The organism is Rhodopirellula sp. UH5 (assembly GCF_056839225.1).
The window spans coordinates 1,211,103-1,326,445 of sequence record NZ_CM166390.1 but is presented as its reverse complement, the minus strand read 5'-3'; the positions used below and the strand labels follow the sequence as shown (position 1 = coordinate 1,326,445).

Below are 115,343 nucleotides of genomic sequence, written 5' to 3'. Positions count from 1 at the left end.
TCCGCCACAGCTTTGCCACGCATCTGATCGAATCCGGCACCGACATTCGGTTCATTCAAAAGCTGCTCGGGCACACCAATTTGGAAACCACCTCGCTGTACACCAAGGTCGCACGAATGAAAGCGACTGCGGTCGCCAGCCCACTGGATCGGTTGGGGGACGAACCTGGGTCGTCGTCGGGTTCTTCCGGACGGCAACCGAAGCGTCGGCCCTCCGTGGGCCGGATGCAGCTCGAGGTGGATCCGAACCCCGATTCAAACGGCGCTTATGCGGTGAAGTTGAACATTTGGAAGGATGGTCAATTGCTTCCCCTGCCGGGAATGCGAGCGACGATGCCGCGCCAGGATTGGGTTTCCTTGCAAATCCCACTGCAAGACATCTGGGAGCCGACGCTGCGTTGTCTCCCCGCGGCACAACGAGAGCGATTGGAGTCGCCCGAGTTCTTCTCGCAGGTGCAGCGAGAGGTTGCCAAGCGAATCCTGCGAATCAGAGACGCGGAACCTTCTCAGGCGATCAAAACCTAGCCCCCTCGCAACTGCGAGTTGAATTCTGCCCCGCAGGACGTTCGTCTTGTCTGCGAGAGGGGAAGGTGTGATTGCCACCTGATTTCAGTGTGAAAAACACCGCTTTTCACACTCGTGCCTCTGTAGCAGCGAACGCAACACCGCGTCCCCGCACCCTCGCCCGGTCGCACGGTGCTGCAGACCGAGCCCCCTTCAGCTAAAATCAACACCCGTTCTCCCCCCTTTCCAAGCATGTACGACACACTGTCGTACAGAAACCCGTTATGTGACCTACCGTAAGCACCTCGCGGTGGAACGCACAATGAAATTCACACTGCAACCGTTGTTCGTGACTGGGTTGGCGTCCATGGTGCTGACCGGCTGCTCGTCGCCCGCATCGCAATCGTCGCCGGAATCCGTCCGCGATCCACTTGGGATCGACCGTGCGGTTAATGACTACTACTTTCCCAACGGTGTCCCCGCTGCAAACGGTGGTCCCGACCCTGCGGGCATCGGCGACGACGCTGGCGGTGCCGTTGATTCGCCCGCAGTGGACGATCTGCCGTAGGCTGCCGGTCACATAACAGGGTTTTTACGCTAGGCCCTTCGGGCACACCTTCCTTTGCACTTCAAGCGGGGCTGGCGTATCATTAGCTGTTCGTGATTCAAACTCCATCGCTTCGTTCAGGGCGGTGTCGTAAAAACCTTCCGTTGGGCGACCTAGCTGATGAGCAATCCATACGAATCGCCTAAATCGCTAGACACTTCTCCCTCTATCATTGGCCGCTTTTTGGGGCATCGCCGTTGCCCAGCGTGTAACGCTTCGGTGCAATGGTCTCGACTCTGGTTGCGTGCATGGATTTCAGCGCGTTGGCCATGCCGACAGTGCGGCGCACTTCTTTCATTCAACCGGCGTCGTCGATATGTCGCTGTTGCGGTCTTCATTGCCCTTATGGCTGGCTTGCGTTTCGCGATTCATTTCGGCGGTTTCGCTCCCCATGCATTCGGCGGCTTCTTCGTTCAAAACATTCTCGTATGCGCTCTTCCCGCCCCATTCGCTTTCCTAATTGATGGTGTCACTATCCGAGATGCCTAAGGTCGCCCAACATGGTTTTTACGCTAGGCCTACGGCACACCTTCCATCTTTTGCAACGCGGGCTGGCCGTGGTACAATTTTTTTGCAATTCAGGCATCGTTCGCTTCGTTTGGGGCGGTGTCGTAAAAACCTTCCGTTGCACGACCTACCCGATTTGCGTTCGCTTACACACCTCCTTTACATAGCTTCGCTTTTCATCGCCAGTTGGGCGATCTTGGTCGGAACCGCCACGGTGTTTCGCGGCCTCGATCTGGGGTGGCCTCAACTGGCACTGCCGCTACCAGCTGCCGTGGTTGGTTGGTTCCTGATTTCACGCCTCTTTGTGTCGCTGGCACGGTTTACACCGCTAGTTCCGCTCGACACGTTGGATCACATGCTGGATTCGTTCGTGCCACTTGTGACTGTTGTGGTTGCGGGCACCATCCTCATCTTATTCGACCTGTTGGTTTGAGCAGACGGTCGTGCAACATGTTTTTTACGCTAGGCCTTCGGCACACCTTCCTTGGTTGGTCACGCGGACTCGCCTTGGTACAATCTCTCGTAATTCAGACATTGTTCGCTTCGTTCAGGACGGTGTCGTAAAAACCTTCCGTTGGCCGTCACAGCTTTTCGATGAGTTCACCTGAATCTACCATCCGTGATCGCATCCGTGCCGTTATGCCCACCGCTCGCTTTAGTCCCCCAGCGACGCTCTCCATGATCGACGCTGCCCAGCAATCGCTGGGTGTCGAGATTCCCAGCTGGCTACGAGATATCTATCTGGTGTGCAATGGCTTCGTCGGCCCAACTGACGTTCGTTATCTCTATCCACTTGACGGTAGCGAAGGTGCTGCAGAATTTACGTCGTTTCTTCGCACGGAATGGACAACACCATGGCTGCACCGTGCTCTCATCTTTTCGGACAACGGAATTGGCGGGTCATTGACAGTCCACTGGGCCATTCTTGATGGCCAACTGATCGAGTGGTGCTATAGTGACGGCGACGAGTACACGGTCGCCGATGGCGATATTTTTGCACTGTTAGCCCGCGAGCAGGCTCTCTGGGACGACGCTGATACTGAGATTCAATGACGGCCAACATGGTTTTTACGCTAGGCCTTCGGCACACCGCTGTCGTTTGTTCAAGCCTCCCTCTGGTGGTAGAATCTTTCGCAGTTCAGGCATCTCTCGCTTCGTTTAGGGCGGTGTCGTAAAAACCTTCCGTTAGGCGACCTAAGATTTCCATGATGGATACCGAATCTGCCATCTCGATTGCTGACGAACACATTTCCGCGCAACCTGCTCCAATGGTGGGCTACCGAATGGTGCGTTCCGCCCCTCACGAAATTGACGCTGGCTGGTTCTTTGGCTACGGCGTCGAATGTGATCTCGACATTCCCGAATCCGAACGCGAAATGTTCGCCGGTGCTTCTGGCTTTCTCATTCATCGCACGGATGGTGACATCGAGATTCTCGCCCACGGACAATTGTCTGACTATGGCTTGACATGATCTCCAATGCACCGGTCGCCTAACATGGTTTTTACGCTAGGCCTTCGGCACACCTTCGCTTGTTTGGCAACGGGCGCTGGCATTGGTACAATTTCTTGTGATTCAAACTCAACCGCTTCGATTGGGGCGGTGTCGTAAAAACCTTCCGTTGTGCGGCGGAGACCAATGGCATTTCAATACTTCGCCGACCCACTCAACTTCGCGTACCTTCGCGATGATGCAACGCCCTGCGAGTTTTGCGGCTCTACCGTACACCGTCTTGATGGTGACCATTTCTACGGCGCCGAACAAATCGCAGCTGCATGCTTCGGCTGCGTTGAACGCGGCGCTCTTATTGAACGCGACATTTCTACGAACAACGTCAACATTACGCAGGCCAACAATGCGATTGGTGCTGATGCTGCCGACCCGCTAACCAACCAAATCATTTACTGCACGCCGAGCCTCCCCACTTGGCAGGATACTGATTGGCCGTTTGTCGATGGTGATTTCGCCACGTTCCTGAAAATTGCGTCCAAAACCGACTTCACCGACCAATCGCATTTCGCGGACACCATTCTGCCCGATGATATCGCCGAACCTGATCCTGAATGGCAATGGGACATGCTTCCAGACCATCCGGTCTCCAACCTCAAAGACGGCCAGTACGATATCAGTATCTATTTGTTTCGCCGCGCCGATCGCTTGCTCACGATCTTGGACGCAAACTAATTGATGCTTTTCTTGGCGATTCATACGCCGCACAACATGGTTTTTACGCTGGGGCCTTCGGCACACCTTCCAACTTTGTCAACGCTGGCTGGCCTTGGTACAATTTCCGGTAGTTCATACATCGTTCGCTTCGTTCAGGGCGGTGTCGTAAAAACCTTCCGTTGTCCGTCTCAGACCAATGCCTTCGGATCAACCAAAATATCTGCCCGCAATTCCGTGGCGTTCCATGGGCTCCAGCTACCTCATTCGTCAGGTCGCTGGCTCCGAAAGGCTCGGTGGTTTGACTGTGACAATCCGCCACCTCGCGGACGCGGACGGTGAACTGCGCATCGACGTCACAGATTGGCAGTCCGGTGAGCCACACGAATGCGCTGACGAGATGTCCACGTATGTTGATGCTGCCGTTGACGGCGTGCGCTCCATGATGGCCGAACACGACCTTGAACCCGGCGAATGTGAAATCGTACTCGATCGTTTCGTTTACCATCCCGTCGATTCCGACCCTCGCGTCTACCGCCAAGCTGGCCGCAGCGCCTTCCGCTCTGCACTTGAAGCGTTTCGGTGTCGCGACGCTTCCTCGTAGCGTAGAGACGGACAACATGGTTTTTACGCTAGGCCTTCGGCACACCTACGCTTGTTTGGCAACGGGCGTTGGCATTGGTACAATCAAACGTGATTCAAACTCTACCGCTTCGTTTGGGGCGGTGTCGTAAAAACCTCCCGTTGTACGCCTCAGATCAATGAGCATCGCCCAGATCGAAACCGCTCTGTCTTTCCGGCTGCCGGACGCTCATCGTGCGGCACTTCTGAATCCGTCCGACCCAATCCACAACGCGTGCGACTTTCTCGTTGTCGATTCGCCGCACAAGCTCCTCCGGTTTCTCGACACCAACATTGACCTACGCTCGCCTGATCGTCCCGACCCATGGCCCGACTTTTTGATCGCATTTGCGTCCAACAGCTGCGGGGACTACTTCGCCTATGATACGCGCTGTTCCCCATACATCATTGTCTACATTGATCCCGACAACACCGTCGCTGACAATCTCGCGCAGGATGACGGCTTCACGTTTTCATCATTTGGCGAATGGCACACTGCAAAATGCCGCCAACTCGGTGGTATCAAGGATGGCGATTGTCCGGGGCTACTCGATGGAGACTGATTTGGCAGCGCGACGGCGTACAACATGGTTTTTACGCTAGGCCTGCGGCACACCTTCGCTTGTTTGGCAACGGGCGATGGCATGGGTACAATATCTCGCAGTTCAGACGTCGCTCGCTTCGTTCAGGGCGGTGTCGTAAAAACCTTCCGTTGTACGCCTCAGATCAATGAGCATCGCCCAGATCGAAACCGCTCTGTCTTTCCGGCTGCCGGACGCTCATCGTGCGGCACTTCTGAATCCGTCCGACCCAATCCACAACGCGTGCGACTTTCTCGTTGTCGATTCGCCGCACAAGCTCCTCCGGTTTCTCGACACCAACATTGACCTACGCTCGCCTGATCGTCCCGACCCATGGCCCGACTTTTTGATCGCATTTGCGTCCAACAGCTGCGGGGACTACTTCGCCTATGATACGCGCTGTTCCCCATACATCATTGTCTACATTGATCCCGACAACACCGTCGCTGACAATCTCGCGCAGGATGACGGCTTCACGTTTTCATCATTTGGCGAATGGCACACTGCAAAATGCCGCCAACTCGGTGGTATCAAGGATGGCGATTGTCCGGGGCTACTCGATGGAGACTGATTTGGCAGCGCGACGGCGTACAACATGGTTTTTACGCTAGGCCTGCGGCACACCTTCGCTTGTTTGGCAACGGGCGATGGCATGGGTACAATATCTCGCAGTTCAGACGTCGCTCGCTTCGTTCAGGGCGGTGTCGTAAAAACCTTCCGTTGTACGCCTCAGTCTGTTCATATGCCGCGCATCACAACGTACTTCGCTGCAAACTCTGGTGCATCGCTCGAATCTGTCTGTAACGCCCTGCAATCCCGACTCTTGCTTCCGAACTTTCACTTCGATTGTCACGACTCTTGGCGGTACGCCAGTTCACAATCGAAGTCGATCGCCCTCAATGTGACGCGAGCGTCTGACTCGCATACGATTGAGACTTGGATGCCGGAATGCCCAACCGGCGTCAACTTCCAGATTGTCGCTGAATTTGATTCCGAACCTGATGGTTTGGCTGCCAATCTTCGCGATTCGCTGGGCGCGGACGTCATTCGTTACGCCTCTCTTGACGCATAGCGGGTTGGCACTTCGACGGCGTACAACATGGTTTTTACGCTAGGCCTTCGGCACACCTTCCTTGGTTGGTCACGCGGGCTGGCGTTGGTACAATCTTTCGTAGTTCAAACATCGCTCGCTTCGTTTTGGGCGGTGTCGTAAAAACCTTCCGTTGTGCGGCAGAGCCTAATGAGTGGTGACCCGTCTGAATTCGACGCTCAACGCCTCTACGGTGTGATGACCGCGCTCGTCTGTTGCAACGACGGCGACCTGATCGACGATCCTGCCTGCTTCCCTTGCTCGGCCGATTCCCGCGCTTTCTGGTTGGACGCTCGCGACATGATCGCCGCAATCCGCACCGACTACGATTACGTCGCATCCCCTGAATTCACCGATTCAATCGCTGGCAAATCCGACCAATACGTCACGACAGCGACTCGGATGGCAGCTCAGAAGTCCGCCGAATACAAATCTGACTTTGATGCTGCGATTCAGGATGCGCTGAACTCTGATCGCATCTTTGATCTGATCCCTACTTCTGCCCATGCCGGACTTCGGGAAATCCTCGCTGAAATCAACGCGTGAACCCGCTTCATCTGCCGCACAACATGGTTTTTACGCTAGGCCTTCGGCACACCGCTGTCGTTTGTTCAAGCCTCCCACTGTTGGTAGAATCGCTGGTTGTTCAAACTTGAATGGCATCGCAACGGCGGTGTCGTAAAAACCTTCCGTTGTACGCCTCAGGTTTCCGATGAGCGACGAACCACGATTCGACTTCTACGAAAAGGTTCGCGTAACATCTGCCAACCCTGATCTCGCGGACATTCACGGCATGCTCTCCGCGGTGCTTGGCCGCGCTCAAAACGACGATGGATCGTGGGGATACGCGATTCATGTCTACGACCGCCCGACAACTTACAGTGTTGCCGAATCTGATCTGACTTCAACCGGCGAACATGCGCAGCGATCCGACTTCTATTCTGGGGACTCAATTCGCGTCTCTCGTGATGGAGAGATCACTGGTTAGTCGCGGCGTACAACATGGTTTTTACGCTAGGCCTGCGGCACACCTTCCGCGTTTGGCCACGCGGGCTGGCCTTGGTACAATCTCTCGTAGTTCAAGCATCGCCCGCTTCGTTCAGGGCGGTGTCGTAAAAACCTTCCGTTGCACGACCTACCGAATGGCATTCCCACACAAAGGCTCGTCCGCAATCACCGTTGATGGTGTCGAATACCGCTGGCGTGTTCGCTCCCGCCCAACGTATTGCCAAGGTGCGCTCGAATCGTGGATGACCTTCGCGGTGCAAACTGCGCACGATCCTCGAACGGTTCTTCATGTCACGGTTGACGCTTTGCGACCCGACAACTGGATCGCCGAGAATGCAAACGCGATCACTCCCGCATTGGTCGCACATTGCATCCGCATTGCGTTAGCGGATGGCTGGCAGCCGAACACAAACGGCAGTGCCTTTAGCCTGACCACTGAACTGCCAGCCTGACGGTCGTGCAACATGGTTTTTACGCTAGGCCTTCGGCACACCTTCTAGCTTTGTCAACGCGAGCTGGCCTTGGTACAATTTTCGTAGTTCAAGCATCGCTCGCTTCGTTTAGGGCGGTGTCGTAAAAACCTTCCGTTGTGCGAACCTAGCTTTCTCTTATGGCACGTTTAGACAAGCAGCAACGAAAGAAGCTTCTTCGTGAGGCCAAGCTGAAAGCGATGGAAGACGCTGCCGAGGCACTTCCGCTCTCGAACACGCAATTCAAGGCGTTGTTCGACATGCTCGACGAACGCCTCCCCATTGACGGTTGCGACCACACTCGACGTCTTACGATCGCACATGTCCGCTCTGCAGGGTTACCCGAAACTGAAACCTTGGAATGGCTTGCCGAGAATGGCGGCTACTGCGATTGCGAGGTGCTTGCCAACTCAGAGGAGGCGTGGGAAGCCTGCAAACAATACAACACGACAACGTAGGTTCCGGTTCGCACAACATGGTTTTTACGCTAGGCCTTCGGCACACCTTCGTTTGTTTGGCAACGCTCGCTGGCGGTGGTACAATTCCTCGTAGTTCAGACGTCGTTCGCTTCGATTGGGGCGGTGTCGTAAAAACCTTCCGTTGCACGACCTACCCGATTTGCGTTCGCTTACACACCTCCTTTACATAGCTTCGCTTTTCATCGCCAGTTGGGCGATCTTGGTCGGAACCGCCACGGTGTTTCGCGGCCTCGATCTGGGGTGGCCTCAACTGGCACTGCCGCTACCAGCTGCCGTGGTTGGTTGGTTCCTGATTTCACGCCTCTTTGTGTCGCTGGCACGGTTTACACCGCTAGTTCCGCTCGACACGTTGGATCACATGCTGGATTCGTTCGTGCCACTTGTGACTGTTGTGGTTGCGGGCACCATCCTCATCTTATTCGACCTGTTGGTTTGAGCAGACGGTCGTGCAACATGTTTTTTACGCTAGGCCTTCGGCACACCTTCCTTGGTTGGTCACGCGGACTCGCCTTGGTACAATCTCTCGTAATTCAGACATTGTTCGCTTCGTTCAGGACGGTGTCGTAAAAACCTTCCGTTGTGCGACCTCGACCAATCATGGTTCCAGCCGAAGAACACCGCAGTCCTGATGGAACATTGCACTTCGCCGTCGACTCTCTTGCTGATGGTGACGTGGCCATTGGGTTTCGCGAATTCGGTTGGCACACACACGCTGACATGCTGGCCTCAATTCTCAATCTTCCCGAACCGGAGGCCGTACGATCCTACGTTGACAACGTACTGAATGATCGTGCCGTGATCGCAATGCAGTACATTGATGATGAACTTCGCGACATTTGGATTTCAGATGATCCCATCGGCGATCTCAAGTACTGCAACCCGAACGAGCGTATCGACTTTCGCTACTGGTCTGGCGCGATACACAGCCCGTCGTAAACCATGGCTCGGCGGTCGCACAACATGGTTTTTAGGCTAGGCCTTCGGCACACCGCTGTCGTTTGTTCAAGCTTCCCTCTGGTGGTAGAATCTCTCGTAGTTCAGGCATCGTCCGCTTCGTTGTTGGCGGGTGTCGTAAAAACCTTCCGTTATCTGCGAACGAGACTATCATGTGCCGCTACGCCATGCATGGCCCATACAAACGCCACTTCGCATGTTTCTCGTGCCGCAAGGGCTTCAAGCAACCGCCGATCGTTGACTATCTCGCGGTTCAGGGTCTTGGTTACGCATACGCTGAACTGTCACGAATCCGTCATCACGCCAAAAGCCTCGAACGCCGTGAACGTGAACTCAAACTGACGCTGGCTGACATCGAATCACGATTCCGCGACACTACGCACAAGTGCCCCGAATGCTCTGAACCCATGATCGACATGGGGCTCGACTTCAAAACGCCTCGCCAATCCGACACTAAAGCGTGGCGCAATCTTCACGGCATGTATCGCGTCGGCCATACGTTTCACACTTGCGGTTGCGATGGCCCCGGGTGGATTCCCGTTTCGTCCTCTGACTACGCGACCTATCTGGCTGATCGCAAAAGGGAATACTTGGCTCAACTTTCACAAACCCAGAAATCATCTGACATGGACACCGATCAGAAACACGACGCCGCACAGCACTGGCAGTCTCGTATCAACGCGGTTGATGCGGGACTTGCAGCGGTTACATGATGGAAACCGAACTCGCAACGCTTCGTTCGCACAACATGGTTTTTACGCAAAGCCGCGGCTTCGTCGTTGGAGCATTGGTTGGTTTGCCATGTCATTCGCTTCGGTGACGCGTTCTGGTTTGCAACGCCGCGGACACCGCCTCTTTGGCAACGTGGATTCTTTTTGGTAAACTGATTTGTGTTGCGACGCTTTTTGACTTCGGAGAGAAGCGGTGTCGTAAAAACCTTCCGTTGTACGACCTAGCGTTTTGTCGCTGCACACCGAATTGACAGTAAACGAAATCAGTTACGACCTTGTGATGGACGACGAAATGGCGTTCGTCGAGGGCACATACCGTCTCGTAGGTGGAGACTGGCAAGTGTTCGTATTCACTCGTCGCGATGTCGATGAACCCACGATCAGCGATTCTACATGGGCCAGCGGTGTCACAGGACTGCATGTTGCGTTCCCTCGCAACACAACGCTGAACCAGTCTGTTGTCGAATCTCTGTTGGGCAAGCACCTCGGCGTTGATTCGTGGTCCGTTGTTCGTGGTCCCGACTCCATGGTTCTTCGCTAATGGTCCGGTCGTACAACATGGTTTTTACGCTAGGCCTTCGGCACACCGCTGTCGTTTGTTCAGGCCTCCCTTTGGTGGTAGAATCTATCGTTGTTCAAACTTGAATGGCATCGCAACGGCGGTGTCGTAAAAACCCTCCGTTGTACGCCTCAGTCTGTTCATATGCCGCGCATCACAACGTACTTCGCTGCAAACTCTAGTGCATCGCTCGAATCTGTCTGTAACGCCCTGCAATCCCGACTCTTGCTTCCGAACTTTCACTTCGATTGTCACGACTCTTGGCGGTACGCCAGTTCACAATCGAAGTCGATCGCCCTCAATGTGACGCGAGCGTCTGACTCGCATACGATTGAGACTTGGATGCCGGAATGTCCAACCGGCGTCAACTTCCAGATTGTCGCTGAATTTGATTCCGAACCTGATGGTTTGGCTGCCAATCTTCGCGATTCGCTGGGCGCGGACGTCATTCGTTACGCCTCTCTTGACGCATAGCGGGTTGGCACTTCGACGGCGTACAACATGGTTTTTACGCTAGGCCTTCGGCACACCTTCCTTGGTTGGTCACGCGGGCTGGCGTTGGTACAATCTTTCGTAGTTCAAACATCGCTCGCTTCGTTTTGGGCGGTGTCGTAAAAACCTTCCGTTGTACGCCTCCCGTGGACACTGCTGCATCACAAAAGCTATCCGAAGCAATACTGGGATTCTGTGACTCACAGACTTTCGGTGATCCAGTCACCGAGCGCTGGCTTGCTGACCTCCGCGACTGTGCCTCGCAGATCGAATCGCAAGACGTGGATGCCGCTATCGCTACTTGTGGTGTCGCGAATCGAAGCCTGTCAGATTGCGTCCCATGGACCGATGGCATGCTGCGAGGGTTTCAATCGCTTATTCGTGATATCCGCATTCTCCGCGGCACACACTCTGAGATTCCAACTGCGTTCACGCGGTAACGGCGTACAACATGGTTTTTACGCTAGGCCTTCGGCACACCGCTGTCGTTTGTCCAAGCCGCCCTCTGGTGGTAGAATCTTCCATAGTCCATACATCGTTCGCTTCGTTCAGGGCGGTGTCGTAAAAACCTTCCGTTGCACGACCCTAGATGAATGTCGAATCCATACGAATCGCCAACATCTGAATCACCCCCGCCAGAAGGGACGCAACCATCGGACAAACCACACCACCTTGGTCGGGCTCTGGTCACCGTAACGTTCGTCGAAATTGTTCTCGCGATGTTGTTTGCCCCCGGCGACGGCGGACGTTGGCAGGGATACGCCGTTGCTGCAATTGTGCTCGTGAACGGGCTGATCTATCTGACCCAATACGTTCCACAACGCTTTCGGAATGGCCGCGACCCCGGTGCAACTCCGTCAGCGATCGCTGTATACGTTATCCTTGCTTTTGCCGCCATCGTTGGCATGACCTTCATCTTGGATTCTGGCGTTTTGCCTTAAACCGAAACCGTTCACGGGTCGTGCCGGGTCGTGCAACATGGGTTTTACGCAAGGGCCTTCGGCACACCTTCCATGTTTTGCAACGCGGGCTCGCATTGGTACAATCTCTCGTAGTTCAGGCGTCGCTCGCTTCGTTCAGGGCGGTGTCGTAAAAACCTCCCGTTGTACGCCTCAGATCAATGAGCATCGCCCAGATCGAAACCGCTCTGTCTTTCCGGCTGCCGGACGCTCATCGTGCGGCACTTCTGAATCCGTCCGACCCAATCCACAACGCGTGCGACTTTCTCGTTGTCGATTCGCCGCACAAGCTCCTCCGGTTTCTCGACACCAACATTGACCTACGCTCGCCTGATCGTCCCGACCCATGGCCCGACTTTTTGATCGCATTTGCGTCCAACAGCTGCGGGGACTACTTCGCCTATGATACGCGCTGTTCCCCATACATCATTGTCTACATTGATCCCGACAACACCGTCGCTGACAATCTCGCGCAGGATGACGGCTTCACGTTTTCATCATTTGGCGAATGGCACACTGCAAAATGCCGCCAACTCGGTGGTATCAAGGATGGCGATTGTCCGGGGCTACTCGATGGAGACTGATTTGGCAGCGCGACGGCGTACAACATGGTTTTTACGCTAGGCCTGCGGCACACCTTCGCTTGTTTGGCAACGGGCGATGGCATGGGTACAATATCTCGCAGTTCAGACGTCGCTCGCTTCGTTCAGGGCGGTGTCGTAAAAACCTTCCGTTGCACGACGCAGGCTTTCATGAATTCAGTCCTGAATCAGTACCTCGATTGCACTGATTGCATGGGCAACACGCTGCTGTCCGACGCGTTCGACATCGCATTCAAATCGTGGCCGCAACAGATGTGGGTCGCGTACAGATGCCCAACCTGCGATACCGTCAATCACCTCGGACTTCAACGCGACTCTGTCACGCAGGGCTATCTCGATGGCGCGCCAGGGCCTTGTCTGGTTCCGACGCGGCAACTGTCGATTGCGAAATTGTCCGTTGCTGCCAAACCTGACGGCATCACGATCAAAAACCTCAATCTCTCTTGGCACATCCCAGTTTCTTCGTGATTCATTGCGCGGACGGCTTGCCGCTTTCTCCTGATGGAGACTTTTCCCGTGATTCAGCGTCGTGCAACATGGTTTTTACGCAAAGCCACGGCTTCGTCGTTGGAGCACCGTTTGGTTTGCAACATCAATCGCTTCGTTGAAGCGATTTGGTTTGCAATGCCGTGGACACCGCCTCTTTGGCAACGTGGTTTCTTTTTGGTAAACTGATTTGTGTTGCGACACTTTTTGTCTTCGGAGAGAAGCGGTGTCGTAAAAACCTTCCGTTGTCCGTCTCAGACCAATGCCTTCGGATCAACCAAAATATCTGCCCGCAATTCCGTGGCGTTCCATGGGCTCCAGCTACCTCATTCGTCAGGTCGCTGGCTCCGAAAGGCTCGGTGGTTTGACTGTGACAATCCGCCACCTCGCGGACGCGGACGGTGAACTGCGCATCGACGTCACAGATTGGCAGTCCGGTGAGCCACACGAATGCGCTGACGAGATGTCCACGTATGTTGATGCTGCCGTTGACGGCGTGCGCTCCATGATGGCCGAACACGACCTTGAACCCGGCGAATGTGAAATCGTACTCGATCGTTTCGTTTACCATCCCGTCGATTCCGACCCTCGCGTCTACCGCCAAGCTGGCCGCAGCGCCTTCCGCTCTGCACTTGAAGCGTTTCGGTGTCGCGACGCTTCCTCGTAGCGTAGAGACGGACAACATGGTTTTTACGCTAGGCCTTCGGCACACCTACGCTTGTTTGGCAACGGGCGTTGGCATTGGTACAATCAAACGTGATTCAAACTCTACCGCTTCGTTTGGGGCGGTGTCGTAAAAACCTCCCGTTGTCGGCCCCTAGCCTATGAATGTTGACCTCTGGCAATCCGTTGACACATACCTGCGGTCCAACGAGATCTCCGGTGCGGCATCGCACCTTGAATCGCTGCTGCGTTCCGAGGGTTCCGATCGTTTTACATCTCTCGCCGACACGACGTTCACGAATCCCGCCACAAGCGTTCACAAGCATATCAACGCTTTTCTCACTGCTTGCTCCTCGCAGTTTGAACTGCGTGCGGCCTACCTTGAGATGAACGGTTTCGACATCAATTACGATCGTTGGTACTTCGACTCATTCGGCTACGCCGATTTCTCGGGCGACCCCGACGACGTTGACTGGCTCTGCGATTGGAACTCCCCTGACTGGGAGACGTTCACGCTGATTGGACTAGAACAAACGCAGGACGATTTCCGATGGTACATGGAAAACAAGGTCTGGGAGAGAAAGACACACGAGACCGCAAAGGAAATTGCGGTGTTGTTGGTGATGGTGCGATTCTTGCAGTTGGTTCAATCTGCACTGTCTTCCGGTTCCCTTGCGGCCTCGATTCCGATACTGGCAACGGCACATGATTTCGACATGTTCGGTCGGTTCAAGCCTTAGCTCCGCTTCACCGGGGACGACAACATGGTTTTTACGCTGAGGCCTTCGGCACACCTTGGCTCTTTGGCAACGGGCCATGGCTTTGGTACATTTTCTCGTAGTTCAGGCATCGTTCGCTTCGTTCAGGGCGGTGTCGTAAAAACCTTCCGTTGTGCGGCGGAGACCAATGGCATTTCAATACTTCGCCGACCCACTCAACTTCGCGTACCTTCGCGATGATGCAACGCCCTGCGAGTTTTGCGGCTCTACCGTACACCGTCTTGATGGTGACCATTTCTACGGCGCCGAACAAATCGCAGCTGCATGCTTCGGCTGCGTTGAACGCGGCGCTCTTATTGAACGCGACATTTCTACGAACAACGTCAACATTACGCAGGCCAACAATGCGATTGGTGCTGATGCTGCCGACCCGCTAACCAACCAAATCATTTACTGCACGCCGAGCCTCCCCACTTGGCAGGATACTGATTGGCCGTTTGTCGATGGTGATTTCGCCACGTTCCTGAAAATTGCGTCCAAAACCGACTTCACCGACCAATCGCATTTCGCGGACACCATTCTGCCCGATGATATCGCCGAACCTGATCCTGAATGGCAATGGGACATGCTTCCAGACCATCCGGTCTCCAACCTCAAAGACGGCCAGTACGATATCAGTATCTATTTGTTTCGCCGCGCCGATCGCTTGCTCACGATCTTGGACGCAAACTAATTGATGCTTTTCTTGGCGATTCATACGCCGCACAACATGGTTTTTACGCTGGGGCCTTCGGCACACCTTCCAACTTTGTCAACGCTGGCTGGCCTTGGTACAATTTCCGGTAGTTCATACATCGTTCGCTTCGTTCAGGGCGGTGTCGTAAAAACCTTCCGTTGTGCGACCTACCGTTTATTTGCTCCGATGGCAGAGACCCCAAACACATTGACCGTTGTCTGCAACGATCCGTCTAACATTGTCGGCGTCGTAAATGCGCTGATGCCGTTACTCGACGCTGAAACCCGAAGGCAGTTCAACAGCATTAAGCTCGGCGTACTTCAGGCTGAGGGTAAAATCGGAGTCCACAATCGGTTCAATGGCCGCACCGTCTCTGACATCCTCTCGACCGAAGCGTCACACTCGCTTGGCACTCCAATCGAGACCGGAGATCGGGACGGCCTGAATTTCTCTCTATACGATTCGGAGAACGAAACGTAGGGTTTCCGGTCGCACAACAGGGTTTTTACGTTAGGCCTTCGGCACACCTTCGCTCTCTGGCAACGGGCGTTGGCTTTGGTAGAATCTCTCGTAGTTCAGATGTCGCTCGTTTCGTTCAGGGCGGTGTCGTAAAAACCTTCCGTTATGTGACCTGCCGGATTTGCATTGACGATCGACGACCTCCATAGCTTGATCGACGCTGCCTCTTGGTTCACAAGTCTTCGTGTCGCGCCGGACGGTTGTTCGCTCGCTAATTCCGGTGACGCGTGGGACTGGCTGCCCACGTCGCGCGACCAACCTGACCCGCTCCACAATCCTCCGCTCGACCCCGTGGATACCGCTATCGAACTCGCCGCCGTTAAACGTGCAATGGTTTCGTTGCGTTCTGTGCCCGACGCGGTTCCCGAACTGGTTGACGGTGCGCACAACTACACCACTGCCGCCGCAGGGGCAGTGCACTTTGCGGTTCGCATGGCTGCCCGCGAGATCACAACTGGCAATCCGAATCGGTGGTGCGAGATTGTCCGCCTTTACAACGGTGGATCGTGGCCGTGCGGTCTGGCGGATGACGGTGGCATCGTCGTCTGGTAGCTCCCCGGTCACATAACAGGGTTTTTACGCTGAGGCCTTCGGCACACCTTGGCTCTTTGGCAACGGGCCATGGCGTTGGTACAATTTCCGTAGTTCAGGCATCGTTCGCTTCGTTCAGGGCGGTGTCGTAAAAACCTTCCGTTGTCCGCCTCAGGTCTTCCCATGGTTCGAGCGTCGCAGCGAGGAGGTTTCGGCAAAGAGCTTGAATTCTTCTTTGTACTCGCGGCTCTTGGCGTCGCGATCGGCATGACGTTCGCAATTCGTTCGCAAATGGTCGCCAATGGATACTCGGGCTGGCATGCTGTGTGGGTGTTTCCCGCCAGCCTTTTGTTCGCCGTGTTCTACCTGTCGCTTCCAATGATCGTGGCAACCATTACTGAACGGATTGCTTCCGCCTGCTTGCCCGACATTGACGAACGAGCGCGAACCCGTGTTTTTGACACCTCAATGTTGGTGACGCTCGCTGCGATCATACTAACGCCGTTGTCGCTTCTTTTAGTCAAAGTGTTCTCGTAACGCAGAGGCGGACAACATGGTTTTTACGCTAGGCCTTCGGCACACCTTCCAACTTTGTCAACGCGGGCTGGCTTTGGTACAATTTCTCGTAGTTCAGACATTGTTCGCTTCGTTCAGGGCGGTGTCGTAAAAACCTTCCGTTGTGCGGCAGAGCCTAATGAGTGGTGACCCGTCTGAATTCGACGCTCAACGCCTCTACGGTGTGATGACCGCGCTCGTCTGTTGCAACGACGGCGACCTGATCGACGATCCTGCCTGCTTCCCTTGCTCGGCCGATTCCCGCGCTTTCTGGTTGGACGCTCGCGACATGATCGCCGCAATCCGCACCGACTACGATTACGTCGCATCCCCTGAATTCACCGATTCAATCGCTGGCAAATCCGACCAATACGTCACGACAGCGACTCGGATGGCAGCTCAGAAGTCCGCCGAATACAAATCTGACTTTGATGCTGCGATTCAGGATGCGCTGAACTCTGATCGCATCTTTGATCTGATCCCTACTTCTGCCCATGCCGGACTTCGGGAAATCCTCGCTGAAATCAACGCGTGAACCCGCTTCATCTGCCGCACAACATGGTTTTTACGCTAGGCCTTCGGCACACCGCTGTCGTTTGTTCAAGCCTCCCACTGTTGGTAGAATCGCTGGTTGTTCAAACTTGAATGGCATCGCAACGGCGGTGTCGTAAAAACCTTCCGTTAGGCGGACGAATCTAATCATATGCCACGTGTGTCGGCTGACAATATCCGCGAACTTCTCGCCAATGGTGGCTATCAACCCCGCAGCGAGGCGATGGTTATGGCCCTCTGCCACGCTGCAGAGTACGACCACCTCGATCTTGTTCGCGAGCTCATCGCCGAAGCCCCGGCGGCTGCACAATCTGTCGAACCACTCATAGCTGCATTGGAATCGCACAATATCTCGATCTCAACCTTGCTTCTCGACCATGGAACTCCGCTCAACGGGCGAGGTGGGCACTCCGGCGAAACTCCGCTTATGGCCGCTGCTGGGGTTGGCTTCGTCGAAGGCGTTCGATTTCTGCTCGACCGTGGAGCTGATGTCTCCATCCTTGATGGTGACGGCAAGCTTGATGCTCTCGGTTGGGCGCGTATGGGCGGTGCCGAACATAATTTCGTTGGTGGAATGCCCGATGATGCCCGTGCGGCCTATGCGACGGTCGTTCAAATGCTTGAGTCTAACGAGGGGCCCGCCGCCTAACATGGTTTTTACGCTAGGCCTTCGGCACACCTTCGCTTGTTTGGCAACGGGCGCTGGTATTGGTAAAATCACTCGCGATTCAAACTCCACCGCTTCGTTCGGGGCGGTGTCGTAAAAACCTTCCGTTGTCGGACAGAAACCAGTGGCTACCTACTACTTCTACGACATCTCCCCCCGCCGATGACGCTGACTGCCTGTCGATCGACGACGTCGTGACTCGGGTCGCCGACACGTTTCCGCGACACGAGATCAGCGCTGAAGAGGCGCAGTCCGACGCAAAGAAACGGCTTGCAGCACTTGAAGGCTTGAACGCACCCGAAGAAATCTGCCGCATCTACCGCGAAGGCAAACCTGTTCGCTGCCGAATTGCTGAACCGGATGCCATGGAATATCTCGAATTTGATGTCTGGGAGAATCAAGGCATACAGGTCTATCCTTACCCCAAGGATGTCAAGAATTGCTGCCTTCCGTTGGCGCACAAGCTCGCGGAATTGTTGGGCTATCGACTTGCTTGCGAGGAATACGATTAGGTAGCGTCTTGTCCGACAACATGGTGTTTACGCAAGGCCGCGGCTGTCGTCTGTGGAGGCATTTCTGGTGATTTGCGTCAATCGCTTCGGCGACGAGCCCACTGGTGCCAACCCGCGGACACCCTCGCTCTTTGTTTGACGGGCGATCTTTTGGTACGATGTTTGGTGGCACTTGAATCGTTCGCTTCGTTGTGGACGGGTGTCGTAAAAACCTCCCGTTGTCGGGCACTAGATGCGAACCCCCGAGCAAATTGCCGACGAACTGGCTGACGTCATCCGTCATGTTTACGCTCGCCCGTCGATGTATGCCCGCGCTGATACGATTGAATCGACGCTCTGGAACTTCCATTGGGCTTGGGCGATTGTCCACGAATCCGAAACGCAGTTTCGCGAATTGCGACATGAGACTTTGGTACGCCACAAGGCTCCATCTGGGTTGTTCTCACGATACAAGCACGACAATCCCGACTCCTCGGACGACGAGGCTCTTGCTTTCACGCTCGATCAATGGCGGGCGATGTCTGCCGAACTGGGTGTCCCGCTCGAAACGTAGTGCCCGTGCCCGACAACATGGTTTTTACGCTAGGCCTTCGGCACACCTTCCTTGTTTGGCGACGCGGGTTGGCCTTGGTACAATTTCCGTAGTTCAAACATCGTTCACTTCGTTTAGGGCGGTGTCGTAAAAACCTTCCGTTGCACGACCTCAGTCTTCCCATGAGTCACATCCAACCCCGTGACTTCGCACTACTAACTGATCGCGACGTAGACCACACTTGCGTGTCCTGCTGCGGCGATGAGGACTTCGTGCTGCTCCGGTGTCGCCACTGCGCTCACATCTGGCTGGAGTGCTACGAATGCTCGACGTGGTTCGTCAATCTTCACGACCTATCGCAAACCGTGTCTTCATTCATCTCTGATCCCAGCGCACGGTTGGTGTGCCCCGAATGCGCGGTCGCCTTTGACGACTTCAGTCACTTGGCCGATGACGTCGTTGATGCCTACCTGCCGAACCGGGATCATGTCGCGGCGGCCGGATTCGGTCACTTCCTCGTTGATGGCCGGGCTGATCCGTAGCGGGGCGCTGACCTTGCAGCCGTCAACGGGTGGAGACCTTTCTGGTTATTCACCGGTCGTGCAACATGGTTTTTACGCTAGGCCTTCGGCACACCTTCGTTGGTAGGCAACGGGCGCTGGCATTGGTACACTATCTCGTGCTTCAAACTCCACCGCTTCGGTATCGGCGGTGTCGTAAAAACCTTCCGTTGCACGACCTAACCGCAAGGACTCCCGTGACTGACGTTTCCCTGCGATTGCTCGTCCTCAAGACTCACGACGTTCCCGCCGTTTGCGCCTTCTACGGTTCGCTGGGTCTGACCTTCACCGAAGAGCAACACGGCAAGGGGCCGCTGCATCACTCGGCCCCGCTTGGCGATGGCATCATCGAAATCTATCCGCTACCTGACGATCAAGCGGTCGATTCGACTACTCGGCTCGGTTTTGCGATCGTTGCCCCTGATGCTGCCGTCGAATCTGCGGCGTCACTCGGTGGTCGCGTCATCAAACCCGGTCGTGACACGCCGTGGGGCTACATGGCATTAGTCGCCGATCCCGATGGTCGCACTGTCGAACTCTACCGTGCCTGATGCGCTGACCTTGCAGCCGTCAACAAATGGAGACTTTTCTGGCGATTCACCGGTCGTGCAACATGGTTTTTACGCTAGGCCTGCGGCACACCTTCGCTTGTTTGGCAACGGGCGATGGCGTTGGTACAATCTCTCCTGATTCAAACTCAACCGCTTCGTTTGGGGCGGTGTCGTAAAAACCTTCCGTTGGCCGTCACAGCTTTTCGATGAGTTCACCTGAATCTACCATCCGTGATCGCATCCGTGCCGTTATGCCCACCGCTCGCTTTAGTCCCCCAGCGACGCTCTCCATGATCGACGCTGCCCAGCAATCGCTGGGTGTCGAGATTCCCAGCTGGCTACGAGATATCTATCTGGTGTGCAATGGCTTCGTCGGCCCAACTGACGTTCGTTATCTCTATCCACTTGACGGTAGCGAAGGTGCTGCAGAATTTACGTCGTTTCTTCGCACGGAATGGACAACACCATGGCTGCACCGTGCTCTCATCTTTTCGGACAACGGAATTGGCGGGTCATTGACAGTCCACTGGGCCATTCTTGATGGCCAACTGATCGAGTGGTGCTATAGTGACGGCGACGAGTACACGGTCGCCGATGGCGATATTTTTGCACTGTTAGCCCGCGAGCAGGCTCTCTGGGACGACGCTGATACTGAGATTCAATGACGGCCAACATGGTTTTTACGCTAGGCCTTCGGCACACCGCTGTCGTTTGTTCAAGCCTCCCTCTGGTGGTAGAATCTTTCGCAGTTCAGGCATCTCTCGCTTCGTTTAGGGCGGTGTCGTAAAAACCTTCCGTTGTGTGCCATGGTCACTAACTTTGCCATCGCGTTTGCGATCGCTGTCGCCATTGTCATTCTGTGGGCCTGGCTCGGAGACTGGTCCCAGAGTCGCTTGCGTCGCGACGATGACGCTTACTGGACGTCTCACACGCTGACATGTCCGCACTGCGACGCGCCGTACCCACCAACTGCATACACCACCCGATGGATAACGTTTTCTGAATCGCCCACCAATGGTGCTTCGATTACATGCCCGTCTTGTACGGAAATCGCCTCTTTTGATCGTACGGATGACAAGCCAGTGTTCGTTTCCCTTGCGAATCGACCGCGTGAATGCGCCAACTGCGGTGAACGCTTCAATGGGCAACCGGATTCCGCGTGTCCAGTTTGCAACGTCGCTCGTCGCGCGTAGGCACACAACATGGTGTTTACGCTAGGCCTTCGGCACACCTTCCTTTGCACTTCAAGCGGGGCTGTCGTATTATCGGCTGTTCGTGATTCAAACTCCACCGCTTCGCTTTGGGCGGTGTCGTAAAAACCTTCCGTTGTGTGACCCTAGCGTATTGATTCCGAACGACTACGAACCTTTGCTTCTCACATTCCACGACGTTCGACTCGTCGATGGCGCATCCGTGATCGGTGATGACGGTGGCGGGCGTCTCGAACTGGACGGCGATCGCATATTCTCCCGTGACCCGGCAGGCAAACTTCCTAGCCGGTTCGTGAATTCCACGCTGCAACAACTGCGATCGTGCATTGACGCCCATCGCGTATATGCTGACACCGTTCGCGACGATGACGCTGGTGCTGCGGCCGCGGTGTTCGCTGATGCTATTCGCGGAATCGATGCTGAGTGTTTTGCCGATCCAGAGTACTGGTGGGCGGTTGTTGTCGAGCAAACTCGTGATGGCTTGCTCTAATCGCGCTCCACCGGGTCACACAACATGGTTTTTACGCTGGGGCCTTCGGCACACCTACGTCCTTTTGCAACGATCGCTGGCCTTGGTAGAATCTCTCGTAGTTCAGGCATCGCTCGCTTCGTTTAGGGCGGTGTCGTAAAAACCTTCCGTTACGCGACCACCGGTGAATCCACTGCAGCAGTACATTGACGACCTTGAGTCTCCTGACGCATCAACGCGTGAGGTTGCAGCACACGCTCTTCGCGACCTCGGTGACGCAGCACGCGATGCTGCTCCGGCACTGTATGCCGCAATCCTCCGCGAGCCCGAGGCCTGCCCTTGGATTGGAACGGCTCTCACACGTATCGGTTCACTCGCACCCAACCTTAACGCACTCGAATCCGCGCTTCGTAGCGACAACTCACATGTTCGCTTCTGGGCCGCTCGAACAGCGGTCAGACTTGGCCCCGACGCTGAACCCCTGATTCCCGTTTTGATTCCTCTTCTTTGCGATTCACACCATCCCGTATCTGACTCTGCTTGTTGGGCGCTGGGTACTATTGGCGTCCCCGCTATCTCACCACTGATTGATGCCGCGCGGGATTCCGACGCGAACCTGCGAGGACGTGCGGCGCTCGCTCTTGGTCGCTATTCGGAAAACGCTGCAATGAAACTGTCAGCTATCATTGAATCTTTCGACGATACTGACCCCGACGTCCGGCGGCACGCCGCCCATGCGATTTGCTCGTTGGCACAATCTGCGCATCCAGACCGAAACGTCTACGATGATGAGACGTTCTCGGAAATCCTTGCTGCGATTGACCGAATTGCCAATGACGACTCAATTGATGTTGATGCGGAATGGTTCGGCCGAATCTGCGGCTGGCTCAGACCCAGCGCGTAGTGGTCGCGTAACATGGTTTTTACGCTAGGCCTTCGGCACACCTTCCTTGGTTGGTCACGCGGGCTGGCCTTGGTACAATTTCCGTAGTTCAGACATCGTCTGCTTCGTTTAGGGCGGTGTCGTAAAAACCTTCCGTTGTCGGGCACTAGCGTTTTGAACTGCGACTGCGACCAACTCGCTGATTTCATCGAACTTTGGGACGACGTCCAGACCTTCGATGACTTCGCTCCGGTCGCACGCAATTACGACACCGAACTGCGTCGATGCCCAGCTTGCCGTTGCCATTGGCAGATCGACACTGGACGTGGCAACTTGGCGATCCGCATTATTGCGCCGGAATCGTGGGATACGTTCGACGATCGTCCCATTCGCTTGGCACACATGGTTGCTCACCACGGCGGTCACGGTAATTCGACATGCTCGTGGGCTGCCTGTGAACGTCTGGCCTTAAATGGCATGGCGATCTGCGTGCATCATGCGTATCCGTCTTTGTCCAACGAAGTGGAGACCTAACTCGTCATTCCCGTGCCCGACAACATGGTTTTTACGCTAGGCCTTCGGCACACCTTCGTTGGTAGGCAACGGGCGCTCGCATTGGTACAAGTTTTCGTGATTAAAACTCAACCGCTTCGTTTGGCGCGGTGTCGTAAAAACCTTCCGTTGTCCGGACGAGCGTTTTGAATAGCGAGCTTCAATTCTTTATGAACGCGGACGATGAAGCCGAGTTCATCGGTTTTGCAGAACCTCTTGCTGACTCCGTTGATCGCGAATCGGATATCCAATGGTTCCTCTGCGTTGACGACTGTCGGATTCAGCTCCTTCGATCACGACTCTACGACAACGTGTTGATCTGCGGGCGGATTGCCCTGCGCACCGACTCTGGTGATCCTGATTCCAAACGGGCTGAAACTCTGTTCAACAAGTTTCGTCGTTGGATCAAGAAAACCTACGACAACCGACTGACGGTGCGGAACGTCAACATCCCAGATAGCACCATGGACTGTCGCACCCATTGGGTTGGCCCAAAATTGCTGGCGCACATTCGCAATGCTGACGCTCTAACGTTGGGTCAGAATCGAAATGCGATTGTGGTCTTTGAGACGGACGCTGTATAGCACTTCATCGCCGGACAACATGGTTTTTACGCTAGGCCTGCGGCACACCTTCCGTGTTTGGCGACGCGGGCTGGCCTTGGTACAATTTCTCGTAACTCAGACATTGCTCGCTTCGTTAAGGGCGGTGTCGTAAAAACCTTCCGTTAGCCGCCGCTAGATCATGAAGTACTTCGACGTTTCTTGGTGCGAATCGGAAGACGAAATGGACGAACAGGCGCGTCTGTTCGGCACCATCCTCGCGTGGGCTGCCAACAATCAACATCTCAGCGCTGACTGCGTCGAGGACAATCCGGACGTTCTCGAGCGGGTTCGTTCGCGATCCATGGATTCCGGCATGTTCTTCGCGGACATCGCGTACGCGCTCTGCGACGGCAAGATTTGCGACCACGACTTCACTGACGCCGCGCAGGAGTTTATGTCGCACTACATCGACAAGAATCTCAAGCAATTTGCTGACGACTTCTATGGCGTCCATGGTCAGGAACTCCCAGCTGACGACTCATGGGACGCGTACGATAGACTTGCGGCCGTATTCGACCAACGTTTCTCCGATTGGCAAGCTCACTCGTAGTGCCCCACGGCGGCTAACATGGTTTTTACGCTAGGCCTGCGGCACACCGCTGTCGTTTGGTCGAGCCTCCCACTGCTGGTATAATCTCTCGTAATTCAGACATCGTTCGCTTCGTTCAGGGCGGTGTCGTAAAAACCTTCCGTTGGCCGGTCCAAATGCATCCTTTGATTGAGTCTGTTCACGGTCATATTCGATCCCTCTCTTACAAATCGCCAACGCAACTCATGAACGATGTTGCCGTCGTCTTGTCCGATGTCCTCACGGAAGGCGACCGTCCTGACAACTCCGCATTTGAGAAACTACTCAAGTCGGTCACGTCTGTGCAGCTATACGATATCGCTGAAATCCCTGGTGTCTTGCGAACTTGGGACGCACTTACTGATGAAGACGAATTGCGGACTGCACCAGATGACGATGACCGGTCACTCAGTTTTAAGGTCGGTGTCGTCTGGGGCGTCGGGCGCAGTCTAATGTTGTATTTCAATCCCAACGAAAAGTTGAATTCGTTCGAGGAATGGCAGGACTTTGCTTGCAGCAACATTGTCACGATGTGCGGCATATTCTTGCCCAAATAGGCCGGCCAACACGGTTTTTACGCTAGGCCTTCGGCACACCTTCCATGTTTGGCGACGCGGGCTGGCCTTGGCAAAATCTCTAGTAATTCAGACGTCGTTCGCTTCGTTTAGGGCGGTGTCGTAAAAACCTTCCGTTGCACGTCAGAGTCTAATGGCCGATGACACTTTGAACGTTCGCTTTGGTGACATCTCGCATGGATGGCTGCCTATTACGTTTGGCATCGCTGGCACTGACACGCTCGTGAATGCATCGGACGTTCCCGCTGACCCCATCGCACCGTTGGTGTCGCTCGCTCGTTTTCTGTTGTCGGCTGAACTCGGCTCGCGTATCGTCGAATTCCACCTCGAACCTGAATACGCAACGCTAACCGCGACCAAAACTGCTGGCAGTTGCTTTGACGTTCGGCTGGTCCAACCCGGCTGCAACATCTCGCGCTCAGCGCTTTCCCGTGTTGCAACCTCCACACAAATCTGGCGCGCTCTGCGTGACGTGGAATCGGCAGTTTGTGTCGCGATCGACGACAACCAATGGAGCTGGGAGTTTCCCGCAACGCAAATGGGGATGCTCGCATCCGAAATTAAGACCGTAAACGTAACTCACTGACGTGCAACATGGGTTTTACGCAAAGGCCTTCGGCACACCGCTGTCGTTTGTTCAAGCCTCCATCCGGTGGTAGAATCTACACTTGTTCAAACTTGAATGGCATCGCAACGGCGGTGTCGTAAAAACCTTCCGTTAGGCGGTCGAATCTTCTCCAATGCCACGCGTGTCAGCCGAAAACATTCGCGAACTCCTTGCCAATGGTGGATACCAACCATTGCCTGACTCGCCGATGCCCCGCCGCGAAGCGCTCGTCATGGCATTGTGTGACGCCGCGGAAAACGATCACCCCAAACTTGTACTCGAACTCATCGCTGAAGACCCGGCCGCTAGCGAATCCGTCGAACCGCTAATCACCGCACTGGAATCGCATAACATCACGATATCACATTTGCTTCTCGATCACGCTGCTCCGATCAACGGGCGGGGCGGGCATTCTGGCGAGACGCCCTTGATGGCTGCCGCTGCGGCAGGTTTTGCCATAGGCGTTCGCATGCTTCTTGATTGTGGCGCGGATTCATTGCTCCTAGATGGCGACGGTGAACGTGACGCACTCGGTTGGGCCCAAATGGGCGGCGCCGAACACAATTTTGTTGGCGGAATGCCCGACGATACCCGCGCAGCTTACGCAATGATCATTCAGATGCTGCAACCACACGCGGGGCCCGCCGCCTAACATGGTTTTTACGCTAGGCCTTCGACACACCTTCCTTGGTTGGTCACGCGGGCTGGCGTTGGTACAATTTCTCGTAGTTCAGGCATCGTTCGCTTCGTTTGGGGCGGTGTCGTAAAAACCTTCCGTTAGGCGACCTAGTCGATTGCAGCTTCCACGCGGAATAACCGGTTTCGACGTTTCCACGTCGGTTGACGTTCGCGCTTTTCGCAGCACGCTTTACACAGCTTGTCGCGACTCAGGTTTCACCGTTGACGAGCCTCCATCGGACGAGGCCGAGATTTACCATACGCTCGTCCGCGCCCTTGTTTCGTGCCGCGACGAACAGTGGAGCTTGCTACTGAACATCCACCATCCATACGTTGCGTTCGCATCACCCAACGGATGTCCTCGACTTTAACTTTGATTTCCGGGACTGCGACGTCCTTGCCGTAAACCTATTTGGCTACACTGCTCTGTCGGCCGAATTCCTGAATTCGCCTGTCACTGAAAACGCAATCTCGCTTCTCGGCGAATCGGAACTGCGCAAACTCAAATACTGGGCTCCCCCAAACATCGGTCACGTAGTTTTCAACTTCTGGGATTAGGCACCGGTCGCCTAACATGGTTTTTACGCTAGGCCTTCGGCACACCTTCCGCGTTTGGCGACGCGGGCTGGCGTTGGTAGAATCTTCAGTAATTCAGACATCGTTCGCTTCGTTCAGGGCGGTGTCGTAAAAACCTTCCGTTGTGCGACCTACCGAAATGGAATATCTGGGCCATCCGTACTTCGATGAATCCGACCGAAGCGCCTGGCTCGAACTCCCTATCGACCGAGACGGTATTCCTACGGCTAGCGACACCGCGGACGCGCTAAACTCTGTAATCCGACGTGACTTTGACCAAATTCGCTCACTCGTCATCGAACGTTTAACAATGTGTTCGCCCGATGAATGGCTCGCTGAGTGTCCGCATCCACTGCTTAACGACTTTTTGTACTGCCCGGCTGGTGACGCCAGCGCTCGCATTTTTCTCCAGTACGCATTTCGCCCAAGTCTGACCGAAAACTCCTACCACACTGACACGTGGTGGGCGATCGTCCTGTGTCCGTACGTCACCGGGAATCCATACACGAACAAAATGGATTACGTAATCGAGCATTTCGGTTGGTCCGTGGACTAGAGATGCACCGGTCGCACAACATGGGTTTTACGCTAGGCCTTCGGCACACCTTCCAACTTTGTCAACGCGGGCTGGCTTTGGTACAATCTTTGGTAGTTCAAGCATCGTTCGCCATCGTTGATGGCGGTGTCGTAAAAAGCGTTCCGTTAGGCGACCTGCCGAGGTCGGGGTTTTGAGCGGGATCTATTAGTGTGCGATTAGCGCTGATTAGTGTTCCTGAAAAAGCCGGGCTGCGCTGAACACTGATCTTCGCTAATTGAACACTAATCCGGCGCGGGCTCTCGGCTTCGATGCGGAACAGTCGTCTCACATGGGTTTCACGCTGGGTCGCGGCTTCGTCTCTGGAGCATCATTCGGCGGGTCACGTCGTTCGCTTCGATGATGCCTTCCCGTTGGCAACGCCGCGATCGCCTTGGCTGTGATTCCAACGGCCCTCGATTGGGTACACTGTTCGGCACTTCCAAGTCGTCCGCTTCGTTGATGGCGGTGTCGTAAAAGCGTTCCGTTAGGCGACCTGCCGAGGTCGGGGGTTCGAGGGGATGTATTAGTGTGCGATTAGCGCTGATTAGTGTTCCTGGAAAAGCCGGGCTGCGCTGAACACTGATCTTCGCTAATTGAACACTAATCCGGCGCGGTCTCTCGGCTTCGATGCGGAACAGTCGCCTAACATGTGTTTTACGCTGGGTCGCGGCTTCGTCTCTGGAGCCTCGTTCGGCGGGTCACGTCGTTCGCTTCGATGACGCCTTCCCGTTGGCAACGCCGCGATCGCCTTGGCTGTGATTCCAACGGCCCTCGATTGGGGACACTGTTCGGTACTTCCAAGTCGTCCGCTTCGTTCAGGCGTTGTCGTAAAAACGTTCCGTTAGGCGACCTACCGAGGTCGGGGGTTCGAGGGGATCTATTAGTGTGCGATTAGCGCTGATTAGTGTTCCTGAAAAAGGCGGGCTGCGCTGAACACTGATCTTCGCTAATTGAACACTAATCCGGCGCGGTCTCTCGGCTTCGATGCGGAACAGTCGCCTCACATGGGTTTTACGCTGGGTCGCGGCTTCGTCTTTGGAGCCTCGTTCGGCGGGTCACGTCGTTCGCTTCGATGATGCCTTCCCGTTGGCAACGCCGCGATCGCCTTGGCTGTGATTCCAACGGCCCTCGATTGGGTACACTGTTCGGCACTTCCAAGTCGTCCGCTTCGTTGAGGGCGGTGTCGTAAAAACCTTCCGTTGTCCGCCGCAGGTTATTCGTTGGCAAACCTCATCGTCGAAAAATCGCCCACGATCAAATGGTATTCTGACCTTCACCCGTTTTTCGCGCGGATTGAATCCATTGTCCGTCAACACCGCTGGCTCTGGACGGACGTGGACCTAAGTTGTGAACTTCCTGTTCCGCCCAACAACAGTGATCGTTACTTGGTCGACGGCGACACGCTTTACGACTTCGCTCTCAATCGTCCTCAATTCGTCTGGTCGGTGCTGTCGGCATTGCCTGCATCCGCCGATTTCGACCCCGCGATCCTCGACTCCGTTCCGTATGCTGACGGCAACGCCGATCTGTGGCATGGTTCGCCGCGGCCGCAATTCTCTGACGCGAGTTTCGAGATCGTTTGCTGGGATTCTTCGGCGACGCTGCTGATTGGTGCGTCTGACGACGTCGCGAATGCCTTTCTCGCTGCGTATCCGGACGCACGCAACCTTGATACTGACAATCAATCGCGGGGCTAGCGGCGGACAACATGGTGTTCACGACGGGCCTTCGGTGCACCTTCCTTGGTTGGTCACGCGGGCTGGCGTTGGTACAATCTCTCGTTGTTCAGACATCGCTGGCTCGGTTCCGGGCGGTGTTCGAATACTGACTGTGGGCCGACGCAGGGGGGGCCAATGCCGATCGCTGAAATCATTCACCCCGGATTCTCCACCGCCGACGGAGAGGTTACATCGATTTCGTATGATGGCAGTGATGTCACGCTGAGATTCCTCGATTGGCGTGAACATCAAATTTGCGTCGTGTTTGGTGACGTCACTCGTTTCGAGTGGACTGATGAACCAGACGACTTGTTCGAGGGTGAGCCGTACGATGGCACGTGTGTGGTTCGGAATTCTGCTTGGCCGCCAATCGTTGCCGAGTCCAAATGGGAACACTACCGCCTGAACTTCAACGCTTGCGGCGGTCGGTTGGATGTCGCTTGCGAGTCTTTTGCGATGGGGACGCTGCCATAGCGCAGGGTCGGCCCAGTAAGGGCTTTTGCTGATCGCAATCCCAAGGTGCGCCAACATCATAGCGCACTGGGATGAATTGACGGCCATGTGGACGACGCCGACGTGATCGCGATCTATGACGTCGATCCTGAGGGCGACGTTTTTCGCGAAAATGCGATCCTGGGGGTGAAGACGTGAGCGATCAACGGTAGACGCAGGTGGTCACGAGCAAGGTGTGGGAGGTGGACGTTTCCTCGCCACTTTTCAGAGCGTCCTGTTGCACGATGTATGACAGCCCGCAAGTCGATGTTGGCCGAGTTCGGCAATGCCGGTCTGGATTTCGATGCGGGCGTGCGCAAACGAGTTTGACACGGCTGCCTCATAATCGATCCCAATTGCATGACCGGCATATCTGTTGCTTTGTACAGCGATAGTCATCCCTCACCCGGGTGGCTGTCGCTTTCTTTGTGCGTCTTGCGCGGTCAAACGTGGGGGAATGCGCGATTTGGGTGGCTCGTTGACGCCCTCCCTCACCCGTTTTTGACTCATCGGAGACCTTTATGTTCGGCTTTCGTTCTGCCCGCTTGCTCGAAAATCAACCAGTTGATCAACACCACGCTCCCGAAGTTGCGAAAGAAACTGAGAATTTTCAGAGGAGAAAGCGACGCGGAACCAAGTCACGCCGAACAAGTCTGAACCGATTGATGGGGGAACGCCTCGAGGAGCGTCGCGTTCTAGCGGCTTATGTCGTCGACACCGCCCTGGATGTGGTCGCGGAAGACGGCATGATCAGTTTACGGGAGGCAATCCAAGCCTCCAATTCCAACGCCATTGTGAATGCGGACACGGTGCCGGGTGATTTGACTGCGACCGAAATCGATCGCATCACCTTCGCCGACGGTTTGAGCACGATCCTTCTGGGCAGCGAGTTGGAGGTCACCGAATCGCTCCAGATTGCGTTGGGTGACTCATCGGGTCAAACGATTGGCGGTGGCAATGTCTCGCGAATTTTCGCGATCAACGCGTCCGCTGGGGAGGCCGTGATCGTGGATGTATCCGGTTTGACGCTGCAAGACGGTTTGGCGGAATCAGGCGGTGCAATCTTCGTCGGGTCGGGACAATCGTTGTCTCTAACCAATGTCACGTTGACAGGCAACACAGCGACTGGCGACGACGCTGACATGGGTGGCGGTGCCCTGGCCATTGATGGCGGGAACGTGACGATCACCGATTCAACGATCACCGGCAATGTCGCAAACGGTGTCTCCGGCAGCGGCGGGGGGATCCTCAATCAAGGCACGCTGACTGTTGCGGGCGGCCAGATCAGTGGCAACACCGCCAATCGTGCTGGCGGTGGGATTGAAGCGGCCGCGGGGAGCAGCACAACGCTGACCGATGTCTTGATGGAACTGAATGTAGCCGGACCGGATGGATCAGCGGCGCCCGGGAACGGTGGCGCACTGCATCTCTCGGGTGATGGCAACGCAGAGATCTCAGGGGGAACGATCCGCGACAACACCGCGGCTCTCGAAGGCGGTGGTCTTTGGAACAACACTGGGACGATGACGGTTGACGGAACCATCTTGACCGGGAACGTTGCCTCGGGTGACGCCGCCGATGACGGTGGCGGTGCGATCTTCAACAATGGCGGAACACTGACGGTCAGCAATGCAACAATCAGCGGCAACGCGGCTGACGGAACGCTCGGTAGCGGCGGTGGTATCTTCAGCACTGACGGTGCGGTGACGATCAACTTGAGCCAAATCGGTGGTGCGATTGCATCCGAAGGCAACACGGCCAATCGTGCTGGTGGTGGCATCGAAGTGATCACTGGCACGGTGACGTTGAACTTCGGAACCGATGTTTCGAACAACTTCGCCGGTATCAATGGCGGTGGATTGCACTCGACGGGAGCGGCCAACGTGACATCGAACCTGGCGATCTTCGGCAGCAACACGGCGGCCAGCGAAGGGGGCGGTTTGTGGAACTCGTCGACCGGAACCATGACGCTCAACGGCGGGGCGATTTCATCGAATGTTGCCAGCGGCAATGACGCCAGCAACGGTGGCGGCGGTCTATTCAATGACGGTGGCACGCTGAACGTGATCGATGCAGTCATCGGATTCAATGTCGCCGATGGTGCCAGCGGCAGCGGTGGTGGGATTCTCAATGATGGCACGCTAACCGTCTCGGGTGGCGAGATCAGTGGCAACACTGCCAATCGAGCCGGTGGTGGGATTGAAGCCACGGCGGGGAGCAGCACGACGTTGACGGATGTCAGGTTGGAATCAAACGTTGCTGGACCGGATGGATCTGCATCACCGGGCAACGGAGGTGCACTGCATGTTTCTGGCGATGGGATCGTGACGATCACCGGCGGTTCGGTGACGGACAACGTTGCTGCGAACGAAGGCGGTGGCCTTTGGAATAGCGTCTCCGGAAGTTTGACTGTGGACGGGACGACCGCCAGTGGGAACTCCGCTCCAATTGGTGGCGGCATTTTCAATGACAGCGGTGTCGATGCGACATCGCAGTCTTTCGAAACGACCCTGAGTACCCTGAATGATTCAGGTGTGAGCGGAACCGCATCGGTTACGGTGGACACGAGTGATCCCGGCAACCCGTCGATCACGGTCCATATCAACGCTTCTGGTTTGGTTCCCAACCAACCTCACATCCAACACATTCACGGACGATTTGCATCGGACCTGGATTCGACCGGAACAATCCCAGGACCCTTCCTGGGTGAAGGTGGTGTTGCGATCGATTCGCGAACACCGGATGCTGGCGATGATGCGAGCGGAGATGGCTTCATCACCGTCGGCGAAGGGGTTTCTGGATATGGCAACGTTTTGTTGAACCTATCCAGCCCACGTGCACCGGTTCCTTTGGAAGGGAACTCACCGTTGGCCGATTTCAACTTGGATGACTTTCCCACAGCCGAAGACGGCACGATCGACTTCAGTGAGACGTACACGTTTGATCTGAGCGATGCTGACCAAGCTCGTCAGTACAACAATTTGTTGCCGATGTCACTGCGTGAGATCGTGCTGCATGGGGTGAACACGGACGTTGATGTTGACGGTGATGGTTCACCGGATGGTTATCGCGTGACCGGTCCAGCTGCAGCGGGCACGTTGCAAGCCGTGGGCGGAATGCTGACGATCGTGAATGCGGAGATTTCTGGCAACACAGCAACGGGGAACGGTGGCGGGATCGCCAACGAAAGTGGAAATGTCTCGATCGCTGATTCAAGCATCTCTGGCAATGTCAGTGGTGGCGATGAACCAGGTGAAGGTGGCGGGGGAGTCTTCAATGACGGCGGCACGGTCACGATCACCGACAGTGATGTTTTCGAGAACACCGCGATGGTGGGACTGGGCAACGGCGGCGGGATTCTGAACGCGAACGGCGGAACGTTGGTGGTTCGTGGAGGAACGATCTCGAACAACGATGCGTCTCGTGCGGGCGGTGGTGTCGAGAACGCTGGCAATGCAACCTTCTTCGAAACTGAATTCGACGGAAACACGACTGGAATCAATGGTGGTGCTCTGCACACATCCGGCCCTTGGACCGCGAATTTCATTGACACGACCATCACTGCAAACACTGCGGGTGCGGAGGGCGGTGGTGTTTGGAACAGTTCGGCCGGAACGATGACTCTGGTTGGATCGAGCGTTGATGGCAACACGGCCAGCGGCGATGACGCGGATCAAGGCGGTGGCGGTGTCTTCAACGATGGCGGCACGCTGACCATCGACTCGACGTCCATCACCGGCAATGCAGCTGACGGAATCTCGGGCAGCGGCGGCGGAGTCTTGAATCTCGGTTCGCTGACCGTCACGGACTCGACGATCAGCGGCAACGTTGCCAATCGCGCAGGCGGTGGGATCGAAGTGACCAACGGGTCAACGACATCGCTGACGGACGTGAATCTGGACGGAAACAACGCCGGTGTCAGTCCCGCAGTGGCAGCGCCTGGCAATGGAGGTGGCTTGCACGTCACCGACGCGGGGACGGTCACCATCAGCGGTGGCACCGTGAACAACAACGTTGCCGCGTCTGAAGGTGGCGGCTTGTGGAACGGAACCGGTGTGATGACCGTGACCGGAACCACGATCAGCGGCAACACGGCCTCAGGCGATGATGCTGACAATGGCGGGGGCGGTCTGTTCAATGTTGGTGGCACTTTGAATGTCAACGACGCAATGATCACTGACAATGTTGCGGATGGTGCAGCCGGCAGTGGCGGGGGGATCCTCAATCAAGGCACGCTGACTATTGCGGGCGGGCAGATCAGTGGCAACACGGCCAATCGTGCAGGCGGTGGGATTGAAGCGACTGCGGGAAGCAGCACAACGCTGACCGATGTCTTGATGGAACTCAATGTTGCCGGACCGGATGGATCAGCGGTGCCCGGGAACGGTGGCGCACTGCATCTCTCGGGTGATGGCAACGCAGAGATCTCAGGGGGAACGATCCGCGACAACACCGCGGCTCTCGAAGGCGGTGGTCTTTGGAACAACACTGGGACGATGACGGTCGACGGAACCATCTTGACCGGGAACGTTGCCTCGGGTGACGCCGCCGATGACGGTGGCGGTGCGATCTTCAACAATGGCGGAACACTGACGGTCAGCAATGCAACGATCAGCGGCAACGCGGCTGCAGGAACGCTCGGTAGCGGCGGTGGTATCTTCAGCACCGACGGTGCGGTGACGATCAACTTGAGCCAAATCGGTGGTGCGATTGCATCCGAAGGCAACACGGCCAATCGTGCTGGTGGTGGCATCGAAGTGATCACTGGCACGGTGACGTTGAACTTCGGGACCGATGTTTCGAACAACTTCGCCGGTATCAATGGCGGTGGATTGCACTCGACGGGAGCGGCCAACGTGACATCGAACTTGGCGATTTTCGGCAGCAACACGGCGGCCAGCGAAGGGGGCGGTTTGTGGAACTCGTCGACCGGAACCATGACGATCAACGGCGGGGCGATTTCATCGAATGTTGCCAGCGGCGATGACGCCAGCAACGGTGGCGGCGGTCTATTCAATGACGGTGGAATGCTGAACGTGATCGATGCAGTCATCGGATTCAATGTCGCCGATGGTGCATCGGGAAGTGGTGGCGGCATTTTCACCACTGGGATCGCGACGATCGACAACACGACCATTTCAGGCAACGTCGCCAATCGTGCCGGCGGTGGTCTGGAAGCCATCGGCGGATCGACCACAACGTTCACCGGTGGATCACTGGAAAACAACATGGCTGGTCCAAGTGGATCTGCTGCGCCAGGCAACGGTGGAGCGGTTCATATCTCCAGTGATGGTTCCGTTGAACTGACGGAAGTTCATGTTGATGGTAACACGGCCGCCAGCGAAGGCGGTGGTTTGTGGAACAGTTCCACGGGAACGCTGGTCGTCACACGTTCCACGATCTCCAACAATGTCACAATCGACGGCGGCGGGATTTTTGCCGACGGGGACGGCGGTGAAGTCACGGTTGTCAACTCAACCATTGCATCGAACTCAGCATCCAGCCATGGTGGCGGTGTCTTGAGCGAAGGTGGAACTGTCTCGTTGACCAGTGTCACGATCGCCGACAACACGGCATCGCAAGGTGGAGGCATCTCGGTCGAAGCGGGCACTTTGTCGTTGATCAATTCGATCGTATCGCGGAATACCGCTTCGACGAATCCCAATCTGTCGGGTTCCATCACCGACAACGGAAACAACCTTGTCGATGATGACGCAGGGCTTGGAACACTGGGCGAGTTTGGTGGCCCAACCCCGACGATTCCATTGCTCGCTGGTAGTGCTGCTTTGGATGCCGGGGTGCTGGCCGGATTGGCAACTGATCAACGAGGCGTTGCGCGACCGCAAGGTCCGGGGGTCGACATCGGTGCCTTCGAATCGGATCTGGCGGCACCGGTTGCGGCTTCGTTGAGCATCGTTGCTGAGAATGCCCAACGCGTCGAAGGTGATGCGGGGACCACCGCGTTCACGTTCACGGTGACTCGTTCCGAAAGCACGACCGGTACTGTCACGGTGGACTATTCAGTGGTCGGTGACGGAGAGGATCCAGCGGATGCGAGCGATTTTGGTGGGACATTGCCCACCGGGACGGTGACATTCGCTGATGGCGAGTCGGCGGCGACGATCACGGTGAACGTTTCGGGCGACACTCAAGTGGAGTCAAACGAAAGCTTCACGGTGCTGCTTAGCAACGCCAGCGATGACACGCTGATATCACAAGCGGATGCGGCGGGAGTCATTCTCAACGACGACATCAATGAACGTGAAACGCGAATCTTGATTCCGACCTTTGTGGCGCGTCCACACTTGATTCCTGGGGATGGCATTCCAACCGCAATCATCTTTCAGGCGTTGACGGACACGACGGTCACGGTCACGCCGATTAGCGTGACCAGCCTGAGCGAGACGGTGCGGATCGTCGATGCCGATACGTTGACGGTGAGTTCCTATCAGAACGGTGTGGCAAGGGCGAACTTGGAAGCCGGCGAGTTGTATGCGGTCATTTTTGAGCCGCTGTCCAGCGATCGGATTTTCTCGATTCAATCGTCAGCCGGATCCGACACGTTGACCAATCGAGCGGCGACGAACATCCTGCAGCCAACCGATACATCGGCTGACGGTGAAACGACGGCATTGGATGCGTTGATGGTGATCAATGAGTTGAACCGTTTGAACGATGCCGGTGGTGAACCACTCGTGGGAAGCTTCGTCGATGTCAATCGCGACGCGAACGTCACTGCACTGGATGCATTGTTGGTGATCAATCATCTCAACCGAATGGAACTGTCAACCAACGCGGCTTTGGGTGAATTCATTGCACCGCAAATTCCATTCGGAAGTTTTGCACCCAGTGAGCTCTCGAGCGATGAAGTCGATGAGTTCTTCGACAGCGGAGAAGTCATCGGTGTCGACGGACCCGAAAGCAAGGTCTCATCGACATTCGACGGTTCATCATCGACCGCAACAGCCACGTCATTCGGAGTGGACGAGGCGATGGCGGAACTCGATGACGAGGACCCATCGCTATCCATGGCAACTGAGATCGAATTGTTGGGAACCGTTTAGCAACTTGGTCCGATAGGATTTGACCGCATCGCGTCAACACCAACCATTTCGAAGTTCAGCGTTGGCCCTGGGTGTACGGGGAAACGGGGGCGATTGCCAAACCGGTTCAAACGCCGAATGACTCCTGCCGACCTGCTTGGCGTCAACCGCATCCCGGGCAGTTGGATTTTCAACTCATTCGATCTTGGTTGGTGGTTTCTCGTTCAACGCAGTCTGATTTGGACGATTGTTTGATTGCCGGAGATGAAACCGAGCCAATCATCATGGGAGGCTCGGTCACGATTGGTCGACACGGCACCACTTTGCCGAACGTTCGGCTGCGTTTGACAGCGCGTTCCTGAAGCGTGGGGGTGACCATGAATGGCATTGCGGACGATCTTTTTGCTGCCACTCTTTCGGCTAAACTCAGAACTCAGAACGAAATGCGAACGGAATGTCATCCGCGCAAACAAAAAGCCACGTCCGTGGACATGGCTTTCGTTGTTCGGTTTGGAAACCGATATGATTTAGCAAGCGGTGATCAGCTGGCCTTGTAGGCGTCGCGAAGATCGCGAACTTTGTCGTGGCCGGCTTTGACCTTTGCGTATTGGGCGGACAACACATCGTTCATTGCACTGCCAGCGGTGTCTTTGAGGACATCTTCGTAGGCTTCCTTGATGTGATCCTCCCCACGCTCGGCTTCGATCAAAATCACGGTTGCATCGCCGCCGTTCAGTTTGCCTCGGATGTTGATCCAGATGCGGTGTGTTTTGGCGGCCACGCTGCCATCGTCTTCGGCTTCTTTGCCGTTGAACTCGACGTACTGCTGCAATTCAGTGGCCATCGCGGACCGTTCGTCACCAATCGCCCGAAACAGTGTCGCCAAACGCTCATCCTTCAGTTCTTCGGCGGACTCGTGAAAGCCGTTGTAGGAATCGATGTTGGCACGAATCAGCTTTTGAAGCTTTTCGATGGTGGTTTCGTTCAAGTCGATTTTGGTTTCAAGAGACATGTGAAATCCTTCAGTTTGCTGTAGTTGGTAGATTTATCAAACGGTTGTTCAATGAAGGAAGTAGGTTGCAACTACCGTGCCAGTACCGTGCCAGAACTCGACTTCGTTCTTCCAAAGAGCCGTTGCCATTGTCTGACACCGCACGTGGTCGCACGCACTACAGCGAACGCTTTCTCGAATGACGATTCTGGGAGTGGAGCGATACCGACGAGGTGAATGCCCGGTTCACTTGGTTTTGCTTGTTTAATCTTGCGTACCCGATCAAAATCCCGCTGGTGTCAGAGACGTGGCTTTTTGAATTTCGGATTCCGTTGGCATGCGATGGATCGTGATTGAGTCGGCGTCTTTGTCAAACTCGATGAGTTCTCGCTCCGCAAAGGCGTTGAGCCAGGATTCCATGGGCCACACGCCCCACTTGCGGCGAAATCGTTCAGCGTTTTTGACGATTGGTTTGAGATGGTTCAGGGGTGGTTTGCAAACCGAGTGATGTTGGTGATACGCAACAGCATTCACGAAGCCGAAAGGTACGCCGGCTTTGCGAGCAGAAAACGCGAAGTCGGTGTCCTCGCCACCGTAGCCATCAAATGAATCGTCAAACCCGCCGATTTGATCGAAGGAAGAGAGGCTGGTTGCAAAGCAGAGCGACCAGAACATTTCGTATCGTTCGGAACCTTGACGTTTTTCCTCGCCAAGTTGAGGCTGCAACGGATGACCGACTGAAAGTCGTTGGAGATGATTCATTTGCCAGTCGTCTTCGGCGGCTTCCGCGGGGAGGTAGCGGGGGCATCCCATCCACAGTCGGTCCTCGGTTTGAAGTGCATTCAACATGTTTCCGATCATGTCGGGCGATGGGATGCAATCAACGTCCAGGAACACCAAGCCGTCGGTTTGGCAGAGCGAAGCGGCGTGGTTGCGAGCCTGCGCTAAGGGAAGCGGTTCGGTTGGATGATTGACACTGGATGTGCGAATCGGGAAGCGTTGACAATCCGGAAGTGTGACATCCTGATTCATGCCAACGACAACCCATTCGTGTGGCAGAATTTCAGATTGCAACAACCCCTTCAGTTGATTTTCGAGATGTGCCTGACGTCCGCGAACGATGGTGAGGACACTGGTCTTCATAGCGTTAACAACTCCCGAGACAATCTGGCTTCCTGGGACCATTGAGCGACTCGAGTGATGTGCTCCGCCGCCTGCTCGGCTCCGTCCTGTTCAAAAATATCTCGCCATGGTGATGGATCCAAGGACATCGCTTCCTCAATCAATGTCGGCCACTGGCCTAATTGGGGCCAATCGGTCAATCCGATTGCCAATTGTTCCCGGCTCAGGATCTTGGCCTTGCGAATTTGTTCTTCGAAGGGGCGGTCTTCCGCGATCGCGATGAACCGGCAGCGGGCATGACCGAGCTCCATCACGCTGTTATGGCCAGCAGATGTAACGACGACACTGGCATCAGCGATCCAACTGCCGGGATGATTTTGCCATCCGGCGAAGAGCAGATTTGCCGGTGTTCGTTCGGCGTTCATATCATCTTCTTTTCCTAAGACGCACCAGTCCGCGTGCGGGACCGAAGTCGCCGCGTCTCGCAAGTGCTGGTGAACGTCGCCCGTACCACCTCGACCAAACATGACCACGATCAACGGCCGATCGCTTTTTCGTGAGTGCCGTTGAGCTTGACTCGACGATCCGCTTGCTTCTTCGCGGCAAAAACCATCCAAGTAGACCGTTTTGTCTTGGACAAAATCGGGTGTGATGTCATCCTCCATCGATTGCGGGAAGGGAGCCAACAAGGAGTGAGCGGCTTCGTAAGCGGCCAAGTGAGCAGCGTCGTCGCGACGTCCATGCTGACGCATCACGATCTGAGGAATCGATGCCAACCGCGTGAGCATCGATATCTCCGCTGAAACGTCGATCACCATCACGTCTGGTCGAGTTTCATCCAGCCAACGTGTGTACTGAGCGACTCGCTTCGTGATGGAATCTGTCCACAGCGGTGCGTGGTGCAGCGCGGAAACGTCTCGTGCGTGCTGCATTCCACGTACTGGAACGTCGTCGTTGTCGCATTCGATTCCGATAACGTTCTCAAGCGTGGGACCGCTCCAATCGAGGCCATGAATTCGGCTGGTAACGACCGATGCTGGCACCGGCAACTGACGAAGAATGGCCTCGGTTCGGTGCTTATGGCCCATCCCGTGATAATGGACATAGAAGCCCACATGGGGTTGTCGAACGATCACGCCGCAACCTCATTCGGGAAGCTCCAGTTGGAGTGTTTTCGGTACAGCGACTCGTATTGTTCCACCATTCGGTCGAAGCTGTAGTGCTCTTGTGCGACCCGGCGGCAGATTTCACCAGGCAGCTTCATGCATCCAAGCAACGCCTGAGCCAGTTCACGGACACTTCCCGGCTTGGCCAATCGGCCGGTGGATTTGCCAATCAGCTCCGGCAAAGCACCGCGATTGAAGGCAGCCACGGGAGTCCCACATGCCAGCGATTCTGCAACGACCAATCCAAAGGGTTCGTCCCAACATGGCGTGACCAAGGTCACGGCTGAACGACTGATCAACGTGCAGAGTTCTTCGTGGGTACGGTGACCATGGTAAGCATCTTCCGGACGAAGCAGTGGGAGGACTTCCGAGTCAAAGTAGCTTTGATCCGAAATGGGGCCAACAACGTCAAGCGGGATGCCGGCGCGATGTGCGGCTCGCAATGCCAAGTGGGTTCCCTTGTCCGGCAGGATGCGACCAAACCAAATGGCTCGTCGCTGTTTTTCTGCTTTGCAACGCACCCAGAACGAAGTGTCGACTCCATTGTGGATCACCGTTTGGTCGGGCAGCAATGAACGCCAGGCATCCGCGTTTGCATTGGAGATGTTGATGAATTGGCGGCACGCTTCCGCGTTTCGTCGTTGCACTTCCGCTGCCATCCGAGGCAGGACCGGTGCATGCAGCGTCGTCATCAAACGTGTCGGCAGCAGATGTGAGAACTGCAAAGGAATGGGGCTCAGCGAGTGATTGTGAATCACGTCAAATTGACTTGTACTGAGTTGCAACATCAACTCCGCGTAAGCTTCGTCTTCCACGCTTTCAATCCAGTCGTGGCACAGACGACCGAGACGTGCATTGGATTCGGGGATGGTGGCGTTTGGGATGATGCTTGTGAGAGGCAACCGCGGATCCGAGTCTCCCGAAGCAAACAATGTGACCTCGTGACCTCGATTCACCAGGGCGTTTGTGTACGCGTGAGTGAATGCTTCCAAGCCTCCTGCGTATGGTTTCGCGATGGGAAATTTGAGATGACCTACAATGCCGATTTTCATCGCGAATGGCTCCCCAGCCGATGGAGTTGTGAACGGGTGATTGATGCTCCGATCATCCGTGATGTCGTTTTCGATTCCGTCGGCCTCGGCTTAAGCAACGACCGTGCCAAAGGTCGTGGGGAGTTGCTCAGCGACGTTGCGTTGCGACCACGGACACACGTTCCACAATCGGATTGATGACTCCTGAATCGGTTAGTTTTCGATCAGAATGGTTGATCAATGCAACCAACGACGAGAGCAAACGTGCCAGCGGTCCAATGCCGAAGCGGGAGCGAACAATGCCGCTCGCAGGGTGCTCGGTTGTGTCGGATTGCCTTCGTGCAAGGCTGGTGGTGGACATTGTGTTTTCCTAGTTTCGAGGTCACGTTGATGGACGTGATGCGGTGGCACATATTTCGCTTAGGTAGTCGCGAATCAATTCCGAACCGCCACTGCATTTTTTGAGCCAGAGGGTGATCGTGTTTTAGTCAGCGGCGTCATGTCGCGATCCTCGCACTTTTGATTTTTTTGAATTGCCATCCGCGATGGTTGGCCGTTGTCCATTCTCTCGTAGGAAGTCATGTCTGAATCGTCCCGTCGAATTGAACATGACGCGTACGGCTATCGAGCGATGGTGGCGGTTGCCATTCCGCTGGCGGCCACCGTTGGTTGTTTCTCGATCACGCTCTTCACCGATCGCACGCTTTTGATGTGGTATGGTCCAACTTCGTCAGCGGCGTCGATGGCGGCGGGCAATTTGTACTGGGCGATCGCATGCATTCCCGTCACTGCAATGGGGTTCATCACCCCGCTTGCTGCGATGGCGATGGGCAAGAAGCGTGGTCGGGGAGCGGTAGCGCTGCGGGTTTGGTCGCTGCTTTGGCAGTGTTTGTGGTTCACTCTGGCTTGCGTTCCAGCCTTCGCGTTGATCGGTTGGATGAGCCCCGATTTGTTCGAAGCCTTTGGACACGACGTTGAACTGGCGGATCAGGAGGCACGCTACTTTCAAACGTTGCTGTTGGTCGCTCCCGCGTCGATGCTGGAAGCTGGCCTGACCGCGTTCTTCGTGGGAAGACGGGTGACTCGGCCGATCTTGCAAACCAACATCGCCTCGTCCGCGATGAATGTCGGATTGGATTACTGGTTCATCTTCGGTGGGTTGGGATTGCCCGCGATGGGCGTCTTTGGTGCTGCACTCGCAACGACCATTGCGATGTGGTTCAAAGTGGCCGTGTTTGTGGTGATGTTGATGCGTTTGAATTCATTCGGGCGTCATTTTCGTGCCGCATGGCGACCGAGTCGTCATGTCATGACTGAAATCATCGTTCCGGGATCCGCGATTGGATTGCAACAACTGATTCGGTCTGGATTGTTCAGCTTCGTGTTGCTGGTCATTGGTGCGGCTTCGGTCACCGGTTTGGCAGCGACCTCCGCAGCGCTCACGATGTATCAGTTGCTATCGATTCCCGCGATTGGTTTGGGCACCGCGGTCACCGTTGTGACCGGGCAAGCGCTGGCATCCAAAGGGATTGGTTTGGCATCGGACACCATCCGTCGAGGGATGAGGTTGGGATTGGTCGTGGCGCTGACATTGGCGATTGCACTCGCCGCGTTCCCGGAACCTCTGCTGCAGATACCGTTGGGTGGAATCAGCGCGCAAGAGCGAGCCGAAATTCAACCGCTGGCGATTCGCTTGATGCGGTTTGCGGCTGTCTACGCTCTGGTCGACGTCGCCAGCCTCTTGCTTGCCGCTTCAGCGAAGGGGATCGGCAAGTCGTTTGTGATCTTGGTGGCAACCGCGATTCCAGGCGTCGTGGTGGTTGCCGGCGGATGGTTGCTGGCACCCGATGGATGGCTTCGGAACGGATCACTGGTGGGGGAAGATCAAATCGTGATTCATTGGTGGTCCGCCTTGGTGCTTTGGTCGACGGCTCAAGCACTCTTGTTAGCGGGGAGTCTGTGCTGGTCGACGAAGCGGACGTCGGAAGCGGCATTGGCCTAGCTCGGTCATTGGCGAGCACGAAACGCTCTTTCGGTGTCGCAGCTGCTTGACGTTCACTTCGGACCAATTGCCAAACCGGGGCAAAAGCCAATTCGAATCATGCACTGATCAAATCGATCGTCCGTCCCCGCTCCATTGGGCCGACCGTTTCCTTCCAACGCTTGGCTCCGGCGAGATTCAGGTTGCTCTCACAATTGACCGTTGGTAGACTCGGAAGCATGAGAACCCCGCTCTTCATCGCCCTGTTGGTCGTCAATTTATTGACGTGCCCTTTGCGTTGTTTTTCGTGCCAAACGGAAGCAACATGCGATGAAAGTGTTGCTGCAGAAACGTGCCGTTGTTGCCATCACGGGGAGTCAGCAGCACCGGCGACCGCGTCGGATCTTGATTCGACGCGCGGCCAATCCTCCCCGTGCGGAGGCGATTGCACTTGCCAAAACTGCATTTGCGAAGGTGCGGTTCTTGAGAGCGACTTGGATCTTCCCGACTCCAGTTCGCTCGTCGTTTGGACCAATGTGGTTGATCGGCGATCGATGTCGCCATCTTGTTCTGGTGCGACGTGGTTTTCTTTTCGTGACTTGCCGTCTTGTGCGAGTCCATCTGGCCGGCAGGTGCGTCTTGCGCACCAATCTTGGCTGATTTGATCTTCGCCATCCTCCGGGAAGTGCTGGAACGCTGACAAGGCGTCGCTGCGCTTCCATCTACGAAGATCGCCCTGAATCACAGATTGGTGATCGCGTCGCGTAATGGATTCGTCACGTTCGATCCGTCGTGTTTGAGTTGGTGTGGCTAACGTACTGGTTTCCCTCGCTTGCGCTAGGAAGCAGAGCTGCCTGCGCCACACTTTGTCTGATTTCCCCTTTTGACATGGAAGAGTTGAGAATGATGTTTGGTTCGAATGGCAATGGACTGGGATTGGTCGCTTTGGCTTGCCTCCTGTCCGGTTGGTTCAGTCCTGCGGCTGCGTCCGCTGAAACGCTGGATTCCAAGCGGGATCCATCTCATCAGATTGTGATGACGGTGGGTGAGATGTGTGGCGGGTGCGTCAAGAAAATCACGGCCCGATTTGATTCGGTGGATGCGGTCACGAAAGTCGTCTGCAGCATCGAGAAGAAGTCCGTCGCTTTGGTTGCCAAAGACGGTGTGAAGTTAAGTCCCAAGGGAATTTGGGAAATCATGGAAAGCATCGGCAAGACGCCAAAGAAGATGATCACGCCCGACGGCACGTTCACCTCCAAGCCCAAGCGTTGAAGATGAGATTCGCAATCGGTTTCGCAATCCAATTCTTGTCCTGGGACATTCGCTAGTGCTGTTGCCTTGGGAATACGGCGTCCGCAATCTGGCCCGACGGCCGGTGCGCACTGCGTTGACATTGGTGGCCCTGGCCACGGTGGTGATGCTGGTGTTTGTGGTCGTGGGATTCATTCGCGGATTGGAACGGTCGCTGGCAATCAGTGGGGATGACGATGTGGTGTTGGTGTACTCGGTGAACTCAGAAGAGAACATCGAGAACTCATCGATTGCCGCGCGGACTCCATCGCTGTTGGCCGCCAGCCTCGATGGCACGATGAAGCGTTTTGGCGTCCGTCATGTGTCACCGGAGCTGTACTTAGGAACGCGAGTCGCGACAGACTCTGGTCCGGGAGGCCTGGGGTTGGTTCGCGGTGTGACCACATCGGCGCCCTTGGTGCGTCGTTCGGTGCAGCTGGTCGAGGGATCTTGGCCGTCCGATGGGGAAGTGATGGTTGGCCGTTTGGTGGCCACCAAGCTTGGTCGCGAACCGAGTGAGCTGACACTTGGCAAACAGCTGGAATTTGAGGGCCGCAAGTGGACGATCAGCGGCCGGTTCGCTTCTGGCGGGTCGGCCTATGAATCGGAAATCTGGTGTTCCTTGAATGACTTTCAAACTGCGACCAAACGGCAGGATTTGAGTTTGGTCGCAATTCGATTGTTGCCTGGTCGCTCGGCGGCGGAGGTTCAGTTGTTCTGCAAAGAGCGTTTGGATTTGGAGCTGCGAGCGATTCGCGAAACGGATTACTACGCGTCGCTTCAGCAGCACTACAAACCCGTCCGAGTGTTGGCGTGGTTTGTGGTGGTGCTGGTTTCCGGTGCGGGCGTGTTCGCTGGATTGAACATGATGTATGGATCGGTTGCCGGACGGATCCGAGAAATCGCAACGTTGCAAGCCATCGGTTATCGACGGCGTGCGATCTTGCTGAGTGTGGTCCAGGAGGGCGTCCTGTTGGCGGCCGCTGGATCGTTGTTGTCAGGGGTGGTGGCGTTGCTGCTGCTCAATGGCATGGCGGTTCGATTCACAATGGGAGCTTTCACATTGAGGATCGACAGTGTCGCGATCTTGATCGGGTGCGGCGTTGGAATTTTGTTGGGTGTCCTTGGTTCGTTGCCACCGGCACTCAAAGCGTTGCGAGAAGAAGTCGCAACGGGACTGAAAGCAGTTTGACTCAAAACCCTTTTTCAAAGAGAAACACAATGAAACGTTTTCAACACCTTGCCCTATTGGGCGTCGTTGCTTTGATCGCTGGTTGCGGCGGTTCAGAAGTTGCCGAGAATGATGCGAGCCAAGGGTCCGGTGCGGATTCGGCTTACCTGGCCAGTTCGGAACCTGCCGATGCGATGCCCGTCGGGGAGGCCCGTGAGAAGGCTGGCGATGGCGAAGAGTTGACCTTGGTGGGATTGATTGGCGGCTCCGCGGACCCGTTCGTCGATGGTTTGGCGGCATTCACCATTGTCGATCCGAACGTTCCCTACTGTGCCGATGACGAAGGTTGCCCGACACCCTGGGACTACTGTTGCACGCAGGACCAGGTCAAAGACAACATCGCGACGGTGAAGGTCGTTGACGAGTCGGGAGCACCGGTTTCGAAAACCGCTCGCGATTTGTTGGGCGTCAATGAGCTGGCAACTGTCGTGGTTCACGGGATTGCCAAACGGGACGACCAAGGCAATTTGACCGTTGAAGCCAGCGACGTTTTCGTTCGGTCGAGCAAGTAGTCATGGCAGAAGCTCCGCTTGATCTCGGCCAATTGGCCATCGACCGCACGCCAACGCAAAACAATCCGGCATCGTCGCCTCGGCGTCGACGTTGGATCAGCCGTTTTGTGATGCCGATTGGAATCCTGGTCGGGTTTGTAGCATTGCTGGCGGTCGCGGCGGGGCGTCATTGGTTGCCAAGGCAAACGGTCACCGTGATGCCGGTGATCGCCAAACGTGCCGAGGTGGTTCAGGCGGGACAAACGTTGTTTCAATCACCCGGATGGATCGAGCCGCGGCCGACCGCGATCAGCGTCGCGGCCTTGGCCCCAGGAGTGATTGAATCGTTGTTGGTGGTGGAGGGGCAACCGGTCAAACGGGGCGAGCCGGTTGCTCGTTTGATCGCCATTGACGCGGAGTTGAACGTTCAACAGGCCAAGAATGCAGTTGCGATTCGGCACGGGGAACTGCAACGTGCGGAAGCGGAATTGAACGCTGCCCGGGTACGTTTCGAAAACCCGGTGCACTTGGAGGTTCAACTGGCCGACGCGGAAAGCATGTTGGCGAAAGCGCAGACGGAACTTGCCAAGTTGCCGTTCTTGATTGACGCTGCCGAGGCGAACGTGGAATACGCTCTGAATAACATGCAAGGCAAGCGGTCGGCCGAAGGCGCGATTTCCGGTCGAATTCTCGCTCGTGCGGAAAGCGACCACGCAGCGGAGCGCGCGAATCTGCAGGAGTTGCAACGTCGCCAACCGAATCTAAAACGCGAAGTGGATGCCCTGAGCAACAAGGTGCAGGCGTTGGAGAAGCAGCGTCAGTTGCTGGTCGAAGAAACTCGTCAAGTGGAAGAGGCCAAGGCCAAGGTCGCGTCTTCGAAAGCACTCTGGGATGAGGCGAGGTTGCAGCTGCGACAGACTGAGTTGGCGTTGGAACGCAACGTGGTCAAGGCTCCCATGGATGGTCGAATTCTACGATTGATCGCTTCGCCTGGAACGCGAGTTTCGGGCATGGCGTCCTCGACGGGGCATAGCGCCAGCACGGTGGTAGAGATGTACGATCCCGAACGCCTGCAAGTCCGCGCGGACGTGCGTCTGGAAGACGTCCCGATGGTTCGGCAAGGCCAGCCAGTGGAGATCGAAACTGCGTCGTCGTCATTGGTTATTCAAGGACGAGTTCTGCAAGCCACCAGCGCCGCGAACGTTCAAAAGAACACTTTGGAGGTGAAGGTCGAACTGATCGACCCGCCTCCCACCGTGAGCCCGGAAATGCTCGTGACGGCAACGTTTCTTTCTCCAGCGACAGAACTCGACACCCAAGCGGCGAAGGACAGGCAGCGATTGTTTGTGCCGCAGTCGTTGGTTCAAACAGGAGACTCGGGAACGTTCGTTTGGTGCGTCTCTTCAGATCAGATTGCAAGGAAAACGCCGGTGATTGTCGGGGGAGCCGGAGGTGATGGCTTGGTCGAAATTGAGTCGGGACTGAACGTGACGGATAAATTGATTGCGAACATTCCATCCGGTTTGGAAGCAGGCGATTCCGTCTTGGTGGAACGCGAAGACACAACGATGGGGATGAACTGATGGCATTGGTCGAACTACGTGGCGTCTGCAAGAGTTTTCGCAAGGGTGATGAAACGATCACCCCTCTAGACGAGGTTGATCTCGACATCGAGGCGGGCGACTTCGTCTCTTTGATGGGGCCAAGTGGCACCGGGAAAAGCACGCTGCTGAACTTGGTCAGCGGAATCGATCGTCCTGATGCGGGAACGATTCGTGTGGCAGGAACCGAAGTCACCAAACTTTCTCGCGGTAAGTTGGCCGATTGGCGAGCGGCAAATTTGGGCTACATCTTCCAAACCCACAATTTGATTCCCGTTCTGACGGCCTACGAGAACGTCGAACTGCCGACGTTGCTGTTGAAGATGACGGGGACCCAGCGTCGGCAGCGCGTTGAGTTGGCGCTAGAAGCGGTGGGGCTGAGCGATCGAGCGGATCATTACCCTCGGCAGTTGTCGGGAGGACAAGAACAGCGGGTCGGGATCGCCCGAGCGATTGTGGCTCACCCCAAAGTCGTCGTGGCGGATGAACCGACGGGGAGTCTGGATACCGACACCAGCGAGCAGGTGCAGGTCTTGCTGCAGCGATTGAACAAGGAACTGGACATCACGCTGTTGATGGTCACTCATGACACGGATGCTGCCAAAATCGCGTCGCGGCAATTGGTTTTGGATCGAGGTAAGTTTATCGAGGTTGGATTGGACGAAACCTCGGCAGTTCGTTGAACTCAGGTGGCTTTGGCTGTTGGGTGAGTATTCACAGGCTGGGAGCCTATGCCACATTGGGGGCTTCCGAAATCGGATGGACATTATGTTTCGTTATGTTTTGAAAACGCTTTGGCGACACCGCACTCGGACGCTGCTGACTGTCACCGGCGCGGCGGTTGCCATGTTTGTGTTCTGTTTTGTCGGCTCCGTGCAAGAGGGCCTGCATCGACTGACGACGGGATCGGATGCGGATCGCAATCTGATTGTCTTCCAAGAAAACCGCTTCTGTCCGACCAGCAGTCGTTTGCCGGAGGACTACCAACGTGTCATTTCGGAGGTCCCGGGTGTACGCGACGTGATGCCGATCCAAGTGTGGACGAACAACTGCCGAGCGAGCCTCGACATTGTGGTCTTCAACGGAGCCGATCCGAAACAGATCCAGCAAACACGTCCGTTGAAATTGACCAGCGGGAGTTGGCAACAGTTTGAGTCCCATCGAGATGCGGCCATCGTGGGGCGGAACGTGGCGCAGCGTCGAGGGCTGAAAACCGGAAACCAATTCACGATTGGAGACTTGTCCGTGCGTGTGGCGGGTGTCTTTGAATCGAGCGTTCCATCCGAAGAGAACTTGATCTACACCAGCCTGCAATTTCTGCAGTACACGCGTGGGTTGGACGCCGCCGGGTTGGTGACGCAGCATGAAGTCATGCTCACCGACGATGCGGATCCCGATCGTGTGGCGACAGCGATTGATCAGAAGCTTCGGGCCGGCGCGGTCGCGACCAAGACTCGCCGAAAGGGAGCGTTTCAAGCCAGCACGTTGTCGGACTTGGTGGACTTGATTGGTTTTGCTCACTGGCTGGGCTACGCCTGCGTCGCCTTGGTGTTGTCGTTGGTCGCGACGACCACGGTGATGAGCGTCCAGGACCGGATCAAGGAATACGCGGTGCTGCAAACCGTGGGCGTTCGACCGCTGCGAGCCATGCGGTTGGTTTTGGCCGAGAGCACCATTTTGTGCTTGGTGGGCGGGGTCGCGGGAACGCTGCTCGCGCTCGCCTCGCTTGGTTTGGGAGGGTTTGCAATTGGTGCCGAGGGAGCCACGATCGCGTTCCGTCCATCGCTGGGGTTGGCGGTCACCGGAACCGTGGTATCGGTCTTGGTTGGGATCCTCGCCGGGTTGGTGCCCGCCATTCAGGCCGCCACCGTCCCAATCGTCAACGCGTTGCGGCAGGCGTGAGATCACACGAGGTCACCTGAGTCGAGCTTGTCCCGCTCGACGCGAACAGGCTCGCCGCGATTCCCTGGAGAAAGCGTTGAATGATGAGATTGGGAAACTCAATCCCCAGTCTTTCCAACATGGACGACACCCGGTCGTCCCGCCCGCCGTTGAACATCTCGGCTGTCTGGTGCACGACGATGGTCATCACTCCGATTGGAGCAACATCGAATCTCGCCAGGGGCTGTCCGAGGGGCATTCGCGTGCGTGTCAGATGTTTGGCTGCGTTGACGTGTCGAGCGAATGAGCTAGTTTGATGCCTTTTTTCAACGCGCACATTGGAGTTTCGTGACTACCAAATTGAGAAGTGAAGATCGGTCGAATCTTGTCGGATCGATCTGGATGGTTGCCTCCATGGCGGCGTTTTCTGCGGAAGACGCGTTGGTGAAAGCCGCTGCCGAAGTGCTGCCGGTTGGCCAGATTTTGTGCCTGTTTGGGTTGGGAGGAATGTTGGTCTTCGCTGGCATTGCGAAACGCAATCGGGAACCGCTGTTCACGGCGGACGCACGTGCGCCAATCATGCTTGTTCGAATGTTGTTGGAGGTCACCGGCCGACTGTTCTATGTGCTCGCGATTGCGCTGACCCCGCTGTCGGCGACCACGGTCATTCTTCAAGCAACGCCGCTGGTTGTGGTCGCAGGTGCCGCGATGGTCTTTCACGAACAGGTAGGGATACGAAGGTGGATGGCGGTCTTGGTCGGCTTGCTCGGGGTGATCGTCATCGTTGGTCCTGGCACGGACGGTTTCTCGATGCTTTCGATGTTGGCTGTCATGGGGATGCTTGGATTTGCCGGGCGAGATCTCGCCAGTCGTGCGGCGCCAGCTAGAGTCAGCACGTCGATCCTTGGTTTGTACGGTTTCCTGTCGGTGTTGGTTGCTGGGGTGATGTCTTCTTTGTGGCGAGGGGAGTGGTTTGTTTGGCCAACCGGCAAAGTCTCGTTCTGTTTGTTGGGAGCGGTGTTGGTGGGGGTGGCCGCGTATGGCAGCTTGATGAAAGCAATGCGGACCGGTGAGGTCTCGGCAGTCACTCCTTTCCGTTATTCGCGTTTGCTGTTCGGAGTCGCCTTTGGGGTGTTGTTGTTTGGTGAACGGTTGAATCTGCAGATGATGGTGGGTTCGGGGCTGATTGTGTTGTCGGGCTTGTTCATCATTTGGCGAAAGAGGGCACCGGTACCGAAGGTCGAGTTTTCGTGAGCGAGACGCTTTCTGGAGCCGGGATTTCGGAAGGTGCTTCGTGTCATTGCCTCCCTTCAGTGTTTCCTGAGACCTGGCCTCGTTCGGATTGGCCAGTCTGCGCTTTTTTTGAAGAGTGTTGACCTTGGTATGATGGTCTTGCTTGTATGTCCAACGCTTGGGGATCGGTACTCCCAAGGTGTTGAATGACCGATCGATGAAATGGGAAACGCGATGAAATACAGAGTGCTGGTTCTTCTTTTGTGTTCTGTTTTTGCGGGGACTGTTCACTCGCAAGAATTGCCGGAGGTGTTGATCATCGGCGACTCCATTTCAATCGGCTACACGCCCGCGGTTGCTGCTGAGCTGGAGGGCAAGGCGGTGGTTCGGCACAACCCTGGGAATGCACAGGACTCAGGAACCGGTCTGAAGAAGCTCGATCGATGGATCGGAACCGAGCAGTGGGATGTCATTCATTTCAATTGGGGGCTCTGGGACCTTTGCTATCGACATCCGCAGTCGAAGGTTCAAGGGAATCGAGACAAGGTCAACGGGACGCTGACGACGTCGGTTGAGCAGTACGAACAGAATCTGGATGAGATCGTTTCGCGACTGAAGAAGACGAATGCGAAACTGATTTGGGCTCACACGACCACCGTTCCGGAAGGCGAGGCTGGCCGCAAGGTCGGGGACGACACAATCTACAACGAGGCCGCGGCACGAGTCATGATCAAACACGGCATTGCGGTGAATGATCTCAACCAAGTTTCGGATTCGTTCGCGGCGGGGCTGTTCGTCGCCCCAGGCAATGTTCACTTCACAGCAGAGGGATCAAAGAAGCTGGCTGCTGCGGTGAGCAATGCGATTTCGAATGCCTTGCAAGAATAGGGGCTCGCCTGTCAACCAATCGCTTCGCAGTGGTTGCGAGTCAGGATTCAGCGAGTCTCCTTGGCAGTGAGCCGATTTTCAGCGATCAATCAGGGGCAGGGTTTTCTGTTGAGCGGCGCTTTGAATGGCGGTCTCGATGATTTGTTGGCCAATTCGGGCGATGGTGGGCGAGAGCGGGCCTTCGACAGGGAGGTCTTGGTTCAGCCGCGAGAGCGTGTATTCGATCCCGTTGGTTTCGCCCGTTGGGAGGTCTTCGACCGGATGATCGTAACCTTCCGGGCGGGCCTCGGTTTGGACACGCAAGGTGGTTGCATAATCGTAGCTGGAGATGGTCCCGCGAGTCCCGCGAACGACGTAGCCGCATCGGGGTTGTGGTTGGTGAACCCACGGGTCGGTGAAGGTTCCCCAGCGGGTTTCAAATTTGGACATGCCAGTCGCATAGCGAGCGATGGTGATGCTGTGCTCGTCGACTTCCAATCCCTTGGTACCGGTGGTCACGCAAGTCACGTCGATGGGTTTTTGGCCGCCATTGAACCAAGTGCCCATCGTCACCCCGTAGCCGAGGTAGTCTCGCAGTGATCCGCCACCGGCGTCCAACTTGTACCACCAGCTGCGTTGCTTTTCTTCCGCGGTCGGTTCCAGTTCGATTTTGTCTGCGCCATGATAAAGGGGGCCACGATTGCCACCATAGTGATGCACCTCGATGACGTCCCCGATTGTGCCTTGGTTGATCAGGCACCACGTCATGTAATGAGCTCGGTCCCAACGGGCGGGCCAGTTGATGATCAGCTGCTTTCCGGTGGGCCGCATAGCCTCGATCATCCGATCGGCATCAGCCAAGGAGGCCGCGAAAGGTTTTTCGACCAGCAGGTGAACACCCAGTGGTGCGAGGCGTTCGACCCATTCCGCATGCTCGCCGGTGGGTGGGCACAGGATCACCAGGTCTGGCTTTGCGGTTCGAACACATTCCATTTCGTCGGTGAAAACGTTGTCCGATGGGATTTTCAACGCTTCAATGGTCGGCTGCATCGACTGGCGATCGGAATCACAAACGCCGACCAGTTCCGTGTCGGTGTGCTCGGTGACTTGCCGCAGCAGGTCGCCCATGTGCATGTGAGAAAAATTGATCCCAGCGATTCGCCAAGGTTTCATCATCGGTCGCTCGTGTCCTGCGTTGCTTGAAAAAGCCAACTGGGTGCGTTGGCTGGTGCTCGAGGAGTTTAGCGAACGCAGGCCAATTCGACACGCGGGGCAATACGACACGCCGGGGAAGAGTCAGCGACGGGGAGTTGGAATCATGCTCTTCCACTTGGTTGCCACTCAAGCCGGTCGGTCACTGCGTCCACGTGCACCAGCGACGAACTTTTCCATGGCACTGGGCAGCGGCGTGTCGAAGCTCACCGCTTCGCCGCTGACGGGATGAAAGAATCCGAGCGTGCTCGCGTGCAATGCCATGCGTTTGCGATGCCAGCGAGCGTGCATGGCTTCCTTGGGTTTGTAGCGTGGTTCTCCAAGAACCGGATGGCCGGCGTTGGCGAATTGCACTCGGACTTGGTTGCGTTTGCTGGTTTCGAGTTGGGCTTCGATCAGCGTGGTGTCTTCGCCATGGCTGGACTCTCGTTCGACCAGCCGACGAACCACCTTGTAGTGGGTGATGGCTTCGTCGGTGTCTTTGCCCGGGCGGGTCTCGTAGCGATCCAGATTGCTGCCGGTGGCCAAGTGCGATTCAAAGGTGCCTTCATCGGCGAGCACATTCCCAGCCACGATCGCGTGGAATACGCGAGTGGGACGGCGGTCCTTGAATTGTTCGATCAGCAGTTCTGCGATGGGTTCGTGTTTGGCGAAAACCAGGAGTCCCGAGGTTTCCCGGTCCAGGCGATGGACGACAAACGCCTCTTTCTTTGCCTTGGAGTAGCTCAGGTAAATCGAGACACGATCGACCAAGCTGTTGGGTTCACCGCGATCGGTCGGGACGGTCAGCGTGCCGGCGGATTTGTTGACGACGATGATGTGGTCGTCTTCAAAGACGATCTCGAACGTGCGGTCATCCCACTGACGTTTCTTTTCGCGATAGCGCTGGTGTTTGTCGTATCGGACTGCCACCAGGTCACCTGGTTTGACCGTGGTCCCGACACTTTTGCACGGAGAACCATTGATCATGACGCAGCCCTGGTCGATCATCCCGCGAGCTTGGCTGCGGGAGGTTCCAGAGAGTTCTCGGACGATGATATCGACACGTCCTTCGTTGGTTTCATCAACGGTGGTCGAAACGCTAGTCAGCGGCATGAATGGATTTCAGAGGAAAGCGGCATCGGGATGAGGCCTGCCAAATGTCCTTTCGAACGCTCGCAGAAACCTCGTAGCCGACACAGTCTATTTCAGATCCGCAAAAAATTGGATGGCCTGATCCGGCAAGATTGCATCGCATTCGATTTGGAGGTCCTTTCCGGTGACGGTACCGGGGAGGTTTTCGATCGTGAAATGCCTTGTTTCGCCGGGCAAAAGCCCGCCAAGGGACTGCTGGGACCGATTGCCTCCCACCGCAAAAAAGGCGTCCCGATAGAGTGGTGCGACGCCCTCATTGGTGGCTTCCAGCTCGAGCGTCGTGCCCAAATTGGACTTGGAGAGGATTGCCTGGGTGACGCGGAAGCGGTAACCCATCGCCATTCCAGCCTCGCGAATTCGAGCCATCGGTTGGTACTTGGGCTGGTCATTCCCGATCATGAAGGAGACATGGAAGTCGCGGCTGGATGTTTCAACGGAGACCCCGTTGGGGCCGGATTTGGCCAAGGCGAGTTTTTGATCGCGGCGGTTGTAGTAGCTGAATTCACCGCCGCCGGCGTTCCGTTGCCAGCGATCTGTGCCCATCGCGGCCCAGTTCTTGGCGTTCCACTTGGAATGTGATTTCGAAAGAAACGAGTCGTCAAACAATCCGAAATGGAGAGCCAGCAGTGAGTCATTCCCTGCGATGGGCGTGAACTCATCATCCGCCGCATCGATGCTGATCATCCATGGCAGGGAATCAAACTGCCCGTCGAGATGCCGCAGGAACTTGGATTGGTACTCGGCGGCGGGGAACGTTTTGCCGAGTTCCATCGGACCATCGTAGATGTGGTATTCCGACCAGAGTCCAAATCCGGTTTGAACAAACGCGATCCGCGGGTCGGAGTCATATCGTTTTGCGAATTCGGTGTAGAAGTCCAGCGTGAATTGCTGCAAAGCGGCGTTGGACCAATCGCAGAAATGAGTCGGTTTGCCTTCGCTCTTGGCGATGGTTTCCCGGTAGTCAGCCGCGTCGCGAATGAATGCTGGAACCGTGGTGGTTTTGCCTGGGTAGACAAATCGAAATCGCAGGATGGCTTGATGCGACCGCGAGGCGATGTCGTCGAGAATTTGTTCGACCTTTGAAAAGTCCCATTGGCCGGGGCCGGTCGCGACTTCGTCGTAGCCGCAGTAGCGAAACTCCAGTGAGATCGCGTCGGTGGCAACCTGGTCGTGATCATGCCACAGCACGATGCCGGTCATCGGCTGGACACCATCGATGATCGAATGCAGTGGCAGGTTGGATCGCGACTCAGATGGCGAACTTCCGTCCTGGGCTGAAGCGGCAACTGAGAAGATCAGTGGCAGGCAGATCAGACTCAACCCAAAGGCGGTCGTACGAAGCGGTGGGAATGGGTGGAGCATGGGACTGTCGATGGGAGTGGGCAAGTTCACTCGGAGTCGAATGAATCGGATTCGAGTGGCTCCGATTTGATTTGGGCGATGATTTCACGAGCTTTGGCGGCGTCCCGCTCGAACGTTTTGACTTGGACCCATCCCGGGGCTTCCGCCGCGAATCCGGCGGTGAAACCTCCAACGGCGACGGCACGGATACCGACATCGGCAAGGATGTTGACCAGAACCGCTGCCGCAGGCTCAGTCGGACGTTCGGCCACGGTGACCAGTGTTGCGTCGTCGTCCGCAGATGGGGATGTTCCGCTGGGGGAATGGGGGCCTTCCGGTGGGATCGATTGAGTCATCGGTTTGTTCAGCAGGGAGAAATGAAAATTTGGTGAAGAGAAGACAGGGGGGATCGTTGATGCCAAGCGGACGTTGAGGATACTCGATCTGGTTGGGGGAAGGTCGCGTGGAACAGCGTTGCATCTTGAGCCATTCGCTCGTGCGTGCGTCGACCCTCGGAACGCAGCATCATGCGGGCGTGGCAAGTTCGAAGACAGGAAGAGGAAAAGGCAAAAGAGGAAGGGACGGTGCGTTGCTTTTGACGACAGGATGGCCAGTGGTCGGCAATGGCAGGTGCAGGATACAATTCGAAGATGAGCAATGAATCGACCATCATTCTGGCTGGTACCGACAACGACATCCCATCGCCTCCGCCCCAGGGGCTGAAGCGATACACGGGACTGCGCGAGATGGCACGTGGTGCCACGGCGGTTTTGCAGGCCGGGGTCGATTCGGTCATTGGCCGAACGGTGGCGATCAAGAAGCTGTTGCCAGAGATTCGAACGGATCGTTACGAACGTCGGCGTTTGCTGCGGGAGGCTCGCGTCACGGCTCAGTTGCAGCACCCCAACACGGTGCCGGTCTACGAGATTGGGGACGATGATATTGAAGGCGTGTACTTCACGATGAAGCGGATCTCCGGTGAGAACCTGTTTGAATCGTTGAAGCGGATCGCTCGCAAGGATGAACTCGCCGTCGCCGCGTTCCCGCTGCAACGCCGTTTGGAAATTGTCGCCGATGCTTGTCAGGCGCTGGCGTACGCACACGCTCGTGGGGTGATTCACCGCGACGTCAAACCCGAAAACATTTGGGTTGGCAACTTTGGCGAAGTCATCTTGCTCGATTGGGGTGTGGCCAAGGTTTGGGGGCACGCCGATGATGCGCAGACGTTGCATCGTCAACAGATGCAGCCCGATCATGAGACCAAAACTGAAACACAACTTCAGACCTTGACCGGTGGCGGGCAACGTCCAGGCACGCCGCTGTACATGTCGCCCGAACAAGTCAACGGGAACCGTGGGATCGATGAACGAACGGATATCTTCAGTGCTGGTGTGGTGCTGTACGAATCGCTGGCGATTCGGGAGCCGTTCCGGGGGCGAACGATTGACGAAACGTTTGACAACATCAAGCACGCGGATGTCCCACCGCCCAGCGAAAAGTCGCCCCAGTATGGGATTCCCAAAGAAGTCGACGCGGTGGTCATGAAGGCCATCGCGAAACGTCCCGCTGATCGCTACCAATCGATGCGTGAGTTGATCGCGGATATTCGTGCATTGACCGTCGCGGTGCCGTGAGCGGGCCGTACTTTGCCCCGTACGGCAAAGCCCCGGTGCACTATCCGATGGACGATCCCGCGCGAACGGGCGTCACACCGGACCAAGCCGAGTTGCTGATCGTCGAAGGCGACAGCGCGGCGAAGTCGGTCAATCAAGTTCGGGATGCAACCCGGCAATCAATCTTGGCTCTGCAAGGCAAGCCGATGAACGTTGCCAAATCCACGGCATCCGTGGCACTTCGAAACGAGGTGCTGACTCGATTTGCATCGACGTTATTGGATCGACGGATCAATCCCGGCGAAGACTGGATCGCCGCGTTGCGAACCGCTGAAACATGTCGCTATGCGAGATTGGTTGTGCTGATGGATCCCGACGCTGACGGCATCCATTGCGGCGTCTTGGTGCTGGGGTTCTTGCTTCGGTACACGCCCAAGTTGTTCGAGGAGCATCGAGTGTGTGTGGTTCGTCCACCGATGTTCTTGTTTCGGATTCGGGGAGCCGCGTCGGGAGAAACGCGTGGTCAGGATCGAACCTTGGTGGCATCCAACCCGGATCATGCTCAACGAATGGAGGCCAAGTTGGCGGAAGCCGGCGTGTTCGACTACGAGCGATTTCGCCACCGAGGATTGGGCAGCATTCCACCAGCAGTCTTGCGAACCTGTTGTGTGGATCCGGGGACCCGGGCGGCGGATGAGATGAGCCGAGTGGAAGCTGCCGCTGCGGTTCAGCTATTCAGCGGAGGATGAATCTGCGTTGGAGGCTGCGTCCGGTTCACTGACAGGTGAGTTCGTTGCAGGGAAGGCTTGTTCGCGAAGGGCTTTCAGTTTTTGGCCGGCTTGGTCCAGTGTCTTGGTGGGCAGACGATCGTTGTGGAACATGTCAGGCAGTTCGATCCAGTCGCTGTGTTCGAGCGTCAGTGAATCGTAGAGGGCCCGCCCGTTCTTTCGGGGCACGATGCGGTCCGGCACGCCGTGGATTTGGACCAAAACTCCTTCATAGTTTTGCAGGGCCTGAACACTGTCGTATTGGTTCTTCATCAGCCAGCGCACCGGCAGGAAGAAGAATCGATCCGCACCGACACTGGCAGCGCTATCGAAGGTTCGGTCCAGCAGCAACGCCTCGATCGAATCGCCGCGTTCATGCAGAGCCGCGACCAATCCACAGGCGACGCCTCCCCCCAGCGATCGACCGTAGATCATGATTTGTGACACGGGGGTTCCGGTGGTGTGGGACAGGGCATCGATCGCACACACCGCGTCTTCGATCGTGCTGGTGTCACTGGGCGTGAACCCGTCCCCTTGGAAGCCTCGGTACTCGGCGGTCAGGACCGTCGCGTTCCAACTGTCTGACAACCGTCGAGTCCAGTCATCCATTTCGTCTGCGTGGATGCCGTTGCCGTGCAAAAAGAGAACCACGTCGTCCGCATCTTCGCGAATCAGCAAGCGGCCTTCCAGATCCGCTCCATCGACCGCCGGGTAGGTCATCGTTTCCACGACGCCCGGTGTGGGATGGTCGGGTTTGAAGCGATTCGGGTCCATCAGAATGCTGGTGTCGAAGTAGGCACCTGGGAATAGCAAACGCGTTTCCATGACCACCAATCCCACGCAAACGATGACGTAGATGACCGCCAGCAAGCCCGATGTTCGCAGGATCCGGCGGCGGATCGACGCCTTTGGTTGGCGAGCTTTCTGGTTGCGGGGGCGATCCGCTTCTTCCGATCTGCGATCCGTGAGGTTGGATTGGTCGGGATGTGCGGCTGGTTCGTTGGGCATCGTGGACTCAGCGACGGGATGGCGGGAGCAATCAGGCGGAGGAATTCGATCCGCGTGCTAGGTTTGGGTTGGACCTTGGTCCAGCAAAGTGGGATCGGCTTCCAGTCTGTCGCTTGCACGGGGGGAGGGCTGATGCGATTGACAATCCACTAATGGTCTGTCAGGACTTGTTTTTAGGGTAGTGGACGAGGCCACGAGTCCTGAACTGGCGTAAAATCCAAGGACTCGTGGCCTTGTCCACTACGATCAACCCTCACTTTTAACTTTGACAGACCACTAGCAGGCGGATCCCACTTTCGAATTATCGCTGGTCGGACACGCGTGTGTCCAGGACGTTATTCCGAGTCGCTCGTCATTCAAAATCGCTCGTCATGTGGATTCGCCGATCGTTTACCCAGCTCGAAACCAACGAAGACGCGATTTCTCGCGTTCGTTGTGGCCGGATCGTGATGCGTGACGGCAAGTTGGAACGAATCGAGCAGCACGGGATGCGAAGTCCTGTCTCGGTGGCTCAGGTGTGGTGGCAAGCCAAATTCGCCGCGTTGCAGGGAGACGTTTGCTGTCTCGATTACCACGTGCCGCGAGGGATGACCGCGTTCATGACGCTGGACTACGTTCGCAGCGGTAATGCAACGGGGTTCGCAACCGCGATCGGAGCGTTTCAGGTGCTCGACGAAATCGCGCGGCTTCGGAAGTCGTACGCCATCGTGGCGCACGTGAGCAATGCCCGCATCACGGACCGGCATCTCAAACGAGCCGGTTGGGAAAGACATCTTTTGGATTGGCCTGGGCGACACTTCATTCGGCGAATGCAGCCGAGCGTGTCCAGTTCGGCCTGAGAGGGCCAAACTCGCAACAAACGCCTCGGGAAAAGTTCCCAATTTCAATGCTGGCGGTCGAGCGAAACCACCCGATTCAAGCCACCGGATGGCTTTTGCTGCCTTGCAAAAACCAGATGGATTTCCGAGCGATTGATGAACGAAAGTCGGAAAGACTTTCGTTTGCTCTGATTCTCAGGCGAGATCCACAATGAATCTCGCTGTCTGAGACAATCAGGTGCCCTAGAGCACGCCACCGTGAGTACGGATGGGGGTCATGTGCGAAGGCGAATCAAGGAACCAGAAACGCTCCCATTCGTCGACCAAAGAACGCAGGTCTTCCGAGGTGTACAGCAACTGTTGAACGCGTCGTTCAGGTCGGCTGGAGTAGATCGGCACAAAGCAGCCAACGGAGGTGGCCAGGCCGGCCATCAACACGCATCCCAGAACCAAACGGCTCATGACGGATCGTTGGCCGTGACGGGCTGCAGAATTAGTTTTCGCGGTCGTTTGCGAGCTTTTCATCGTCAGTTCCTCCGTGAACTTGTCGGTGCGTTCTATTGCCAACTGCCCGAAGGGCTGTTGGGGGGGCTGTTTGGCGGACGGTTCGAGTTCGGGTCGTCGGTTTCGTTCGGACGCTCGGCAGAACCGGAGGTTGGCACATGATCCACAGGCATGACCCAGGTGTCAGGCAGGTTGTCGCTGGACAGTTGCCGGACGCGTTGTTCCATCACCTTGCCGGGTTTGAACGTGACGACGTACTTTTCGGGCACGTCGACTTGTTGTCCCGTCTTTGGATTGCGTGCTTTTCGAGCAGCTCGCGGTTTGACTTCGAAAACGCCGAAGTTCCTCAGTTCAATGCGGCCTTCCCGCACCAAGGTTTCGACGATCGAGTCAAACGTCCGCTGCACGACCTCTTTGGTTTCTTGCTGAGTCAGTCCGAGTTCTTCGGAAATGACGCGCACGATTTCTTTTTTTGTCACCCCGGCTGGCTCCGCAAACCATTGTGATTGATGGACTTACAAAGGCAGCTTAGGTTTCAAGTCGGAACCGGTCAAGCCGCCGAAGCAGGCAAGAGTTGGTCCCTGATGAACCGTATCGACCGGCATAACCGCTACACTCCAGTTAAACCGACTTTTCTTTCCGGCGAATCTCGATTTCGTCAAAGTTGTACAGCTTGCCTTTTCCTGCCCCCGGGCAGACTTGGCAGGTTTCCTCCCAATCGGAGGGGCCAGCGAGGGTGCTGTCCCAGAATGGCCAGGTGCGACACTGGATGGGGCGAGCGTTGTAAACCATACACCGTCGCGACTTCGGGTCCAGGAAAATGCAGTCCCCGTCGGGGTATTCAATCAAGCTGAATTGGTTGCCGACGCGACGCAGGAATTTGTGCTCAAACGCCTCTCGGTCCAGCTTCATTTCCTGGGCCAGGCCTTCGATTTCGTTTTCATCGACGAAGACATAGCCGGGTTCACCGCTGCAGCACTCGCCGCACTGAGTGCATTCGAAACGCAATCCATCGGCGTACCAGGGAGCGGACTTGGTTTGAGGACGGGGATGAGCAGGACGTTTGGCCACGGCGATTGAGTGCGAGCGAGATGGTTGGTGAGCAAAGACGAAGCTTAACCGGTGAGGGGCCCCTGCGTCGAGTTCGTCTGAGGGAGTCCGATGGCGACGGAACCGGCACACGCTAAACTCTTGCGTGTTGTTTCGGCGCCTCTTCGGTGCCTGGGCCACGCAGCGAAAATCGACAGTTTTCAATCATGCGTTGCTTGGTAGAGGGATTCGTCAGCATTCCAGTCCGGCTCAACCCAACCCCTTACGCTTGGCATGGACATCATTCACTTGGCGGTTCGTTTTGTCTGACGCATTGACTCTGGACCATCTGTGCGTGTCGGCAGGCCAACGCACGCTGTTGCAAGATGCTCATCTGGCTTTTCCGGATGGCAAGATCACCGTTTTGGTCGGTGGCAGTGGTGCTGGGAAAAGTGTGCTGCTGAGAGTCCTGGCGGGCATTTTGCCACGACACGGCGACGCGATTCAGTGGAGCGGTGACATTCACTGGCGGGGCGAGCCCGTTGATTCGGAGTCGATGCCGCGAACGGGAATCGTTTTTCAGCAGTTTGCATTGTTCGACGAACTTTCGCCAACCGCGAACGTTCAATTCGCGATTGACCACCGTGCGGATCTCAGCGAATCGCCTCAGCATAGCGCGGCGGATTGGTTGGAATTCCTTGGTGTGCCCGCGTCGACACCTGTGGCGGCACTCAGTGGTGGTCAGAAACAACGTTTGGCGATCGCAAGGACGTTGGCATCCGCGCCCGAAATCATTCTTTACGACGAACCGACCTCCGGGTTGGATGCCGCGACTGGAAAACGAGTCGCGGATTTGATTCGAGAGACGCAGTCTCGATTCGGTCGAACCAGCATCGTTGTGACGCACGACTACGAGACGTTGTTGCCGATTGCCGACGAAGTGTTGTTGTTCGATTCCGCCGGGAAAACCATCCGCCGGATCGAGCCAGCGGAGTGGTCCCATGTCGCCGAACAAATGGAATCGGTGGCGCTGGCGCCTTCACAGCTCAACGAGGTTGTGACAAAGCCAATTTCCCGGCCCGTTGAGATGGTCCGGCGTGCAACGCAACGATTCTTGGATTCGACGGGACGCAGCTTGATCGCCGCCGCGAGGCTGCCTTGGGATGCGCGGCCGGTGGTCCCTAGCGTGAAGTGGGCGGGGCGTTTTCTCGCTCACTATTTGCGATTGGTGGGTGGTCCGTCGGCCTGGGTTTATTTGATCATCGCGGGTTTGATTGCGGGATTCACAACCACGTATTTCACGCTGCGGTTTTTGCCGTTTCGGTTGTACACCCAGCCGTTGTTGATCGATGAGTTGCTCTCCTCGATCGGGTTTGCGCTGTATCGGATTTTGGTGCCGGTGTTAGCGACCGTGTTGATCGCGGCCCGGTGTGGTGCGGCAGTGGCTGCTGACGTGGGAGTCAAGCAGTATGGTGGGCAGGTGGATGCGTTTCGGACATTGGGGATTCGCGCCCCGGCGTACTTGCTGATTCCAATTTTGGCAGCCTTCCTGATTGCGACACCGATTTTGGAGTGGATCGCGTTCACCGCTTCGCACTGGATCAGCCGCATCACGTTCAACTTTTCGCATCCGGAAATTGGTGTTCATTTCTGGCAACAACACTTCTTTCGTGCCATCACGCCCGATACGACCGGAGGATCCCTGATCACCTGGTGGAAAGGTTGGGATTGGGTGCTGGCAAAGAACTTGCTTTGTGGTTTCGGCACCGCGGCGATTGGTTACCATCAAGGGATTACCCCCAAACATTCAGCCGGTGATGTCAGTCATTGCATCACCGCAACGGTTTTATGGACGACGCTGTACGTGTTGGTCGTGCACTTCATCGTTGCGTTGCTGGAATTTTGATTTCCCCGCAGGAGACACCATGGACAAGAAGGCGAAGAAACGTCTGGACGTCATCAACAAGAAACTTCAGACCTTGCGTCCTCGACTGGCTGGTTCGAAAGAGCAGGCGGACGATTTGGATGAACTGAAGGAACTGGAAGACGAGATCAAATCGCTCGAGGAAGAAGCCGCCAAGCTGCGAGCGTCTTGAGGATGCGAGAGCCACGAGCGCTGAAAGACCGATGAAGAACCATGTGTGGCAACCGTATTGCCAAATGAAGACGGCTCCGCCGCCGATGAAGATTGTGGCGACGGAAGGTTGTCATTTGATTGGCGCCAGCGGCCAGCGGTGGATCGATGGAATGGCGTCGTGGTGGTCAGCCTGTCACGGTTACAATCATCCTCATGTTCGCGAGGCGGTGACGGAACAGTTGGCGCGAATGCCGCATGTGATGTTCGGTGGAATCACGCATGAGCCCGCCGAGCGTTTGGCGACTCGGTTGGCTGCGTTGGCTCCGGGGGATTTGAATCATGTGTTCTTTTCCGACAGCGGGTCTGTCGCGGTCGAAGTCGCGATGAAGATGGCGATCGGGCACTGGCGTCGCCGCGATCGTCCCGGGCGGACTCGGTTCTTGGCGTTTCACAATGCGTACCACGGTGACACCACCGGCGCGATGTCATTGTGTGACCCGCAGCGAAGCATGCATGCTCGCTACAGCGACGCGATCACGCAGCAGTTCCATGTGCCGCTCCCGCGAGATGAATCGTCCGAAGGAGAGTTGAATCGTGTGCTTTCCGAACATGCTGATTCCATTGCTGGTGTGTTCGTCGAACCGTTGGTGCAAGGCGCCGGCGGGATGCGATTTCACGACGTGGAAACGCTGCGTCGGATCCGAGACGCGTGTCGGCGACATGACGTGTTGTTGATCGCTGATGAGATCGCGACCGGGTTTCAGCGAACCGGAAAAATGTTCGCGGTGGACCACACCGCGGAGGACGAGCATCCGGTGGTGCCGGATATCCTGTGTTTGGGCAAAGCCCTGACAGCAGGCACGATGTCGATGGCAGTCACAATCGCCCGAACACATGTCTTTGATTCGTTCTTCGATGACGATCCTGGTGCGGCATTGATGCACGGGCCGACGTTCATGGCCAATCCGCTGGCCTGTTCTGCCGCGAATGCTTCGTTGGATCTGTTTGAGACGACTTCGTATGACATCGATCGCTTGGAATCAGTCCTTCGAGAGCGATTGTCTGTGTTGCGAGAGCTCGACCATGTGGCCGACGTTCGATGTTTGGGAGCGGTCGGCGTGGTCCAGTTCCGCGACCCACCGAAGATGCAGCGTGTGCAAGAGGAGTTGGTTCAACGAGGTGTTTGGTTGCGCCCGTTTGGCGACTGCTTGTACACAACGCCGCCATTGTGCATTGGCGAGGATTCCCTGCACCAAATTTGCGATGCCATGATCGACGCGACACACGCGACGTTGCCGTCCGGCATTCAGTTGCGATAACGCTGGTGGCATTGGTTGCACGCTTGCTTCAGCCGAGCCATGGAGTGTTGGAGTTCATGCCAATCCTTGCCTTCGACTTGGGATTCCATGGACTCGACCAGTTCGACTGAATCGAGCATCCAATCACGCATTTCTTCGTTGCAGACCCGATGGGACTCTCGCAAGGCTTCTTGAAGCAGCCGAACATCGCTGACCTTCCAGGTGTTGTCCTTCATCGCGCTGAGCAGGACTTCGTATTGCAACGAGGTCTCGACCATGTGGGAGGCCAGCGTGCTGATTTCGGCGATCTCGACCAGTTCAGGGAGTTTCGCAGAATCGGGCGGCGGTCGAAAACCATCCACGTCACGCCAAAGACCCGCGTACTGCGATCCCGTGCCTGCCCGTTTCAACAGGGCAATGGCTTGGTTGCGATTCAGCCAACCAGCGGATTGTCCGATCACCGCGGCCATCGCGGGACCACGATGTTTGCCATGATGGCAATGGACATACAGGGGTTCGTGGACCTGTTGAGTCAGTGCTGCAGCGGACTTGCAGGCGTCTGGATCCACCCCGTCGTAACCGATGGGGATATGGATGTATCGCATCCCATGCTTGCGAGCCAATTCAACCTCGGGACGCTGGCCATCCACGCTGACAATCACCTTGACGCCCAATCGAGCCAGTTCGGCGAACGCGGCTTCCCCGACCGGTGCCGCGCCGGACATCAGGTTTGGATGAACGTCGATTCGGTTCTCGAGCAAGGAGTGTTCCGATGCGACGTTCCGTTCATTCGCTGCGGCGGGCTGGTCCGCAAATGTGTGAGGCGACCCAACGAGCGGCGCAATGAGAATGCAAAACCAACCAGGGACCCGTGCGATCCAATTTTGTGAGTGATTCATGCCCCAAAGATAACGCATTTTGAAGCGCAGGGACAAAGTCGGTCTGGTTGAACGACGAAAGGGACGCTGAGAGCAAATTGCTCTCGAGCGTCCCTGGATTGGCTGGTCAGCAAATGGGAGGCACTGGCTCGGAAGTCTTACGACTTTTTGAGTTCGATGGTCACGCTGTTTTCGCCTTCGTTGACGATCGCTTCGATATCAGTGCTGGCTTCATTCCAGTATTTTTCTGGAACTGATTCGTCAATTTTGACGGCCTCTGGCGACCCCTCTTCCATCGGAACCGTTCGGGGCGCGAGGTAGACGCTGTAAGTTCCGGTTGGAACGGGATCCTTCAGAACAAATTGGCCACCGTCTTGGATGTCCGTGCCCGCCGCTTGTCCGGTCGTTGAATCCAAGAACATGACCGCAGCGTCGTCGTAAGGTTTTCCGTTGAGAGTGACGGTTCCCTCGACCGTCCCCTCCGGAGGCGAATCGCTGCACCCGATCGAAATTGTCGTGAGGAATGCCAGGCCGGTGCAGAGCATGGTGGTTGGAAGGTTCATTGAGTTTGATCGTTTCATAGGAAGTGTTGATTTCTCTTGGTGGATTGGTTGTGCTAGCGAAATTCGTGAAGTCGAACTGATTGCCTGTGTGGGACCGAAGGGCTCACGCCGTGCCACGGCGAGTTAAGAGGCCAAGGTGGCCCTCCAGTGTGTCCCGAAATCGACTGCCTGCGGCTGACTGCCAACCTCACTGCGGAAGCGAGGTGATTTCACCGTCGTAGCGGCAGCACAGTTGCTTCAGCAGCATGAAGTCAATTGAATCCGTGATGAACTGAACGCTGGCGTCGCCCATGACCACGTTGATGCCACCGGTGTGCATGGAATTGATCACGGTGTTGTTGCGGTACATTCGATCGGTGGCCCCGGTTTGCACGATCTGAGAGTTCGGAGCGAATCGGACGCAGGTGGTCCCGGTTTGCCAGAGATCCCAGCTGCTGGAGCCATCCACGGGACGCGGGTGTCGTGACCCCATCCATCCACCGTAATAGTTGGAGGTTCGGTTGACTCCATCGACCCAGCCTGACTGTTCCGCGATCATGATCGCGTTGGTGGTTCCATCCACGACGTCTCGCATCTTGATCTTGCCGTTGGGGAACAGCATCCCGTTGTTGGAGGACCAACCGTGACCGAGGTCTGCGGTCCCTTTGTTGGGATCACCACCAGGAACTGGTCGAGCGGCGCCTTGGATTCCGACATACTGGACGTTCATGGCTCCCTCGGAATTGTTGGAGACCGGAGCATCTTCAAACATCTCAATTGCCGAGGACGGGCAAGCGTAGGTTGGTACGGCGAGATACTTGAGAACTTCATTGCCTTTCAACGCGTCGGCACCCGCCGCACCTCCGGCCATGAAGTGGGACGAGTAGCTGAATTCGAGCTTCTCGTGAATGTTCCCTTGTTCAATGAAAGGCAACAGCAATGCTCGCCAATTGGATCCGCTGGCGGGCCAAGTTTCGCGAAGGTTATAGGAACCTAGCGGGAACGTGGACATGGTGTCGTGATAGTTGTGCATCGCGAGACCGAGTTGCTTCATGTTGTTGGAACAACTCATCCGACGGGCAGCTTCTCGAGCTGATTGGACCGCTGGTAGCAGCAGCCCGACCAAGACTCCAATGATGGCAATGACAACCAGCAACTCGACCAAAGTGAATCCAGAGCGTTTCAATTTCTTCTGACTCATCGACAGGTCCCTAGGTGAGAGTTTCGAAAACGCGAGTTGAATCGAGGAATCGAAACATGGGGTGAAGAAGGGAAGAATCCTTCCCAAAAATTCTCGTCGTCGCGTGAGCTCTGGTCCCGGTTGGGTAGCGTCCGTCACCCACACGATGAAACGCTGAAGGCAAAGGAAATGCCAACGTATGGGGGGCTGCGACGTTTTGGTTGGAGGTTTTGTGCTTCGGGGGCGACTCTTCCCGTCCTAGCGTGCAAGGTGGAGATGGGTGTCGTTGATGAGACGCGGCGAAGTCATTTGCTTGCCTCTGAACGCAGCAGTCACTGCTCATCCGATGCGCAGGACCGCAAGGTGAGTGCGTGTTATCCGAGCAGCCCCCAAAACGGGAGGATGCATTTGCACAGTGCCCGTTGCCAGCTTGGTTGTGAACCTGCGGGAGACTGGTAGAACAGGCGGGCTCAAAGGATCGCCAAGTGTGAACTCAGCCTCGCATTCGCTAGAACCGTTGCAGCCCGAACGCTTTGCGGGGTTGGGACCAGTGAACTGGGGAATTTTTTAAGATTCCTTTGACGGCGTTCAAAAGATTGGGTTTGCTGATGCTTGGCCGTGAAGCCACTCTGGCTCGTGCTCAACGAACAAGGAATCAATTTGTCGTTCTACGTCTTTCTGCTCGTCTTGGTATCGCTTTGCTGTGGGTCGGCTCCCGGTTGGTCAGAACCTTCGTTTCGCTCGGTGATTGCCAGCGTGGCGTTGGTCGCTGGTTGGACGATCCTCTGTCACACCGCGGCCAGAATGATGGTGTTGCAGGTTCGTCGCGGGCACATGCGATTGCGTGATGCGGCGCGGATGCTGGAAATTCAGCTGGACATCTTTCGGTGGTTAGGATTGCCGGTCGTGTTGGTTTGCCTGGGTGCTTTTTCGCTGGCGGCTTGGACTCGAGAGCAACCGATTTTGGAATCCAGCATGATGCTGCAGTCGATCGTGTTGCTCACACCGGGGATCACGATTCTGCTGGCGACTTGGTCCGCGGAACATGTCTTTGGAGCCCGATTGGGGCTCACCGATTCAACGCTTCGAAACTACTTTGTGTCACTTTGGTCGGGGCTTCGCGGCGGTCCTGTCTGGTTGATCATCCCGACGATGATGTTTCTGTTGCTCGGCGATTTGGCGGAATGGAGCCAACCGCTCGCGACGGGAAACGCTCTTGCAATTGGAATCGCAGTCGGCATCGCGGTGATTGCGTTTCTGCTGCCGTGGGTGGTCGCTCAAGTGATTCGGCAAGAGCCCCTTTCCGATGAAGATCGCGAAACAATCAGCCTGTGGTTGGAACGCGTTGGCGTTCGAACTCGAGGATGGGGTGGCATGCGGATTGTGCGATGGAACACAAACGGCCGCGTGTTCAACGCGTTGGTCGCCGGGTTGTTTCGTCCGGGCCGTTTGCTGCTGTTGTCCGACCGTGTGCTCGATGAATTGCCTCGCGGACAAGTGCTGATGGTGGTGATGCACGAAGTTGCCCACGTGCGTCGTTGGCATGTGCCCATCCGAATGGCTGCGGTCGCACCGGCCTGGTTCGTTTCGATCTGGGTGGGATCCTTGTTCACCAATGAAGCTTGGGGAGCAACGGTTGGCGGACTGGCTGGGTTGTTGCTGACGGTGGGGACGCTGAGTGCCGTGGCGTATCTGACAGAATGGGATGCCGACGCGGTCGCTTGCAAGTTGGCAGTCAAAGCGGGGAACCAAGCGGAAGGCATGCCGGCAACTGAAGCGGAGGCGGCGGGAATGATGGCCGCCGCGTTGGGACGAGTCACCGCGGGCCATCCTGCGGCCCGTCGAGCGAGTTGGTTGCATCCAAGTTTGGCCATGCGTGTCAAGCGATTGGCCAAACCACCACGCATCCATCTGATTTGATCAAAGCGATGCAGCGGCAATCAGAAGATGGGGAAGGACGGTGGGAAAGGTTTGAGTTAGAATCGGTGTCCCTCACACGTCCCCCCCCATGAAGAGCTGTTTGCATGCGTTCTCGCCATCTTCTGTGTTTGCTCGTTGGACTGATGGTTTTGTCCAATGGGTTCGCGCCCGCCCCAGCCACTGCGGACACCCCACCTAGCCAACCGAACATCTTGTTCGTTCTCTACGACGACCTTGGTTGGGGCGATTTGGGGTGTTACTACCAGAACGAATCCAAGCACGATCGGACGCATCAAACGCCCCACTGGGACGCGATGGCTGCCGAAGGGCTGCAGATGCGAAATCACTACTGCCCGGCTCCGGTGTGTGCTCCCAGTCGTGCTTCGTTGCTGACGGGCGTTCATCAAGGTCATGCGTCGATACGCGACAACCAATTTGACAAGGCATTGCCGGATGTACCGACGGTCGCATCGGTTTTGAAGGACTCGGGATACACGACCGCCTTGATTGGCAAGTACGGGTTGCAGGGGGAAGGCAGCAGCGCCGAAACTTGGCCCGCGTACCCGACCAAGCGTGGCTTTGACGAATTCTTTGGCTACGTCCGTCACCGCGACGGGCACAATCATTATCCCGCCGACAAGTGGCCGATCGCCAACGGTGAGGCGCACGCCAACCCGGTGGAACTCTGGCACAACGACGAAGAGATTTCGTCGCAGCTGAAGGGCTGTTACACCGCCGATTTGTTCACCGCGAAAACGAAGCAGTTTTTGGTTGACCATCAATCGCAATCCGCGGACGAACCCTTTTTCGTCTTCCTGTCCTACGACACGCCTCACGCCTCGATCCAGTACCCGGCTTCGCCGTATCCAGAAGGCAAGGGGGTCAAGGGCGGCGTGCAGTGGCTCGGCGAGACTGACCGCATGATCAATACGGTCGGGCCAATCGATTCGTACAAGCATCCTGACTATGCCAATCAGGGCTGGACGGATGCCGAGGTCCGATTTGCAACCAGCGTCCGTCGTCTCGATGACTTGATGGGCGACCTGCTGCAAACGCTTCGTGATCTGAAGATGGACGAGAACACGTTGGTGGTTCTCTCCAGTGACAACGGACCACACAGTGAATCCTACATTCGCAATGTGAATTACAACCCAACTTCGTTTCAGTCCTACGGGCCCTTTGATGGGATGAAACGCGATTGTTACGAAGGCGGGATCCGAGTCCCGACCATCGCTTGGTGGCCCGGAAAGATCGCACCTGGAATCGATCGTAGCGCGAGCCAGTTCCATGATTGGTTGACCACGTTCGCTGATTTGGCGGGAGCAACTGTTCCAGCACGAGCGGACGGTGTTTCGTTGGCACCGACGTTGTTGAAGAAGGGGGAGCAAGCACCGCCGACGACTTACGTCGAGTATTTCAACGGAGGCAAAACGCCAAACTACGATGACTTCGAACCCGCCAGACGCGGTGCTCGTCGTGGCCAAATGCAAGCGATCTTCCTGGACGGTTACAAAGGCGTTCGGCACAACATCCAGTCGCACTCGGATCCCTTCGAAATCTACGATGTGGCCAACGACCCCGGCGAAGCGAACAACTTGGCGGGAACATCCGCCGAAATGGATGCGTTGCAACAACGAATGCACGACCGTGTTTTGCAGGTTCGCTCGAACAATGCGTCCGCTCCGCGTCCCTACGATCAGGCCCCCATCCCGGCGGATGACACCTTGGAAGCGCACGCTCCGATGGTCGTCACCTATTGCCCGAGCGAAACGTCAGTGGTCTCGCGTTTAGACCCCGCCCAATCGACCGAGGTTGACATCAAGGAACTGGATGTCGATGAAGCGGTGCGAACCGCCGGCAAAGGAAACGTTCGTGTGCAGTCGGTTCTGAATGTTGCCAAAACAGGACGCTACGAAGTGCGACTGACCGCGACCGGCGACGCTGTGCTGCGGTTGCATGATGCCGCCTTGATTGACACAACGGGGCAATCGAACACCGAGGCGTCCGTCGAGGTCACGCTCGAAGCGGGGACGCACCCGGTTGACATGATCGTCCGTTTGGCGGGCAATGATTCGGTTCCGGCATTGGAACTGAATGAGCTGCCAGACGCTCCCCAGAAGTCACGCCAACCAGCGAAAAAGAAGAGGAATTCCAAATGACTGCTCCCGCCGAACCGCTTCGCTATGCAATTCTTGGAAGTGGTGCGGTCGGCGGGCTGTATGGAGCCATGTTGGCGAAATCCGGATGTGATGTTCATTTTTTGCTGCATTCGGATTTCGACCACGTTCGCGAAAACGGATTGCGAATCGACAGCGTGCAGGGCGACTTCGTGTTGGAATCGCCGCAGGTTTACCAGTCCGTGGAATCGATGCCCAAGTGCGATGTTGTGATCGTGGCGTTGAAGTCCACTCGCAATGCGTTGCTGGATGAGTGGTTGCCGCAGGTCACGGCGGAGAAGGGCGTGGTGCTGACTCTGCAGAATGGGTTGAACGTCGAGGCGGATGTCCGCCGGACAATTCCTGCAGGACACGTCCTGGGTGGATGTTGTTTCTTGTGCAGCAACAAGGTGGGGCCGGGGCACATCCATCACTTGGACTATGGCCGAATCGCATTTGGTGCCTATCAAGAACCGGGCGTGGACCAATCCTGGGCGGAGTCCGTCGGGCACCGGATCGAAGCGGACATGAAGTCAGCGGGCATCGATGCCAACTGGAACGATGATCTGGCCAAGACTCGTTGGCGAAAGCTGATGTGGAACATCCCGTTCAACGGGTTGTCGGTTGTCCTGGATGCCTCGACCGATCGAATCATCGGATCGCAACCGGGCCGCGAATTGGCGATGCAGTTGATCTCGGAAGTTCACGCGGGCGCGGCGGCCTGTGGTGTTGAGATCGACGAGAAAGCGATTCGGGCGACGATGGAACACACCGAGACCATGGTGCCCTATGACAGCAGCATGCGGCTGGATTTCTTGGCCAAACGGCCGATGGAAGTCGAAGCGATTTTCGGAAATCCTTTGCGAGCGATCGGCGATCAAGCCAGCCAAATCGCCCCGTCAATTTCGATGCTGTATCGGCAACTCGCGTTCTTCGACGAAGCGATCTGCCGAGACGCTTGAAAGCTATCCAAGAGCCTTCTTGGAGACGGCAATGCGTTTGCGATCGAGGTCGATTTCAAGCACTTTGACTTTGACCACGTCGCCGACTGAAACCACTTCGGATGGGTCGCTCACGAATTGGTTGGATAGTTGAGAGACGTGAATCAAACCGTCTTGGTGCACGCCCAGATCAATGAAGGCGCCAAAGTGAGTGACATTGGTGATGACTCCTTCGAGCACCATGCCCTCGCGAAGGTCTGCCATCGATTGGACCGAATCGTCGAACTGGGCAACTTTGAATTCGCTTCGCGGGTCGCGTCCCGGCTTGCCCAATTCCGCGATGATGTCGCGGATGGTGGGGATTCCGAAGCGGTCGTCCACGAAGGATTCCGGTTGCAGTTTTTGGCTCAACGTCGCGTTGCCAACCAAGGTCTTCACGTCGGCCTTCAATTCCTTCGCCATCCGGCTGACCAGCGAGTAGCTTTCGGGGTGCACAGCGGAATTGTCCAGCGGTTCGTCTCCACCGCGGATGCGCAAAAAGCCAGCGGCTTGCTCGAACGCTTTTTTGCCGAGTTTGGGAACCTTGGTCAATTCTTTCCGGCTTCCGAAACGACCGTTGGTGTCTCGGTACTGAACAATGTTCTCGGCCAATTTCGGCCCAATGCCTGCGACACGTGAAAGCAACGGCACACTGGCCATGTTCAAGTCCACTCCGACGTGGTTGACGCAACTTTCGACGGTGCGGTCGAGGCACTTGCGGAGGAGAGGCTGGTTCACATCGTGCTGGTACTGACCGACCCCGATGGATTTCGGGTCCGTTTTGACGAGCTCTGCGAGCGGGTCTTGCAGGCGACGTGCGATGCTGATGGCGCCTCGGACGGTGACGTCCAGATTGGGGAACTCTTTCCCCGCCAGTTCGCTGGCCGAATAGATCGACGCGCCCGATTCACTGACCATCACCTTGGTGACATCCAGTTGATTGTCGCGAATCAGTTCGCCGACGAAGGCATCGGTTTCTCGCGAGGCGGTGCCGTTGCCGATGGCGATCAGTTCCACCTGGTGTTTCTGAATGAGCGCCAACAATTGTTTCGACGCACCCGCCGTGTCGGACTTGGGCGGCGTGGGGTAGATCGTCGTGTTGGCCAAGAATTTGCCGGTGCCATCGACCACAGCGACTTTGCAGCCGGTTCGAAATCCAGGGTCGATTCCGATGGTCACCCGTGGGCCACCGGGAGGCGACATCAACAGTTCGTGCAAGTTCTTGCCAAACACGCCGATGGCGTCCTCGTCTGCCTTTTCTTTCAGCATTTGTAGCACAGTGGATTGCGTGGCTGGTTGAAGCAGACGTTGAAAGCAATCTTCGGCGGCGGATTCCAGTTCTTTCGCGAACTCAAAGGAGCGGTTGCGTAGGAAGGTTGATTGAATGTGCGAGATCGCTCGGTCGTCTTCCATTTGCAACCCGACTCGCAAGACGCCCTCGGCTTCGCCACGCAGCATGGCGAGCAGTCGGTGACCGGGGATCCGCGCGGCCGATTCGGCGCGATCCAGGTAGGCTTCGTATTTGTCGGCTTGGTCCTTTTTGCCTCGTTTGACGGCGGAGGTGATTTGTCCGAACTTGGTTCCCTTTTCGACCATCCACTCACGAACCGGTGCGTCCTCACTCCATTGCTCTGCGATGATGTCGAGAGCACCTGCCAGGGCTGCATCGGCATCTGCGACGTCCAAGTCTTCGTTGACGAAGCCAGCGAGGGTTTGCTGTTTGGACTGAGGCAGCTTGGTTTGTTTCAGCAGCAGATCCGCGAGTGGTTGCAATCCTTTTTCGCGAGCGATGGTGGCTCGCGTGCGGCGTTTGGGTTTGTAGGGCAGGTACAGAGCTTCCAAGGTTCGCAAGTCGGTGCAAGCTTCGATTTGCTTTCGGAGGTCCGCGGTCAGGGCGCCTTGTTCTTCGATCGTTTTCAGGACCGTGGTTTTTCGTGCCTGCAAAGCGTTGTGCTTTTCGAGTGCGTCTTCGATTGCACGCAGTGCGATTTCGTCCAAACCACCGGTGGCTTCTTTGCGGTACCGAGCGATGAAGGGAATCGTGTTGCCGGCTTCGAGCAGTTCGATGACCGCGGCGACTTGTTTCTCAGGAAGATTCAGTTCTCGAGCGATGATTTGCATGGGACGGATTGTCTGAGCTGCGACAGGAAACGAAGGGCGGTGAGTGATTCAGGGAATGGTCTCCGGAGGTCAGGTCCCGGAGGAAGGATCGCGAACGACCCGATCGGCATTGATAGTCAAGCGTGCCGACGTTGTGCCATCTCAAAATGGTGTTTCACGGCGCGGCCGCTGATGGTGGTCTTTTCCAGCAGCTCTTTCGTGATCGCCTGGATGGCGTCAAGGTTGGCGTCGTCGTGGAGGATGTGTTCGGTTTTCGCGAGCATGCGTTTGAGCAAGGTTTCGTGCTGGCGTTGCGATGCGGCCCGTGTGCACAAGCGAGCCGACACGTCGCGAAGATCCTGGGAGGCTCCAGCTTGGCAGTAGACACCGGTGAAGCGAGCCTCGGACACCATTCCCGCCAGCAACACCAAAACGTCATCTTCGAGTTGGTCCTTGCTGCCTTTGGAGCGGCCTTTTTTGATCTCGCACGTGCCCAGCCGCGAGCCGCCGAATTGCAATTTGCCGGGAGCGATCGTGACTTTTTGCACGCTGCGGCCGACCGCGAGCGCCATCACAGCATGACCGGCTTCATGGAATGCGGTCGCGATGAGTTCCTTGGTGGCCGCCGGGATGGGGCTGGGGGCCGCCGATTCAGAGTTGGTTTCGCGAGAATTCATCGTGGCAGTGTAGATGAGAAATCAGAATGCAGCGATCATGCCTGCCCAGCGGAGCGGTGCCAAGCCGGTTGCACCGCGTCACTTTGGCTCTGTTAAAATGTGCGTTTCAGGGAATCTGCCTCTCGCCGGTTCGTCTGTGTCTGTTCGGTCACTCCCATCCCCACTCCCCACTCCGAAATTTGCCATGGAACGTCGCTCCTTTTTAGCAGCCAGCGCTGCCGCTGCCACCGTTGCTGCCACCCACGCCAAGTCGGCTTCGGCCGATGAAAGTCGCCGACCTCGACGCGTCGCGTTGATCGGATGCGGTTGGTATGGCAAATGCGATTTGCTGCAGTTGCTCAACATCGAGCCGGTGGAAGTGGTTTCGCTTTGCGACGTGGATCAAGTGTTGCTCGATGAGTGTGCGGACCTGATCGCCACCCGGCAGAAGTCGGGCAAGCGACCGGAAACTTTCGCAAACTACGAGGACCTGCTTGCCAAGAAGAATGCCGACATCGTGTTGATCGCCACTCCCGATCACTGGCACGCTTTGGCGATGATCGCCGCGGTTGAATCAGGGGCAGACGTCTACGTGCAGAAACCAACCGGCGTCGACACGTTGGAAAGCAAAGCGATGTTGGATGCGGCTCGGCGAACCGGGCGGGTCGTGCAAGTTGGAACTCAACGTCGCAGCACGCCGCACTTGATCGATGCCAAGAAGAACGTCGTCGACGCGGGTTTGTTGGGCAACGTCGCATTTGCGGAGGTGTGTTGTTACTACCACATGCGAGCGAACAAGAATCCACCGGCGATCGATCCGCCACCTCATTTTGACTACGAAGCTTGGACGGGACCCGCGCCGATGCGTCCCTACACGGAACTGACTCATCCGCGGAAGTGGCGAGCGTTCATGGAATACGGGAACGGCATTGTCGGGGACATGTGTGTGCACATGCTGGATCTGGTGCGCTGGCAATTGGATTTGGGATGGCCCAAACGCATCAGCAGTGTGGGCGGGATCATGGTTCAAAAGGATTCACTCGCCAACATCACCGACACCCAAACCGTAACGTTTGACTTCGATGACTTGGACGTGGTTTGGACACACCGAAGTTGGGGCAGTGCTCCGGACCCAGAGTATCCCTGGGCCGCCAAAATCTATGGTGACAAAGGCACTCTGAAGCTGAGTGTGAACAAGTTCGAGTTCGAACCACGCGGCGGTGGCAAGAAGATTTCTGGTGAAGCCTTGATCGAGACGGATCAGTACCCCACCGATGTCACCGACAAAGAAAAGTGGTCGTTGGAGTTGCACGTTGCCTCCGCCATCCGCGGTCACATGCGTGACTTTTTGAACGCGATCGACAACCGCACGAAACCAGTCGCCGACATCGAGCAGGGGCACATCAGCAGCGCGTCGTGCTTCATGGCGAATGTGGCCATGGACCTTGGTCGTACCCTGGAGTTTGATCCGGAGACGCACACCATCGTGGGAGACGAGGAGGCCACGCTGGCACTCAAGCGAACCTACCGGGCTCCGTACCAGCATCCGGCTGATCGAGCGTAATCTTCCAGGGGACAGGACACTGGCTGGCACCTTCTGGCATTCTGGTAGGCACCGTCCTGCAGCGAGGGAATCGGGGGAAATTGCTGTTCGGGCGGTTCATCAATCCGGGGCCTGACGACCCCGGCAATGGATGTGTCGACACTTCGGGCCTGCCGCCGCTTGGCGGCTTGTTGAGCGAAGGTGGTGACGACCGAGACCTCGGGTTAAAAACCCGAGGCTGACAACTGTCACCGCTCCGCGGTTGATGTCGCCCACCCAAAATCGCACAACCAGTCGCGGAGCGACGGCAGCCGAAAGCCTTGGGTTTCAACCCAAGGTCACCTGCCGACAGCCAAGTCCCCAAGTCGCGGAGCGACGGCAGCTGTTTGCCGCTCCGTACGATCGAGCCAGGAAATGGCTTGGCACCTTGCGGACATGACTGACAAGAGACGCAAGAACTGCGAGATCGCTGCTCATGGCTGCTTCGGAATCAGACCGGTTCTTTGTCCGACCAAACGGCGAATTCGTTGCCGGATGGTTCGGTGAAGTGAAAGCGGCGACCGCCGGGAAACGCGAAGATCTCTTGGACGACCTGGCCGCCGCAGGCTTGGACCTTTGCCTGCGTGGCCTCCAAGTCATTGCTGTGGAACACGACCAACGCAGCACCATTCACGGTCGTGGATGACTTCTCCGATTGGTAGAATCCGCCGTCCAGGCCCGCCGCTTTGTCGAAGGCGGTGTACTCCGGCCCAAAGTCGGTGAACTTCCAATTGAAGCAGGCTTCGAAGAAGGCTTTGGTCGCGGCAAGATCCTTGGCAGGGATCTCCACGTAGTTGATCAGTTCGTGTGGGCTGGACATTCAACTTCCTCAGTCGTGGGATTGGGATGGCCCCGCGACTTTAACAGGTTGATTCGTTGTCCGCCCATCGCGGACTCATTCGACCTGCATCAAATACGAAATCAGGTCCGCCATCGCTTGCGGGGTCAATTGTTCCTCCAAACCTTCGGGCATGATGGACATGCCGGTGCTTTGAAGAAGCTCGATGTCGACACGAAGCAATTCGTCTTTGGCGGATTCTGCCCGCTGCAGCGTGATCGAAGTCGCGGATTCATCCGTGATCATGCCAGTCAGAGTTCGTCCATCCAGATCGAGCGCGACGTAGTTCAGGTACTGCGGATTCACTTCGCGGTTGGGATCCAACACATTGGTGAGGATGAAGTCTGCCCCCCGAGCTTTCACGGTGGCCAGGTTGGGACCAATCTCATGACCGCGATCTTCGAGTCGGTGACAGTTGGCACATTGGGCGGTGAAGAGTTGTCTTCCTCGATGCACGTCGCCTTCTTTTTGCAAAGCCACTTGGTAGGCCTGAACCAATTCTTCGCGATTCTTGGAGCCACTGGATTCCAGCAGCCCAGTCGCCAGTTGGCGAATCGCTGAGTCGCTGGATTTCGAGGCCACCTGCAAACGGGAGCGGGAGACTTCGCTGATAGGAATGTCTCCAGCAACAATTGCATGGAGCAAGGTCTTCAAGCGATCCGGCCGTGAGAACAGAATCTCGCTGGCCGTTTCGCGAAGGCTCGGACTGAGGCCGCTCCATTGATCCAGCAGTGTTGTCGTGATTTCATCGGAATCGAAGCGTCCCCAGGTGGTCATCGCTGCGCGTTGGACTTCGATGGGTTGGCGACTGTCGATCAATGACGGCAGAATCTCCGAGACGCGCTCGAGACTCGCATAGCGTAGGTTTGCAATGGCGGCCACACGGACATGGATGGACGCGGAATCATTCACTGCCAACTGTTCCAATGACGCAAGCATCTGCTGCATGGTTTCATCGACCTTGGCCAGCTCGCCTGACGCAGCAAGCCGGTGCAGGACGCTGCCGGAGCGAGTGCGCGACTGCAGCAATTGACCCAGGATAGGAAGAGCGAAGCCGCCATCGGAGGAGGAGAGATTCGAGACCGCGGCGAGCGCGAGTTGGATCTCGGTCTGGTCGTCTTGTTGGTTGATCTGAGCGGCAAGACGAGTTAGGAAGCCCTCCAGACGAGCGTCAACCGGTGGCGCGAGCAAGGCTGCAAAGAGCTTGCCAGCTCCCGTGCCGACGGAGCTCTGCACCGCTGTTTGCATCCACCGATCGGTGGGGTTTTGGCGAATGATTGCCGCCAAGGTTTCCGTTTTGTCGAGCCCCGTGATGGAGCCAACCGTGAAGGCCAGTTGATAGCGAACCTCGATGGATGGATCGGCGGAAAGCGTCTGCAACTTCTTTCGAAGTTTCTCATTGGGTTCGACGTGTTCAGCCAATTGGATCGCGAATCGGCGTAGCTCAGGGATTGGATCCGAGAGTCTCGGAAGAATGGTTGCGGAGTTCAGTTGTCCGAGACCATCCAGCACGGCCAAGGCGTGCAAGCGACCCAGGGGGGATTCCGATTCAGATGCTAATTGACGAAGTGGTTGAGTGGCTTGGGATTGTCGCTCAATCAGCAAACGCCCCGCCGTTTCTCGCTGCCAGGCATTGGGGTGAGCCAGGAATTCAACGAGTTCTGCATCCGTTGCAGCAAGCAAATTCGGCGTGGGTCGGTGTGAGTAGTCATCAGGAACCAGACGGTACAAGCGGCCTCGGTCACGTCCCGATGTCAGGTCCAAGTGTTGCTTGATCTCGGCAGGCAGACTCTTGGGGTGTTCGATGACTTCGCGGCAAACATCGATGATGTGCAGCGTTCCGTCAGGTGCGTTGGCAAACTGGGCAGGGCGGAACCAGATGTCGGTGGAGGTGACGAGTTCACTGTTGGGGTCGACTCGTTTTCCGATCCACTTCAGCCCATCGGGATGGAGTTGTTTGCGGTGAATCAAGTTGCTGCCAACGTCACCAATGATCGCCATGCCTTGGAACGATTCCGGCCAGGCGTCGCCCCGCACGATGGTCACGCCGGTGGCGCCGGTGAAGTAACCCGCGGCGCGACCGCCACCTTCAATGGGCCCCCGAGCTTTGCCGCTGACTCGCAAACGCGTCCGCACGATCCGCCAGGGTTCCACGGGGCTGGTTCGAAACACTTCGGCTTGCGGTCCATCTTCGGCGATCGAAATTCTTGCGGACGCAGGTTGCAGCAACGGGTTGCGACCGACGTAGCGATCCTCATACATGACTTGCTGAAGATGATCACTGTTGGAGGAAACGAACTTGCGTCCCCAATTGTCGAAGCACATCCCGTGTTGGGCGGCACCGCTGGTCAATTCGAATTCACCGGTGCGAGGGTCCAGAGCGATGTCGCGGCCGCGGACATTGACGGCGTCCGATTCTGGTTGCTCGGGACGCCGGATCATTCCGCCGGTGCTGCTGCAAGCGATGTGAATGCGGTTGTCGAGTCCCCATCGGAATGAGTTCATGAGGCCTTGGACATTGGACGTGCCAAATCCGGTCAAGACAGTTTCGCTTTGATCTGCTTTGCCGTCGCCGTCGGTGTCACGAAAGTAGTACAAGTTGGGTGCGTCGCCGACGAACAGCCCACCGTTCCAAGGGAACAAACCCGTCGGCCACAGGAGGCCCTCGGCGAAAATGGTGCTGGTGTCGTAGGTCCCGTCTTGGTCTGTATCCACCAAGTGAGATATTCGCGAGATTCCCTCGTCGCGATCTTCGCTGTAGCCTCGCATTTCGCAGACGAACAGCGAACCATCCGCGTCCCATTCCATCGCCACAGGGCTGGTCACCAACGGTTCGCTGGCAATCAATTCAATTTGAAATCCGGCGGCGATTTGGAAGTCTGCCAGTGTTTCCGAAGGCGGGGTGGCGGGGACGCGAGGAAGTTCCCCGGCGTAGTCCTCCTCTGCCACAGCGATTCGAAATCCCATCGCCAGCAGGAGAAACAGGCTGACGACGATGCTGCTCGTTGGCGAGATGCGTGTGATCGACTTCATCGTGATGGAACCTCGCTTGTGTCTTCTGCGGCGGACTCAACGGGCTGGTCGGTTTCCACTTGCTGATCTTCTTCCGGGACTTCGAGCAGGGTGCGCACGCCTTGCATCAAAACCGATTCCACTTCGGGAGCCACCTTGGAAGCTCGCGGGCTGGTTTCGTAGCCGCCTTGTCCATAGGCAGCCTCGGTTCCGATGTAGCCCGGGCCGTAGTCGCCGTAGGCGGCCATGGCCACCTTGAGATCGGGACGCATCGCCTTCGCTGCCAATTGATATTCGACGAACAGTTCGCCGGGCATGTGCAACAGTCGAACGTCTCCGACCGAGAGGCAACTCAAATCGATTTTGTGTCCGTCCTGGCATCGCAGCAACCAAGCCAGATCATCGGGGCTGCCCCAGTAGTCGGTCGTGTTCCAATCTTTCAGCTTTTCTCGAAGAGTCTCGGCATCCAGGTGAGCCGCGGGTGGAAGAGCCACTGGCGCGAACGACCAATTCACATCGTCCGCCGAAATGGCAAACTTTTCGGTGGAGTCGGCGGCGGCTTCCATGGCGTCGGCCAAACGTTGAGCCAGTGTCAGTCGGTTGGCGGGAGAGCCGTCGTTGTATTTGCCCGCTCCGATGTTCCCGCCGGCTCCGTTGAAGTGAACGTGCATCACGTCGGGCCGGTCTTGGCCGCGAATGAATCTCGCCAGCCCGGGAAAGTCGGGGCTGGGAACGCCGGTTCGGTAGTAGCTCTGTGGATGACAGGCGTAGTGCGTGATCACCGCAATGGCTTGGTCGCCGCTGAAAAAGGTCAGGGATGTCAGTTCGGGATCGATTGTGCCATCCGGTTCGGCTCGCAGCTTTGGATCCCGGCAGGCGGTGTAGCGAGTTGCGAAGACCTGGCCCGTTTCATCTTGGAGTCGGCGGTTGGAAGCAATCTCCTTGACCTCCGCAGTTCCCCAACCTGCGTGAGTGACTTCTTTGGCACTGGCGATACCCTCGGTGACCGCGTCGAACAATCGGCTCAAAACCTCTCGGGCAAGTGAACTGTCGTAGGGGCCCAGGTCGGATTTGCCGGTGTCGTTGACGAGTCGTTCTGCAGAGAAGTCACATCGGGGCGCGTCGTGTTGATGCAAGGTGTGAACAGCGACTCGTTCGGGTGTCGTTCCGGCAGCATTGGCCAGTCGGCTTCGGAATTGATCGTGACCTTCGTTTCCAATTCCAATCCAATCGACGGCACACAGCACGATCGGGGCGTCCGCGCCGAGAATCACGATGCCCCGAGCCCGGAGCGTCATTTCTTCGACTCGTTTGACGCGGTCGTACGCCATCATGGATCCCACCGGTGGCGTCGCATCGACATCGAAGGTTGCCAATCGAATTGGCTGGGGGCGAGAATCTGACTTGGTCGTTTCGGACTGGGCGAGCAAGCTGCTTGGAAAGACAAACTCGCTGACCAGGCACATGGTCAACAGGAAGGGAGCAAGGGAGTTCACAAGGGAACGAGATGTCATGGCAGGTCTCCGAGCAAGCTGCCATGCACACGAATTCAGACCGACGAATTCCGGAGGTGAGGCAGGCATTGCAACGGATCTCGTTCCAAGATCATGGGTGCGATGACGATGCCAACCCGGGCCAACGTGGTCGTGTCCATTCGAGATGGATGGCGATCAGGGGGGAGTTGTTGGTGGGAGTATCCGCTTGCACTTGTCGAGTTGAGTTGCTCAAGCGGGCGGGCTCTATGGTAGCAGATTGAAACCAAGGCGATGGGGCTGAGAACGTCCCTGGAAGGCAGGGACTGCGAAGGTGGCCTTTTGTCGAAATTTTGGCACAACATTGCGTTAAACTTGCCTTCGCTCGGAATCTTTGAATGTCTGGGGATTGAAGCCGGGGCTTCTGTTTGACTCCAACGGGAATGGCTCGAATGAACTCTATGCGTCTCACCTGTTTGTTTTGGTTGGCCTGTGGGTGGACGTTCCCCATGGTGGGATCCGTCATCCATGGTTTCGCCGAAGAAACGCCGCGTTTACCAGCGAAGCGTCCCAACATCCTGTTGATCCTTTGCGATGACCTGGGATACGCGGATGTGGGGTTCAACGCGGCGCACTTTGGCGTGCAGACCGATGTTGTGACTCCCCATCTGGACCAGTTAGCGAACGAGGGGGTGATGTTCACTCAGGCGTATGTGTCGCATCCATTTTGTGGTCCGAGCCGGATGGCATTGCTGTCGGGACGGATGCCACATTGTTTTGGTGGGCAGAAGAACCTGCCAAATGAATCCCTCGATCTGTTGGATTACAACGACCAGGGCATTCCTGAAACGGAGGTGTTGATCGGTTCCGTTCTGCAGCAGGCCGGGTATCGCACTGGGTGTGTGGGCAAATGGCACCTTGGTTGCAAGAGACCGTTTCACCCCAACCAACGCGGGTTTGACCAATTCTATGGTTTCTTGGGAGGCGGTCATTTGTACTACCCGTCGGTGTCGGACAAGATCGAACCGAAGGTGAATGACTACCAGTATCTCTTGGAACGAAATGGGCAGTCGATCGAGTCGCCGGAAGGTGCCTACCTGACTGACACGTTGACCGACGAAGCCGTCGAATTCATCGCAAGCAATGACGCCGATCAGCCGTTCTTTTTGTACTTGGCATACAACGCACCGCATTCACCACTGCAAGGAAAGACGGAGGACCTCAAGGCGTTGTTTCCTGATCACGAACCGTCCAACCCTGGCAACGGAGTGGATTTTCGAGATTACGACAAACGCCAGAACTATATTGCCATGATGTACGCAGTCGATCGTGGGGTGTTGCGTCTGAAGCAGACCTTGAAGGACCCCAACCAGGACGGCGATTCAAGTGATTCCATCGCGGCGGACACGCTGATCGTCTTCCTCAGCGACAACGGCGGCAAGATTTTACAAGCGGCCAACAACGCTCCGTTGAAAGACGACAAAGGCTCCACGCACGAAGGAGGAATTCGCGTGCCGATGTTGATCGTGTGGCCGGGGCACTTGGAACCGGGAACCGTGTTTCCACATCCCGTGACGGCACTGGATTTCTACCCGACTTTTGCGGGCTTGGCGGACGCTGCCGTTCCGGTTGGCAAGGTTCTGGACGGCAACGATGTTTGGCAGGATCTGACGTCCGGCAACAATCCGCATGCTCACGACACTCTGTTTTGGCTGCGGCATCACGGCGGAGGCAATGAGGTCGCGATCCGAAACGGCGATTGGAAAGCGTACCGAAAGCAGTTTGGAAAGTGGCAGGTCCACAATGTTGTCGAAGATGCGGCTGAGTCCAAGGACCTGGCATCAACCAACCGTGAGTTCTTGAAACGCCGGGTCCACGAGGGAGCCGATTGGAGCAAGACGCTTGTCTCACCGGAGTGGCATGACACGGCGGCGGGGCGGAAGAGCTGGATCGAGAATGGAATGCCGAAGTTCGAGCAGACGTTCCAATTGCGTTGATGACTCGGGAGACGTGCAAGCCAACGATTCAGCGAGGCTGATGGGCCTGGTTCACTTCACCAGTGCCTGCTGCATGCCTTGTTGGCGGATGCATGCAATGGTGCCTGATCGAAGTGATGGCACAAAAAGGGACGGCCCGATTGCCGCCCCGAGGAACAGCTGAATGACAACTGTTCTGCTTTGATGTTGGAACTCAAATCAACGTTCGGAGAACGCGATCAGATGAGTTTGGTTTTGCCAGGGATGGCGAAGCTTGGCTCGGGGCGGCTGCCGTCCCATTGCAAGTCTTTGGGGAACAGATCCAGTTCCGATTCGTTGGCCACAAAGTCCCAGGTGACTTTCTTGCCGGTGTAGGCTGCCATCCGGCCCATCACGGCAGTCAAGGAACTGTTGGCCGTTTCGAGCAATTCGACGATGGGTTCACCGGACCGAATCGAGTCGATCAAGTCCTTGTGTTCTTGACGGTAGGCGTCGGCGATGCTGCCTTCCAGTTTCAAGGTTTCTTTGCCGCTGCGATCCAGGAAGGTCGACCCACTGCTTCCGGCACCGATGACGGCGAAGCCCTTGGTTCCGCGAACGGTGCTGCCGTTCTCGGCGGTTGTGCCAGGGATTTGGCGACACATGAACGAGACGGGGCGATCGTCTGTGTACAGATAGTCGATGCACATGCTGTCCCACATTTCGCTGTCGTCGGGACGAGTGAAGCGCCCGCCCGAACCATAGGCGCTGACGGGTGGGCCTTGCATGACCCAGTTCATCAGGTCGATGTTGTGGACGGCTTGCTCGGCGATTTGGTCACCGGACAACCAGATGAAGTGCATCCAGTTGTTGAGTTGGTACTGGGTGTCGCTGACGCCTTCGCCACGGTTCTTGTACCAGATGCCGTTGCTGCAATAGCGTGAGGTCATGCCGATGACGTCGCCGATTTCACCGTCATGGATTCGTTTGACCGCTTCCATGTAGTTGCTTTGGCGACGGTACTGGGTGCCGGTGACGATTGCCGTGCCATTCTTCTTGGCTTCTTCGTGAGCAGCCACACAAATGCGGTAGCCAGCGGGATCGACGCAGGATGGTTTTTCAGCGAAGACGTGTTTGCCCGCTTTGACTGCTTCGGCGATATGAAACGGACGGAAGGCAGGCGAGGTCGTCAAGAAAACGACTTCCACATCGGGGTCGGCCAAGACCTTCTTGTAGGCGTCCAGCCCGGAATAGATGCGGTCGTCGGCGACGTTGATCTTGTCAGCGTGTCGACGTTTCATTCCTGTGCGGAGACGTTCCGCGTTGCCTTGGTCCAAGTCGGCGATTGCGACCAGTTCGATGTTGTCGTTGATCGTGAGTGAATCGTTGACGGCACCGGTGCCACGTCCTCCGGCACCGACGATTCCGATTTTGATTTTGCGATCGGGGTCGGTGGACGCGGCTTGGGTGTGAACCATTTGGTTGGCGCCAACGGTGGCCGCCAGGGCTGCGGTGGCGGTCGCACCGCGACGCAGGACATCGCGGCGACTGGTGGTCTGACGTTCAGAAGTGGTGCGGTTCAGCTTGGCATTCATATCAGGCTCACTTGGAAATTGTCAAAAGGAACAATCGCGGCATCACGATTGGGAAGGACAGAAACAGGCAGGTAGGAGTGCGCCAGAACAAACGACTGGCGGCGGGAACGCTGGGAAGGGAAATGGACGAGGCCACGGATCTTCTGGGAAGCAAGTCAAGCGGATTTCGTGACCTCGTCCTTCCCATTCGCTTCGCCCGACAAACGGGCTCCACGAAGTCGAATTTGAAACAGTCGGCAGATCTTAAAGACCTTCGCTGCCGACTGCTTCTTGGCTTTGCAGTTCGATTGTTTTGCCGGTGCGGAAGGACTCATCCGCCGCAGCGACAATTTTCATCGAGTTGACCGCATCTTGAAGATGGGCCGTCAAATCGTTGTCTTGTTGAATTGCATCCAAGAAGAATTGTTGTTCGCGATGGCATAGTCCATCGTGGTCGGGTTCATCTTCCAAATGGATCCATTCGTCGTCGCGGGCAAAGTTGCCTTCGGCGTTGAGTTTGCCGTGGTGCAGGCGGATCGATTCGGTTTTGGTGTGAGCGTCCACGTTGTCGCTCTGTCCCGTCGACGAAGCGGATTCCGCAACGATTGAGACGGAGCCCTTCGGTCCGACCACGTCTTTCACGAAGAATGCGGTCTCGCTCATCATGGGGCCCCAACCGGCTTCGTACCAACCGACCGAACCGTCTTCGAACGTGACCTGCAATTGGCCGTAGTTGACCATTCCCTCCGGGAGTTCGTCGGTCAGACGGGCACCAATTCCGGAAACACGGACTGGTCGCGAACCGGTCATTTGGCACATGACATCGACATAGTGCACGCCACAGTCCACGATCGGGGAAACGGTTGACATCAGCCGTTTGTGAGTTTCCCAGGTTGCACCGGAGGAAGACTGATTGAGGTTCATCCGCATCACCAGGGGCTTGCCCAGAGTGTGAGCGATTTCGATGAACCGGTTCCAACTTGGATGATGTCGCAGAATGTATCCGACCACCACTTTGCGGTTGGTTGCCAAGGCCGAGGCCACGATGGATTCGGCGGCCTGCACCGAATCAGCGAGCGGTTTCTCGACAAAGACGTGGCAACCGGCTTCCAAGGCAGTCGTCACGAAGCGAGCGTGCGTGTCGGGCCAAGTGGAAACGCAAACCGCATCCGGCTGAGTCGCCTGCAGCGCTTCGTCGAAGTCTTGGTAAGTGGGGTAGTCGCTGCCAAGTTCTTCGTTCAGTTTGGCTCCCGATTCTTTGGATCGCGTGCAAATGCCAACGATCTCGAAGCCGTCGATGGCTTGGTACGCCAACGCATGAGATCGTCCCATGTTGCCGGCGCCCACGCACAGAATGCGGACGCGTGGTTGGGGGGAGGTGTCGTCGGACGCACTCATTGCGAGAGTTCTCCAGTCGTGGACGGTGACAGGCATTCCGCAGCGGCGTCGTCGAGCAAATATTGCACGTCACGATGCGACTGCAGAAACGAAGCTGGGATCGCGGAGGTCATCGTTCCCTCGATGGCACGTTGGACAATGTCGGCTTTGTGTTCGCCGAATGCGAGCAATCGGATTCGATGGGATTGCAGAATCGAGTCCACGCCCATGGTGATCGCGAGCAGTGGCACGTGGTCCATGCCACCAAAGTCTTTGACGGCATCCAGCCGTGTGAGGTTGTCAAGTTTGACCAACCGGGTTCGTGTGTCTTGGGTGGCACCTGGTTCGTTGAAACCGATGTGCCCGGTGCGTCCAATTCCTAGCAGTTGAAGATCAATGCCGCCGGTCGTTGCGATCAATTCATCGTAGTCGCGGCAATACCCCGGAACGGCTTCCAACTCAATCGTCCCATTGGGAATGTGAACGTTGGTGCGAACAATGTCGATGTGATCAAACAACTGTTCGTTCATGAAACGAACATAGCTTTGGGCGGCATTCGGTTTGATCGGAAAGTACTCGTCCAGGTTGAACGTGATCACGTTGTGGAAGGAAAGTCCCTCTTCCCGGTGCATTCGTACCAATTCTCGGTAGACACGAATCGGAGTCGATCCGGTCGCCAGTCCGAGAACACAGTTCCGGTTTTCGGAGGCACGTTGGCGGATCAAGGCCCCAATCTCTCTCGCGACGCGTTTGCTGGCGACGCCGGGATCTGGCAACTTCAGAACAGACAGTCCTGGTGTTGACTTCGTTGAGTGATTGAGTGGCGACGGGCTTTCCAAGGTACTGCTCATGAGTGAGACGCATGCATTGCGGAGTCGGGCGAACGGGATGAATGTTGGCTCGGGAAAAGTGCCGCCAGCAAGTCGTCACCGGGGTGGCCATGGCCACGATGCTGCACAAAGGCTTCTGCCGCATGCGTTCCGATGTCGGTTCCTCGAGCTTGGCTGTGGGCTTGCATCGCGGTCAAGTATTCGTTGATGCCGTTGTGCGATCGCAACCATTCCGATTGGCTATGGTGGCAAGCCAACATGCGTGTCTTGGTTTCGAGTTGGTCGCTGATGTCAACGTACGAGGTGGGCGTGATCAAGTTGCCCATCCGATCCTGCCCGTCATGTCCATCGGTGTAGTACAGGTAGGGAACCCTTGAACCATCGAGGACCGGTTCACGGGATGCATTGGGAGCGGCGTAAACAAAGCTGGCGGCTCGACCGAGTTGACCCGAAATCTCATGGTCGGCGTGGTAGTCCGACATCGGCATCGTGATCACCAGAGTCGGCGCGATGCGTCGAAAGAGGTCGATTGATTTTTGCAACGCTTCACGGTCGTACACGAGACGTCCGTCCGGTTCACTCAATGTGTGAAATGTGGCGCCGATCAAATGGGCTGCGTCAGTGCCTTCCTGGAAACGAATTCGGGCGGTTTCATCGGGCCCCATGTTCATCGATCCGCAATCGCCAGCGGTGACCGAAACGATATGAACTTCCCAGCCCGACTGTTGCAATCGAATCAAGGTGCCGCCGCAACTGATCTCCGCGTCGTCGGGATGTGCCATGAACGCGAGGGCCACTTTTCGGTCGGGAATGGAGGGGCTGATTGGCATATCGGGATGACTCACGTTTGGGGGATGCGATTCGTCGTGGCCCATTCTGCAGAGTTGCGAAAGTCGTTTCTCCACGACAGTTGCCATTTTGTGGTACTTTGTTTGCGCGTCGGCAAAGCGTTTTATGAAAATGTGCGCAGTTCTCTGAGAAGTGATACTCGTTGTGCGCATTTAGGGACGATGCATCTTGATGCGTTCGTTCGCCCCGTGATTCGTTTTGGACGCGTTGGCAAGCGAGCTTCGAAACGTCTCTCACCACGCCGCTCGTTCACTCTCACTTGATCACCTGTCATGGCTTCGCCAAGGTCTGCCGCATGAAAGCTTCCTACGAAAAGTTGGTCCCCGACGGTGGGCAATCGTTTCGATGTTTCAATCGCGCGTCGTTGCAGTCACCGGTGAAATGGCATCGCCATCCCGAAGTGGAGCTGACCTACATCCCGTCTGGAGTTGGGTCCCGAATGGTTGGCGACCACATTGGCAGCTACACCGATCACGACCTGGTGTTGCTGGGGTCTGAGTTGCCGCACACGTGGGCTTCGGATGAATACCGAGGTCAGGTTTACGATTTGCACTCCGCGATGGTGTTGCAGTTTCATCCCGACTTCTTGGGGCCGCACTTCTTTCGGCTCAACGAGATGGTGGAGATTCACCAGTTGCTGCAGCGTGCCAGTCGAGGATTGTGGTTTCCGGCTGGGATGGCTGAGTCGGTTGGCAACCGGATGATGGACTTGGAGACGGAGCGAGGAGCGAGCCGCTTGGTGAACTTGCTATCGATTCTGGATGAACTCGCGGGCTGTTCGGATTGCGAGCCGCTCGCGTCCCATTTGTATCGAACCAGTAACAACGAAGAGGTGGAGACCCGCATTCAGGTCATCTGCGACCACATCACGCATCACCTCACCAATCCAGAACTGACGCATCGTGAACTGGCGGAGCTAGCAGACATGAACGCGTCCGCTTTCAGCCGGTTTTTCAAACAGTCGACGGGGCGAACTGTGTCCGCCTACATCAACGAACTGCGAATCGGGTTTGCCTGTCGCTTGTTGACTGACACGGAAGATTCGATTCTGTCGATCAGTCAACAGTCCGGGTATCAGAATTTGTCGAATTTCAACCGACGCTTTCAGCAGCACCGAAAGATGACGCCACGTGAATATCGCAACCGTGTTCGCATCGCGGTTTGAACGAATGGAATCAGTTGGAGGATTCTTCCTTTGAAATCGCTCGAGTCAGTTTGACCTTCATTTTCAATGCTTTTCGCCGCCACTTCGCCGCCTCGTCCTGGTCACCGGCTTTGAGGAACGCATCCGAGACAACCATGAATGCCTCGGCGAGGATCTTGGGATCTTGCGGGTCCTTGGCTTCCTGGATTCGACGCACAAACTCATCCATCTTTTCACGGACTTCTGGCAACGCACAGATCCTTTCTCCTTCTCGCGTGGAACATCCGAAGACGACGCCCGCCAGTTTGTCGTAGTCGCCCAGCAAGTCCGTGCCTTTGGGAACCAACCGCACGACGATTGAGTTCCCTGTGTCGTCGGAGACTTCCATCTGAACGTTCCGGCGTCCGAGCACAATTGGGATCTCGTAGCGATCGTCGTCAACGTAGAGCCCCCAAGTGCCAACAGGCAGTTTGATGGTGGCGAGGCCATTCCGATTGGTGCGGTCTGAAAACAAAGATGGAAAGCGGGGCTGGTCTCGTCGATTTTGGAAGTAGGCGAGCAAGTTGGGAGCATCAAAGAAGTCCGCGCTCCGAGTCAGAGGGGTGCCGTACACTTGAGATCCCCAATTGGTCCACAGGACGTTCGGATAGGCAGTCACTTTCACGTCGCCAAGTGGTTTGTCGTCGAGGCTTTGCACCTGAACTTGGCAGACGTGCAGCGTTTCCATTTCCAGAATGAGGGGAGTGTCAAACGGCGGATCGACCATGACGGGATTCCCGAGACGACTGCTCCGCTTTGGGTCTGATCCAGTGGGGTGAACCCGATGCGTTTTTGTGAGTCCGATGATCTGAATGGATTGATCTCTTGGCCAGCCTTCAATCAAAAAGGTTCCATCGGCATCGACATGAGTCCAGGTCTGCCACGTCGCACGTTCTCGAGCTGACTTGGGCGGAACGGTCATCGCCAGGAGACGGCCGTCGATGACAGGACGGGAAACACTGTCTGCGAGTTTTCCGGGGACCGAAGTTGCGGGGTGCAGCGGTACATCCACCGGAGTGTTCATCCCGGGCTTGAGCTCGACTTCCATCATCTCACTGAAATGCGTTGGTTTGCCGTCCACCAGTCGAACCAATAGAAAATCAGTGGCGCCGGGATAGAGTTGATTGACGCGGACTTGATCGTCTTGGATCTCCCGTCGGTAACTATTTTCCCAAGACCCGATGTCGGAGCGAAGAACTTGGATTTGGTCCAGAGTGAAGTCATCGTCATTCGGGACGATCGGCCGGAAAAGGATGCTCGCCGCCGGTTGCATTTCGATGGCAAAGACGTCGTCGGACGGAACGTCGACGTGAATCGCATCTGGCAAACTGAATGACTCATGTCGAACATGCACGGACACTTGCAGGGTTCGCGACTTTTCACTGGCATCGCGATAGAACGGATACGAAACGTTGGCGAGTCCGTCTTCGTTTGTGCGGGCAGATTCAGGCATCATCTCGGAACGGTCTTTTCCGTTGCTGAGCCAATGGCCGTGGCCTTGCGAGTAGCGAAGTGCCCATGGGGTCACCACGGCACCTTTGATCGGATCACCGTTGGGGGCGGTGACCTCGACGGAAACTGTTTGGATCGTTTGCTCTCCGACGATGGTGAACAGATCGTTCTCGTCCGCCGAAAGCGAACAGTGGCCAGTGGCAACGCACAGCCAAACGACGATGGCTAGCAGCGAAAGTCTCATCACATGTGCCCCAGGAGGTTCGCGAGTTCACGCGTTCATTCGCGCGTATTGCCTCTCCGGATTGTAGGCGAGTCGCCGGCTCGATGCTGGGAGGGTTGCCTTCAGGCGAAATCTTTCTCCAGCCATCTCCAAGCCATGTATTGCATTCTTGGCAGATGGAATGGCCCCTTCCAGAGATTGCCTTTGAGTTCGCTGCTGAGGCTGCCGTCGCGGTGCAAGTATCCGAACCATTCGCCGTGCAGGGCGTCGGGGAAATGGGAGTGCGCCCACTGGTGAGCTTGCCTGTGCCAATCAGCGTACTTGTCGTCGCCGGTCAGCAGATGAGCGAGCAGGGTTGCCAGGATGGTTTCGTTTTGAGGCCACCAGAACTTCATGTCGTGCCAGTACTCTTGAACCGGCAAACCATGCACATCGACAAAGTAGAGGATGCCTCCATGTTTCCGATCCCAGCCACGATGCCACATCCAATCCAGCATTTGGCAGCCCGTTTGGATCAAGGAAGCGTCTTTGCGGAGATGGCCTTCCCAGAGGAGAAACCAAGCTCCTTCGATCGCGTGTCCAGGGTTGAGCGTGCGACCGTCAAAGTGATCGAGAATCTGGCCGTCGAGGCCCACGGTTTCCATCACGCACTCGATGTCGGGCTTCAAGTGAAATTCGCGAATTGTGGCGATGCTTCGGTCGATCCAGTCTTTGGCATTTTCCAGACCAATGGATTGACGCAGTTCTTGAGCGGTGGCGATGGTGATCATCGGGAATCCCATGCCTCGTGTCGGACGCGTCCCGGTGAACTTTGAGGCGGCCTCTTCGCTGCTTAAGTTGTGGTCGACAAATCGTTCGAATGTTTGGATCGCACGTTCGCGGTAGTGAGTTTCCCCTGTGGCCAGAGCGAGTTCTCCATAGGCAATTGCGGCAAAGCACTCCGAGAAGGCATAGCGTCGCTTCCGAATGGGCTGGCCATCCTGCGTGACCTGGAACCACATTCGACCGTCCAAGGGATCGAAGCAATGTTGGTCGAGGAACGTTGCACCGTGGATGGCGAGCTGAAGCCATTCTTCGCGAGGTTCCACGTTGTTGTGGAGTTCGGCGAACAACCAGGTGCAGCGGCCTTGTTGCCACACACCCTTGTCGGTGTCGATCACGGTTCCGTCGCGATTCAGCGAGGTCAGGAACCCGCCGTGTTCCCGATCGACACCGTGCCTCGTCCAAAACGACACCGTGTCGTTCAGCAAACCGTCCCGGTACACCTTGATCAGTTCATTGCGCCGCGTTGGATCCACAGGTCACGACTCCGGTTGGGCGGTGTGTGGTTTGGCTTGGTTCTCAACCAGCGTGTGAATCGTCAATCCTGACAAGGATTCGCTGGGCGGTGACGTCAGCAGACTGGCCAAGTAGCCCGATCCAAAGCAGCTCAAGATGCCAAAGGTTGTGTAGAGATAACCGTTGACGTCAGTGAATTGCCACAACGCGAACATGGTCGTGGCGCCGATGGCGGCGCCCACCATCGCGCCGACCGAGTTGGCTCGCGTGGTCAACCCTCCCAGGACGAACAGTCCGCCCAGGACTCCCATGAACAGGCCAATCACCACAATGAATGTGTCGAAGAGTGACTTGATGCTGGGATCGACAAAGACCAACCCAAACAGGGTTCCCAAAACGCCGATGAGGAACGTCAGGGTCCGAGCGGCAAACAGGTAACCACGTTCGTCTCGGCACAAATTCAGTGGTCGAAAGAAGTCGGTGACCAGAGCGGTCGCGGTCGAGTTCATGCTGGTGGAGACCGTGGACTGGGCTGCAGCAAACACACCCGCGACAATCAGCCCCGCCACTCCGATTGGCATCTCTCGGGCGATGAAGAGCGGGAAGACTTGATCGGTTGTGATCGCCGGTGAAAGTCGCTCGGGATGCGAATGGTAGAAACCGTGTAGCGCCGTGCCAATTCCAAAGAACAGCAACGTTGCCGGGATGGTGAGCACGGCATTGGTCCAAATCGAACGAGCCGCCAGCGATTGGGAAGCGGTGGTCATGTATCGCTGGACGACGGCTTGGTCGGCGGTGTAGGAGGACAGGTTTTGCCCAATCGCACCGAACACGATCACCCACAATGCGATTTGGGCGTGAGTCGGACTGAGGTGAAAGTTTGCCAGTCGAAGCTTGTCGGCGTCGACTGCATGCGACCAACTTCCCGCGAATCCACCGTCGGTGGCGGACAGCATCAACAGGATGGCTAGGAAGGCGCCGCCAAGCAGCACGACGGTTTGGATCGTGTCCGTCCAGATGACCGCTTCGATTCCGCCCATCGTGCAATAGGCGATGCTGAGCCCGCCCATCAATAGCACGGATTGTTGTGGCGTCAGTGGTGTCGCGACCGACAACGCCAGCCCGGTCAGCGACATCACCACCGCCATTCGAAACACGTGGAACAGCGAGAAACTGAGGCTGCCAAACCAACGCACTGAGCGATTGAATCGTTTCTCGAGGTATTCGTAGGCACTGGTCGCATCGATTCGGCGAAAGAACGGCATCGCGACATACACCGCCACGATCGCAACCAGCGGGATCGTGAAGTTGCCGATCGAATACGTCCAGTCTTGCGCAAACGCCTTGGATGGAATGCCGGTGAAGGTCACCGAGCTGAGCATGGTTGCGAAAATGCTGCAGCCAGCCGCCCACCATGGGATCTGACTTCCACCGCGAAAGTAGTCGTCTGTGTTTCGGTTGCGACGAGCGAAGTAGACGCCGATGCCAACCATCGACAGGAGGTAACTGAACAGAACGACGTAGTTCAAGGTTCCAAAGCTGCGATCTGGGGCGTGGACGGAGACGCGGTACACCGACGGCGAACGAACTCGGGGACGGACTTCTCCGGTTGCGACCACGATCGCATCGTTCCAATGCACCGCCGTGGTGGTCACGTGATTCGCGGGACTGCTGCCGGTTTCCGTCCAGGTGTCCGTGATCGTGTGATAGGCAAACGTCTTCTTGAGAAAACCGGGGTGATTGTCCTTCAAATCATCCGCTTGCCCAAACAGGCTGCCGTCATCGCCGCCCAAGACAACCAGGTGGCTTTGTCCAACATGCGTTGCAGTTCCCGCCGCCATGGAGTGCGGGATGTCGGTTTTTTGTTGCCAGGTTTGGTCGCTGGGACGATACGCCCACGTGTCAGTCAGGAATTCGACTCCACTTGCTGCCTGCCGGCGTCCACTGATGACGTACAGACATGTCTCGTAGCCATCGTGCTGGGCGGCGGTCACGTGAAGTGCGCGGGAAGGGCCCGGGAAATCCGGAAGACGCCTCCAAACCAGCAAACTCGGGTCTTGGGATTGGCTCAGGTCCAGCGTCCAAGCAGCCGATGTTGCGGTGGAAAGGTCACTGCCACGTTGCCCGCCAACAACATAGACGGTTTGCCCAATTCGCTCTGCCGAGGCATGAACGCAAGGCTCCGGGAGCGGAGGGAATGGTTGGTGCCGAATTGTTTGGGTGGTCGCATCCCATTGAAGCAAGAAGACCTCGCGAAAAGTTTCTGCCGCGTCGTTTCCGCCGATGCAGAGCAATCCATGGTGTGGTGACACGTCCAGGGGAATCGAAACGGATGCGCCATAGGCCGTCGCCCTTGGGAGGCGACCGGCATCGATCCATTGGGAGTTGGTGGCTGTTGAGTCGTCGGGTTCCGTCAGGACGTAGATTGAATCGTGCCAAACCTTGTTGGATTCCCAAACGGGACGCGGGAAGTTTGCACCGCCGGCGACGATCAATGCATCCCCATCGACACCGACAAAGGGACCAGCAACGCCGAGTGGATCTGGGATGGAGGGAAGTTCGTCCCACTGCAACCAGTCGCTTGAGTCCGCTTGCACGAGAGCAGCGGGGATTCCCAGCACGATGTTGCTCAGCGTGATGGCTGCCAGTGAAACCAGAACTCGGATCCCAGATCGAAATGCAATGCGTGGGGTAGCAAGACGCGTTCGGAATCGTTTGGAAAGACAAGGGGTCATGCGCGGCCGGACTCCGCCGGGGCACGGCACCAATCGAAGAATCCAATTGCCTGCAAGTCATTTCGCAGGGCTTGGGTTTGCGTTGGCGAGAGCGATTCGAGTGGGAGTCGACAGGAACCAACCTCCAGACCTTGCATCGCCAAAACCGCTTTCATGGCAGGATGAAAGGGGTAACGCCCGATGGTGCTGATCATCTCGATGGATTGGGATTGCCATTTGCGAGCCGCGTCCAGTTGACCGCTGGTCAGCGCGAGCGTCATTTGTCGGTAGAGCTTGGCGGCGATGTTGTAAGTGCTGCCGATCGCGGCCCTCGCGCCGGTGGCGGTGGCGCCCAACAACATTTCGTCGCATCCCCAAACGACATCAAATTGCCGGTTGGCCAGTTCCAGGCAGCGTTGGAATTCGAAAAGTTTGGTGTCGGTGTACTTCAATCCCACCAACGTCGGGATCGCATCGTCGGCCTGGGTGAGGAACTCCGGCATTTCGATGTTCGATCCCGTGAGCATCGGAATGTGATAGTAATAGAAGGGAGTCTCCGGCGCAGCGGATGCCAATTCCTTCATGCACTGAACCAGCGTCTGCGTGTTGGAGACTTTGAAGTAAGAGGGACACGTGGCGGAAATCGCGTTGGCGCCAACTTCTTGGGCGTGCGCAGCGAGTGCCTGGGCTTCTCGCAAACTGTTGTGCCCGACCTGAACAAGCACGGGCAGTCGGCCGGCACTGGCTTCGACAAAAGCGGCCGCTACCGATTGCCGCTCAGGCGTTGTCAGCGACATGCCTTCTCCAGTGCTGCCGCAGACATAGAGTCCCGAGATTCCGTCGTGGAGCAGTTTCTCAACCATCTTGGGGACAACGTCGAGACGCAAGTCGCCAGTGGCGGTCATCGGTGTGTAAGTCGCAGCGATCAAGCCAGAGAGTTTTCGGCCTGACATCCGCTGCACCATGAGTGATTCGTCGACCATCAGTTGGCCTCCTTGCCGTTGGATGTTGGTTGAGGTTTTGAAGCGGTTGGTTCGAGAGCGTCCAATGGGATCGCGGTGAAGCTGATCGTTTTGTACCCATCGCGTTCAAACAGGACGCCGATGCGTTCATCTTGTAGGCGTGTCAGGCACGAATAGGCAAAGCCATTGGGATAGACTTTGACCTGTTTCGGCCACGTCTGGCCTTCGTCGTAGCTGATCCGAAGCACACCGTTTTCGCGTTTGTTTTGAGTGGCTGGGTTGGAGAACAGGAGGCGGCTCGTTCCTTCTGTTGGCCAGGAATACCGCAGGATGGCGGCTTGGCAGGTGGGGTCGATCAACTGCTCATCGATCTCAAGCGGTGACCAGGTTTGCCCAGCGTCTTCGCTGATCGCAATCTTTCGATGTTTGGTCGAGCCGGCCCCCTGGGTTCGGGCGTTCAGCATCACTCGCCCGCCTGACAGTTCGACCATTTGAACTTCGTTGCCGTGTCCCTTGCCATCACCCGGAGCGACGTCGCCCATTTGCCAGGTGTGGCCATTGTCGTCGCTGTAGGCGGCGTAGACTTGCCAATTGTTGAAGGGGCCTTGGTTGAACGGCATGATGATCCGCCCTTTTCGCGGGCCGTGGTGCAAGACGATCCCGATGCCGGGTCCCGCAGCGACGCTGGTGACGTCCTGCTCTCGTTTGACCTGTTTGGAAACATCGCGCGGTTCCGACCACCCCAGTCCGTCGTCATCGCTGGTTTGAATAAACGTGAAAAAGGAATCAGGGCCGTGACCGTCGGATGCGTTTCGTTCGCCCAGTTTGCTTCGCTGGTACATCACGAGAACCCGTCCCGATGCCAGCACGACGGCTTGCGGGTTGTTCAGTGAGAGTTTGCCTTGGTCGTTGAGGACGATCACCTCACTCCAAGTCGCTCCGTTATCGGTGGAGCGTTTCATGATCAGATCGTTCTCGGAATGGTCTCCGCCCTGGCGACCCTCCGCGAAGGCCAACAATGTGCCTTGTTGGGTCGTGACGATGGAGGGAATTCGAATGGCGGGGTAGCCATCTTGTTGGGGCACAAACACATCGACGATGCCATGTTCGATGGAGGTCGTTGTTTCGGAGGCGACCAAGTTCGATGATGCCGAGGAGAGGCAGCAGCCACTGATCGTCGCGATCAAGAAAGACACAGCCGCATGACACGCAGAGGGACGGTGCAAAAGGGGGGAATGCAGGCGGGGCACAACGGACTCCGTTGAGGAATGTTTGGCGGGAGGGAGAGGCGAGGCGGGATTGGGAGGGGCGTTATAGCATGTGAGGCTGGGCCAAGGTGGCGTTGGCCTTCCCGACGCAGTGAAGAATCCGCTCGGCCCGTGTCGTTCGCGCAGTGTCGATTGGTCTGTTCAGGCCATCTCGGCACCGCCGGTTTTCGTTGTGGCAGCGTTGGGCGACAACCCGCTGGTTTCGCAGGGATAGGCGGCGCTGAACTGGTCTCTTCACCCAGGGCGTCGAATTTTTGACCGCTTGTCAGCGTGACACCAGGAAGTGATCCGGTCATACTGTTGCCATGAACCAGAACCATCGCTGTGCTCGTCGTTTTGCTGCCTGGTCCGTTTGCACAATCGGATTGTTAGGGGCGGCGTTCTTTTGTTGGAACGAATCCGTCTGGGGCAATCAACCGATTGTGCAGCCCACGTCGACGAGCAAGACGTCCATTCGAGGCGGGGAGGCTTTGTCTTCGGTGGCGGCCGGAACCGCCATGCTGCGTCGCCCCGTGGCGGTCGTGAATACGGGTGATGATCAGGTGGTCGTTGCCAATCGTCGCAGTGGAACACTCAGCGTTGTTGACACGAATGCGCTCCAGGTGATCGGCGAGTATCGGCTGGGTGGTCACCCGACGGATTTGATCGCGGTGGGGGAACGCTTGCTGGTCACGGAGCAAGATGGACGGCTGACATCCGTGCAGATGAATGCTGGCAGTCCCGTCATTCAATGGAGCGTGGCGGTGCCGAATGAACCGGCGACGGTTCGGGCTACTGACAATGGGGACTGGTGCTCGGTTTGCTCAACCTGGGCGAGGGAAGTCACGTTCGTGAACCTGCAGGGATCTGCGGATCAACCACCCGAAATCATGGCCACCGTGTCGCTGCCATTTTCGCCCCGGGCACAATTGATTCTTCCCGATCAAAATCGGTTGCTGGTTGCCGACGCGTTTGGGCCTCGGTTGGCTGTCATTCGCCTGGATGACTTTCAGGTCGAGTCGATTCGGGAAATTCCCGGCAACAACATTCGAGGGTTTGTACGCAGCACGGACCGAGAAATGGTGTATGTGACGCATGAGTTGATCAATGAAATCGCGCCGCCGCGAAGCAGTGAGATCATTTGGGGATCGATGGTGTCCGACGCGATGCGTGAGCTTTCGGTCGCGACGATTGTGGATCCCAAAGCGAATTTGATGAAGTCGGGACGCTTCATTGCGGTTGGCAACAACACACGCGGAGCCGGTGACCCCAACGCGTTAGAAATGCGAGAAGACGGTCGGTTGGTCGTGACCATTGGTGGATTGGGGCAGGTGGGCGTGGTCGAACCCGGTGGGATCGGGGTGACTCGAATTGTGGCCGGACGCCGGCCAGTTGCCATCGCAAAGATTTCGGAAGATCGATTTTTGGTCGCCAATGAACACTCGGATTCGTTGACTCGATTGGATTTTCACTTCGATGCGCCGGAAGTGAATACCGAGGAGAGCGTGCGCTCCCGTGACAGCGATGTCTCAAGCGAGGGGACGGGGGCCAGTGATGCGGAACCCATCCGCGACGCCGGGCCATACTCTGAAACCGAAGAAGTCGAGTACGAAGCAGAGTACGAATACGAAGAGACGGAGGAGGAACAGGATGACTCGTCTGCTTACCGAAGCAAATCCTACCGCTCCTCTGATGACCCGGCCGTTGAGCCGGTCAGCTCTGATGTTGCAACGAAGAGCTACCAGATTGGTCCCGACGTCCAGGCGGGCGAAGAACAGTTGTTCGTGATTGCGACATCCCTGAGTCTCGGCGAATCCCCTTCGCTTCAAGCAAGCGATCGAGGCGAGTTGCTGTTCTTTGACGCCAGTCTTTCTCGTGGCGGTTGGTACAGTTGCCATAGTTGTCACACCGACGGGCACACCAGCGGATCGCTGGCCGACACGCTGAGCGATGGTGGCGAAGGCGCCCCCAAACGCATTCTTTCTCTGCGTGGAGTCGGCGAAACCGGTCCCTGGGCTTGGGTGGGAGACAAGTCAGAGATTGAAGGTCAAGTTCGGCAAACACTGGAATTGACCATGCAAGGACGGAAGATGAATGATGGTGACGTGGCGGACCTCGTCGCGTTCCTTGAGTCGATCCCGGCCGCTCCGGCTTTTCGCGCCCCGGTGACGGATCTGGATCGAGAACTTGTGTCGAAAGGACGACACTTGTTCGAGTCGTTGGATTGCGTGTCCTGCCATTCCGGTTCGATTCTTACATCGGATGCGACCTATGACGTGGGTCTGAAGGATGAGCGAGGGATCACCGAATTCAACCCGCCGTCGTTGCGAGGTGTGGGGCATCTGCACTCGCTCTTCCATGATTTGCGAGCAGCTGAGTTGAGCGATGTTGTCGGCAACTTTCAGCATCAACTGCCGCAAGAATTGTCGATCGAAGAACGGGCACAATTGATTCGCTACCTCGAGAGTCTGTAGACTCGGCTCAGCCGATTCTTAGGGCATCCGAAGGCCCGCTTTCGCGACTTGCGTTCGCCAAAGGCGCTTCTTTGCGTTGCGGTCGACTGAAGAATCTACGTTTTGTGGTTTCATCCAACCAAATGTTTCGTAAAACGTGGGTGAGAGAGTCGACGCTGGAAGTGCCACGCGTTGCACCGAAAACGTATCTGTGACAGGCGCCACCTCATCGGCTCGATTTACAAGGCGATGGGCTGGATGCCTTGGATGCGTCTTGGTTGTGGCATTTTGACGAAGTGCACCCGAGGTCTTTCGGATGACACATCTGAACGTGGGTTCATTGCAAGGTTGGCCCTGGTGCCATCTGGGTGGATAAATCGAAAACAGGTGCATTCGGGAGTCGATTGCAGCTTGAGGCCGTGTTAGACTGAGTTTTCGTTTGCGGAGAACCGCAAATGGCAGCATGGTCCTGCATTGCGCCCTGATTCTGTCACTGGCACGCGTTTGTGACTGGGATCCGTTTCGCAACCACTTCGGTGGTTCGAACGATCGTGGAAGGACACAATTGTCCGGTAGTGCACCGGGCGGGATGTGCCACTGACAAAAGAAAAGACGGTCGAACGGTTGCCGAGGCGGTATTTGCACTGAGGTGAGCATGCGACTGATAGTTGCATCTCAATGACCCATCAATGAATTCCGAAGGCGGAATCATTCCTGTTGGCGAAGACGGTGGATGACTAGTTTTTTAAACGCCTTCGATTGAGATGAATTGAAGGTAGGGATTTCTTGTGGTTGATTGAAATGGCGCCGAACTACCAAAACACAAACCGACGCGGTGCGGAACAGCGGATTGATCAGGCGCATCAATCCATTGTGATGCTCGGCAATGCGTTGGACGAGTTTGACATCGGCTTCGTTCGCTTGAATGTCAAAACAACCCAGTTGAGAGATGCGAATGCTTCGTTCGCAAGAATGCTCGGGCGTGATTTGGAGACCCTGCGAGAGCGGCCATTGAGCCGATTGGTCGAAAGTGTCTTTGCTTCTGCATTTGAGGTGGTTGTTCAAGGAATTGGCATGGGAGCGGCCGACCGGGTCGTGCGAGAGTTCCCAATGGTGCATCTTGATGGGGCACTCATTTGGTTGCGGTTCACGTTTGTTGGTGACCATGACGGAAGCAGCCCCATCGAATTTGCGAGTGCCACGGTGATCGATGTTTCGCCGACGAAGAACCTCGAAGAAGAACTGCGTCTCACCAATGAGCGATTCGAATCGGCCCAAGCAAATTCGCGTGTGGGCAGTTGGGAGTGGGTTGAGGGCGAGCCGGTGGCGTGGTGGTCAACTCAACTTTATAAATTGCATAACATCGATCCAGCCTCCGGTCCCGTCGCCTTTGATGAGTTCATCGAAGTAGTGGATCCAGTGGACCGCGAAAAGATATTGGATGTGAATCGGCCGCCTTTTCATCCTGGGGATGTCCGTCGATTTGAATTTGCCAGCAATCCGGCACATGGACCACGACGTCACTTTTCCGCGACGGTTTGGTTGACGGAGGTCGATGGGAAGATTGTGCGACGCGGCACCACCCAGGATGTGACCCGTCAGGTGGAACTGCTTTCTGCCTTGGTCAAGAGCGAGAACCAATACCGCGAGATCGTGGTGAACAATACCGAGGGCAATGCGGTGTTGAATCTAGACGGGAAGATTCTGCAGGTGGACGAGAACTTCGCGTCCATGCTTGGACGCCAGACCGAAACACTGAACGGTTTGAATATCTGTGAACTGGCAGAAGCTGAGAGCGCGGAATTGATCGACCAGCGGATGCTTCATCGAAATCACTCCGAGGCGCATGAAGTGCGGATCACCCACGCTGATGGGCATTTGGTTTGGTTGCTGCTGACCTGTTCACCGTTGGCCAATGATTCGGATCAGTTCGTTGGCATTCAAGCTCGGGCATTGGATATCACCCACCGAAAGCATTTGGAGTTGCTGACGAAGCGTGCCGCGAAGGCAAAGGCCCGACTGCGACGTTTGACCAATCGCGAACGCGAGGTTCTGCAACAGATTGTCGAAGGCAGCATGAACAAGGTGATCGCGAATCGCTTGGATATCAGCGAAAAGACCGTGGAACGCCATCGGTCCAACTTGATGAAGAAGCTCAACGCTCAGAGCGTGGCTGAACTGGTCAAGATTTCATTGACCGCCGAGATCATGTCGGCTTGAGCACGCTGCGGCATGCCGAAAGGTTTGGTCACGCAGGACGAGTGCGGTGACTCGCAAGTCTCAATCCGTCGCAAGAATGGGGACGGTTGCTGGTGATAAGCTGGTGGGCAGGAATGATTGGGTTGAATCCCGCGAGCCGTTTGGGCGTGAGCCCCGTTTGTGCGTGGGAACCGTGGCGAACGCCAGGCGGCTCACATATAGAAAGCAGGCAAGCTCGGCCAGCATCCGAGGTGATCCACCTTTGCCCCAAGGTGAATCGAGAGGATGCTGACCGAGCTTTGCTCTTTGCCCCATAACATTATCGCTCAAAGGTGACCTTGAGGCGGTTGCCTTCTTTCGAATTGAGGGGCATCCCCAATGGGGTGTTCAAAATGAGTGTTCGTGAAGGCGTTTTGTTCGCTTGAAAGCGTCAAACGCTCGAGTTTTCTCTGGTTGTGAGCGTTCATGTGTCAGCTTGCCACACCCCGAACGGGACAGGTGAACCCGTCTGTAGACTGCGTTGAAACGCAGTTGAGGTTGCAGTTGGGTGGCTCTTGCGATGAGTCGGTCGCTCTTGATCAGCAATCCACTTCGCGCCCATCTGAACAATGAGTCGTGCAGGTCTCATCAGGGCGAGAATGCGATCTGGCACAAGCGCCGTTTCGAGATCGCTACTGCTGCATGACGATGCCGAAGCTAAGAAAGTCAGCCGACATTCGGTTGGTGACCGAAGACCCAGGGACCGCGCCAATCCCAGGCAGTATGACTGCTCCCGTTCGTGTGTTCTCCATGTAGTGAGACCAACCGACGTTCACCGCCACCTTTTGATTGAGTTTGTACGAACCACCCATGCTGAGCATGTGTTCGTAGATCAGTGGGGAAGCCAGGTTGAAGAACGATTCGCTTTCACGAATTGGGTTTTGGTTGTAGGTGTATCCCGCCCGCAGAAACACTCGGTCTCCGATGCTGCGTTGGGCACCCAAGGCAAGAGCAAAGACGCTGCTCCAATCCAACCCCGCAAGTTTTCCAGTTGCATCGTAGGATGCTTCGTCACCAAAGCCATCGGCGTTGGCATAGTCGAGGTAACGGATGTCGGCGGCGAAGAGCCATTGGTCGAACCCGGTGTATCCGGTTCCCAGTGAGATGACCGATGGAAGATCGATGTCAGTAGTCAAGGTTCTCGGCAAACCGTTCTCGTCGGCACCCGTGAATTCGAACGTTTCCATCCACGCTTTGCTTTTGTAGGACGCTCCGAGCTGCCAGTTGGGGCTCATCAGGAAGTAGGATCCAATTTGAAAACCACCGCCCCAGTGATAACTCGTTGATCGCCCAGAAGAGTAGGTGTTGTCGCCGTTGACGGAGTCAAAGACGAACGGTTCGATTCCGACTTGGCCTGTCGTGATCAGCGGGCCGGCCGCGACGGACAGTCGCTCGGTCATCGCCATCGAGAGCACAGGCGCGATCTGCAAAAAGGAAGCTTCGGAAGTGATCTGTCCCAGTCCCGTCGGCTGCGGTGCCAACACGGGATTGGTGGGGTCGGCTGGCAGATTGGTTTTGAAACCTGCGACGGAGTTGACTCCCAGTCCAAAGGTGAAGCGGGGATCTTCCAGCCGATGTGTCCAGGCGAAGTTGGGGACCGGAAAGGATCCGGGTTCCGCATCGGTCGTACCTGTCGTTGCACCGACAGTCGAGGTGACTTGGTGATCGGTGAACAAAAGGTCGACTCCGACCTCCAGTTCGCTGTGTTCCATCCCACTGATAGAAGCAGGGTTCCAGTACATCGCGCTCAATGCGCTGATCGGAGCCGCCGTGGAAGCTCCCCCCATGCTGCGGTTGACCGGCCCAGCAGCCGAAATGTAGGCACCCTGTGAAAAGGCGTCGCTCGCCCAACTGAGCGACAGAAATATAACCGCGAACGGAAGAACTCTCTTGAACATCCAATTTGCCCCAACGATGGATTCGTCTTGTGCTCACCGGCAGAATCACCGGCAACTTCGGACTAATCGGCGTAATCGTTGCGGCTTACGTGAGGAATCTGGTCGGGACGTCACAGTTTCACACCGTGCTCAAAATGCACCCGTCGAGATCTTGGTTTCGGTGACACTTCGAAGCAGGCGTTGAGATCGCGTAGCAGGCAAGAGCAACCGCGCCGAAGCCGATGAACTCAGGTTAAGTATCGAATGAACGTGTCTGCGATCCGACTACTTGAAGCCAACCGCAAATTGATAGGTTGCCAAGACCGGGTCGTCCGAGCGTAAGAACTCACCCACGGTAGTGGACTTGGTTTGCGGCAAGCCGCAGGTCAAGAAGAAGTCGGTCGGTGAGTTGCTGCCGAAAATGAAACGTTCACCCAGCTCTTCCATTCCGTCCGTGAACTTCTTGATATCGGGGGAAGGAACGGTTCCTTCGACCACGTTCTCGCGAACCAGATCGCACCACACGAGACTGCCGGGATGTTGAAGGAGGGTGGCGATGTCACGGAGAATTTGCTGGTTCTCATCTTTCGTGAAGTACATCGAACAACCTTCGAAGACGACGGCAGTCGGACGTGTCGGGTCGAATTCAGCGTTCTTGGAGAGGAGTTCCGAGATTTGATCGACTTTGAAATCCGCCGCCATGCAATGCCGTTTGATGTCGCCATCGGATTTCATTTCGGAGGTCACGCGATTGCGCTCTTCGAGCATTTCTGGCAGATCCAATTCAAAGAAGGTTGGATCTCCCAGTTCCTTGCTCAGTCGGAAGGGACGCATGTCCAAGCCAACGCCGAGAATAATGACCTGCTCCAGTCCGTCCACGCTGCGAAGGGTTTCGTCGATGTGTCGGGTCCGAGCCAACACCATGTCTTTGAGTTGTGGCAAGACTCCGTTGAGGCGATTGGCCAGCAATTCACCATGGGGACCGGCTGCCTGACGTTCGTGACTTTGATCGACACGAATGTTCTTGCTTTCCGATGAAGCACGCAGTCCTGCGATCATTCGGGCGGACGCTTTGAGCTTCTGTTTAAAGATCGGAGAGATGCGTGGGTTGGTCTTCGTTGGTTTGAGCTGAATGGATGGTTGTGCGAAGTACCGCATCTCGGCCTCCGCAACAAGTTCGCCGTTGGAGGTGAACACAACCGGCAATGTCACCAAAATGCGTTTGCCGCCGAAGTACCGTTGCTGGACCGTGCGGGCAATGTTGGCTGGAATGTCGCAGGTCGCGGTCAGGTGGCCAGTGCTGGGGTTGCGATACTTGACGTCCATGGCTGCCAACCACAGCGAAGCAGACTCCTCGTCGGTGCATCGGTGAATCCCCGCCAGGGGGACGCCGCGCAACAGCGTCGTCAAAGCGAGCCCACCGGTGTAGTCCGCGGACAACGAGATCAATGCGGCTTGGTGGGTTCCATGTTGATTAGTGGAAGCCTTTGTGAGCGGAAGAACGGATTCGCAAGAACCCTCCCCTACGGAGGTGACCTTCCACTGAACAGCTTTGAGAACTGGGATGGCATTGTGCAAGAGCTCCGTCATCAATTGCGGGTTCACGCGTTGGGCGTAGTCTTCTTCCCAGCTGACAACTGGTTTTCCATCCACTGATGTAAGCATGTTCTCTCCAAGAGCCGTGCAAGAAAAGCAAGAACGCGTGTTCACCCAAGAACACTGGATCCAAAACGCTTCGATTGAATCGGGAACTTTACCAAACGTTCTTTAAGGTTGGCTCGCGCCAAGGTGTGACGCAACACGATGGTTATACCAATGGTATGGACACTATTGAGAGTTTCCTGAAAGTCAACTGAAATATTCTGCTCATTTTGTCTGGTCGATGAGAGTGGCGCCAATCTGCGCGGTACTGTTACGAGGGCAATTTCTAAGCATTGCGCAAGCGCGGTGGATTGCTCTAAGAGGCGACGGTGACCAAGGCCCCGATGTCATGTTCGCTTCTTCGCAGTGACGCTTTCACGAAATCTTATCGAGGCAAATGTGGGTTCTGTACCAACCAGGGAAAACGAGTCAACGACCAGCGTGCGCTACAACGTCCAAAAGAAGTTGTCCAACGCATCGGTTGTTGCATGCTTCTCGGCGATTGACGCCACAACGGGTGGAAAGGTCATCCTCCGCGAAGTTCCTAAGTTGTTCTTTCAAGAGCGCGGCTTTCATCGATTCAAAACGGAATCGCGATTGACATCGGGGATTCACTGCGAAACCTACTCACGGCCAATCGACTTCATGGTGGGCGAGACTCATCTTCGGGTGGTCTATCCTTTCGTCGAAGGGACCTCGCTGGCGAGACGTTTTCGAAAGCGTCCGTTGACGGCCACGGAGGCCATGCTGTTGGCCCAAGATCTGTTCGAAGCACTCGAGCAAATTCATCGGATTGGGTGTATCCACCGAGACATTCGGCCGTCCAACATCATTGTCCGCGAGGATGGGCGGTCGGTGCTTTGCGGCTATGTGCCCCTGTGGTGCCCGGAGTTGTTCGGCAAGGATGATTTGTTGGCTCGCGAGTGCGCGACCTACACCTCACCCGAATTGTCCGGGATCATCGATCATGACATCAGTGAAACCTCGGACCTCTATTCCGTTGGGCATGTGCTGTACGCCGCCCTGACGGGAACGCCTGCGTTTTCAGGGGATGTCAGCGAAATCTTATACCGGCACATGACCGCGGATCCAGAAAGCGGGAACTACCCCGATGAAACACCGTCGGTCGTGATCACTTTGGTCGACAAACTGATCTGCAAAGAGCCTCGCGACCGCTATCAGAGCGCAGCGGCGGTTCTCCATGATGTCAAAGCGATCTCTCATCAATTGATGACGGGTGGTTCCGCGGAAGACTTTGTGATTGGCAGCGCTGACAAACGCACCGTCCTGATCGATCCCGCTTTTGTCGGGCGTGATGAACATGTCAGAACGCTTGAGAAGTCCTTGGACAATGTGATCGACGGGCGGTCCGATCGAGTGCTGCTGCGCAGCGAGTCGGGGATGGGGAAGACACGATTGTTGAACGAAGTTTCGCGACTGGCATCACGGAAGCGATTCTTGGTACTTCGAGGGCGTTCACTACCGGACGCAAACCAGCAACCATCGGCGATTTGGCTGCAGGCGATGGATCAACTGATCAAGCATCTGATCAATGATCCAGAAATGTTGAAGTGCACACGTGATCGGATGGAGCCGTATCGACAAGAAGTCACCACGGCACTGCCGGCGCTTGCCAAGGCGTTCGGATGGAGCAACGCGAAGCTTTCTGGTCCTGAAGAGTTCGGGCAAGGCCGAATCGTTTCTGCTTTCCGCACCCTGTTCACGGAACTGGGGACGCCGGAAACAAGTGTGATGATCACGCTGGACGATTGCCAATGGATGGACGATCAATCGTTTCGAATTCTCCAAGCGATCTGCGAGCATCCGGCGCGGCATCTGTTTCTGTTTGCCGTGACACGCCCGGACGAAGGTTTGAGTTCACGTTTGAATGATGTGAGCTTCCCAGTCAAGCTTTCGCTGGGGCCTTTGTCGGATCAAGCGGTTCAACAACTGGCTGAATCGATGGCGGGGCAGTTGCCGCAGGCTGCGATTGATGTGGTGCAGCGATTTGCTGGCGGCAGTCCCTTCATGGCATCTGCCATCGTACGTGGGTTGGTCGAATCAAGTGCGCTGCGTCCGGTCGACAAAAGTTGGGGCATCGATCAGGCGAAGCTGGTCAGCTTTCAGGCGGCCGACGATGCCAGCGAAATCTTGGTGGACCGTCTGACACGGCTGCCCAATGAAACACGCGAGTTGCTGACCGCAGCCGCGGTGATCGGTCGCGACTTCAATCTTGAAGTCGCCGCTGAGTTGGTTGGCATTCGGCTTGCCGATGCGCACCAAGCCATCCATCCAGCGCGGGTTCAACGTTTGGTATGGAGTCGTCCCGATCGGATCTTGGCATTTGTGCATGACAAAATTCGGGAATCCATTTTGGAGGAGTTGTCGAACGATCGAATTCGTTCGATGCACGGTCAAATCGGACAGTACTACGTTGAGCATGAGCCGCTTGAGTTCTTCAAGTTGGCCTATCACTTTGACGCAGCGGAAATGCACGAACAAGCATTGCCGTTTGCGTTGCGGGCGGCCGAGATTGCGAGGAATAGCTTTTCATTGGTGAGCGCAGAGGAGCAACTGCGAATTGCCGTGCGAGCAATTTCGCATGCGGACCGTGCGAAGACTCATCTCATTCAGATGATGATGAGCGACGTGCTGATATTGCAAGGCGAATATGACAAGGCTGAAACGTGGCTCGATCAAGCCAGCGAAAGTGCAGAAACAGACACGCACCATGCCCGGATCTCGTTGAAACGCGGCGAATTGCATTTTAAACGTGGCAGCAAAAACTTGGCGGTGGAGTGCTTTGAAGCTTCGTTGAGGCAGCTTCGGCAACCGGTCTGCAACAATCGTTTGGCGCTGATGGCTCGCATCGCGCTGGAGGGTGCCCGGCAGGTTCGAAATTCATTGTTCCCTTGTTTTCTTGGGCGACGTGGCGGGCAGCCTACTGAAGAGGAACAGATGTCGCTGTCATTGTACAGCCAAATTGCGCATGCCTATTGGTACACCCGCGACAAGTACTACACGCTGTGGGCTCACTTGCGGTCGATGAATGCGGCGGAGCGTTTTCAGCCCACTCGCTTTCTGGCCCAGTCCTATTCCGAGCATGCTCCGGTGATGACGTTGCTGCGCTGGGAGAATCGTGGCGTGGAGTACGCTGGCCGGTCTTTGGAGATTCGAAAGGCGTTCAGCGATGTGTGGGGCCAGGGGCAAACGCGGAACTTCCTGAGCATTCTGTTGTTGTCTTTTTCACGCTACGAGGCATGCGTGGATCAAGCCGGGCAAGCGGTGAAGATGCTCGAACGCACCGGTGACTACTGGGAAGTGCACATCGCTCGTTACCAGTTGGCGGCGGCGTTGTATCGATTGGGCAGACACAAGGAAGCGTTGGAACAGTCTCGCATCAACTTCGAATCGGCTTTGAAACGCGGGGACTTTCAAGCAACCGGCAACATCATTGACGTGTGGGCTCGAGCGACCAACGGGGACATTCCCGAGGACGTGATCGAGAACGAACTCGCAAGGGATCTGGCGGATTCTCAACGGATGTGTCAGGTCTTGTTGGCCAAAGGCGTACGGGAGTTCTACCACGACCAATTCGACGAGGCAGTCAAGTCATTTGCCAATGCGATTTCAGTCGCCAAGGCAACTCGAGTGAAGAACGCGTATGTCAGTCCCGTTTATCCATGGTATTGCACCGCGATGCGACGCCAGTTTGAAACGACGGTGCCACGCAGTGCGAAGCGCCGCCAACGACTGATACGAGAACTCGGCCACGCGACCAAGACAGCGGTGAAAGTCAGCAAGCAGTTCACCAACGAAATTCCCCATGCTTTCCGTGAGCGAGCGGCCTACTTGGCGCTGACGGGGAAGCTGCGGGCTGCTCAGTCCGCCTTCCAACATAGTTTGCAGGTCGCCGAGCAGCAGGGAGCCATGGTGGCTCATGCCAAAACGTTGATCTTGTTTGCCGATTTCGCGGCGGTGTTCGGTTGGCCGATCGATGCCGATGCGATTGAAAGTGCTCGAGGCACACTGGCGGCATTGGAATGCAGCGACTACGACGTCAACGAAAGCGGATCGCTTTCGTTGGTGAATCGTTTCGATTCCCTGCTTGCGTCGGGACGACGGATCGCAACCAGTGTCCTTCCGGAACAGATCTACCAGGAAGTGCGTCGCGCCGCGACAAAGATCCTCCGCGGTGAACAGGTCTTCTTGGTGATTCGTTCCGACAGCGGCGGTTATCAGACAGTGCCGCCTGAAATGCCCTTTGATGCAGCGATCGTTCAAGAAGTGAGCCGCACTCGTCAGACGGTGGTGGTGGAGGTGGAGAACACGGTTGCCAATGGCATCACGAAGTCAAGGCAAGGCACGTTCTTGTGCAGCCCAGTGGATGTCAATGATCAGACCGTGTTCTACCTGTATGTCAGCAACGAGCGATTCTCGAATCTTTACGACGACGATGAAATTCGAATCGCTGACTATCTGACCTCCGCAGCCGGCGCTGCGATGGAAAAGGCCAACAGCTTCCAGCAACTGCAAGATTTGAACTTGAATCTTGAGAGGAAGGTTTTGGAACGAACGGATTCCGTTGTGCGTCATTCGAAAGAGCTCGAGCTGACCGCCCAGCAATTGACTGCAACGAAAGATCAACTTCAGATCGCGAAGACAATCGCGGAACAGGCGAATCAAGCCAAAAGTGAATTTTTGGCTCGGATGAGTCACGAGATCCGCACTCCCATCACCGGGATCTTGGGATTCACGGAGTTGTTGTTGCGCGGTGTGGTGACGGATGACGCGGAGCGTGAGTCGCACCTGCAAACGATTCATTCCAATGGCCTTCACCTGCTTCATTTGCTGAATGACATCTTGGACATTTCCAAGATCGAGGCCGACAAGATCGAGACGGAACGGGTCCTTTGCAATCCAAGCTGGATGGCCCAAGACGTGATTGCTTCGTTGCGTTCCAAAGCGATTGAGAAGGACATCACACTGGCGTTTCGTGTGGACAGTGATGTTCCAGAGCAAATCTACAGTGATCCAACGCGACTTCGTCAAATTCTGACCAACTTGACCAGCAACGCGATCAAATTCACCAACGCAGGCGGGGTGACCATCTCGATTGCGTCCGATACGTCGACTTCAGACGGAACCGAGCGAACTCCCACGCAGTTGAAGTTGGTGGTCGAAGACACTGGCATTGGAATGACGGACGAGCAAAGCTCGGTGATCTTTGAACCATTCAAACAAGCGGATGTTTCGACCACGCGTGAATATGGCGGGACCGGATTGGGATTGTCGATCAGCAAGCGTTTGACCGAAGCATTGAACGGGACATTGAATGTCTCAAGTGCGAAGAACGTTGGCACCCAGATGATCCTCGAATTTGAAATCGAATGTCCACCGGGTGTCCGTGTGCTGGGGCCGAAAGAGGTGGTGGCACCGAGCAACGGCGTCCAAGAGAACCTATTTGACGAGGTGGATTTGAGCGGCGTCCAGATTTTGGTCGTCGACGATTGTGAAACGAATCGCCGGTTGTTGTCCTTGTTTCTGCAGGACGCTGGAGCAGAGGTTCTCACCCGTACCAATGGCAAGGAAGCGGTCGATGCACTGACGAGTCAACCAGAGATGGTCGACATTGTGCTGATGGACATGCAAATGCCGGTGATGGATGGCTACACGGCAACAACAACTTTGCGTGAATCGGGGGTGCAGCAGCCAATCATTGCATTGACGGCCAACGCCATGACCGGGGATGAGATTCGTTGTCGTGAAGCTGGGTGCACGGAGTACCAAACCAAGCCGCTCGATCTCAATTCACTCCTTCAGAGCGTTGCGAGAAACACGATCGGGCAGGATCGTGTGGCAACCGACGAGGGCGTGGTGGTTGCGGACGCATCGAGCGTTGACGACGAAGTCAGTGACTTGGTTGCTGAGGAAGTGGCGGTGACCGCTGAGAAGGTGGTTTCACAACCAAACAAAATCTTCAACTACGATTGGTTGCACACGTTTGCCTGTGATTTGATCGATCAGGTTGATCAGACGATGCCCAGCATCATCAACGCCTACGATCGGGGCGACCTCGAACAAGTTGGCAAGCATTTGCATCAGATCCGAGGTTCCGGTGGAACAGTCGGACTGGGCCAACTGTCAGAGATTGCCATCAAGGGTGAAGCGGCGATCGAAGTGGCGGAATGGCAGCAACTTCGCACGACCTTGTCTGAGTTGCAAGAATTCGTCGACGCAGCGATGGTCGAAAAGCAAGCCTCGCCGGCGTCTTGAACCGGAGACGTTCGTGCTCGCACTGCCAGGAAGGCGTGGCAGGCACTCGCTATTCAGGACCTCTCCCTTTGGAGTAGATTGACGTTCTGATTGCATTCGCCGAGGGATGGACCGCGAACAGTGCTCGGTTCGACCAGCGAGTCATTCTCTTTCGTTGCATCCGTTTGGGTGAGGTGATGGAATGCATGTTGAAAGCTGAAACCTCGTTGATTGTCGCAGGCGGAGTTACGAATGAAACGGAACGAGAGGCAGGCGTCGAGGATGGAAGATCGGTCGTCCAGGCGAGCGACGATCGCTGAGGATCCGGAGGCTGACAAACGGTCCTTTCGTGGTTGGGGGCCCCGTCTTGGTTGGCCCTTTTTAGCCGTTTTGTTGTCGGCCAATTTGTTGGGATGCACTCGTTCGCCGGTGTCTTCCGACACGGCGATGGAGGGTGATGAGGCAACAGGAATTCAATCCCGCCTGGAATCTCAAGCGATCGGTCCAGTCGGCAAAAACGATCGGAACAGCGCGCCCTTGGAACCCGAGGTCACGCTGACGACGTCTCAGTTGCGTCCCGTCGCTGATCTCCAAGCGGGGTTCGTTGCTTCCGAAACTTGTCTGCAGTGCCACGCTGAGGAGCACCAATCCTGGGACGCATCGTTTCACCGGACAATGACACAAATCATCCGCGAGGAAACGGCTCCTGAATCCATTGTCAACAAACAGGTGGTCGTCAACGGAAAGCGTTACGCCTTCGAGAGACACGAGGACGCATTTTTCGTCACTTATGCCGATCCGTTCCGGGGAGGAATGGTGTTGCGTCGGGAACTGCTGATGATGACCGGATCGCATCACATGCATGTCTTTTGGCACGCGTCCGACCATTTGGGAACCCCAGCCCAACTCGACATTGTCTATCTGATAGAGGAAGAACGCTGGATTCCTCGCGATTCCAGTTTTCTGCAACCTCCAGACCATCACGCTGGGCTGGAATTGGGCACGTGGAATCGGACGTGCAGTCGATGTCATTCGACGCATCCTCGTGAGCGTTCGAATGAGCAGACACTGGAATGGGACACTCGCGTGGCAGAATTCGGCATCGCCTGCGAAGCGTGCCATGGGGAAGGAAAGGGGCATGTCCTTCGCCACTCCAACCGCGAAGACGAAGACTCGGAGGAGAGTTTGACGACGGAAGCCGTCACGGATCTGGTGGTGAATCCAGCGAAGCTTTCCAAGCGGCGATCCGCGGATGTTTGCGGCCAATGTCACAGTGTGTTTCTGCCCGATTACGACGTCGTGAGTTTGCAGGAGTATGAGCAGACGGGGAACCCGTTTCGCCCAGGCGATCGACTCGATGAAATCGGATTTTCGAGGGTCGTCCGTGCAACCGACGAACATCGCGACTCAGAGACGTTTCAACGCTGGTCAGAGATGGAAGATGTGGGCGGTGCGTTTTGGTCGGATGGCATGCCTCGCATCGCCGGGCGTGAATACAACGGATTGATCGAGTCGGCTTGTTTCCAACAGGGTGAAATGACGTGTTTGTCTTGCCATCAAATGCACCCGCCAGAAGTCCCAGGGACGGATCGAGAAACCCAATTGGCAAGTTGGCGGAACGATCAACTTGGTCAGGGGATGGCCGGGGACGATGCTTGTTTGCAGTGCCATGCGGAGATGGGAGAGCAAATCGAAATGCACACCCATCACGCGGTTGATTCCCATGGCAGTCGATGCATGAATTGCCACATGCCTCACACCACGTATGGGTTGTTGAAAACCATTCGCAGCCATCAGATTTCAAGCCCTTCGATCGAACAAAGCCGTGTCAGTGACCGGGCGAATGCCTGTTCGTTGTGTCACCTTGATCGAGGTTTCCATTGGGTCGCCAATCACTTGCACGATTGGTACGGCCAGCCTCTTCCGGATCGGGAGGCACCGGGAAACGAGGTTGATCTCTCGACATCGGCGTTGCATTTGTTGAGTGGTGATGCTGCTCAACGTGCTGTCCAAGTGGCCGCGATGGGTTGGGCTCCCGCCCAGGAGGCTTCGGGAACAGAGTGGATGGAACCGTATTTGTTGTTGGCCTTGAATGACCCTTACGATGCCATTCGGATTGTGGCGGAGAAGTCTCTACGCACACTTCCCAACCGAGTTTCCAAACCGATGGACGCGATGGCTCCTGCTGGTCAGCGGATGCAAGCGTTCAATGCGGCGATTGAAGCGATCGACAAGTCGCTTCAGATGGAGCCCAAACCAGAGGTCTTGGTCGATGAGGAGGGGCGTTTTGACTTCTTGCGAGCGAGAGAGTTTCTAGAACGAAGAAACCACCAGCCGATTCACTTGCGAGAATGACTCAGGCGTATCCAAGGCTTTTCGGAGTCGCCTTCGGTGACAACGTATCGATAGTTGGGTGGAAGGTTGGTGAGAGTTTGTTTGGATCCCGATGGCCACTGGATCGCGACTTGGCAGGGTTGCTCGGAGTCGCCGAGTGCAAAGTCCAACACGGCTTCATTGTTCGCCAAGAATCCGCCGTTGACCTGCCAGTTGGTCCAGCGTTGGGATCCTGATTGAATCTCCACCGTGGCTCCAACGGCGTCTCGTTCGCTATGTGTTCCAATCAATTCGAGCTGCAGCCAGGCTCGAGGGGCGGATTCGTTCTGCAAAAGCGTGGCTGGTTGGTCGAGATGATTGGCAAAGACGTCCGGCAGACCGTCTCGATTCCAGTCCAGCACCGCAAGCGTTCGGCCTAGTGTCGGTTGGCTCCAGAACTCATCACGCTGCCCAGCGTCAGCGTCGGTTGAATCGGAGACGAATTCGAAATGGTTGTCGTGACCTTGGAACAACTGAGGCAGCATTCGAAACGGCACGCCTCGATGCCGATGGTCGACAATGTGTCCATTGAGAACCATCAGGTCCGCTCGCCCGTCGCGGTCAAAGTCGGCGGCTTGGGTGCCCCATCCCACCGTTGGTTTGCTGCGTTCATGAATTTGCCAGTGGCGGCTGGAATGTCGGAACGTCTTGCCCTCTTCTTGAAGGTAGAGATCGGCTTCTTGATCCCAGTAGTTGGTCACGTGAAGGTCGGGCAGACCGTTGCGATCAAAATCCGCGAACGCCAGCCCCATTGATCCATGTCGTCCTCCCAGTTGGCTGCTCGCGATTCCAGAGAGAGAGGCTGTCTCCTCCGCGAGCCAAGTTGCTTGATTGGTTGGTGGCAGTTGGGAATCGGCGAGGAGGGAACCGTCAGTCACACTGGCGGATGCTCGCCGGCCACGATTTTGCCAGAAGTGGTTCGCATCGCCATCGTTCGCAATGTAGACGTCATTGCCCAGCTGGCCATTGAGATTGCCGAGCAGGACTGCGAAACCATGGCCTGCATTCGGAGAGGATCCTTCGGACCGCAAAAAGGATTGAAAGGCACCCCGTGCATCGAGCGTTAGCCAACGGTCAACGGCAGGTTGGAAACGACTGGGGCCGCAGGCGTCGTTGTCTGGAACGCAGGGGATTTCGAATGCGCTGGGATCGTCGATGTAGTTGACTTCGATGATCTCCGGCAAGTGATCTCCGTTGAGGTCACCGCAAGCGATTGAGGTGGTCCATTTGCCATCGCCTTCCCCCGGGAGTTCGGCCCGAGAGAAGGTTCCGTCACCGTTGTTTTTGAGAGCAACGTTGACGCCGATGTTGGCAACCAAAAGATCTGGAAAGCCATCTTGGTTGATGTCTGCGACGGCGATTCCCTGTCCGTACCCTCGGTCGTCGGTTTGTGAATCC

The 115,343-nt window shown here is 56.4% G+C and carries 107 protein-coding genes (2 of these 107 cut by a window edge); 69 read left to right on the top strand and 38 right to left on the bottom strand.

The window, feature by feature from the left end; all coding sequences use genetic code 11:
* Positions 1–524 carry the final stretch of a tyrosine-type recombinase/integrase gene (locus UH5x_RS04930; protein WP_482634926.1) on the top strand. Its footprint begins 823 nt before the window's first position, so 524 of the gene's 1,347 nt are visible here — the last part of the coding sequence; its start codon lies beyond the left edge, outside the window; it ends in the stop codon at positions 522–524.
* Positions 525–825: 301 nt separating this feature from the next.
* On the top strand, positions 826–1,071 hold the full coding sequence (locus UH5x_RS04925) for a hypothetical protein (RefSeq protein WP_482634925.1): 246 nt from the start codon (positions 826–828) through the stop codon (positions 1,069–1,071).
* A gap of 208 nt (positions 1,072–1,279) precedes the next feature.
* On the opposite strand, the gene UH5x_RS04920 is transcribed toward UH5x_RS04925, so the two are convergent.
* Both UH5x_RS04920 and UH5x_RS04915 read right to left on the bottom strand, forming a co-directional pair.
* Entirely contained in the window at positions 1,280–1,408 is a 129-nt protein-coding gene (locus UH5x_RS04920; RefSeq protein WP_482634924.1) for a hypothetical protein, read from the bottom strand.
* Positions 1,405–1,527, bottom strand: a complete 123-nt coding sequence (locus UH5x_RS04915) for a hypothetical protein (protein ID WP_482634923.1) — start codon at positions 1,525–1,527, stop codon at positions 1,405–1,407. The genes UH5x_RS04920 and UH5x_RS04915 overlap by 4 nt, the downstream gene beginning before the upstream one ends.
* Before the next feature lie 304 nt (positions 1,528–1,831).
* On the opposite strand from UH5x_RS04915, the gene UH5x_RS04910 reads away from it, so the two are divergent.
* The 20 genes from UH5x_RS04910 to UH5x_RS04815 all read left to right on the top strand — a co-directional run bounded on the left by UH5x_RS04910 (position 1,832) and on the right by UH5x_RS04815 (position 12,793).
* Complete coding sequence (locus UH5x_RS04910; RefSeq protein WP_482634917.1) at positions 1,832–2,050, top strand: hypothetical protein; 219 nt, start codon at positions 1,832–1,834, stop codon at positions 2,048–2,050.
* Between the two features lie 245 nt (positions 2,051–2,295).
* Entirely contained in the window at positions 2,296–2,670 is a 375-nt protein-coding gene (locus UH5x_RS04905) for an SMI1/KNR4 family protein (protein ID WP_482634898.1), read from the top strand.
* Positions 2,671–2,822: 152 nt separating this feature from the next.
* Positions 2,823–3,089 carry a hypothetical protein gene (locus tag UH5x_RS04900; protein WP_482634922.1) on the top strand — a complete coding sequence of 89 codons (267 nt, stop codon included), beginning with the start codon at positions 2,823–2,825 and terminating at the stop codon, positions 3,087–3,089.
* Between the two features lie 165 nt (positions 3,090–3,254).
* Positions 3,255–3,800: a CbrC family protein gene (locus UH5x_RS04895; protein WP_482634907.1), complete on the top strand. Its 546-nt coding sequence runs from the start codon at positions 3,255–3,257 to the stop codon at positions 3,798–3,800.
* A 178-nt stretch (positions 3,801–3,978) separates the two neighbouring features.
* A complete protein-coding gene (locus UH5x_RS04890; RefSeq protein ID WP_482634921.1) occupies positions 3,979–4,383 on the top strand; it encodes a hypothetical protein in 405 nt (134 codons plus the stop codon).
* Positions 4,384–4,540: 157 nt separating this feature from the next.
* Positions 4,541–4,963: an SMI1/KNR4 family protein gene (locus UH5x_RS04885; RefSeq protein ID WP_482634911.1), complete on the top strand. Its 423-nt coding sequence runs from the start codon at positions 4,541–4,543 to the stop codon at positions 4,961–4,963.
* 166 nt (positions 4,964–5,129) lie between these two features.
* On the top strand, positions 5,130–5,552 hold the full coding sequence (locus UH5x_RS04880) for an SMI1/KNR4 family protein (protein WP_482634911.1): 423 nt from the start codon (positions 5,130–5,132) through the stop codon (positions 5,550–5,552).
* A gap of 252 nt (positions 5,553–5,804) precedes the next feature.
* Positions 5,805–6,053, top strand: a complete 249-nt coding sequence (locus UH5x_RS04875; protein ID WP_482634913.1) for a hypothetical protein — start codon at positions 5,805–5,807, stop codon at positions 6,051–6,053.
* A 168-nt stretch (positions 6,054–6,221) separates the two neighbouring features.
* Positions 6,222–6,617, top strand: a complete 396-nt coding sequence (locus UH5x_RS04870) for a hypothetical protein (RefSeq protein ID WP_047815743.1) — start codon at positions 6,222–6,224, stop codon at positions 6,615–6,617.
* Between the two features lie 166 nt (positions 6,618–6,783).
* On the top strand, positions 6,784–7,059 hold the full coding sequence (gene imm31, locus UH5x_RS04865) for an Imm31 family immunity protein (protein ID WP_482634920.1): 276 nt from the start codon (positions 6,784–6,786) through the stop codon (positions 7,057–7,059).
* 154 nt (positions 7,060–7,213) lie between these two features.
* Complete coding sequence (locus UH5x_RS04860; protein ID WP_482634919.1) at positions 7,214–7,531, top strand: hypothetical protein; 318 nt, start codon at positions 7,214–7,216, stop codon at positions 7,529–7,531.
* 158 nt (positions 7,532–7,689) lie between these two features.
* Positions 7,690–8,007 (top strand): DUF2695 domain-containing protein, encoded by a 318-nt coding sequence (locus UH5x_RS04855; protein ID WP_482634918.1) that lies wholly within the window; start codon positions 7,690–7,692, stop codon positions 8,005–8,007.
* Between the two features lie 238 nt (positions 8,008–8,245).
* Positions 8,246–8,464, top strand: a complete 219-nt coding sequence (locus UH5x_RS04850) for a hypothetical protein (RefSeq protein ID WP_482634917.1) — start codon at positions 8,246–8,248, stop codon at positions 8,462–8,464.
* Between the two features lie 161 nt (positions 8,465–8,625).
* Complete coding sequence (locus UH5x_RS04845) at positions 8,626–8,964, top strand: hypothetical protein (RefSeq protein WP_482634916.1); 339 nt, start codon at positions 8,626–8,628, stop codon at positions 8,962–8,964.
* A 170-nt stretch (positions 8,965–9,134) separates the two neighbouring features.
* Positions 9,135–9,695, top strand: a complete 561-nt coding sequence (locus UH5x_RS04840) for a hypothetical protein (protein WP_482634915.1) — start codon at positions 9,135–9,137, stop codon at positions 9,693–9,695.
* A 247-nt stretch (positions 9,696–9,942) separates the two neighbouring features.
* A complete protein-coding gene (locus UH5x_RS04835) occupies positions 9,943–10,254 on the top strand; it encodes a hypothetical protein (protein ID WP_482634914.1) in 312 nt (103 codons plus the stop codon).
* A 243-nt stretch (positions 10,255–10,497) separates the two neighbouring features.
* Positions 10,498–10,746 carry a hypothetical protein gene (locus UH5x_RS04830; RefSeq protein ID WP_482634913.1) on the top strand — a complete coding sequence of 83 codons (249 nt, stop codon included), beginning with the start codon at positions 10,498–10,500 and terminating at the stop codon, positions 10,744–10,746.
* Between the two features lie 611 nt (positions 10,747–11,357).
* Positions 11,358–11,705, top strand: coding sequence for a hypothetical protein (locus UH5x_RS04825; protein ID WP_482634912.1), 348 nt, complete (start codon positions 11,358–11,360; stop codon positions 11,703–11,705).
* 179 nt (positions 11,706–11,884) lie between these two features.
* On the top strand, positions 11,885–12,307 hold the full coding sequence (locus tag UH5x_RS04820) for an SMI1/KNR4 family protein (RefSeq protein WP_482634911.1): 423 nt from the start codon (positions 11,885–11,887) through the stop codon (positions 12,305–12,307).
* Positions 12,308–12,475: 168 nt separating this feature from the next.
* Positions 12,476–12,793 carry a hypothetical protein gene (locus UH5x_RS04815; protein WP_482634910.1) on the top strand — a complete coding sequence of 106 codons (318 nt, stop codon included), beginning with the start codon at positions 12,476–12,478 and terminating at the stop codon, positions 12,791–12,793.
* Positions 12,794–12,917: 124 nt separating this feature from the next.
* Here UH5x_RS04815 and UH5x_RS04810 read toward each other — a convergent pair whose 3' ends face one another.
* Positions 12,918–13,382, bottom strand: a complete 465-nt coding sequence (locus UH5x_RS04810) for a hypothetical protein (protein ID WP_482634909.1) — start codon at positions 13,380–13,382, stop codon at positions 12,918–12,920.
* A 253-nt stretch (positions 13,383–13,635) separates the two neighbouring features.
* Between UH5x_RS04810 and UH5x_RS04805 the strand changes: the two genes are divergently transcribed.
* The 22 genes from UH5x_RS04805 to UH5x_RS04700 all read left to right on the top strand — a co-directional run bounded on the left by UH5x_RS04805 (position 13,636) and on the right by UH5x_RS04700 (position 36,483).
* Positions 13,636–14,214, top strand: coding sequence for a hypothetical protein (locus UH5x_RS04805; RefSeq protein ID WP_482634908.1), 579 nt, complete (start codon positions 13,636–13,638; stop codon positions 14,212–14,214).
* Between the two features lie 166 nt (positions 14,215–14,380).
* Positions 14,381–14,926 carry a CbrC family protein gene (locus UH5x_RS04800; RefSeq protein WP_482634907.1) on the top strand — a complete coding sequence of 182 codons (546 nt, stop codon included), beginning with the start codon at positions 14,381–14,383 and terminating at the stop codon, positions 14,924–14,926.
* Between the two features lie 12 nt (positions 14,927–14,938).
* Positions 14,939–15,409, top strand: a complete 471-nt coding sequence (locus UH5x_RS04795) for a hypothetical protein (RefSeq protein WP_482634906.1) — start codon at positions 14,939–14,941, stop codon at positions 15,407–15,409.
* A gap of 330 nt (positions 15,410–15,739) precedes the next feature.
* Positions 15,740–16,000 (top strand): hypothetical protein, encoded by a 261-nt coding sequence (locus tag UH5x_RS04790; protein WP_482634905.1) that lies wholly within the window; start codon positions 15,740–15,742, stop codon positions 15,998–16,000.
* Between the two features lie 141 nt (positions 16,001–16,141).
* Complete coding sequence (locus UH5x_RS04785) at positions 16,142–16,516, top strand: hypothetical protein (RefSeq protein ID WP_482634904.1); 375 nt, start codon at positions 16,142–16,144, stop codon at positions 16,514–16,516.
* Between the two features lie 157 nt (positions 16,517–16,673).
* A complete protein-coding gene (locus UH5x_RS04780; protein ID WP_047815743.1) occupies positions 16,674–17,069 on the top strand; it encodes a hypothetical protein in 396 nt (131 codons plus the stop codon).
* A 168-nt stretch (positions 17,070–17,237) separates the two neighbouring features.
* Positions 17,238–17,735: an ankyrin repeat domain-containing protein gene (locus UH5x_RS04775; RefSeq protein ID WP_482634903.1), complete on the top strand. Its 498-nt coding sequence runs from the start codon at positions 17,238–17,240 to the stop codon at positions 17,733–17,735.
* A 212-nt stretch (positions 17,736–17,947) separates the two neighbouring features.
* Entirely contained in the window at positions 17,948–18,265 is a 318-nt protein-coding gene (locus tag UH5x_RS04770) for a hypothetical protein (RefSeq protein ID WP_482634902.1), read from the top strand.
* Positions 18,266–18,497: 232 nt separating this feature from the next.
* Positions 18,498–18,818, top strand: a complete 321-nt coding sequence (locus tag UH5x_RS04765) for a hypothetical protein (RefSeq protein WP_482634901.1) — start codon at positions 18,498–18,500, stop codon at positions 18,816–18,818.
* A gap of 344 nt (positions 18,819–19,162) precedes the next feature.
* Positions 19,163–19,339: a hypothetical protein gene (locus tag UH5x_RS04760; protein WP_482634900.1), complete on the top strand. Its 177-nt coding sequence runs from the start codon at positions 19,163–19,165 to the stop codon at positions 19,337–19,339.
* A gap of 215 nt (positions 19,340–19,554) precedes the next feature.
* On the top strand, positions 19,555–19,908 hold the full coding sequence (locus UH5x_RS04755; RefSeq protein WP_482634899.1) for a VOC family protein: 354 nt from the start codon (positions 19,555–19,557) through the stop codon (positions 19,906–19,908).
* Positions 19,909–20,198: 290 nt separating this feature from the next.
* A complete protein-coding gene (locus UH5x_RS04750) occupies positions 20,199–20,573 on the top strand; it encodes an SMI1/KNR4 family protein (protein WP_482634898.1) in 375 nt (124 codons plus the stop codon).
* 703 nt (positions 20,574–21,276) lie between these two features.
* Positions 21,277–21,609, top strand: a complete 333-nt coding sequence (locus UH5x_RS04745) for an SUKH-4 family immunity protein (RefSeq protein ID WP_482634897.1) — start codon at positions 21,277–21,279, stop codon at positions 21,607–21,609.
* A 163-nt stretch (positions 21,610–21,772) separates the two neighbouring features.
* Positions 21,773–22,492, top strand: coding sequence for a HEAT repeat domain-containing protein (locus UH5x_RS04740; RefSeq protein ID WP_482634896.1), 720 nt, complete (start codon positions 21,773–21,775; stop codon positions 22,490–22,492).
* Positions 22,493–22,627: 135 nt separating this feature from the next.
* Entirely contained in the window at positions 22,628–23,005 is a 378-nt protein-coding gene (locus tag UH5x_RS04735) for a hypothetical protein (RefSeq protein WP_482634895.1), read from the top strand.
* A gap of 188 nt (positions 23,006–23,193) precedes the next feature.
* On the top strand, positions 23,194–23,607 hold the full coding sequence (locus UH5x_RS04730) for a hypothetical protein (RefSeq protein WP_482634894.1): 414 nt from the start codon (positions 23,194–23,196) through the stop codon (positions 23,605–23,607).
* 202 nt (positions 23,608–23,809) lie between these two features.
* The gene (locus UH5x_RS04725) at positions 23,810–24,178 is read left to right on the top strand and encodes a DUF7832 domain-containing protein (protein WP_482634893.1); all 369 of its coding nucleotides are present in this window, start codon (positions 23,810–23,812) and stop codon (positions 24,176–24,178) included.
* A 224-nt stretch (positions 24,179–24,402) separates the two neighbouring features.
* Positions 24,403–24,753, top strand: a complete 351-nt coding sequence (locus UH5x_RS04720) for a hypothetical protein (protein WP_482634892.1) — start codon at positions 24,403–24,405, stop codon at positions 24,751–24,753.
* A 758-nt stretch (positions 24,754–25,511) separates the two neighbouring features.
* Complete coding sequence (locus UH5x_RS04715; protein WP_482634891.1) at positions 25,512–26,030, top strand: ankyrin repeat domain-containing protein; 519 nt, start codon at positions 25,512–25,514, stop codon at positions 26,028–26,030.
* A gap of 2,399 nt (positions 26,031–28,429) precedes the next feature.
* Positions 28,430–28,906, top strand: a complete 477-nt coding sequence (locus tag UH5x_RS04710) for a hypothetical protein (RefSeq protein ID WP_482634890.1) — start codon at positions 28,430–28,432, stop codon at positions 28,904–28,906.
* A 156-nt stretch (positions 28,907–29,062) separates the two neighbouring features.
* The gene (locus tag UH5x_RS04705; RefSeq protein WP_482634889.1) at positions 29,063–29,401 is read left to right on the top strand and encodes a hypothetical protein; all 339 of its coding nucleotides are present in this window, start codon (positions 29,063–29,065) and stop codon (positions 29,399–29,401) included.
* A gap of 683 nt (positions 29,402–30,084) precedes the next feature.
* Positions 30,085–36,483 (top strand): choice-of-anchor Q domain-containing protein, encoded by a 6,399-nt coding sequence (locus UH5x_RS04700; protein WP_482634888.1) that lies wholly within the window; start codon positions 30,085–30,087, stop codon positions 36,481–36,483.
* A 520-nt stretch (positions 36,484–37,003) separates the two neighbouring features.
* On the opposite strand, the gene UH5x_RS04695 is transcribed toward UH5x_RS04700, so the two are convergent.
* The 5 genes from UH5x_RS04695 to UH5x_RS04675 all read right to left on the bottom strand — a co-directional run bounded on the left by UH5x_RS04695 (position 37,004) and on the right by UH5x_RS04675 (position 41,133).
* Entirely contained in the window at positions 37,004–37,474 is a 471-nt protein-coding gene (locus UH5x_RS04695) for a PA2169 family four-helix-bundle protein (protein WP_482634887.1), read from the bottom strand.
* Between the two features lie 261 nt (positions 37,475–37,735).
* Positions 37,736–38,596 (bottom strand): glycosyltransferase family 2 protein, encoded by an 861-nt coding sequence (locus tag UH5x_RS04690; protein WP_482634886.1) that lies wholly within the window; start codon positions 38,594–38,596, stop codon positions 37,736–37,738.
* Positions 38,593–39,711, bottom strand: a complete 1,119-nt coding sequence (locus UH5x_RS04685; protein ID WP_482634885.1) for a glycosyl transferase family 28 protein — start codon at positions 39,709–39,711, stop codon at positions 38,593–38,595. The genes UH5x_RS04690 and UH5x_RS04685 overlap by 4 nt, the downstream gene beginning before the upstream one ends.
* Entirely contained in the window at positions 39,708–40,793 is a 1,086-nt protein-coding gene (locus tag UH5x_RS04680; protein ID WP_482634884.1) for a glycosyltransferase family 4 protein, read from the bottom strand. Before UH5x_RS04680 ends, UH5x_RS04685 begins: the two co-directional genes overlap by 4 nt.
* A 127-nt stretch (positions 40,794–40,920) precedes the next feature.
* Positions 40,921–41,133: a hypothetical protein gene (locus tag UH5x_RS04675; protein WP_482634883.1), complete on the bottom strand. Its 213-nt coding sequence runs from the start codon at positions 41,131–41,133 to the stop codon at positions 40,921–40,923.
* A 219-nt stretch (positions 41,134–41,352) separates the two neighbouring features.
* Between UH5x_RS04675 and UH5x_RS04670 the strand changes: the two genes are divergently transcribed.
* Positions 41,353–42,774: an MATE family efflux transporter gene (locus UH5x_RS04670; protein WP_482634882.1), complete on the top strand. Its 1,422-nt coding sequence runs from the start codon at positions 41,353–41,355 to the stop codon at positions 42,772–42,774.
* Positions 42,775–43,026: 252 nt separating this feature from the next.
* Here the strand turns inward: UH5x_RS04670 and UH5x_RS04665 are convergent, their stop codons facing one another.
* Complete coding sequence (locus UH5x_RS04665) at positions 43,027–43,428, bottom strand: hypothetical protein (RefSeq protein WP_482634881.1); 402 nt, start codon at positions 43,426–43,428, stop codon at positions 43,027–43,029.
* 213 nt (positions 43,429–43,641) lie between these two features.
* On the opposite strand from UH5x_RS04665, the gene UH5x_RS04660 reads away from it, so the two are divergent.
* From UH5x_RS04660 to UH5x_RS04635, 6 genes are all read left to right on the top strand, one after another.
* Positions 43,642–44,025 (top strand): heavy-metal-associated domain-containing protein, encoded by a 384-nt coding sequence (locus tag UH5x_RS04660; protein ID WP_482634880.1) that lies wholly within the window; start codon positions 43,642–43,644, stop codon positions 44,023–44,025.
* Positions 44,026–44,080: 55 nt separating this feature from the next.
* Positions 44,081–45,235 carry an ABC transporter permease gene (locus UH5x_RS04655; protein ID WP_482634879.1) on the top strand — a complete coding sequence of 385 codons (1,155 nt, stop codon included), beginning with the start codon at positions 44,081–44,083 and terminating at the stop codon, positions 45,233–45,235.
* Positions 45,236–45,264: 29 nt separating this feature from the next.
* Positions 45,265–45,786: a hypothetical protein gene (locus tag UH5x_RS04650; RefSeq protein ID WP_047817020.1), complete on the top strand. Its 522-nt coding sequence runs from the start codon at positions 45,265–45,267 to the stop codon at positions 45,784–45,786.
* A 2-nt stretch (positions 45,787–45,788) separates the two neighbouring features.
* Positions 45,789–47,348, top strand: coding sequence for a hemolysin D (locus UH5x_RS04645; protein WP_482634878.1), 1,560 nt, complete (start codon positions 45,789–45,791; stop codon positions 47,346–47,348).
* Positions 47,348–48,049 (top strand): ABC transporter ATP-binding protein, encoded by a 702-nt coding sequence (locus tag UH5x_RS04640; RefSeq protein ID WP_482634877.1) that lies wholly within the window; start codon positions 47,348–47,350, stop codon positions 48,047–48,049. The genes UH5x_RS04645 and UH5x_RS04640 overlap by 1 nt, the downstream gene beginning before the upstream one ends.
* 85 nt (positions 48,050–48,134) lie before the next feature.
* Positions 48,135–49,268: an ABC transporter permease gene (locus UH5x_RS04635; RefSeq protein ID WP_482636127.1), complete on the top strand. Its 1,134-nt coding sequence runs from the start codon at positions 48,135–48,137 to the stop codon at positions 49,266–49,268.
* On the opposite strand, the gene UH5x_RS04630 is transcribed toward UH5x_RS04635, so the two are convergent.
* Positions 49,246–49,455: a hypothetical protein gene (locus UH5x_RS04630; protein ID WP_482634876.1), complete on the bottom strand. Its 210-nt coding sequence runs from the start codon at positions 49,453–49,455 to the stop codon at positions 49,246–49,248. The two genes, UH5x_RS04635 and UH5x_RS04630, sit on opposite strands and share 23 nt — an antisense overlap.
* Before the next feature lie 194 nt (positions 49,456–49,649).
* Between UH5x_RS04630 and UH5x_RS04625 the strand changes: the two genes are divergently transcribed.
* Together UH5x_RS04625 and UH5x_RS04620 are read left to right on the top strand one after the other, a co-directional pair.
* A complete protein-coding gene (locus UH5x_RS04625) occupies positions 49,650–50,501 on the top strand; it encodes a DMT family transporter (RefSeq protein ID WP_083435163.1) in 852 nt (283 codons plus the stop codon).
* Positions 50,502–50,714: 213 nt separating this feature from the next.
* Positions 50,715–51,368 carry an SGNH/GDSL hydrolase family protein gene (locus UH5x_RS04620; RefSeq protein WP_482634875.1) on the top strand — a complete coding sequence of 218 codons (654 nt, stop codon included), beginning with the start codon at positions 50,715–50,717 and terminating at the stop codon, positions 51,366–51,368.
* 78 nt (positions 51,369–51,446) lie between these two features.
* Here UH5x_RS04620 and UH5x_RS04615 read toward each other — a convergent pair whose 3' ends face one another.
* The 4 genes from UH5x_RS04615 to UH5x_RS04600 form a co-directional block, all read right to left on the bottom strand.
* Complete coding sequence (locus UH5x_RS04615; RefSeq protein ID WP_482634874.1) at positions 51,447–52,523, bottom strand: Gfo/Idh/MocA family protein; 1,077 nt, start codon at positions 52,521–52,523, stop codon at positions 51,447–51,449.
* Positions 52,524–52,688: 165 nt separating this feature from the next.
* On the bottom strand, positions 52,689–53,654 hold the full coding sequence (locus tag UH5x_RS04610; RefSeq protein ID WP_047817014.1) for an RluA family pseudouridine synthase: 966 nt from the start codon (positions 53,652–53,654) through the stop codon (positions 52,689–52,691).
* Between the two features lie 87 nt (positions 53,655–53,741).
* Complete coding sequence (locus tag UH5x_RS04605; RefSeq protein WP_482634873.1) at positions 53,742–55,055, bottom strand: DUF4832 domain-containing protein; 1,314 nt, start codon at positions 55,053–55,055, stop codon at positions 53,742–53,744.
* 26 nt (positions 55,056–55,081) lie between these two features.
* Positions 55,082–55,390, bottom strand: a complete 309-nt coding sequence (locus tag UH5x_RS04600) for a hypothetical protein (RefSeq protein WP_047817013.1) — start codon at positions 55,388–55,390, stop codon at positions 55,082–55,084.
* A gap of 294 nt (positions 55,391–55,684) precedes the next feature.
* On the opposite strand from UH5x_RS04600, the gene UH5x_RS04595 reads away from it, so the two are divergent.
* Together UH5x_RS04595 and UH5x_RS04590 are read left to right on the top strand one after the other, a co-directional pair.
* Entirely contained in the window at positions 55,685–56,668 is a 984-nt protein-coding gene (locus tag UH5x_RS04595; RefSeq protein WP_047817057.1) for a serine/threonine-protein kinase, read from the top strand.
* Entirely contained in the window at positions 56,665–57,396 is a 732-nt protein-coding gene (locus UH5x_RS04590; RefSeq protein ID WP_482634872.1) for a toprim domain-containing protein, read from the top strand. Before UH5x_RS04595 ends, UH5x_RS04590 begins: the two co-directional genes overlap by 4 nt.
* Here the strand turns inward: UH5x_RS04590 and UH5x_RS04585 are convergent.
* Entirely contained in the window at positions 57,379–58,422 is a 1,044-nt protein-coding gene (locus UH5x_RS04585) for an alpha/beta hydrolase (RefSeq protein ID WP_482634871.1), read from the bottom strand. The genes UH5x_RS04590 and UH5x_RS04585 overlap by 18 nt on opposite strands.
* 371 nt (positions 58,423–58,793) lie before the next feature.
* Between UH5x_RS04585 and UH5x_RS04580 the strand changes: the two genes are divergently transcribed.
* Positions 58,794–59,261, top strand: coding sequence for a hypothetical protein (locus UH5x_RS04580; RefSeq protein ID WP_482634870.1), 468 nt, complete (start codon positions 58,794–58,796; stop codon positions 59,259–59,261).
* Between the two features lie 222 nt (positions 59,262–59,483).
* Here UH5x_RS04580 and UH5x_RS04575 read toward each other — a convergent pair whose 3' ends face one another.
* The 3 genes from UH5x_RS04575 to UH5x_RS04565 form a co-directional block, all read right to left on the bottom strand.
* Positions 59,484–59,702 carry a hypothetical protein gene (locus UH5x_RS04575; protein WP_231846276.1) on the bottom strand — a complete coding sequence of 73 codons (219 nt, stop codon included), beginning with the start codon at positions 59,700–59,702 and terminating at the stop codon, positions 59,484–59,486.
* A gap of 95 nt (positions 59,703–59,797) precedes the next feature.
* On the bottom strand, positions 59,798–60,205 hold the full coding sequence (locus UH5x_RS04570) for an HU family DNA-binding protein (protein ID WP_236696672.1): 408 nt from the start codon (positions 60,203–60,205) through the stop codon (positions 59,798–59,800).
* A 160-nt stretch (positions 60,206–60,365) separates the two neighbouring features.
* Positions 60,366–60,815 carry a YkgJ family cysteine cluster protein gene (locus tag UH5x_RS04565; RefSeq protein ID WP_482634869.1) on the bottom strand — a complete coding sequence of 150 codons (450 nt, stop codon included), beginning with the start codon at positions 60,813–60,815 and terminating at the stop codon, positions 60,366–60,368.
* A gap of 280 nt (positions 60,816–61,095) precedes the next feature.
* Between UH5x_RS04565 and UH5x_RS04560 the strand changes: the two genes are divergently transcribed.
* Genes UH5x_RS04560 through UH5x_RS04550 form a run of 3 tightly spaced genes read left to right on the top strand, consistent with a single transcriptional unit; the run spans position 61,096 to position 64,169 of the window.
* Complete coding sequence (locus tag UH5x_RS04560) at positions 61,096–62,679, top strand: ABC transporter permease (RefSeq protein ID WP_482634868.1); 1,584 nt, start codon at positions 61,096–61,098, stop codon at positions 62,677–62,679.
* A 19-nt stretch (positions 62,680–62,698) separates the two neighbouring features.
* Complete coding sequence (locus UH5x_RS04555; protein ID WP_053061297.1) at positions 62,699–62,869, top strand: hypothetical protein; 171 nt, start codon at positions 62,699–62,701, stop codon at positions 62,867–62,869.
* A 31-nt stretch (positions 62,870–62,900) separates the two neighbouring features.
* Positions 62,901–64,169, top strand: a complete 1,269-nt coding sequence (locus UH5x_RS04550; RefSeq protein ID WP_482634867.1) for an adenosylmethionine--8-amino-7-oxononanoate transaminase — start codon at positions 62,901–62,903, stop codon at positions 64,167–64,169.
* On the opposite strand, the gene UH5x_RS04545 is transcribed toward UH5x_RS04550, so the two are convergent.
* From UH5x_RS04545 to UH5x_RS04535, 3 genes are all read right to left on the bottom strand, one after another.
* A complete protein-coding gene (locus UH5x_RS04545) occupies positions 64,157–64,909 on the bottom strand; it encodes a protein-tyrosine phosphatase family protein (RefSeq protein WP_482634866.1) in 753 nt (250 codons plus the stop codon). The genes UH5x_RS04550 and UH5x_RS04545 overlap by 13 nt on opposite strands.
* 275 nt (positions 64,910–65,184) lie before the next feature.
* The gene (locus UH5x_RS04540) at positions 65,185–65,589 is read right to left on the bottom strand and encodes a carboxypeptidase-like regulatory domain-containing protein (protein WP_236696670.1); all 405 of its coding nucleotides are present in this window, start codon (positions 65,587–65,589) and stop codon (positions 65,185–65,187) included.
* A 187-nt stretch (positions 65,590–65,776) separates the two neighbouring features.
* Positions 65,777–66,769, bottom strand: a complete 993-nt coding sequence (locus UH5x_RS04535) for a DUF1559 domain-containing protein (protein WP_047817002.1) — start codon at positions 66,767–66,769, stop codon at positions 65,777–65,779.
* Positions 66,770–67,366: 597 nt separating this feature from the next.
* Here UH5x_RS04535 and UH5x_RS04530 point away from each other — a divergent pair.
* The 3 genes from UH5x_RS04530 (at position 67,367) to UH5x_RS04520 (ending at position 71,786) form a co-directional block, all read left to right on the top strand.
* Positions 67,367–68,668, top strand: coding sequence for a M48 family metalloprotease (locus UH5x_RS04530; protein ID WP_482634865.1), 1,302 nt, complete (start codon positions 67,367–67,369; stop codon positions 68,666–68,668).
* A 104-nt stretch (positions 68,669–68,772) separates the two neighbouring features.
* Positions 68,773–70,827 carry a sulfatase-like hydrolase/transferase gene (locus UH5x_RS04525; RefSeq protein WP_482634864.1) on the top strand — a complete coding sequence of 685 codons (2,055 nt, stop codon included), beginning with the start codon at positions 68,773–68,775 and terminating at the stop codon, positions 70,825–70,827.
* Positions 70,824–71,786 carry a putative 2-dehydropantoate 2-reductase gene (locus UH5x_RS04520; RefSeq protein ID WP_482634863.1) on the top strand — a complete coding sequence of 321 codons (963 nt, stop codon included), beginning with the start codon at positions 70,824–70,826 and terminating at the stop codon, positions 71,784–71,786. Before UH5x_RS04525 ends, UH5x_RS04520 begins: the two co-directional genes overlap by 4 nt.
* Before the next feature lie 3 nt (positions 71,787–71,789).
* On the opposite strand, the gene UH5x_RS04515 is transcribed toward UH5x_RS04520, so the two are convergent.
* Together UH5x_RS04515 and UH5x_RS04510 are read right to left on the bottom strand one after the other, a co-directional pair.
* The gene (locus UH5x_RS04515) at positions 71,790–73,925 is read right to left on the bottom strand and encodes a Tex family protein (RefSeq protein WP_047816999.1); all 2,136 of its coding nucleotides are present in this window, start codon (positions 73,923–73,925) and stop codon (positions 71,790–71,792) included.
* Positions 73,926–74,041: 116 nt separating this feature from the next.
* A complete protein-coding gene (locus UH5x_RS04510) occupies positions 74,042–74,581 on the bottom strand; it encodes a M50 family metallopeptidase (protein WP_482634862.1) in 540 nt (179 codons plus the stop codon).
* Between the two features lie 184 nt (positions 74,582–74,765).
* On the opposite strand from UH5x_RS04510, the gene UH5x_RS04505 reads away from it, so the two are divergent.
* On the top strand, positions 74,766–76,124 hold the full coding sequence (locus UH5x_RS04505; protein WP_482634861.1) for a Gfo/Idh/MocA family protein: 1,359 nt from the start codon (positions 74,766–74,768) through the stop codon (positions 76,122–76,124).
* Between the two features lie 469 nt (positions 76,125–76,593).
* Here the strand turns inward: UH5x_RS04505 and UH5x_RS04500 are convergent, their stop codons facing one another.
* The 3 genes from UH5x_RS04500 to UH5x_RS04490 form a co-directional block, all read right to left on the bottom strand.
* On the bottom strand, positions 76,594–76,962 hold the full coding sequence (locus UH5x_RS04500; protein ID WP_482634860.1) for a VOC family protein: 369 nt from the start codon (positions 76,960–76,962) through the stop codon (positions 76,594–76,596).
* Positions 76,963–77,037: 75 nt separating this feature from the next.
* A complete protein-coding gene (locus UH5x_RS04495; RefSeq protein WP_482634859.1) occupies positions 77,038–80,013 on the bottom strand; it encodes a PVC-type heme-binding CxxCH protein in 2,976 nt (991 codons plus the stop codon).
* Entirely contained in the window at positions 80,010–81,506 is a 1,497-nt protein-coding gene (locus tag UH5x_RS04490; protein WP_482634858.1) for a hypothetical protein, read from the bottom strand. The genes UH5x_RS04495 and UH5x_RS04490 overlap by 4 nt, the downstream gene beginning before the upstream one ends.
* Before the next feature lie 419 nt (positions 81,507–81,925).
* Between UH5x_RS04490 and UH5x_RS04485 the strand changes: the two genes are divergently transcribed.
* Positions 81,926–83,461, top strand: coding sequence for a sulfatase-like hydrolase/transferase (locus tag UH5x_RS04485; protein ID WP_482634857.1), 1,536 nt, complete (start codon positions 81,926–81,928; stop codon positions 83,459–83,461).
* 218 nt (positions 83,462–83,679) lie between these two features.
* Here the strand turns inward: UH5x_RS04485 and UH5x_RS04480 are convergent, their stop codons facing one another.
* The 4 genes from UH5x_RS04480 to UH5x_RS04465 all read right to left on the bottom strand — a co-directional run bounded on the left by UH5x_RS04480 (position 83,680) and on the right by UH5x_RS04465 (position 88,030).
* The gene (locus tag UH5x_RS04480; protein ID WP_482634856.1) at positions 83,680–85,014 is read right to left on the bottom strand and encodes a Gfo/Idh/MocA family protein; all 1,335 of its coding nucleotides are present in this window, start codon (positions 85,012–85,014) and stop codon (positions 83,680–83,682) included.
* A gap of 243 nt (positions 85,015–85,257) precedes the next feature.
* Positions 85,258–86,391, bottom strand: coding sequence for a Gfo/Idh/MocA family protein (locus UH5x_RS04475; RefSeq protein WP_482634855.1), 1,134 nt, complete (start codon positions 86,389–86,391; stop codon positions 85,258–85,260).
* The gene (gene nagB / locus UH5x_RS04470; protein ID WP_083435158.1) at positions 86,388–87,221 is read right to left on the bottom strand and encodes a glucosamine-6-phosphate deaminase; all 834 of its coding nucleotides are present in this window, start codon (positions 87,219–87,221) and stop codon (positions 86,388–86,390) included. Before nagB ends, UH5x_RS04475 begins: the two co-directional genes overlap by 4 nt.
* Positions 87,218–88,030 carry a PIG-L deacetylase family protein gene (locus tag UH5x_RS04465; RefSeq protein WP_482636126.1) on the bottom strand — a complete coding sequence of 271 codons (813 nt, stop codon included), beginning with the start codon at positions 88,028–88,030 and terminating at the stop codon, positions 87,218–87,220. The genes nagB and UH5x_RS04465 overlap by 4 nt, the downstream gene beginning before the upstream one ends.
* A 314-nt stretch (positions 88,031–88,344) precedes the next feature.
* Here UH5x_RS04465 and UH5x_RS04460 point away from each other — a divergent pair, with 314 nt between their 5' ends.
* Positions 88,345–89,214: an AraC family transcriptional regulator gene (locus UH5x_RS04460; RefSeq protein WP_047816991.1), complete on the top strand. Its 870-nt coding sequence runs from the start codon at positions 88,345–88,347 to the stop codon at positions 89,212–89,214.
* A gap of 10 nt (positions 89,215–89,224) precedes the next feature.
* Here the strand turns inward: UH5x_RS04460 and UH5x_RS04455 are convergent, their stop codons facing one another.
* The 5 genes from UH5x_RS04455 to UH5x_RS04435 form a co-directional block, all read right to left on the bottom strand.
* Positions 89,225–90,928 (bottom strand): Ig-like domain-containing protein, encoded by a 1,704-nt coding sequence (locus UH5x_RS04455; RefSeq protein WP_482634854.1) that lies wholly within the window; start codon positions 90,926–90,928, stop codon positions 89,225–89,227.
* A 101-nt stretch (positions 90,929–91,029) separates the two neighbouring features.
* Complete coding sequence (locus UH5x_RS04450) at positions 91,030–92,205, bottom strand: AGE family epimerase/isomerase (protein ID WP_482634853.1); 1,176 nt, start codon at positions 92,203–92,205, stop codon at positions 91,030–91,032.
* 3 nt (positions 92,206–92,208) lie between these two features.
* On the bottom strand, positions 92,209–94,920 hold the full coding sequence (locus UH5x_RS04445) for a sodium:solute symporter family protein (protein ID WP_482634852.1): 2,712 nt from the start codon (positions 94,918–94,920) through the stop codon (positions 92,209–92,211).
* The gene (locus UH5x_RS04440; RefSeq protein WP_482634851.1) at positions 94,917–95,882 is read right to left on the bottom strand and encodes a dihydrodipicolinate synthase family protein; all 966 of its coding nucleotides are present in this window, start codon (positions 95,880–95,882) and stop codon (positions 94,917–94,919) included. Before UH5x_RS04440 ends, UH5x_RS04445 begins: the two co-directional genes overlap by 4 nt.
* The gene (locus UH5x_RS04435; protein ID WP_482634850.1) at positions 95,882–97,057 is read right to left on the bottom strand and encodes a sialidase family protein; all 1,176 of its coding nucleotides are present in this window, start codon (positions 97,055–97,057) and stop codon (positions 95,882–95,884) included. Before UH5x_RS04435 ends, UH5x_RS04440 begins: the two co-directional genes overlap by 1 nt.
* A 377-nt stretch (positions 97,058–97,434) precedes the next feature.
* Here UH5x_RS04435 and UH5x_RS04430 point away from each other — a divergent pair, with 377 nt between their 5' ends.
* The gene (locus UH5x_RS04430; protein WP_482634849.1) at positions 97,435–99,582 is read left to right on the top strand and encodes a cytochrome c peroxidase; all 2,148 of its coding nucleotides are present in this window, start codon (positions 97,435–97,437) and stop codon (positions 99,580–99,582) included.
* A gap of 780 nt (positions 99,583–100,362) precedes the next feature.
* Positions 100,363–101,781: a PAS domain S-box protein gene (locus UH5x_RS04425; RefSeq protein WP_482634848.1), complete on the top strand. Its 1,419-nt coding sequence runs from the start codon at positions 100,363–100,365 to the stop codon at positions 101,779–101,781.
* 650 nt (positions 101,782–102,431) lie between these two features.
* Here UH5x_RS04425 and UH5x_RS04420 read toward each other — a convergent pair.
* Both UH5x_RS04420 and UH5x_RS04415 read right to left on the bottom strand, forming a co-directional pair.
* Complete coding sequence (locus UH5x_RS04420) at positions 102,432–103,697, bottom strand: OmpP1/FadL family transporter (protein ID WP_047816985.1); 1,266 nt, start codon at positions 103,695–103,697, stop codon at positions 102,432–102,434.
* Between the two features lie 264 nt (positions 103,698–103,961).
* Positions 103,962–105,329: an SAM-dependent methyltransferase gene (locus UH5x_RS04415; protein ID WP_047817049.1), complete on the bottom strand. Its 1,368-nt coding sequence runs from the start codon at positions 105,327–105,329 to the stop codon at positions 103,962–103,964.
* Positions 105,330–105,782: 453 nt separating this feature from the next.
* Here UH5x_RS04415 and UH5x_RS04410 point away from each other — a divergent pair, with 453 nt between their 5' ends.
* Together UH5x_RS04410 and UH5x_RS04405 are read left to right on the top strand one after the other, a co-directional pair.
* The gene (locus UH5x_RS04410; RefSeq protein ID WP_482636125.1) at positions 105,783–111,593 is read left to right on the top strand and encodes an ATP-binding protein; all 5,811 of its coding nucleotides are present in this window, start codon (positions 105,783–105,785) and stop codon (positions 111,591–111,593) included.
* A 426-nt stretch (positions 111,594–112,019) separates the two neighbouring features.
* A complete protein-coding gene (locus tag UH5x_RS04405) occupies positions 112,020–113,927 on the top strand; it encodes a hypothetical protein (protein ID WP_482636124.1) in 1,908 nt (635 codons plus the stop codon).
* Here the strand turns inward: UH5x_RS04405 and UH5x_RS04400 are convergent.
* On the bottom strand, positions 113,912–115,343 hold the end of the coding sequence (locus UH5x_RS04400; protein ID WP_482634847.1) for an FG-GAP-like repeat-containing protein. 1,664 nt of this gene lie beyond the right edge of the window; the window shows 1,432 of its 3,096 coding nt (coding positions 1,665–3,096); its start codon lies off the right edge, out of view; it ends in the stop codon at positions 113,912–113,914. The genes UH5x_RS04405 and UH5x_RS04400 overlap by 16 nt on opposite strands.

Excerpts from the sequence above, each read along its gene's own strand:
- UH5x_RS04490 (WP_482634858.1), bottom strand. The coding sequence starts at position 81,506 with ATGACATCTCGTTCCCTTGTGAACTCCCTTGCTCCCTTCCTGTTGACC.
- UH5x_RS04495 (WP_482634859.1), bottom strand. The coding sequence starts at position 80,013 with ATGAAGTCGATCACACGCATCTCGCCAACGAGCAGCATCGTCGTCAGC.
- UH5x_RS04820 (WP_482634911.1), top strand. The coding sequence starts at position 11,885 with ATGAGCATCGCCCAGATCGAAACCGCTCTGTCTTTCCGGCTGCCGGAC.
- UH5x_RS04905 (WP_482634898.1), top strand. The coding sequence starts at position 2,296 with ATGATCGACGCTGCCCAGCAATCGCTGGGTGTCGAGATTCCCAGCTGG.
- UH5x_RS04660 (WP_482634880.1), top strand. The coding sequence starts at position 43,642 with ATGGAAGAGTTGAGAATGATGTTTGGTTCGAATGGCAATGGACTGGGA.
- UH5x_RS04425 (WP_482634848.1), top strand. The coding sequence starts at position 100,363 with ATGGCGCCGAACTACCAAAACACAAACCGACGCGGTGCGGAACAGCGG.
- UH5x_RS04630 (WP_482634876.1), bottom strand. The coding sequence starts at position 49,455 with ATGACCATCGTCGTGCACCAGACAGCCGAGATGTTCAACGGCGGGCGG.
- UH5x_RS04860 (WP_482634919.1), top strand. The coding sequence starts at position 7,214 with ATGGCATTCCCACACAAAGGCTCGTCCGCAATCACCGTTGATGGTGTC.
- UH5x_RS04805 (WP_482634908.1), top strand. The coding sequence starts at position 13,636 with ATGAATGTTGACCTCTGGCAATCCGTTGACACATACCTGCGGTCCAAC.
- UH5x_RS04445 (WP_482634852.1), bottom strand. The coding sequence starts at position 94,920 with ATGACCCCTTGTCTTTCCAAACGATTCCGAACGCGTCTTGCTACCCCA.
- UH5x_RS04575 (WP_231846276.1), bottom strand. The coding sequence starts at position 59,702 with ATGAGCCGTTTGGTTCTGGGATGCGTGTTGATGGCCGGCCTGGCCACC.
- UH5x_RS04640 (WP_482634877.1), top strand. The coding sequence starts at position 47,348 with ATGGCATTGGTCGAACTACGTGGCGTCTGCAAGAGTTTTCGCAAGGGT.
- UH5x_RS04920 (WP_482634924.1), bottom strand. The coding sequence starts at position 1,408 with ATGAAAGAAGTGCGCCGCACTGTCGGCATGGCCAACGCGCTGAAATCC.
- UH5x_RS04885 (WP_482634911.1), top strand. The coding sequence starts at position 4,541 with ATGAGCATCGCCCAGATCGAAACCGCTCTGTCTTTCCGGCTGCCGGAC.
- UH5x_RS04880 (WP_482634911.1), top strand. The coding sequence starts at position 5,130 with ATGAGCATCGCCCAGATCGAAACCGCTCTGTCTTTCCGGCTGCCGGAC.
- UH5x_RS04845 (WP_482634916.1), top strand. The coding sequence starts at position 8,626 with ATGGTTCCAGCCGAAGAACACCGCAGTCCTGATGGAACATTGCACTTC.
- UH5x_RS04715 (WP_482634891.1), top strand. The coding sequence starts at position 25,512 with ATGCCACGCGTGTCAGCCGAAAACATTCGCGAACTCCTTGCCAATGGT.
- UH5x_RS04595 (WP_047817057.1), top strand. The coding sequence starts at position 55,685 with ATGAGCAATGAATCGACCATCATTCTGGCTGGTACCGACAACGACATC.
- UH5x_RS04870 (WP_047815743.1), top strand. The coding sequence starts at position 6,222 with ATGAGTGGTGACCCGTCTGAATTCGACGCTCAACGCCTCTACGGTGTG.
- UH5x_RS04465 (WP_482636126.1), bottom strand. The coding sequence starts at position 88,030 with ATGCCAATCAGCCCCTCCATTCCCGACCGAAAAGTGGCCCTCGCGTTC.
- UH5x_RS04480 (WP_482634856.1), bottom strand. The coding sequence starts at position 85,014 with ATGAATGCCAAGCTGAACCGCACCACTTCTGAACGTCAGACCACCAGT.
- UH5x_RS04780 (WP_047815743.1), top strand. The coding sequence starts at position 16,674 with ATGAGTGGTGACCCGTCTGAATTCGACGCTCAACGCCTCTACGGTGTG.
- UH5x_RS04460 (WP_047816991.1), top strand. The coding sequence starts at position 88,345 with ATGAAAGCTTCCTACGAAAAGTTGGTCCCCGACGGTGGGCAATCGTTT.
- UH5x_RS04775 (WP_482634903.1), top strand. The coding sequence starts at position 17,238 with ATGCCACGTGTGTCGGCTGACAATATCCGCGAACTTCTCGCCAATGGT.
- UH5x_RS04730 (WP_482634894.1), top strand. The coding sequence starts at position 23,194 with ATGAACGCGGACGATGAAGCCGAGTTCATCGGTTTTGCAGAACCTCTT.
- UH5x_RS04695 (WP_482634887.1), bottom strand. The coding sequence starts at position 37,474 with ATGTCTCTTGAAACCAAAATCGACTTGAACGAAACCACCATCGAAAAG.
- UH5x_RS04515 (WP_047816999.1), bottom strand. The coding sequence starts at position 73,925 with ATGCAAATCATCGCTCGAGAACTGAATCTTCCTGAGAAACAAGTCGCC.
- UH5x_RS04800 (WP_482634907.1), top strand. The coding sequence starts at position 14,381 with ATGGCATTTCAATACTTCGCCGACCCACTCAACTTCGCGTACCTTCGC.
- UH5x_RS04670 (WP_482634882.1), top strand. The coding sequence starts at position 41,353 with ATGTCTGAATCGTCCCGTCGAATTGAACATGACGCGTACGGCTATCGA.
- UH5x_RS04690 (WP_482634886.1), bottom strand. The coding sequence starts at position 38,596 with ATGAAGACCAGTGTCCTCACCATCGTTCGCGGACGTCAGGCACATCTC.
- UH5x_RS04555 (WP_053061297.1), top strand. The coding sequence starts at position 62,699 with ATGGACAAGAAGGCGAAGAAACGTCTGGACGTCATCAACAAGAAACTT.
- UH5x_RS04510 (WP_482634862.1), bottom strand. The coding sequence starts at position 74,581 with ATGAATTCTCGCGAAACCAACTCTGAATCGGCGGCCCCCAGCCCCATC.
- UH5x_RS04750 (WP_482634898.1), top strand. The coding sequence starts at position 20,199 with ATGATCGACGCTGCCCAGCAATCGCTGGGTGTCGAGATTCCCAGCTGG.
- UH5x_RS04620 (WP_482634875.1), top strand. The coding sequence starts at position 50,715 with ATGAAATACAGAGTGCTGGTTCTTCTTTTGTGTTCTGTTTTTGCGGGG.
- UH5x_RS04605 (WP_482634873.1), bottom strand. The coding sequence starts at position 55,055 with ATGCTCCACCCATTCCCACCGCTTCGTACGACCGCCTTTGGGTTGAGT.
- UH5x_RS04485 (WP_482634857.1), top strand. The coding sequence starts at position 81,926 with ATGCGTCTCACCTGTTTGTTTTGGTTGGCCTGTGGGTGGACGTTCCCC.
- UH5x_RS04705 (WP_482634889.1), top strand. The coding sequence starts at position 29,063 with ATGCCGATCGCTGAAATCATTCACCCCGGATTCTCCACCGCCGACGGA.
- UH5x_RS04520 (WP_482634863.1), top strand. The coding sequence starts at position 70,824 with ATGACTGCTCCCGCCGAACCGCTTCGCTATGCAATTCTTGGAAGTGGT.
- UH5x_RS04440 (WP_482634851.1), bottom strand. The coding sequence starts at position 95,882 with ATGGTCGACGAATCACTCATGGTGCAGCGGATGTCAGGCCGAAAACTC.
- UH5x_RS04500 (WP_482634860.1), bottom strand. The coding sequence starts at position 76,962 with ATGTCCAGCCCACACGAACTGATCAACTACGTGGAGATCCCTGCCAAG.
- UH5x_RS04765 (WP_482634901.1), top strand. The coding sequence starts at position 18,498 with ATGCGAACCCCCGAGCAAATTGCCGACGAACTGGCTGACGTCATCCGT.
- UH5x_RS04635 (WP_482636127.1), top strand. The coding sequence starts at position 48,135 with ATGTTTCGTTATGTTTTGAAAACGCTTTGGCGACACCGCACTCGGACG.
- UH5x_RS04645 (WP_482634878.1), top strand. The coding sequence starts at position 45,789 with ATGGCAGAAGCTCCGCTTGATCTCGGCCAATTGGCCATCGACCGCACG.
- UH5x_RS04665 (WP_482634881.1), bottom strand. The coding sequence starts at position 43,428 with ATGGCGAAGATCAAATCAGCCAAGATTGGTGCGCAAGACGCACCTGCC.
- UH5x_RS04810 (WP_482634909.1), bottom strand. The coding sequence starts at position 13,382 with ATGGTAAACGAAACGATCGAGTACGATTTCACATTCGCCGGGTTCAAG.
- UH5x_RS04540 (WP_236696670.1), bottom strand. The coding sequence starts at position 65,589 with ATGAACCTTCCAACCACCATGCTCTGCACCGGCCTGGCATTCCTCACG.
- UH5x_RS04675 (WP_482634883.1), bottom strand. The coding sequence starts at position 41,133 with ATGTCCACCACCAGCCTTGCACGAAGGCAATCCGACACAACCGAGCAC.
- imm31 (WP_482634920.1), top strand. The coding sequence starts at position 6,784 with ATGAGCGACGAACCACGATTCGACTTCTACGAAAAGGTTCGCGTAACA.
- UH5x_RS04420 (WP_047816985.1), bottom strand. The coding sequence starts at position 103,697 with ATGTTCAAGAGAGTTCTTCCGTTCGCGGTTATATTTCTGTCGCTCAGT.
- UH5x_RS04430 (WP_482634849.1), top strand. The coding sequence starts at position 97,435 with ATGAACCAGAACCATCGCTGTGCTCGTCGTTTTGCTGCCTGGTCCGTT.
- UH5x_RS04720 (WP_482634892.1), top strand. The coding sequence starts at position 24,403 with ATGAACGATGTTGCCGTCGTCTTGTCCGATGTCCTCACGGAAGGCGAC.
- UH5x_RS04825 (WP_482634912.1), top strand. The coding sequence starts at position 11,358 with ATGTCGAATCCATACGAATCGCCAACATCTGAATCACCCCCGCCAGAA.
- UH5x_RS04585 (WP_482634871.1), bottom strand. The coding sequence starts at position 58,422 with ATGCCCAACGAACCAGCCGCACATCCCGACCAATCCAACCTCACGGAT.
- UH5x_RS04535 (WP_047817002.1), bottom strand. The coding sequence starts at position 66,769 with ATGAGTCAGAAGAAATTGAAACGCTCTGGATTCACTTTGGTCGAGTTG.
- UH5x_RS04405 (WP_482636124.1), top strand. The coding sequence starts at position 112,020 with ATGGAGGGTGATGAGGCAACAGGAATTCAATCCCGCCTGGAATCTCAA.
- UH5x_RS04700 (WP_482634888.1), top strand. The coding sequence starts at position 30,085 with ATGGGGGAACGCCTCGAGGAGCGTCGCGTTCTAGCGGCTTATGTCGTC.
- UH5x_RS04925 (WP_482634925.1), top strand. The coding sequence starts at position 826 with ATGAAATTCACACTGCAACCGTTGTTCGTGACTGGGTTGGCGTCCATG.
- UH5x_RS04855 (WP_482634918.1), top strand. The coding sequence starts at position 7,690 with ATGGCACGTTTAGACAAGCAGCAACGAAAGAAGCTTCTTCGTGAGGCC.
- UH5x_RS04815 (WP_482634910.1), top strand. The coding sequence starts at position 12,476 with ATGAATTCAGTCCTGAATCAGTACCTCGATTGCACTGATTGCATGGGC.
- UH5x_RS04725 (WP_482634893.1), top strand. The coding sequence starts at position 23,810 with ATGGACGAACAGGCGCGTCTGTTCGGCACCATCCTCGCGTGGGCTGCC.
- UH5x_RS04580 (WP_482634870.1), top strand. The coding sequence starts at position 58,794 with ATGTGGATTCGCCGATCGTTTACCCAGCTCGAAACCAACGAAGACGCG.
- UH5x_RS04900 (WP_482634922.1), top strand. The coding sequence starts at position 2,823 with ATGATGGATACCGAATCTGCCATCTCGATTGCTGACGAACACATTTCC.
- UH5x_RS04550 (WP_482634867.1), top strand. The coding sequence starts at position 62,901 with ATGAAGAACCATGTGTGGCAACCGTATTGCCAAATGAAGACGGCTCCG.
- UH5x_RS04505 (WP_482634861.1), top strand. The coding sequence starts at position 74,766 with ATGGAACGTCGCTCCTTTTTAGCAGCCAGCGCTGCCGCTGCCACCGTT.
- UH5x_RS04895 (WP_482634907.1), top strand. The coding sequence starts at position 3,255 with ATGGCATTTCAATACTTCGCCGACCCACTCAACTTCGCGTACCTTCGC.
- UH5x_RS04890 (WP_482634921.1), top strand. The coding sequence starts at position 3,979 with ATGCCTTCGGATCAACCAAAATATCTGCCCGCAATTCCGTGGCGTTCC.
- UH5x_RS04610 (WP_047817014.1), bottom strand. The coding sequence starts at position 53,654 with ATGCCGCTGACTAGCGTTTCGACCACCGTTGATGAAACCAACGAAGGA.
- UH5x_RS04600 (WP_047817013.1), bottom strand. The coding sequence starts at position 55,390 with ATGACTCAATCGATCCCACCGGAAGGCCCCCATTCCCCCAGCGGAACA.
- UH5x_RS04525 (WP_482634864.1), top strand. The coding sequence starts at position 68,773 with ATGCGTTCTCGCCATCTTCTGTGTTTGCTCGTTGGACTGATGGTTTTG.
- UH5x_RS04840 (WP_482634915.1), top strand. The coding sequence starts at position 9,135 with ATGTGCCGCTACGCCATGCATGGCCCATACAAACGCCACTTCGCATGT.
- UH5x_RS04615 (WP_482634874.1), bottom strand. The coding sequence starts at position 52,523 with ATGATGAAACCTTGGCGAATCGCTGGGATCAATTTTTCTCACATGCAC.
- UH5x_RS04680 (WP_482634884.1), bottom strand. The coding sequence starts at position 40,793 with ATGAAAATCGGCATTGTAGGTCATCTCAAATTTCCCATCGCGAAACCA.
- UH5x_RS04475 (WP_482634855.1), bottom strand. The coding sequence starts at position 86,391 with ATGAGTGCGTCCGACGACACCTCCCCCCAACCACGCGTCCGCATTCTG.
- nagB (WP_083435158.1), bottom strand. The coding sequence starts at position 87,221 with ATGAGCAGTACCTTGGAAAGCCCGTCGCCACTCAATCACTCAACGAAG.
- UH5x_RS04625 (WP_083435163.1), top strand. The coding sequence starts at position 49,650 with ATGGTTGCCTCCATGGCGGCGTTTTCTGCGGAAGACGCGTTGGTGAAA.
- UH5x_RS04650 (WP_047817020.1), top strand. The coding sequence starts at position 45,265 with ATGAAACGTTTTCAACACCTTGCCCTATTGGGCGTCGTTGCTTTGATC.
- UH5x_RS04455 (WP_482634854.1), bottom strand. The coding sequence starts at position 90,928 with ATGAGACTTTCGCTGCTAGCCATCGTCGTTTGGCTGTGCGTTGCCACT.